The sequence below is a fragment of the Candidatus Enterococcus huntleyi genome, assembly GCF_009933175.1.
GTDB classification, from domain to species: domain Bacteria; phylum Bacillota; class Bacilli; order Lactobacillales; family Enterococcaceae; genus Enterococcus_K; species Enterococcus_K huntleyi.
The window spans coordinates 1-115,343 of sequence record NZ_MAEJ01000015.1 but is presented as its reverse complement, the minus strand read 5'-3'; the positions used below and the strand labels follow the sequence as shown (position 1 = coordinate 115,343).

The window sequence follows — 115,343 nt, the reverse complement described above, 5'->3', positions numbered from 1 at the left end:
ATCTTATGAAGTAATCCGATTGAGGAAATAGAGACGCGTGGTAGATTCCATAGAGGAGGAGAAAGAGATGGGTCATTTCAAAAAATTCATTTTCACTTTATTTGTCGGTGTGTTGGCACTGGTATTGGAGTTTGTCTTCCATAAGCCTACTTTGTCATATTTATTGGTCATGTTGGTTGGGGGAATCATGGCGTTTCTGATGTTATTAGAGATGATCAAGACGTTAAAATCGGGGAAGTATGGCGTCGATATTTTAGCTATCACGGCGATTGTTGCAACTTTAGCGGTAGGAGAATATTGGGCTAGTCTGATGGTCTTAATTATGCTGACGGGTGGCGATAGTTTGGAGGATTATGCGGGACGTCAAGCCAGCAAAGAGTTGCGTGCTTTATTAGATAATTCACCGCAAGTTGCCCATAAAATTGTCGAAGGTCAGATAACCGAGATTGCAGTGGATGAGGTGGCAATCAAAGACCAATTATTGATTAAGCCTGGGGAAATTGTACCGGTGGATAGTCTTATAATTGAAGGCGAATCGACATTTGACGAGTCTTCATTGACAGGAGAATCAACGCCTGCTGAAAAGAAAGTTGGCGATGAATTGATGTCTGGTAGTGTGAATGGTGATTTTTCAGTGACAGTCAGGGTGACTAAATCGGCGATGGATAGTCAGTACCAAACCATAATCAAGCTCGTGAAGGAATCTGAAAGTCGGCCGGCAGAATTCGTTCGTATGGCGGATCGTTATGCGGTGCCATTTACATTAGCTGCGTATTTAATTGGGGGAATCGCTTGGATTATTACTAAAGATCCGGTTCGATTTGCAGAAGTTTTAGTTGTGGCTTCTCCCTGCCCGCTAATTTTGGCGGCACCGATTGCATTAGTTGCTGGAATGAGTCGTTCCAGTCGAAACGGAATTGTTGTCAAAACAGGCACCACTTTGGAAAAACTAGCTGACGCTAAATCGTTTGCTTTTGATAAAACTGGGACGATTACCAAAGGACAACTTTCGATTGATCAAGTCGTTCCCTTATCGCCAATGACGAAGGAAATCTTTCTTCAATATGTAGCCAGTGCCGAACAAGAGTCTAGTCATATTTTAGCGCGCTCCATTAGTAGCGAAACGAAAGGACAGTTTGATTTGTTACCGGTCACTAATTTGGAGGAAGTGACTGGTTCAGGAATTAAAGCGGTCGTTAATCAGCATGAGATTAGGATTGGGCGAGCAGAATTTGCTCACACAGTCCCATTAGAAACCGCTCAAACAATCATCTATGTGTCACTGGATAATCAACCGGTGGGCTACATGACATTTAAAGATATTGTTCGGGCAGAGTCGAGGGAAACGCTAGCTGAATTGAAACAATTGGGTGTGCAACAGTTGGTTATGTTGACCGGAGATCAAGTAGAGATTGCTGAGGAGATTGCGCAACAAGTCGGGATTACTAAAGTCTATGCGCGCTGCTTACCCAAAGATAAAATTAAGGTTCTTCGAGCGGCAAAAAAAGAAGAGCGGCCAATCGTGATGGTGGGTGATGGCGTCAATGATGCGCCTGCACTAGCCGTTGCTGATATCGGAATTGCGATGGGCGCACATGGCTCGACGGCGGCCAGCGAAAGTGCGGATGCCGTTATATTAAAGGATGATTTGACGCGTGTGGCGACAGCTGTGAAAATTGCACAGGAAACGATGCGCATTGCGAAACAATCGGTTTTAATCGGTATTTTCATTTGTGTCATTTTGATGCTCATTGCAAGTACGGGAGTTATCCCGGCATTACTAGGTGCCGCGTTACAGGAAGTAGTCGATACAGTCTCAATTTTGAGTGCGCTACGAGCGAAAAATGATTAATCAATATTTTATAAATAATTGGTAACGAAGCTGAGTGAAATTATCTGAAGAGAGTTCAAACTTTTAGTTCTGTTTAATCGTGTACATGTTATTTTTATGTCAAAGAGTGACTATGGTATACTTGATAAAAACTGAGTGGGTGTCCAAATGAAAAATTTAACGAGTCAAATGTATTGGGCGAATTTTGCACAGGAAAATAAACTAAGTGATAGCTATCAAGCTTGGTCTTTCGGAAATACAGCAGAAATGGCTGATGAGCTGGTTGAGTTGGTGCTTCGTGGAGAGAAAACAGCGACTACTTCGGCTTACCCAAGTTACCAAGTAGAGGGAGAAGAAATACCCAAAGTTGGCGAATACAGTGTAGTCTTAGACGGGGCAGGGCAACCAAAGGCAATTATCCGTACAACCAAAATTGAATTGATTCCGTACAACCAAATTTCTGAAGAGTATGCTTTTTTAGAAGGGGAGGGCGATAAAAGTTTGGCTTATTGGCAAGCAGCGCATGAAACTTTTTTCAGGGAAACACTTGAAGAAGCTGGACTCATTTTTACACAAGAGATGCTTTGTGTATGCGAATATTTTGAGTGTGTCTACAAGTAGTCGCTAGCAAAAAGAGGGCGTTTGTAGAGAATGATTAAAATAAAGTGCAACAAAAAGGGCTTTTCTATCTGTTAGAAAAAGTATATCATTAAGGAAACAAATCGAAGGGAAAGGTGGAAAAATTATGCCATTTGTACATGTAGAATTAATCGAAGGCCGTTCAAAAGAGCAGCTTGACGGAATGATGAAGGATATCACTGAGGCGGTCCACAAAAATACCGGTGCGCCGAAAGAACATATTCATGTAATTGTCAATGAAATGAAAAAGGGCACTTATGCAGTTGACGGAGCGTGGAAGTAGTCGCTGAAAAAAGACAAAATATTTTCATCGCGAAAGACTTGCTTTTTTTCGGCAGAAGTGTTTAAATTAACACATAATTGATTGATGAGAAAGACACCTGCACTTGTTTGTCGTCTAGTAGAGAGGAAAACCTTGGCTGAAAGTTTTCTAGATTTGACACAAGGAATGACCACTTTCGAAACCTTTGTCGAAACAAAGGCGGTCGGACCGTTACCACGCTGAGGAACACAATAAGTGTTTGAACATTAGGTGGAACCACGAATTTTCGTCCTAGTATCTTTAGAGATGCTAGGACTTTTTTTGTATTCCGAGGGCAGGTGCACGACTTTTTCAGATCAAATATAGAGGAGGAAATGATAGATATGGCAATTAAAATTACTTTTCCAGATGGCGCAGTTAAAGAATTCGAGTCTGGTATCACAACATTAGCAATTGCAGAAGGCATCTCAAAAGGCTTAGCAAAAAAAGCTTTAGCCGGCAAATTAAATGGGGAGTTGATTGATTTAACTCGCCCAATCGAAGAAGACGGTAAGATTGAAATTATTACCCCAGACCACGAGGATGGATTAGGAATTTTGCGTCACTCAGCGGCTCATTTAATGGCCAATGCGTTACGTCGTTTGTTCCCAAATATTCATTTTGGTGTTGGACCAGCGATCGATTCAGGTTTTTATTACGACACAGACAATGGTGAAAACCCAATTACAGCAGAAGATTTACCAGCAATTGAAGCGGAAATGATGAAAATCGTTAAAGAAAATAATCCAATTGTTAGAAAAGTCGTGACAAAAGCTGAAGCGTTAGACTTATTCGCGGGTGATCCTTACAAAGTGGAACTCATTACTGATCTACCAGAAGATGAAGTGATTACTGTCTATGACCAAGGCGATTTTGTGGATCTTTGTCGTGGCGTACATGTTCCTTCAACTGGACGTATCCAAGTCTTCAAATTATTGTCAGTGGCGGGTGCTTACTGGCGCGGAAATTCTGATAACCATATGATGCAACGTGTCTACGGAACAGCTTTCTTTGATAAAAAAGATTTGAAAGAATTTATCAAAATGAGAGAAGAAGCCAAAGAACGTGACCATCGTAAATTAGGAAAAGAATTGGATCTCTTCATGGTTTCTCAAGAAGTCGGTTCAGGCTTGCCATTCTGGTTACCAAAAGGCGCTACAATTCGTCGTACAATTGAACGCTATATTGTCGATAAAGAAATTAGCTTAGGCTATCAACACGTTTACACTCCAATTATGGCGGATGTTGAATTGTATAAAACTTCTGGTCACTGGGATCATTATCATGAAGATATGTTCCCACCAATGGACATGGGCGATGGCGAAATGCTGGTCTTGCGTCCGATGAACTGTCCGCATCACATGATGGTCTATAAAAATGATATTCATTCATACCGCGAATTGCCGATTCGAATTGCTGAACTTGGCATGATGCATCGTTATGAAAAATCAGGGGCTTTATCAGGGTTACAACGTGTGCGTGAGATGACTCTAAATGATGGACATACTTTTGTTCGTCCAGATCAAATTAAAGATGAATTCAAACGGACATTGGAGTTGATGTTAGCTGTCTATGAAGACTTTAATATTACGGATTATCGTTTCCGCTTAAGCTATCGTGATCCAAAAAATACAGATAAATATTTCGACGATGATGCAATGTGGGAAAAAGCCCAAGTCATGTTGAAAGCAGCTTTGGATGAAATGGAAGTTGATTATTTTGAAGCAGAAGGCGAAGCAGCTTTCTACGGACCAAAATTGGATGTTCAAGTAAAAACTGCCCTAGGAATCGAAGAAACTTTATCAACGATTCAATTGGACTTCTTGTTGCCTGAACGTTTCGACTTAACTTATGTGGGTGATGATGGTGAAAATACACACCGTCCAGTCGTGATTCACCGAGGTATCGTTTCAACAATGGAACGTTTTGTTGCTTACTTAACAGAAGTCTATAAAGGAGCTTTCCCAACTTGGTTAGCACCAATCCAAGCAACAATCATCCCAGTTTCAGTTGAAGCTCATTCGGAATATGCACATACTGTTAAAGAACGTTTGCAAGCGCAAGGGTTACGTGTCGAAGTTGACGATCGTAACGAAAAAATGGGCTACAAGATTCGTGGTTCACAAACACAAAAAGTGCCTTACCAATTAGTTGTCGGAGACAAAGAAATGGAAGAGGCAACAGTCAATGTTCGTCGCTACGGTAGTAAAGAAACAAGCGTCGAAGAGTTGAATATGTTTGTCGAAGCGATGTCTGATGAAGTGAAAAACTTTAGTCGTTAATTGAATCAATAAGTATTTAAAGGGAGTGTGGCGAATTGATGTCACACTCTTTTTTTCCTAGATAATAAAAGAAAAATTTTAAGGATAAAAAATCAGGAAGTTGTCCACAAAATTTGAGGGCAAAAAAATGTTTCACGCAAATTGAGTACTTAATTTTATTGGAGAAGCTCATTTTAAAGAGTTTTTACGAAAATAAAAAAGAAACAATTATTTTCTGTGAAACATTTGGACGTGAATTTTGACTAAAGTCAGGTAAATATATTAAATCTTTTCTTAGAAGAGCTATTTTTCCTTTTTAAATAGAAGATTTTTAGTTACAATAGAACAATGAGTGAATAGGCCCTTAACGAAAAGGTGCGTAGGTCCACTTAAAGGAAAAGTTGGAAGGATTACGATAAGATGAAGAAAGATTCAGGCTTCGGTCATAATAAACAAGTGAATGAAACAAAAGAAGAGCAAGCGAGACGTTCTCATATCCCTTTTCGCTTAAATTTTCTGTTTTTTATTATATTTACCTTGTTTGTCGCATTAATTGCCCAACTGGGGTCGCTACAAATTATAAATAAAAAAGATATTGATCAAAAAATTGAAGCTTCTTCCACGACTGAAGTCAGTGTGAGTACGCCGCGTGGGATGATTTATGACGCAAAAGGTCGAGCGCTAGTTTCTAACAAAGCGAATGCTGCGATTACTTTTACACGGACGAATTCGATGACTGGCGATGATTTATATAAATTAGCCAATAATTTAGTCAAATTAATTCAAGTTGACCCAGATAAATTGTCTGAACGTGATAAAAAAGATTATTGGTTAGGCAGTAAAGAAAACCTCAAAAAAGCTCAAGAACGTTTATCCAAAGCAGAAAAAGAAGAAACAGATATTAGTAAACAATATCTGGCAACGGTAGATAAAGTTACTGCTGAGGAAATCAAATTTACAGATATTGAGCTAGAGGCGGCTACGTTATTTAAACGGATGAATAGTGCTTATGCATTGACGACCGTTTTCGTCAAAAATGCGGATGTCACAGATAAAGAACTTGCACTTGTTGCAGAGCATGCGACGGATCTACCAGGGATTTCGACGGGGACTGACTGGCAACGAGAGTATCCTTACAAAGGCTCGTTAACAGATATTTTAGGACGCGTTTCTAGTGAAAAAGAAGGAATTCAAGCGGACGATTTAGAAGAGTATCTAGCAAAAGGCTATGCTCGAAATGACCGTGTCGGTACCAGTTTGTTAGAGAAGCAATATGAAGAAGTCTTGCAAGGGACGAAGACAAAATATGAAATTACATTGGATCAGAACAATGAAGTTGTGAGCAAAACGGAAAAAAGCCAAGGGGAGAAAGGTCAGAACCTGGTGCTAAGTATTGACTCTGCTTTCCAAGAGAAGGTCGAACAAATTTTAAAAACAAACTTCGAAGATATGATCAAAAGCGGGAAAGCTAAATATTCACCGGGTGTTTATGCGGTGGCGCTTAATCCAAATAATGGTGATGTTTTAGCGATGACCGGCTATCAACATACGCCTGAAACCAAGGAATTGGAGTTGCGACCTTTAGGAACGATTCTTGATGCGTACACGCCGGGATCGGTCGTCAAAGGGGGAACCTTAACGTCAGGTTATGAAGCAGGTGTAATCACAGGAAATGATGTACTGATTGATTTGCCAATCTACATTCAAGGTTCAGCGGTGAAAAAATCAGTCTTCACGACAGAGTCGCCACGAGAAATTTCGGCGCAAAAAGCCTTAGAATTATCTTCCAACGTGTACATGATGCAGATTGTTTTCAGAATGTTGGGCATTAGTTACGAACGTGGTATGACCATGCCTTATGCGGCGGAGCAAGCGGACATATTTGGTAAACTACGTAAAGGCTTTAATGAATATGGTATGGGTGTCAAAACAGAAATCGATATTCCTAATGAAGAAGTCGGCTTGTCGTGGACCAATTTTGGTGAAAATGGCCCGAATGCTGGGAACCTACTGGATTTATCTTTTGGACAGTATGATACCTACACAACGATGCAGTTGGCTCAGTATGCAGCGACCGTGGCTAATGGCGGTAAACGAATTGCACCACATGTCGTCAAAGGCATTTATGACAACAAAGAGGACGGGGCTTTAGGCTCAGAAAAAGAAGCGATTGGTCCGAAAGTCTTAAATGAAGTTAATATCACGACAGATCAAATGAACATTATCCGTCAAGGATTTTATGACGCGGTTCATGGAAATGATGGCTATACGACAGCGAGAAGTTTAGCTGGTGCCAAGATGGAGGTCTCTGCGAAAACCGGAACGGCCGAAACGAATGCACCCGGTAATCCTAAAATTGCGACTGTGAATAGTAATATCGTTGCTTATGGGCCATCTGATAATCCAGAAATTGCTATCAGTGTGATGTTACCGAATCTTACGGATGAAAAAGATCACAAAAACTTAGTCATTGCGCAACAAATTTTAGATGCTTATTATGATATGTATATGAAATAATTGGAAAAATAAACTCCTCGAATTCTCATGAGAAAGCTAAGTTAGCTCTAGCTCTCATGAGGATTTTGGGAGTTTTTTGATTGGGATTTTTTTATGGAAAATGGCTGGGGACATTCAGATCATTGAAGGAAAATAAATAAAAAGCCGCGCTTAGTTGAGCGATTATACAAAAAAAGAGAGATACCATATAGGTATCTCTTTATGGATTATTGTGGGCGATTAAGGCCCAATGTCAAAAGTTATGGGCGCTTACGTCCCTCTATAGTGATAATACTAGTAGACTTTATTAAAAAGTCAACTATAAGAATCCTTCGTTATCCTGTAAAAAAGACAGTAGATTTTTTGTAGCAGAGCAGCAAAATGGAAAGTCGTCTTAAAATTCAAGTTATTTTATAGTAGTAAAAAACAAAATAAGGGTGTTCGTAATCTAAAGGGGTTTCTACCAACTTTTGTAAATTAGGCTTAATAGTTTGCTTTAGTGACTTTTTTATGGTTATACTGTTACTGGAGAGTAACAAATATATGGTTGGCAAAACTTCCTTATTGTCCAAATAATTGAATATATATAATTCTGGAGGACGTTAAATTGGATGTAGGGGTTAAAAATCAAGTAGAACTGTTCCTAATGAGTTTTAGAAATTTTTTTGACGAGGGTAGAATTAAATATGAATTCAATCGGAAAACATCATTATTTTTTACTGAGATGGGTTGGAGTAAAGTTAAAGCTGCTAAATATATAAGAGAAAATATCAATATAGTGGATTACTGTGAGGGACCCAATCCTCACCATTTTAAGCCAAATACTACTGTTACGATTTTCGGAGTTGAATTAGATAATCGCGAAATTTATGTAAAAATATCAATTGACGATAATGATTGTGGTTGTATGTCATTTCATCCTTGTGAACGACCATTGAATTATCCGCTGAAAGGAGTGAGCTAAATGGCTAATTTGAATGAGCAAAAAAGATATTGTAGCGAGTGTGAACATTATAGCGAGTTTTCTGAAGTTAAATTAGAAGAAAGCTTACGAATTAAAGGTGTGCCAATTACGGCATCACATATTTACTACGAGTGTAATAATTGCAAAGAATTATTCGAATCATTTGATGATCCAGATTACAATACTAGAATTGATTTTGAAATATATAGCTTTAAAGTAGGAATTTTGAAGCCGGTAGAAATAAAGCAACTTAGAGAAAATTATGGTCTATCTTTAAGACAGTTTGCTGAAATAATTGGAATTAGTTATAGTACTTTATCTGAAATTGAAAATGGCTATATCTTGCATAGTAAGCATTTAGACAGTACCTTGCGATTATGTGAAAATCCTGTTTCTTTTAGAGATTTATTTTTAACCAAAGAAAAATTTTTAAAAGGGAATTATGATGGGGTTAAAGAGAATCTACTGGCTCTCTGTTTAAGTTCAGATGATAGGAATGCTGAAATAGTGGGAGATTTTAAGGCAATGGTTTCTGATTTAGCTGATAAAACACAAGAAGCAATTCGTGTCACAAATATACTGAAATATGAATCAGAAGATTTAAATAGAAAAATAAATGGTAAGGAGAATGGGTCTTGGAGCGAGAAAGTTATAGCAGTATTTTCAAGCTAGATAAAACAGATTTGATTAAATTGAATTATTCGAAAGCAAAACTAAATGATTCGGTAGCAGTTCAAGTAAACTTAAAGAACAAGATATCTCCAAAAAAAAATGTGATCAAAGTAACAGGAATTTTAAAATTGAGTAGTGATGCTAAAAATATAGCTTGTGAGATTGAAGTTGAAAGTATTTTTAGAAAGAACAGTAGCAAGGACACAGTAGAATTGAGCAGTTTTGATGATTTATCTGAAGAAGAAAAAAGTTATTTTATTCTGCCAGCCGTTTCAAAAGCATGTCTAATTTTAGCCAATATGACGGATGAAAGTTTACGGAATCCACTTATTCTTTCGCCACAACAAATTACTGAAAATATCATAAAAAAAGACCCCAGCTAAGGTCTTTTTTTTAATCCCCATATTTCTTAATAAATGCCTTGTAATGTAAAAACCAAAATAAGAGTGTACGTAATCTACACACTTTTCTACCAACTTTTGCAAAATAGACAAAATAAAAAACGCTAAACCTTGATAAATCAAGGGTTTTAGCGTTTAGTTTGAAAGCTTATTTAGTTTCGCGGTGCAAAGTAACTTTTCTTTCGCGTGGGCAATATTTTTCTTTTTCCAAGCGATCAGGTGTGTTACGTTTGTTTTTGCTTGTTAGGTAGTTACGTTCTTTACAAGAAGTACATTCTAAAGTGATGTTTACGCGCATGATTTTCCCTCCCATACATACTGGAATTCTCCAAGATAACTCTTAGACTTGAATAGTTTACCATGTATTAAAACAGAATGCTAGACTTTTTCTTAAATTTTGTTAAGTAATTCTACTTGACGAAATTTTTATTTGGCTAACTCGGCTAGAATGTCTGATTCAATTTCTTCGGGCTTAACAGTTGATGCGTAGCGTTTTATCACATCACCTTTACGATTAACTAGAAATTTCGTGAAATTCCACTTAATCGTTTTGCCAAGTAAACCACCTTGCTCATTCTTCAAATACTTATAGAGTGGATCTGCTTCTTCACCATTGACTTTAATCTTAGCGAACGTTTCAAAAGTCGTCTGGTAAGTTAATTGGCAGAAGTCGGTAATTTCTTGATCACTGCCAGGTGCTTGATTACCAAATTGATTGCAAGGGAAGTCTAATATTTCCAAGCCTTCTGACTGATATTTTTCATATAAATTTTGTAAGCCTTCATATTGGGGCGTAAAACCGCAGCCTGTCGCAGTGTTAACAATCAGCAAAACGTTGCCCTTGTAGTCGCTTAAAGATTTCATTTCGTGGTTGGTTTGTTTGACTTGGTAGTCATAAATACTCATAATAATCGCTCCTTCTCTTTCCTTAGTTTAATCGTTTTCGGCAAATAAGCCTACTAGGATGACTTTTTATTTCGTAAGAATCAGCAGATACTAATTAATGACCATAACCTCAATTAATTGTTTGATATCCTCAGGATTATTAGTGGGAATAGGGATTATGCTAGCTTGATCTAAAATACTTTGAGAAATCTCATTGGTACCATTATCGCCAGGAAAATGGCTAGGCACGGGATATTTTGTGATGGTGCCATCGTAATTACTTGAATAGACGACTAGACTTTGATAGCCGAAGAGTCCAGTCAGAACCACCGTTTCTCGATTGAAAACTAAGCTATTTTCTTCATAAGGATTGACGGGTGTGCCGACGGGCTGATTAGTGACTTGGAGTTCGAATCCCGGATCTTCTAACCAGTCTTTGTAAGTGGTGCCCATTGTGGCAAGCCAAACTCTGGCGTATTCAATCTGTAAATTGGAATAGTTGGCTAACGGATCGGTTGGTTCAGAAGTTGATGGCGCCGTGCTCTCAGTCGATGAGCTTGTTGTTTGAACAATTGATTCGGCTGATGGTTGTGGCTGCTCGCTAGTCACGCTTGTGAATGTAGTTGAAGCGCTAGTTTGACTAGACTGAGTCTGAGTGGTTGTCTGTTGGGCAGAAATCGCCGTAGGTTCAGTCGAACGTTCAGTTTTATCGGTAGTGTCCGTCTGTTTGCAACCAACTAATCCTAAAATTAAAGCAATTGGAAGTAGCAGTAACCGCGTTTTTTTCATGATGCGCACCTCGTTTGAGTTATGTATATTGTTAGTGTACCTTATTCGGAAAAGCATTGATAGGAAAATGCGGATAGGGAAAGTGAAAATTCTACGTAGTTATAGAAGAAGAGGAAGAGCAGAGAGTCTAATCTATTCGATAATCAATGTTCTGGACTAGCCTTTCATGCCGAGAAATAGTATGATTAAAGGAAAAATTGGTGAGACGAGGCAGATTATTTCTATTTAAAAGAGCAAGGGTTGAGGAGATTGCCAGAATAGATATGACGACGGTCATGAGAATGGCGCGAATGGAAATGAAAAAGCCACGGTCGAAGGATTGTGAGGGGTTAGTATGTCTAAAAAAATCGCGGTCATGGCGGGGACGAAGGTCGATACAGAACAGGGAATTCAGTTGGTGAGAAAACAATTCGCTAATCAGCTAGTTGCTTGTCCAATTTCTGAAACGCCTGTTGAGCAAACGTATTTTCAAACCATGGATGCAGACGAACGGGTGGCAATAATAGATCAGATGATTGCACAATTAATCGTTGAGGAACAGGTTGCGGTATTTCTCATCTACTGTAACTCGCTCAGTGCTAGTGTTGATTTTGAAGCGTTGGCTGTGAAACATCAAGTGCCTATCTTGACGCCATTTCTATACTATAAAGAGTTGGCCAGAACGTATTCTCGGATAGGTGTAATTAGTGCGAATGCTCAAGGTGCAGCTGGTATTGAACGGGTGATTGTCCAAGAAAATAAACGGACTAGAGTCTATGGAATAACCAATCTCGATTGGGTGGATAGCATTGAAAAAGGGCGCTCACCACAAGAAATTTGTGAGCGACAAGGAATCCGCGAATCGATTGACTTTTTCGAAAAAAATCAGGTGGACGGTATTTTATTTGGCTGTACCCATTTTCCTTATTTTCTAGGTGCCTACCAGCAGCTGACGGCGCTTGAATGTTGGAATGCGGATGAATATTTACTCGCCACTCTCAGAAAATTAATTGCCTAGTTAAGTGGTTGTCCTAATGATTTATGAAAATACAGGACTATTTATAAAAATTGATAAACAAAAAAATAAAGAGGTGCATGAACATGTTTTTATCAATATGGGCTCAGGATCGTAATGGCTTAATCGGTAAAGAAGGACTATTGCCATGGCATTTACCAAATGATATGAATTTTTTTCTACAACATACGGTCGATTCGATAGTTGCGATGGGACGAAAAACGTATCAAGGGTTGGATTACCGCAGTGAAAAATACCGACATATTTTGGTGATCACTTGCCAAAAAGAGTTGCCTGTACGCCAGAATGCGGAGGTAATCTCATCGGTAACAGAGTTATTGAACTACGCGGAACATTGTCGAGAAGATATCTATATATCAGGAGGCAGTCGTCTCTATAAAGAGATGTTACCTTACACGTCAGTGATCTGGCGGACGTTGATTGATGCGGAATTTGAGGGAGATACCTATATTGAAGAAATGGATTTCTCAGCATTTGAATTAGCTGAAGAGATTCAAGGAATTGTCGATGAAGAGAATCTTTATCCCCATGTATTTCAAAAATGGGTTAGAAAAGCCGACGCCCCGATACAGCAGTAGGCTCGTATTTATTGTATGCATAATAAAAGAATATTTGTGAGCTGTTTTAACTTTAGTTTGCTTGTTAGTTTGAAGTGATAATTTTTCGTAAGGGGATGCCCCTTCAATGAAGGAAATATGATTTTTGTATGAATTCATTCGAGAAAGATTGCCATTTTCTTTATTTTTCGTTACCATTTGATAAGGGAGTGGAGCGCGCATGGATAAGAAGGCACACAAAAAAGTGCTTAGAGGAAAGACGATCCAACTATTACAAGAATTACATCAATTTCCTGAAGCTAAACGAGAAAGAGAACAAGCCATCTTGGCGCAGCTTTTTGCAAGTGAGCTATGGCAACAGGCTCAGTCAGTAGCAGCCGTCATCTCTTTGGGCTTTGAGTTTGAAACCTCGGCGATTTTTGCTCAAGGCTGGCTGGAGGGAAAACGAATGGCTGCACCAAAATCGTTTCCTAAAGGGGAAATGATTTTTTATGAAACAACCCCGCAGACCACCTATACACGTTCATCATTTGGCGTTCAGGAGCCCGCTTCAGAATTAATTGTACCGTCGGATGAGTTGTCTTTGATTATTGTACCAGGTCTTGTTTTTTCACCTGATGGCTATCGAATTGGCTTTGGTGGGGGCTATTATGATCGATATTTAGCTACCTATACAGGACAAACGTGTAGTTTGGTGTTCCGTGAACAGCTTCAAGAAAATTGGCCAGTTGAGTCCTTCGATATTCCTGTCGGACAGCTGTTTACAGATTTTGATAAAGGAGTAAATAGATGAATTATCAGCAACAAATGAAACTTAAACGCTGGCTGAACAAGCCTTTTTTAACGTATGCTTTTTTGGGGATTCAGACGGTTGTCTTTTTATTAATGTTTTTATCGCCAACACTGGATCAATGGTTTTATGCGAATGGGACAATGTATGGACCGCGTGTCGCTTTTCTACATGAATATTGGCGCTTAATTACACCGATGTTTATCCATTTTGGCTTATCACATTTTGCATTAAACTCCGTAGTCTTATATTTTATGGGCTCGCAGATTGAAGCAATCTATGGGCATGGTCGCTTCTTCTTACTCTATTTATTGAGTGGGATTATGGGAAATATGGCTAGTTTTGCTTTTAATGGTCCGACGACTGTCGCTGCCGGATCAAGTACCGCGTTGTTCGGGATGTTTGGCGCCTTTTTGATTTTGGGTGTTCATTTTAGAGACAATGCAACGATTCAAGGGATGGTTCGTCAATTCGTTTTATTTGTGGCGATGAACTTATTGTTTGGTGTATTTGATCAAACGATTGATATCTGGGGTCATGTCGGTGGGATTGTTGGGGGGCTCTTATTAGGTAGCTCAATTGCTCTACCGCATAATAAGGAGCGTTACTCGATTCATGAACGAATTATTGCTGGCGGAATTTACATCTTCCTGCTAGTTGTTCTTTTCCTGATGGGATTAAAAAAATATGGCTTGATCTAAATTAGTGGGTCAAGTTATTTATACGACTACTAAATGAGATGCCTTCTTTTTTTGAGAGGCATCTCATTTATTTATTTGCGCTGATTTTTTTGGATGGTTTTTGAAATTGATTTTTGGGGTCGATTTTTTGCGCTAATTTTATCAGCTAATTAAGGAAAAACTGGGGAATTTTTGTTATACTAGAAATTGTAGTTTTTTATTTTGAAAAAAATTGAACAAACTAGTCAATCGAGTAAGAAAAGAGTCGAAATAGCATTGTAAAAGATAGGACGAGTCTTGTATAATGTTCAAGGAAGTGCAAAAATGGAAAGCTTGTATGATGTACAACAATTATTTAAACAATTTGGCATTTACGTGTATGTGGGCGCAAGGATTTACGATATTGAATTGATGACAATCGAGCTGAGAAACCTGTATGAAGGACGGCTGATTGATAAAGATACGTATATGACTGCTTGGCGAATTTTAAAAAGAGAACACCACATTGAGGAAAGCCGACAGAAAGGAAAATACTAATGGATAAAAAAATTATTGGGATTGATTTAGGCGGAACTACAGCAAAATTTGCAATTTTAACGACAGATGGTGAGATCCAACAAAAATGGAGTATTGATACCAACATTTTAGATGAAGGTAGTCATATCGTTCCAGAGATTGTTGAATCAATCAATCATCGTTTGGACCTTTATAATATGACCAGTGAAGATTTCATTGGTATTGGTATGGGGACTCCTGGGAGTGTCAATCAAGAGAAAGGTACCGTGATTGGCGCCTACAATTTAAATTGGTCAACTTTGCAACCGGTACGAGAATTAATCGAAAAAGGTACGAAGATTCCGTTTACTTTGGATAATGATGCCAATGTTGCAGCTTTAGGCGAACGTTGGAAGGGTGCTGGAGAAAATGATCCTGACGTTATTTTTATCACGCTCGGAACAGGCGTTGGTGGCGGAATTGTCGCTGAAGGGAAACTACTTCATGGAACGGCTGGTTGCGCGGGTGAGATTGGTCACGTGACGGTTGATCCGAATGGTTTTGAATGTACCTGTGGCAAGCGTGGTTGTCTAGAAACTGTTTCTAGTGCGACTGGTGTGGTGCGTGTGGCGCGTCATTTAGCGGAAGAATATGTCGGTGATTCTAAAATTAAAGCGTTATTGGATGATGGCGAAGAGGTGTCTAGTAAAGATATCTTTGAGTATGCGCAAGCAGATGATCCATTTGCCTTAATGGTGGTTGACAAAGTGTGTTTCTACCTGGGCTTAGCTTGTGGGAACTTAGGAAATACCTTGAATCCATCAAGCATTGTCTTAGGTGGCGGCGTTTCGGCTGCTGGCGAGTTTCTACGCTCACGTGTTGAAAAGTATTTCAATGAATTTACTTTCCCACAAGTGAGAGAAAGTACAAAAATTAAATTAGCTGTGTTAGGCAATGAAGCCGGTGTTATCGGGGCTGCCTCACTTGCTTTACAACTTGATAAATAGAAAGGTTTGAATTAAATGTGGGTAGTTAATATCGTATTAATTTTAATAATTCTGGCGATTGCAGGATATGAATTGTATATTCGTTTCATGGGTAAGCGCTCAGCAACTACGTTAACGGAAGAAGAATTTCGTGAGGGGATGCGTAAAGCGCAAGTCATCGATGTGCGTGAAAAAGATACGTTCGATGCAGGCCATATTTTAGGCGCAAGAAATATTCCTTACACTGTTTTAAAGCAATCTTATGGCTCTATTCGTAAGGATCAACCAGTCTATATTTATGACCAAAAGAAAAGTATGAGTATTCGTGCTGCGGCTAAACTGCGCAAGCAAGGCTACAAAGATATTTATCTGCTTAAAGGTGGATACGATGGTTGGACGGGTAAAATTAAGAAAAAAAATATCACGTATTAAGCACTTTTTACGTTAGGTAGATTGAAATAAGTGACTAAATGGTTTCCTCTGAGCTTTTTAACTAAAGCTTGGAGGATTTTTTATTTTTTGAGCATCGTTATTAGTAAATCTTCTGCGCAAAAATAGCCTAGGTGAAATCGAAACAATTTTTTGGGATTTCATTTTCAGGTGGTGCGTTTAGAATGGTTTACTTTTGTCTAAATTGCTGAAAATGCGTAAGATAGAAGTAGCAAATGACAGAGGAATTACTTTAGAGATTGGAGGAGGAATCGCGATGATTAAGCTAAAAAGAGCATATGAGGAACCAGCAGAGGCGGATGGTTACCGTGTATTGGTGGATCGATTATGGCCGAGGGGCGTTTCGAAGGAGCAGGCGCAGGTGAATGAGTGGCTCAAAGAAGTTGCTCCTAGTAATGAACTGCGTAAATGGTTTCATCATGAGGCAGAAAAGTTTGCAGAATTTAAAGAAAAATATGAAGCAGAATTAGCACAAGGAACGGGTAAAGAGGCGTTTGCTGAATTGCTGGAAATCGTCTCAGAGAATCCCGTCGTGACTTTAGTCTATGGAGCCAAGGATACGGTAGCTAATCAGGCTGTTTGTCTAAAGGAATGGCTCGAGGCTGAATCAAGTTAGAACGTGGAGGTCGAAGACACAGTAAAAGACAAAGATTAAGCTGATGAGAAAAAAGGTCAAAAAAATGACAAAGATGAAAAATAGACAAAGAGATAGACAGAGAGACAGCGAACGAAATAGACAGCGCAAAACAGCCCCTACTGTGCGAGCAGTTCAATAGAGACCTAAAAAATTTAGAGGCTCTGTTTACTGCTAGAAGTAGGGGCTGTTTTAGTTGTTTTAACGAGTGATCCGTTTTCTCATGGCTTTTTTACGGTTTTCTTCAATCATTGCCTCTTTTTCTTCAATAGGATCAATGATGATTTTTTTTGCAGCTACAATTGTTCCAGCGATAGCCGCCATAGTTGCTACGCTGCCGACAAATAGTCCAGATACGAAATTTTTCATAGGAAACACCTCTTTATTCTAATATTATTCTACTCCTATATTATCGCTGATAACGAAGGAAAAGACCAGTAGAAAGATTATTTTTGTAATCGGTTTATTTTGAGTTGTAAATATTTAGTAAATGTTTTATAATAAATTTACTAAAAGAAATTAAAGGAAGTGTTCGCATGTTAAAAGACTTGCATAAAGAGTTTCAAGAAGTATTTGATGGTGAAACGGCAACCGGCGATTATTTTGCACCAGGAAGAATCAATCTAATCGGAGAACATACTGATTATAATGGAGGCTATGTTTTTCCGGCTTCGATTACGATTGGTACCTATGGATTAGCTAGAAAAAGAACAGATAAAATGGTTCGCTTGTATTCTAAAAACTTTGCGGAACTGGGCCGGATTGAATTTTCGTTAGAAGATTTATCTTACAACAAAAAAGATAATTGGACGAACTATCCTAAGGGTGTGATTGCCTACCTAATCGAAGATGGCTACGACGTATCTTCAGGTATGGATCTCTTTATTTATGGCACGATACCGAATGGTGCGGGCTTATCTTCATCGGCTTCTCTCGAATTATTGACTGGGGTCATTGTGCGGGATTTATTTGATTTATCAGTGGAGATGTTAGATTTAGTCAAATTAGGGAAACGAGTGGAAAATCAGTTTATCGGCGTAAATTCAGGAATTATGGATCAATTTGCCATCGGTATGGGTCAAAAAGACCATGCCTTATTATTAGATACAAATACACTGTCGTATGAAGTGGTACCAGCCGCTTTTGGTGAGTATGTCGTGGCGATTATGAACACGAATAAGCGTCGAGAATTAGCGGATTCGAAATACAATGAACGCCGAGGCGAATGTGAAGAAGCGCTACGCCGCTTACAAACGAAGCTCGCTATCCAAAGTCTTGGTGAGTTAGATGAAGAAACATTCTACGCAAATACGGATTTAATTGGCGATGAAACCTTGATTCGCCGTGCTAAACACGCGGTGACTGAGAATCAACGGACATTGAAAGCCAAAGCTGCTTTACAAGCGAATGATTTAGAAACATTTGGCCAATTATTGGATGCTTCTCATGAATCATTACGTGATGATTATGAAGTGACGGGAATTGAACTTGATACCCTAGTTGCGGCAGCTCAAGCACAACCGGGCGTTTTAGGGGCTAGAATGACTGGGGCTGGCTTTGGCGGCTGCGGAATTGCTTTAGTAAAAGAAGCGGTCTTGCCAGAATTTATCGAGGCGGTTGGCGCGGCTTACAAAGAAAAAATTGGTTACGCGGCAGACTTTTACAAAGCAAGCATTGATGATGGCGCCAGAAAACTGTAAGATAGATAGGAAAGTATTTATCACAAAGGAGACGAAAATAATATGTCAATTTTAGTTTTAGGAGGAGCCGGCTATATCGGTTCTCATGCAGTTAATCAATTAGTTACAAAAGGCTACGAGGTAGTTGTTATCGATAACTTACTAACTGGGCACAAACAAGCGATTCATCCAGATGCCCGTTTTTACGAAGGCGATGTGCGCGATAAAGCCTTTGTTCAAAGTGTCTTCAAACAAGAAAAAATTGAAGGGGTTATCCATTTTGCAGCCAGCTCTTTAGTCGGCGAATCTGTCGAAAAACCGCTAAAATATTTCAATAATAATGTCTATGGTATGCAAGTTCTACTTGAAGTAATGGAAGAATTTGATGTGAAAAATATTGTCTTTTCTTCGACAGCAGCGACTTATGGCGAGCCTGAAGAAACACCAATTCGCGAAACAACTCCAACCAATCCAAAAAATCCTTACGGTGAAAGTAAGCTAATGATGGAAAAAATGATGAAATGGTGTGACAACGCTTATGGCATGCGCTATGTGGCTTTACGCTACTTTAACGTGGCAGGAGCGAAAGCTGATTCTTCAATTGGTGAAGATCATGATCCAGAAACACATTTAGTACCCATCATTTTACAAGTGGCTTTAGGCCAACGTGAAGCTTTATCAATCTTTGGTGAGGATTACGATACGCCAGATGGCACATGTATCCGCGATTATGTCCACGTAGAAGATTTGATTGCCGCGCACATCTTAGCGTTAGAATATCTGAAAGCTGGTAACGAAAGTAACGTCTTTAACTTGGGCAGTAACAATGGCTATTCAGTCAAAGAAATGCTTGAAGCGGCTCGCGAAGTAACTGGCAAAGAAATTCCAGCAAAAGTGGCGCCTCGTCGTGCAGGTGATCCAGGCACATTGGTTGCAGCTAGTGAAAAAGCGAAATCAGTCTTAGGTTGGGATCCGCAATACACTTCAGTGAAGGCTATTATTAAAACTGCTTGGGATTGGCATGTGAGCCATCCAAACGGGTATGAAGACTAGGAGGTTTGGTTGTGACTATCAGTCAAACAATTTATGATTTCACGACATTAGCGATTGCTTCTGGCGGTTGGATGGAGATGGACCGAATTTATTTGCACAATCGGATAGCTGCCTTGATTGGCGAGGATTCTCTGTCTGACATGCAAGAACAAAAGCCAAGTCAGCCTTCATTAGAGTTACTGGATGCGTTGATTGCGAAGGCCCGTGAGAATCAGTTAATTACAGAAAATCAAGCAGAGGTTGAGATGTTAGAGGCCCAGTTAATGGACTTCTTAACGCCACCACCTTCTGTCGTAAATGCGTTCTTTGCCCAACATTATTCAAAGAGTCCTAAAGAAGCAACGGATTATTTCTTCGAGTTGAGTAAAGCCAACGATTATATCAAAACTCGTGCGATTGCAAAAAATATTATTTTTCCAGTGGAGACGGAGTACGGTGAGATTGAAATTACGATTAATCTATCAAAACCGGAAAAAGATCCGAAACAGATTGCGGCGGAACGGACAGCGGCGAAAGTCGATTATCCAAAATGTATGCTGTGCATGGAAAATGAAGGCTATAAAGGTCGGTTGAATTATCCGGCGCGGACCAATCATCGGATTATTCGGATGAATCTCGATGGGGAAAGCTGGGGCTTCCAGTATTCGCCTTACGCTTATTACAATGAGCATTCGATTATTTTGTCGGAAGAGCATCGTCCAATGAAAATTTCTCGCGAAACGTTTGCGCGACTATTAAAAATTATCGAAGTTTTACCGCATTATTTTGTCGGTTCGAATGCCGATTTACCGATTGTGGGTGGTTCAATTTTATCTCATGATCATTATCAAGCGGGCCGTCATGAATTTCCGATGGCGAAAGCTGAGATTGAGCAAGAATTTTCGCTGACGAATTTTCCAACGGTGCAGGCAGGTATTGTCAAATGGCCGATGTCTGTGATTCGTTTGCAAGGGAAAAATCAGGCGGAGCTTGTGGAGGCCGCAACAGAAATTTATGAAAAATGGCAAAATTATTCAGATGAATCCGTGGAAGTTTCGGCTTTCTCTGCGGATGGCACGCCTCATCATACAGTGACACCGATTGCGCGTCGTAAAAAAGATTTATTTGAATTGGATTTAGTTTTACGAGATAATAATGTATCAGAAGAACATCCAGATGGCATTTTCCATCCGCATAAAGAAGTCCAACATATCAAAAAAGAGAATATCGGTTTGATTGAAGTTATGGGCTTAGCCGTTTTACCACCACGACTAGAAAAAGAATTAATCGAAGTGGAACGTTATTTGTTAGACGAAGAAAATGAGTTAGCGGCTTACCATAAAGACTGGGCGGATCAACTGAAACAGGCGAATTCCGTGAACAAAGAAAACGTCAAACAAGTGGTCCAGGAAGCGGTCGGGAAAGTCTTTGCTCAAGTTTTGTCAGATGCGGGAGTCTTCAAACGTACGGCAGACGGAAAACAAGCGTTTGGACGCTTTATTGAGACACTGTAATACTGGATGAATGAAAGGAGAAACATGGCTACCATCAAAGATATTGCTGAACTGGCAGGTGTTTCTCCTGCAACAGTTTCACGCGTCTTAAATTATGATAAAGAATTATCTGTCGGACACGAAACCAAAAAGAAAATTTTTGAAGTGGCCGAAGAATTAAACTATACCAAGCACAAAAAAAATCAGCGTCAAGGTCAGGCGCAAATTCGTCTGATTCAATGGTACAACGAGGTAGAAGAGTTGGATGACCTCTATTATCTATCGATTCGTCTGGGGATTGAAAAGAAGGCGGAAGAATTAGGCATTCGCCTTATAAAAGAAACACTTTCGCAGATGAGTGATGAGCCGGTTGATGGGACGATTGCTTTAGGGAAATTTGATGGGGAGCAAGTAGAATTTTTAGGTGCAACCCAAGGTAATCTACTATTTGTCGATTTTGATGCCATGACGCAAGGCTATAATTCACTGGTTGTTGATTTTCATCAGAGTGTCAAGGATGTCACGGATTACTTGCTAGCAGCTGGTTACACAAAATTGGGCATTCTGACAGGAAAAGAATATACCAAGCCAACTCATCAGGTTATTCCAGATGTACGTTTTTCAGCATTCAGAGAATTGTTGAGCCAAAAGAATTTGTATGATCCTGCATTTGTTGTGGAAGCAGATTTTTCTGTTGAAGCGGGTTACGAAGCACTGAAAAAGTATCTTGAACAAAATAAAGGACAGCTACCAGATGCGTTCTTTGCGTCCAACGATGCCTTGGCGATTGGCGCTTTACGTGCTTTACAAGAGGCGGGGATAGCCGTTCCAAAAGATATAGCAGTGATTGGCTTCAACGATAGCAGTGTCGCGAAGTATGTCAGTCCACCTTTAACAACTGTCAAAGTATATACTGAATGGTTGGGTGAATTAGCGGTGGAGACCGTAATTTCCTTAAGTCAAGATAAGTCGCCAGTTCCACGGAAGATTACAGTGGGCACAGAACTTGTGCTGAGAGAATCTACGCTCCGAGAGTCTACTAGGTAGGCATTATAGGTGCGAGGTAATACAAAAAAATTCTAAGTATACTTAATGCGAATGAATGGTTTTTTTAATGATGAATCAAGCGAACAAAAATGAGGACCAACCCATAATGGCGTTGGTTCTTTTATTTGTTTCGTAGAAAGTTGAGGAAATTTGAACGGGGGCAGCCGAACGAGTTATTGAATAGATTGTGGCTAGTTGAATAAATTAGTGAGTCCATCGCGGGACTGGTGGCGGAACTGATTTTAGAACGATTAAATCAGTAGGGGCTTGCTTGGAAGCGTTACATGATTTTTCCTTCGTCGGCATGAAACAAATCCGTGGACTGTAACTGTAGATAAAGTAATATTAAGTTTGAAAGAAATATGCTACAATAAGTCCATTATTATTGTAAAAAGGAAAGGGATTTTTGATGATTATACTTGCGATTGATACGTCTAATCAAACCTTAGCGCTTGGACTGTTAGAAGATGGCAGAGTCTTGGGCCAAATACAAACGACTGTCAAAAAGAATCATAGTGTAACCTTGATGCCTGCATTGGATTCATTGGTTCAGTCTGTAGGCAAAAAGCCTTCTGATATTGATAGAATTGTGGTTGCTCAGGGGCCGGGCTCTTACACAGGCTTGCGTATTGGGGTGACGACAGCCAAGACATTAGCTTATACATTAAAAAAAGAATTGGTCGGGCTCTCTAGTTTAGCGACAATTGCAGCTAATTGCCTCAATCAACCTGGTCGCATCGTGCCATTATTCGATGCACGGCGTAGAAATGTCTATGCGGGGATTTATCAATGGGAAGAGGATCAGTTGGTTTGTGTTCAGCAAGATAGTCATCTATCGATCACTCATTTACTAGAAGAATTAGCGAAATCTGCTGAGCCAATCTACTTTGTTGGAACCGACGTGGCTAATTTTTCAGAGGAAATTTTGGCGACTTTGCCGCAGGCTGAGATTAATACACATGCCTCATGGGATGTGCCAAATGGAATTACATTGGCTGTCTTAGGTGAAAAAGCTGAACCTACTGCGAACATTCAAGATTTTTTACCAGCCTATCTCAAACGAGTTGAAGCGGAGGAGAAATGGTTAGAAACACATAATCCAGGAGACGAAAACTATGTTGAAAAGGTTTAAAACACTCTCTCAACGTGTGCTTTATCCATTACGCAAAAAAAATATTTATCTACCAAAATTTTTCGAACTAGCGGGCCAAACTTTCTTGTTTCGACAGACAGAATTAGAAGATATCAAAGAATTATTGGCGGTTGAACGCAAGGTCTATGGGGATCAGATTCCTTGGACAAAGAGTGCTTTTTTAAGTGAATTGACTTCGCCGATTGCTCATTTATATTTATCAGTCTGTGTAGAAGGGCAATTGGTAGGTTTTATCGGTGGTCGGATTATTGGGAATGACTGTCATATAACCAATATTGCGATTACGCCAACTTATCAGAAACAGGGAATTGGTGGTCAATTAATTGACGAAATCGTTAAATTTGCTATAATGAATCGCTGTGATACAGTTTCTTTAGAAGTCCGAATGGGGAATAAAGATGCTCAGCGGCTGTATCGAAAAAAAGGATTTATTTCCAAAGCGGTGAAATCTGCTTATTACAATGAAACGAATGAAGACGCACTAGATATGATTAAACTTATAGAAGAAGAGTGAATTAGGTGTTTTATAAAAAAAATGATCTTCCAACCGCAGAGTTGGCTAATCGTTTATGGACGATTTGTGAAGAGTCTTATGAGCATGGTTCGCCATGGAATTATCAACAGTTTGAAAATGATCTGAATGAAACAAAATCTTATTACTTGATTTTAGAAGAAGAGCAACAAATTATTGGGTTTGTGGGCTGTAACTTAGTGTTAGATGAGGCTGAAATTACGAATGTCGTAATCGCAAAAGCTTTTCAAGGCCATGGCTGTGCACGAAAATTATTACAGGAGCTACTGATACAATTAAAGCAACAAGATGTTTTTCAAGTCTTTTTGGAAGTTCGATGTTCGAACGTGGTTGCTCAAAACTTATATAAATCCGAAAAATTCCGTTTTCTAGGGCTGAGAAAATCTTATTATCACAATCCCTGTGAAGATGCGGTGATTATGAGTGCGAAAGTGAGGAACTGCGAGTGAGCGAGACAAAAGAATTAATTTTAGCGATTGAGAGTAGCTGCGATGAAACCAGTGTGGCGATAATAGCTGACGGTTCTGAGATATTGACTAATATTGTGGCTTCACAAATTAAGAGTCATAAACGCTTCGGCGGGGTCGTACCTGAAGTTGCCAGTCGACATCATGTCGAACAGATTACGCTATGTATCGAGGATGCATTACAAGAAGCAGATGTGACGCCTGATGAATTAACGGCAGTTGCAGTTACTTATGGACCAGGCTTGGTCGGTTCGTTATTGATTGGAATTTCCGCTGCCAAAGCTTTTGCTTGGGCACATCAATTACCGCTGATTCCGGTCAATCATATGGCGGGTCACATTTATGCGGCGCGTTTGGTTAAACCATTGGAATTTCCGCTGATGGCTCTACTTGTCAGCGGTGGGCATACCGAACTTGTCTATATGGCAGAGGATGGCTCCTTTGAAATTATCGGGGAAACTCGCGACGATGCAGCCGGAGAAGCTTATGACAAAGTGGGTCGGGTCTTAGGTTTGACTTACCCAAGTGGTAAAGAAATCGATGAATTGGCGCATTTAGGCGAAGATACGTACAACTTTCCGCGGGCGATGTTAAAAGAAGATAACTTTGATTTTAGCTTTAGTGGCTTGAAAAGTTCGTTCATTAATTTGGTTCATAATGCGGAACAACGCGATGAAGTCTTGAGTCGCGAAAATCTTGCGGCTAGTTTTCAAGCAAGTGTCATTGAAGTATTAGTGGAAAAAACCTTACGTGCCTGCAAAATGTACCCGGTGAACCAGTTAATTATGGCTGGTGGGGTGGCGGCTAACGCAGGATTACGGCGCGCAATGTCAGAAGCCATCGCTGAACGACTACCAGAAGTTGAGCTACTCGTGCCACCATTACGCTTATGTGGTGACAATGCCGCGATGATCGGTGCAGCAGCTCATGTGGAATTACAATTAGGCCATCTTTCTGACTATTCGTTGAATGCCAATCCAAGCTTAGTCTTTCAGACAATGTAGCCTGTGATTTGATGGCGAAATAAAATATTTTATGTACGATAAATCCAGCTAGTTATTGGTGAGCAATCACTCAATTAATTAGCTGGATTTTTTTTGATTACGGATGGGTTAACTGTCTGCTAGATGGAGATTCAGTGTTTTTTTCTCACTAGTGCCTATTCGCACTGTTTTTGTGATTTTTAACAGCGTGTTAAATTACAGGAATCCTTTAGCTAGTAGGTTTTGACTTTAGAATCATCATTTTTTCCAAATTTTTACCTTAAAAAGTGTGCGAATGAGGACTAGTGATAAAAAAATAGACATTTATTACTTATTAAATGTTAGACGTGAAATTTCTCAGAATTAGAGAAGCCTATGAATATAGGGTTCTGCGAACAATTTTTCCGGAAATCAGCTAAAATTATGACATTATTCAAGAATATTTTTTGTTACTTAGTCGTAAATTAGCGAATTCAGTATTTTTTCCCACTAGTGCCTATTCGCACTGTTTTCTAGTATTTTACTAGCACACCAACCAGCAAGAATCCATTGAACAGTAGGTTTTGCCTTTGAAAGTATCATTTTTTGCTTCAAAAAGTGTGCGAATGAAGACAAGTGATAGAAAATCGGATAATTTGTTGTCATTAATTGATTTTTTTTGCTTAACTATATATGTTTTTCTAAGAATATATATGGATTCTATTACTGTCATTATTGAATAGACGATACTTCATAATTGTATTGAAATAAACTTCTTATTAATCACTGCATAAACGTCTTTTTAGTTGTCTGTTGAAAGACTATTTCCTCTAAATTTGTTTTTTGACTAAACTGACGTATACTATGGGTGATATAGGATCCTTCATTGACAAGGAAAGCGTGAGGTAGATATGAAAAAAGAAGTAGTTTTGAGCAAGCTCAAACAAGAAATTCATGAGGGAAACTATCTTTTAGGGATGGATACAGCGACAGGGAGGAGTGCGGTTAATGCCAAGAATGGCGGTGCTGATCTGATTTTAGCATTAAATTCAGGGAAATTTAGGCAGCTGGGTAGAAGCCCATTAGCTGGTTATTTGCCTATTGTGAATAGTAATGAGATGGTGCGTGAGTTTTCTAGTAAGGAGCTTTTGCCGATTCTTGAAGAGTTTCCCGTCATTTTTGGTGTAAATGCAACGGATCCATTAATGGATTCAAATGAATTACTGACCTATCTTAAGAATAGTCAGTATACAGGTGTTGTAAATTATCCAACAATTAGTTTGATTGATGGTCAATTTAGGGAAGCTTTGGAAGCAGGAGGGATGACCTATTCTCAAGAAGTGGAATTGATTCGTGCTGCCAAAGAAGCTGGATTATTCACGATTGGCTTTGTTACGAATCTACTTGAAGCAGAAATGATGGATAAAATTGAACCGGATATTCTCTGTATTCACTTAGGCTTAATTGAAGGTAGTGACGTCGAGACTAAAAGAATTCATGCTTTTAAAAATATTTTACCGGTGATTCAACAAATATGTGTTTTTATGGAGGCACAAGATTCTAGTAGTATTCTAATGATCTACGGTGGACCGATTGATGACTGGACAGAGGTCCGCTACATTTATAATAAATTTTCTCAAATTAAAGGATATATTGGTGGAGAAATATTCGAGCGAATTGTTTCTGAACAAATCTTATCTTCACAAATTCAATTATTTAAAGATCCCGCCCATACGCAGCACACTAACTTAACCACTCAAATTTTGGATGGGGTCGATAAATACTATAATCCTGTTGATTTTGTAAAAGAATATATTCATACAAACTATTCCAATCCTATTTATGTAAATGAATTAGCAGAATTTAATAATCTATCCCTCAATTATTTAGGTCGTCTCTTCAAGAAAAAAACTGGCGATACCATTACAGAATATCTGATTAAATTTCGCATAAACAAGTCGATTGAATTGATGTGTTCGACTAATTTGCGATTTGAAGAAATAGCACCCTTAGTTGGTTATCCTACTTATGCACAGTTCTATAAAACTTTCAAAAAATATCTGAAGAAGTCTCCGAAAGAATTTAAGGAAGAGAGTATCATCACTCTATTCTAATGAGCAAAGTGAATAAATGATCAATAATGCTTGATTTTTGATTGAATATACAAGAAAATAGAAGGTAATAGAAATAATATTCAAAATGGAGTGTGATAGTATGACGAAATCAGTATTTAAGGGAAGAAGTTTTCTGGCGGAAAAAGATTTTACGAAAGCTGAGTTACAGTATTTAATTGATTTTTCTCAACATTTAAAAGAATTAAAGAAGAAAAATATTCCTCATCAATACTTAAAGGGGAAAAACATTGCCTTGTTATTTGAAAAGACATCGACTAGAACACGGGCAGCTTTTACGACCGCAGCGATTGATTTAGGTGCGCATCCAGAATATCTGGGGGCAAATGATATTCAATTGGGTAAGAAAGAATCGACAGAAGACACGGCAAGAGTGTTGGGCAGTATGTTTGATGGGATTGAGTTTCGCGGCTTTAGCCAACAAGTGGTTGAAGAGCTTGCAGAATTTTCTGGCGTACCGGTCTGGAATGGGTTGACAGATGAATGGCACCCGACTCAAATGATTGCGGACTTTCTAACAATTCAGGAAAATTTTGGTCAAGTTGAGGGAATTACTTTAGCTTATTGTGGCGATGGACGAAATAATATGGCGCATTCTTTACTGGTGACTGGAGCGATTCTAGGAACCAACGTTCGGATTGTTGCACCTAAAGAATTACAGCCTGATTCAGCAATTGTCGAGTTAGCGACTGGTTTTGCCAAAGAATCTGGTGCGCAATTGCTGATTACTGCAGATGTTGACGAAGGGGTCTTGGATGCGGATGTGCTCTACACCGATGTTTGGGTCTCGATGGGCGAGGAAGCTAAGTTTGAAGAGCGAGTAAATTTATTGCGTCCTTATCAAATTAATCAAGCATTGATCGACAAAACTCAAAATGAAAAAGTCATCGTATTGCATTGTCTGCCAGCTTTCCATGACACGAAAACGGCTTATGGGAAAGAGATTGCTGAACGTTTTGGTATCCATGAGATGGAAATAACGGATGAGGTATTCAGAAGTGCCTATGGTCGCCAATTCCAACAAGCTGAAAACCGGATGCATTCCATTAAAGCTATTATGGCTGTGACCTTAGGCGACTTATTCATTCCTCGTGTGTAAAATCCAGGCGAAGTAGTGTGTCTGAAGAAGAATATTTGGAGTAGAATATCTGGTGAAAAATATCTGGCGAAGTATATTTGAAGAAGTTTATCAGTTGGAATTAATCTGAGTCATCTAGGCGTCCGTTTTGAAAAAAATCGCTATTTTTAGCTAAGTTTTTCAGAAAACTGTTGGTTTAATCTAGATTAACGCGTGAAAATCTGCTATAATCAGTTGCAGTTTCATATAATTTTTTGATGATCAAGAGAGTACCTTAGTTTTTTCTGCTAGCGATTTCGGGAAGGTGAAAGCCGAAAAGGGAAACTATTTGGGAAGCGCACTTGTGAGAATTTGCCAAGCGCAAACGGCTATCTACCGTTATCAGATTTAAGAAGGTCCGATTGGACAAGTAGAGTGGTACCGCGGGGAATCTCGTCTCTAATGATGCAGCATAGGCAGTGTCATTAGGGACTTTTTTTATACACTGAATCTAAAAAAAATTAAAAAAGCATCTAGATAAAATAGGGGGAAATACAGTATGAATAACAAAGAAATCGTGGCTAAAGCGATCTTTGATGTAGTAAAAGATGATTTATCATTGGAACAGGTTCAACAATTATTAGAAAATCCGAAGTCTACCGACCATGGCGATGTGGCCTTTCCAGCTTTCTCATTAGCGAAAGTCTATCGGAAAGCACCGCAACAAATTGCGGCTGATTTGGCAGGGAAAATCGATGGCGCAAACTTTGAAAAAATTGAAGTAGTGGGTCCATATTTGAACTTCTTCATGAGTAAAGGCATGATTAGTGCTAATGTTTTACAAACGGTTATGGAACAAAAGAGTCATTTTGGGGATAGCACAGTTGGCAATCACGGCAAAGTGCCGATTGATTTATCTTCACCAAATATTGCGAAACCCATCTCAATGGGCCATTTACGTTCGACTGTTATTGGGAACTCAATCGGTTTTATTTTAGAAAAAATTGGCTACGAACCGGTTCGCATCAATCACTTAGGTGACTGGGGTACACAGTTTGGTAAATTAATTGTAGCTTACAAAAAATGGGGTTCTGAAGCTGCGGTCAAAGAAAATCCAATTACTGAATTATTGCGTTTGTATGTCGAATTCCATGAGGTTGCTGAAACAGAAACTGAATTAAATGACGAGGCGCGCGCTTGGTTTAAACGTTTGGAAGAGGATGACCAAGAAGCTATCGGTCTATGGCAATGGTTCCGCGAAGAGTCACTGAAGGAATTTAACAAAATTTATGATATGTTGGGCGTGAGCTTCGATTCGCTAAATGGTGAGGCTTTTTATAACGATAAAATGTCAGAAATTACTGATATGTTAGAAGAAAAGCATTTATTGTCAGAGAGCGAAGGGGCTGAAATCGTTGATTTAAGTGCTTATGATTTAAATCCTGCTTTAATTCGCAAATCTGATGGGGCAACTCTTTATATTACGCGTGATTTAGCGGCTGCTTTATATCGTAAACGGACCTATGATTTTGCGAAATCAATTTATGTTGTGGGGAATGAGCAAAGCTATCATTTCAAACAATTGAAAGCTGTTCTAAAAGAAATGGGCTTCGATTGGCAAGACGAAATGACGCACGTTCCATTTGGTTTGATTACGCAGGGTGGTAAGAAATTATCAACGCGTAAAGGGAAAATTGTGTTGTTAGAAGAAGTTTTAAATGAAGCGATTGATTCTGCGAGAGAACAAATTAGTGAGAAAAATCCTGATTTGGAAAATAAAGAAGAAGTTGCTAAGCAAGTCGGTGTCGGAGCGGTTGTGTTCCATGATTTGAAGAATGATCGCTTGAATAATTTCGACTTTACGTTGGAAGAAGTTGTTCGTTTTGAAGGGGAAACAGGTCCTTACGTGCAATATACCCACGCGCGTGCCATGAGTATTCTGCAAAAAGCGGGCTATGAAGAAAATGCTGCGAAGAATCTTCAATTGAATGATGAAGAAAGCTGGGAAATCATTAAGTTGATTCAAAAATACCCGGAAACGATTTTGTTAGCAGCTGAAAAATATGAACCATCAGTGATTGCGAAGCATGCCATTAAGTTAGCACAAGCTTTCAATAAATACTATGCTCACACTAAAATTTTGGTGGACGATGAGCAAAAAGAAGCTCGCTTAGCCTTGGTACACGCTGTTGCGATTCTATTAAAAGAAGATTTACGTCTATTAGGCGTGCAAGCTCCTAACAAGATGTAATCAAGAATTGATTATATGAGATAGCTAAAAAAATAAGCCAGAGTTTACGAAAGTTTGAGACTAAACTTTCGTAAATTTCTGGCTTATTTTGGTATTTTTAAAAATTAAAATAACTAGTTTACAAGGAGTGCTCTGTAAAATAAGCTTCCATTTTTTCGGCTTCTTCATCGGAACCTGAGATGATAACGACCGTATCGAAGCCGGCAATGGTGCTGACGACATAAGGTGGTTTTAATTCATCGATGATGGAAGCAAGCAAATGGGCGTTGTCAGGTAAAGTGCTAACGATGGTAAGAAAATGTACCCGTTGGACTTTGGTCACGATATCTTTAATCATTTGGATGAGGCGTTCTTCCTCTTCAACTTTTTCATTTTCGTTATACGTGGTGCCCTGGAAAATTTGGAAGATAGGTAAGCCTTCTTCATCAGTTGTTTTTACTATTTGTAGGTCGCGAATATCCCGAGAGATTGTGGCTTGTGTAGCGGTCACGCCTTGATTTTTTAGTTGCTGTAAGAGATCCTCTTGCGTGCGGATAGAATGGCTAGTGATTATTTGTTTGATTAGTAAATGACGGTCTGCCTTACGCATAGATGCATGTACTCCTTTATGAATAGTATTTTCCATATTATAACGAATAAAAGGAGAAAAACACAGTCAGATGAATAAAAATTAATTATTTCTTGGAAAATAGGATAAATACTTGTTTCGCTATAGATGCAGCTGTTTATTTTATCAGTATACAGGAATTTGATTGATAACTTATGGGCCTCCTTGTGATTCGTTTGGACGAGTCGTTTAGCTATAACTAAAAAGCATAACTGGCTATGAATCATAAGTATTAGACATTCTCCGACTAGCCAACTAAAATTTAAGGTAGCAAGTGATTGGTTATGAAATGATAATTGTCATGAACTAGAGGGATGTTACTTATTCGCTTCATGCGATTTATTTGGAAATAGAAATAGGAGGAATCGGAATGCGTACACTGAAAGAAAAAGTCATTATCATCATGGGAGCATCAAGTGGGATTGGCGAAGCTACCGCTCGTTTATTAGCTGAAAGAGGAGCGAAATTGGTGATTGCTGCCAGACGTGAGGAACGCTTAAAGGCAATCAAGGAAAGCTATCCGCAGGCTGAAATTTATTATCAAGTGGCGGACGTGACTAAGTATGATGAGGTGCAGCAAGTGATTGATTTGGCGATGGAAAAATTTGGCCGAATCGATGTGTTGTATAATAACGCTGGAATTATGCCGCTGGCGCCGTTAAGTGAAGGTCGAAGAGATGAATGGCAAGCGATGCTCAATATTAATGTGATGGGCGTGCTGAATGGGATTTCAGCTGTTTTACCAGTGATGATTCAACAAAAATCAGGGCACATCATTGCGACAGATTCGGTGGCTGGACATGTGGTGTATCCTGATTCAGCTGTTTATTGTGGAACTAAATACGCGGTCCGAGCAATTATGGAAGGCTTGCGTCAAGAGCATCGCGAAGACCTGATCAAGTCGACGATTATTTCGCCAGGAGCTGTAGCAACTGAATTGTATACAACAATATCGGATAAAGAAGTGGCCGAAGCGTTGCATCAGAGTCAAATGGAATCAGGTTTGACATCGGAAGACATTGCCGAAGCGGTTGTTTTTGCAATCGATACACCAGAAAGAATGTCTGTGAGCAATATGATTATTCGTCCAACCACGCAATCCGTATAAAAATAAAGCATGAGTAAAACCCGTAATAAGAATGTTGAGCGATTTGGACACGCCATTCTTACTACGGGTTCTATTAAAGTGTGTCGAGTTTTTCCTTGATGGCTTCTAAAAAAATCTCAGCTGAGGGAGAAAAGACTTGATGCTTTTTCCAAATGATATACAGACCAGATTCTATGTTAGGCTTTAAAGGTCGGAAGACTAAGCCGTTTTCTAATGTCGAATTGACGAGGCCATCAAAAGCTAAGGCATAACCAAAGCCTTCTCGTACCATGATAAATGAATTGAAGGCCAGAGAATAGGTGGCGACGATGTTTAATTTTTCAAAGGTGTTACCGAACCATTGTGTAAAGGCATCCGTGGATAATTTTTGTTGATTGGCTTGGCGTGAGACAATGAGTGGTAGGTCTAATAAATCATCAATTGTAATGGCGTCTTTCTCAGCTAATGGGCTGTCAGCGCGCATGACAACACCCCAAGTATTTTTATCGGGCAGACTCAAATAATGGTAGTTAGACAGATCAACCGGGTCGACGACGATACCAAAATCATCCAAGCCACGGTCTAAACGTTCGGTCACTTCAAAGGAGTTACCGCTAAATAAGTGATAACGCATCGAAGGGTATTGCTGACGTAAATCAACGGCAGTCCGTGCGAAGAATTTGAAGGCGTCCGTTTCGGCTGCACCGATATAGATGTCACCGCCTGAAATATCATCGAGGGTCATAAACTCGTTTTTAGTTTTCTCGAACATATCGACGATGTCTTCCGCTCGTTTTTTTAAGAGCAGTCCTTCATCGGTTAATTTGATGCGATGATTGGTTCGAATAAATAGCTTTTTGCCTAGTTCAATTTCTAAATCTTTAATTTGTTTGGATAAAGTTGGCTGTGAGACATGTAGTAAACGGGAAGCACCAGTCATGCTTCCTTCTCTGGCAACCGTTAGAAAATAATTGAGCACACGAATATCCATGTAGACCCTCCTTTTTTTGTTTAGTTTAGCATTGTTTTTGTATAGCTATCAAGCATAACTGTCGCTAAGATATGAAGTTTGGTTATCTTTCTATACAGATAGGAGTTACGAATAAGTACACGAAAACAATTGATAGTATCGGGGAAATGAATTATTTAAAAAGGAGCGTAAGAATGAAAAAATACATATTGCTGATGGGGATTATCGTGATAGGGCTAGTTAGTGCTGGCTGTAATCAAGCGAATCCAACAATTAATCAGTCAAATGAAGGAAATGAAACGACTGGCCAACCGAGTACTACTATAGAAGAACAAAGTCAGCAGACAGATAAAAATATTTCAGGAGTGGGACATGAAGTAGTTTTTAATTTCGACAAGCAGTCCGTCATGTTGAATAGCGGCTATGAGATGCCGATAGTTGGTTTGGGTATGTATAGCCAATTAGACGAAACAGCTGTTAATTCGGTCGAATATGCGTTAAGGAATGGTTATCGGAAAATTGATACAGCTAAAATTTATGGCAATGAAGCAGAGGTTGGCGAAGGAATCAGGCAGTCTGGCGTTCCCCGTGAGGAGATTTTCTTAGCGTCTAAGTTGTACATGAATCAATATTCGAAAGCAGCAGAAGCGATTGACGAAGCGTTAGCGGCTTTTGAGGTCGATTATCTTGATTTGCTCCTATTGCATCATCCTGGTGAGCATGATGTTGAAGCCTATCAGGCGATGGAGCAGGCGGTTAAGGATGGCAAAGTCCGTTCGATTGGCTTGTCTAATTATTATATCGAAGAATTGACTGATTTTCTGCCACACGTCACAATCATGCCAGCGTTGATTCAAAATGAGGTCCATCCGTATTACCAAGAAAAAGAAGTCTTGGATTTCTTTACTAAAAAAGGGATTGTGATGGAGGGTTGGTATCCGCTTGGTGGGCGTGGGCATACAAAAGAATTGTTTGAAGATCCCATTATTGCGAAGATTGCCGATAAGCATCAGCGTTCTTCCGCGCAGATTATTTTGCGATGGCATTTGCAAAATGGCGTCGTGGCGATTCCAGGGTCGAGCAATCCTGCCCATATTTCGGAAAACTTAGCGATTTTTGATTTCGAATTAACGAAGGAAGAGATGGCTCAAATAGATGCACTAGAACGCGCGGAAAAACATGACTGGTATTGATGAGAGCGGTCGTGATTTGATAAAATTCGTTGATAGAGGTTTAGATGAAGCGTTCAGAAACGTAGTAACGAGTTGAGAGGAGTGGACTAGATGAAGAAAGTTAGAATTGCCGATCAAGCAGTGTGCCCAATTGGTTTTGGAACCTGGACCTTTGGCGACAAGACACAAATTAGAGAAACAGAAATACAGGCATTGAGAACAGGGATTGAACACGGAGTAGAAGTGATTGATACGGCTGAAATGTATGGCAATGGTGCTTCAGAACGAGCGGTTGCTGAGGCGATTGCTCCATATAATAGGGAGGATTTATTTATAATCTCAAAAGTTTTGCCAGAAAATGCCTCGAAAAAGAAATTAGTGACGAGCTTAGATGGCAGCCTGCGCCGATTAAAGACCGATTACTTGGATCATTATTTATTACATTGGCAAGGCAGTGTGCCACTGGAAGAGACGGTCGAAGCTTTAGAACAAGAACGTTTAAAAGGGAAAATAAAGTCATGGGGCGTTTCTAATCTGGATACGGCTGAATTGAACGTAGTTTTGCAAGCCAAAGGCGGCGAGCAGTGTACCTCTAACCAAGTGCGTTACAATTTAGGCGACCGCGGTATTGAATATGATTTACGGCCTTTTATGCGCGAACGAAAGATCCCTTTGATTGCCTATGCGCCAGTTGCCAAAGGCGATAAGCTAGGGGCTAATTTTACAGAAAATAAATTATTGAATGAAATAGCTGCGAACCACCAATGTGACGTCTTTCAACTTTTATTAGCTTGGTGCATTAGAGATGGAGAGACGATTGCAATTCCGCAATCAGGGAATCCACAACATGTTTTGGCTAATGTCAAAGCTGCTGAAATTATTTTGACGAGAGATGAGTTAGAAGCGATTGATCAGGTATATCCGAAACCAACTAGAAAACAATCTTTGGCTTTATGGTAGAGAAGAATCGAAAGAGGAAAGCTATTAACAGTCTGAATACAAGTACAAAAAATTAACTATCGCTTGGTAATAGCATTCGGTATCATCTATCATAAAGCAAAACTCCACTCAAAATTAATGAGTGGAGTTTTTATTATTTCAAAGCTTCTCTAGAGACTTTATTTTTTATGAATGTTGGAATTAATGAAATGAAAATAATCGTTACGGTCAGCGCTAACCCATAAATAATCTCTGTTACCCCTAAATTTATATAGAGTTGATTTAAATGAGTTGACTCGAAGATATATATTATTATTAGATGATAGCTTAAGATATTCATAGAATTCTTTCCTAAGTATAAAATAGGTTTATTTTTATTTCCTAAAACGATCCAAATAAAAAATAGTAAAGAAAGAACTGCGCAAATTAAATACCAATAATTTTCAACGTATAATATTTCGCTCGGGTATTTAAAGGCTAAGTACAAGCCTAAACCACCTGATACAATCATAGGCAAGGTTGCTTTAGGATTCATTATTTTATTGAATATAGTGTATTTATTAAAAAAATAGCCTACCATCATAAAAAATAAAGCAGGAAAGATAACATTCGCGCTCCATAACACCTTTTCGTCAGGATTTGTTAATAAATTATACACGATTGGAGAAAGTAAAAACCCCATAATACCTACGAAAAGAACCATTTTGTCGCCCTTTGTACAGACATATCTAAAAATTATACTGGAAATTAAGAACATTGGTAGATACCATAACGCAAAATTATTGACTTGCATCCAATGAGAACCTAATAAGCCGCCTTTTAAAAATTCTAGAAAAAAAGCCAGAGACCTTTTCTCTTCACTAAAATAAATAGTTACTATATAGGAAATAGTATAAGCCATGTAAAAGGGGATCATTATTTTTTTGAATGATGCGAGTGAATATTTTTTTAAATCTACCGTACTTTTTCCATATAACAAATAGCCTGAACAAAACAAGAATAATGGCATATGAAAAGAATAAATGTACTTGTAAATTTCACCTGATAGGTCAGGTATATGTCCTAATACAACTAGAAAAATACCAACACCTTTTAGCGCATCAATATCGAAATTTCTTTTATTCATCACTAACTCCTAAGCATATTGATAGTTGTAGTGTACTATAAATGCTTATTTTTTGTAGAAAATATGCATAGTTTTTTTATTTTTGAGGATCTTTTAACCGGCTAGAATCGCTCTTCCTTTGAACGTTGTGAGTAAGTCAATTAACAGTTTACGGGCATCATTTATTCATCTATAAGATTAGATATGGCTGAATATCTGCACGAATTACAGTCTGTTATATAGTTTGTCAAAATTTGTTAGTAACTTTAGACGAGGGTTGTTGATCGATGAATCATAAAAATTCTATGGATTTGCAGTTGCTTTCCCTTTTCACCTATTGTATAATACTAGAGGTGTCTCAGGGAGAACCTTGATACATCAAATACCACATCTCAGAGGATGCGTGGAGCGGTGCTCTTAACTTAAGAGTTCTTCACACAGTTGAATTTGAGAGGGGAAAATACAAAACCAATTGGAGGAAACAAAAATGGCAGTAATCTCAATGAAACAATTGCTAGAAGCCGGCGTACACTTTGGTCACCAAACTCGTCGCTGGAACCCAAAAATGAAGAAATATATCTTCACAGAAAGAAACGGAATCTACATTATTGACTTACAAAAAACAGTTAAATTAGTAGATAACGCTTATAACTACATGAAAGAAGTTGCTGAAGAAGGCGGCGTTGCTTTGTTCGTAGGAACAAAAAAACAAGCGCAAGAAGCAATTAAAGACGAAGCAATTCGTTCAGGTCAATACTATGTAAATCACCGTTGGTTAGGTGGAACTTTAACTAACTGGGATACTATCCAAAAACGTATTAGCCGCTTAAAACAAATCAATGCTATGGAAGCTGACGGAACTTTTGACGTTCTTCCTAAAAAAGAGGTTGTTGGTTTAAACAAACAACGTGAACGTCTTGAAAAATTCTTGGGTGGTATCGCTGATATGCCTAGAATTCCAGATGTAATGTACATCGTTGACCCTCGTAAAGAACGTATTGCCGTTCAAGAAGCACACAAATTAAACATCCCAATCGTTGCTATGGTTGATACTAACTGTGATCCAGACGAAATCGATGTAGTAATTCCTTCAAATGACGATGCAATCCGTGCCGTTAAATTGATTACTTCAAAAATGGCTGATGCATTTATCGAAGGTAACCAAGGGGAAGACCAAGTAGTTGAAGAAACATTTGTAGCAGAAACTGCTGAAACTGCAACTTCAATCGAAGAAATCGTTGATGTTGTAGAAGGCGACAATGCTTCTACTGAATCAGCTGAATAATCTTGAAATCCGGAGCTGTTTCAAAGGCTAGGCGCCACGCCTCATCTCCTTTGAAACAGCTTTTTTAAAACGAAAACACATCTTTAGGAGGAAATAATAAATGGCAGACGTAACAGCTAAATTAGTAAAAGAATTACGCGACATGACTGGTGTCGGTATGATGGACGCGAAAAGAGCGTTAGTAGAAGTAGAAGGCGATATCGAAAAAGCGGTTGATTTATTACGTGAAAAAGGTATGGCTAAAGCAGCTAAGAAAAATGACCGTATTGCGGCTGAAGGATTAGCTTCTGTTGCTGTTAAAGGCAACTCTGCAGCAATCGTTGAAATTAACTCAGAAACTGACTTCGTTTCTAAAAACGAAATGTTCCAAGATTTAGTAAAAGAAATTGCTGAATTAGTAGCAGAAAACAAACCTGCTGATATCGAAGAAGCAATGAAAATCAAAACTGTTAAAGGAACAATCGAATCAGATATCGTTGAAGCAACACAAGTTATTGGTGAAAAAATCAATTTCCGTCGTTTTGCGGTTGCTGAAAAATCTGACAACGCTGCATTCGGCGGCTACCTACACATGGGTGGACGTATTGCTGTATTAAGCGTTATTGAAGGAACAACTGACGAGTCTGTAGCACGTGATGTATCTATGCATATTGCAGCGATTAATCCTCGTTACCTAGACGAAACACAAATTCCTCAAGAAGAATTAGATCATGAAAAAACTGTTTTAACTGAACAAGCTCTTAATGAAGGCAAACCTGCCAATATCGTTGAAAAAATGGTTATTGGTCGCTTAAACAAATTCAAAGCTGAGATTGCTTTGGTTGACCAACCATTCGTTAAAGATCCAGACATGACTGTTGAAAAATATGTTGCTTCTAAAGGCGCAGTTGTTAAATCTTTCGTTCGTTTTGAAGTCGGCGAAGGAATTGAAAAACGTGAAGATAACTTTGCTGAAGAAGTTATGAGTCAAGTGAAAAAATAATCTGCTAATAAAGAGGCTAAGACAGAAGCGTTCAACTCTGAGGACGTAAGGCGAAATTCACAAAAATTGTTCTTCAAATTTTAGTGGATTTTGACTTAGGTTCCTGGGGAGTTACTTCTAATCCAGCCGTTTATGCGGACTATAGGTGAGTAGGAAAAAACTTTTTAAGTTTTTTCCCACTCAATTTTTTTAGGCAAATTCGTAAAAAACAAGCGAAATCTGGCAAATGGGCAGTGTCCACAACCTAGAGAGTATGCTAAAATAGTGAGAGACAGTAATGGAGGAATTGAAATGGTGAAACCTAAATATCAACGTGTCGTATTAAAATTAAGTGGTGAAGCATTAGCAGGTAATGATGGTTTTGGTATCAAACCGCCAGTCATTAAAGAAATCATCCAAGAAATTAAAGAAGTACATGAGCTTGGTGTTGAAATGGCCATCGTTGTCGGTGGAGGAAACATTTGGCGTGGACAAATTGGTGCACAAATGGGTATGGAACGTGCGCAAGCAGATTATATGGGGATGTTAGCGACAGTTATGAATGCTTTAGCTTTACAAGATACCCTAGAAAATGTTGGCGTACCAACACGCGTTCAAACATCAATCGATATGCGTCAAATTGCTGAACCTTATATCCGTCGTAAAGCAGAGCGTCATTTAGAAAAAGGTCGGATTGTAATTTTTGCCGGCGGAACGGGTAATCCGTATTTTTCTACTGATACAACGGCTGCGCTACGTGCAGCAGAAATCGGTGCTGATGTTATTTTAATGGCTAAGAACAACGTTGATGGGGTTTACTCAGCGGATCCAAAATTAGATAAAACAGCGACAAAATTTGAAGAATTAACGCATATGGAAGTGATTGCTAAAGGATTACAAGTCATGGATTCGACAGCAAGCTCACTAAGTATGGATAATGATATTCCTTTAGTTGTCTTTAACTTAAATGAACATGGAAACATTCGCCGAGCAATTCTTGGTGAAAATATTGGAACTACTGTAAGGGGGAAATAAAAAATGGCAGATGCAATTATGCAAAATGCAAAAGAAAAAATGCAAAAAGCGGAACAAAATCTACAAAGAGAATTGGGTCAAATTCGTGCTGGACGTGCGAATGCGAGTCTTCTTGACCGAATCATGGTTGAATATTATGGCGCGCCAACACCGTTAAATCAATTAGCTTCTATTAACATCCCAGAAGCACGTGTTTTGATGATTACACCATTTGACAAAAACTCAATTCAAGATATCGAAAAAGCAATTATGACGAGTGATATCGGAATCAGCCCAACGAATGACGGAAATGTAGTTCGTTTAGTGATTCCTCAATTGACAGAAGAACGTCGTAAAGAGTTAGCTAAAGATGTGAAAAAAGAAGCGGAAAACGCCAAAGTTGCTGTACGTAATATTCGTCGTGATGCGCTAGATGACTACAAAAAACAACAAAAAAATAGTGAAATTACTGAAGATGAATTACGTTCACTTGAAAAAGAAATGCAAACAGTGACAGACAACAGCGTCAAAGAAATTGAAAAAATCCAAGCAGATAAAGAAAAAGAACTTTTAGAAGTATAATCTTTAAGGTTTTAATTTTATCTTAATTAATTTTTAAGAAAAATAGCTACGAACCTTCTGACATCATAAAATGAGCCAGAAGGTTCGTATTTTTACATAATATAAACAAAGAGCAATTATATATATTGTTATAAAAAAGCTTCATTAAACGTAGGGTTATTGAAAGCGCTGTTGTGTTCAATCCTAAACTATGGAATAATATTAAAAACATCAGTTTTTTTGAGAGGAGATGGAATAGTGAATTTTTTGCAAAGAGCAGTAAGTAGTGTGACAAGAAGAAAGGGTAAATCTATTATTTTATTCTTAGTCATATTTGTGTTAGGAAATGTTATTGCGGGCGCTATCGCGATTCAGCAATCAACGACGAACGTTGAGAAGGATGTCAAAGCCAAATTGGGGGCAAATGCGACCATTTCGTTTGATTATACGACGTTCCAAAAAGATAATGAGGAAACACCAGTGGAGGAGCAAATCTTCCCAGATGAGCCGGACTTAAAAGCCTATCAACAGATTGGTGCGTTACCCTATGTTAAATATTTTGACTATAATTCGCTTAGTTCATTTGTTTCTAGTAAGTTGGAAAGATTTGCGTTTGAACAAGATGAAGGTGGAATGATGAGCGGCTATGGCGGTTCACCTAGGTTTAATCTTAAAGGCGTGAACTACCCTAAATTAATGGATATTGAGCAAAAGAAAATTAAGTTAGCTGGCGGGAAAGTTTTTTCAGACGAAGATGTTAAAGAGGGCAAGAATGTTGTAATCATTGGTAAACGTTTAGCCGAACAGAATAATATCTCACTCGGAGCCGATTGGGTGATAAAGGTTGAAAGTGATAACGTAGAGTATGATGACAACGGGAACGAAATCGAGGTCAAGCCTGAAGATATTAAATCATTTGATTTTCCAGTAAAAGTAATTGGTTTCTTTGAACCAGTAACAACAGAGAAAGAACCTAAGAAAAATACGGATGCTTATTATAATCAAATGTCGCAATCCGAAGAGTTGGAAAATACTATTTATCTACCTAATGAATTAGTGAAAGAATTCAATAAACAGACGGCAAAAGAAATATATGAAGCATCTGAAGAGGATTTCGAAAATTATGAGTATTTTTCACCTGCTTATACTTTAAAAAGTCCAGAAGATACCGAAGCGTTTAAAGAAGAAGCAGAACCGTTATTGCCAGACTACTACATCGTACAAGCGTCAGCAGATCAGTACGATCAGGTGGGCGGTAGCATGAAGAAAATGAATCAAATCTCTAAATATGTTGTCATCATTGCGGTACTTGCCGCGTTATTAATTATTGGACTTGTCGTGCTATTATTTATGAGAGATCGGAAGCATGAACTAGGAATTTATCTGTCTATCGGTGAGACACGTGGAAAAGTCATGGGTCAAATCATGGTAGAATTATTGATTATCAGTGCGTTAGCATTAGTTTGCTCGCTTGTAACAGGAAACCTGTTAGGAAATGTTGTGTCTAATTCATTGATGCAATCCGATTTATTAGCGACACCAACCAATCCAAATGATATGATGGATTACATGTATAATGGTCTGGTTTCAAGTGAACTGACGACTTCAGATGTTACCTCAGCCTACAAAGTGACTTTCTCAGTTGGCTATATTGTGACTTATCTAGTTGTTGGTTTAGGGACAGTTCTTGTCTCAGCTTTAATTCCATTAATGTATATTTTACGCTTAAATCCAAAGAAAATTATGATGTAAGGAGGGAATCCCATGGCACTGTTAGAAACGAAAAATTTAAGTTACTTTTACCAGGATGGCGACCAACGTCGATTCATCCTTAAAGATACCAATATTTCTTTTGAAAAAGGGAAATTCTACACAATTTTAGGTCAATCAGGCTCAGGAAAAACAACTTTTCTTTCTTTAATTAGCGCGTTAGATGAACCTAAAGAAGGAGAAATCTTATTGGATGGTCAAGATATTAAAAAAATCGGCTATGAAAAGTTTCGTCGTAATGAGATAAGTATTATTTTCCAAAGTTATAATTTGGTTCCCTATCTTACAGCTCTTGAAAATGTCCTAGTTGCGATGTCAATTACGGAGAACGAATTACCTGAGAATCATCGGGAAGTGGCCTATAATTTATTAGATTATATCGGGATTACCAAAAATAAAGCCGATCGAATGGTAAATCAGCTTTCTGGGGGAGAACAACAGCGTGTGGCGATTGCCCGTGCTTTGGCGACCAACGTTGATATTATCCTAGCAGATGAACCGACAGGAAACTTAGATGAAGAGATGGAACAAGAAATTGTTGATATTTTCAAACGCTTAGCAAAAGAACACGGAAAATGTGTCATCGTTGTGACCCACTCCAACGAGATTGCTAAACAATCAGATGAACCGTACTATCTGCATAAAGGTGTGTTGAAACATGAGTGATTTTCTATCCAATTTCACCAGCAGTAATTATAGTGGGGAACCAAAGAATCCTAAGAAAAAAGCTGATGATTCAACAGAAGAAACGACACCCGAAGAACCACAGTCAGGCACAGTTCAGCCTGATGAAGTAACGAAAACGGCTACTTCTAGAGTAGAAAAATCAGCAAAAAAAGAAGAGCCAAAATCTGAATCTGCAGTCCCTTTTGTTGAACCTTTAATGGTAGAGGAAGATGTAGCGACGAATCCTGTACAATCAGCAGCGGAGCAACAAGAAGAGGCACAACAAACACGTCGCAGATTCCAGGAAGAAGAAACCGAAACAGATCCGGACTATAAAAAGCAACAAATTAAAAAATATGGGATTATTGCTGGTATTGTGGTGGTTGTTTGCGCGATACTCTTCACCGTTTACTACCAAGTGACGCATGTGAAGGTTCCTGATTTTGCTAAAAAGGAACTGTCGGAAGCGAGAACCTGGACTTCTGAGAATGATGTGAAGCTGAAGGTTGATCAAATCTACGATTTTGAGGCAGAACCAAATGTGATTATTAAGCAGAGTGTTGCCAAAGATAAAAAGATCAAAAAGGGTAATGAGCTAGTGATTACAGCGAGCTTAGGTCCTGATCCTGAGCAAAAAATTGCTTTACCTGAATTTAAAGATTTCTCAGTCGAGGCGGCCCGTGATTGGATTGCCGAGAATAAGGCAGAAAATGTTACTTTGATCGAAGAATATAATGATAAGATTGAGGATGGCGTATTTATCAAATCTCAATTTTCTAATAAAGACCTTGATCCTGCTGAGTATGCTAGAAAAGATAAGCTACAAGTTTATTATTCAAAAGGAAAAGAAGTTTTTGAAAAAAATATTGAGGTTCCTGACTTTAAAGGGAAAAATAAAGCAGAAGTGCAAGAATGGGCGACGAAAAATGGCGTTAAGCTAGAAGCTGCGACCGCATTTTCAGATACGGTCGAGATGGAGAAGGTCCTTTCTCAAGAAACAGCTAAAGGCACCAAGATTGCTAAGAATGATACGTTTAAAATCAAAGTTTCAAAAGGGCAAGCGATTGTTGTCCCTGATTACTCTCAATATACCGTTGAGGAAGCGAGTCAGCTACAAACGAAAATAACAGCTCAGATTCGAAGTGTCTTTACCCCGGATGTCCCTTATGGCCGATTTATCAGTCAGTCTGTGGAAGCGGGTAAAGAATATAACGAAGAAGACGTCTTGCCAAATGTCAAAGTATTATATTCAGAAGGTCAACCTTACATGAATGATTTACGCGGACAGACAGTTGAAGGCGATTTGCAGAAGACTTTCTATGAAGCGTTTGAATCAAAAGGCGCTTATGTGACTTACGAAGTGTATTATGTTGATTCATCTGAGAGTAAAGGAACAGTTGTCGAGATGAGCCGCTTTAGCGAGTTTATCCCAATTGATGCCCATATTTATATTGGAATCAGTAAAGGTAATCTTCAACCTGTTGCGCCGCCAGTTGCTACCGGAGGCGATATGGGGGATGACGGTTCAGCACCAGAAGCACCGTCGGATGAAGCGAATAACACAGCAGAAGAAACGAATAAATAGATAAAAGATAAAAGAGCTATCGGAGAATTAGTGTGAAGGATAGGATATCGATTAATCGGTCAACCCATTCACGCATGTTCTCTCCGATAGCTTTTTTGCGATATAGAAGAGATCAGGCACATCACAAGAGGTACTTTTAGGCGGATTTGGCAGAAAATCTTTAAGATGCGGTAAACAATCGTAAAAAAAATCAAAAATACATAGGAAATGAAAAAACTTATTGCTATAATATTCTAGATAGCTTGAATTTGAAAGAGGAGGAAAAAAGAATGCTACGTTTTTTTCCGCAAAAGAATAAGTACGTACAAGAAGAAGCTGAATTTCTATTTGACGAGAAGGGTCCTATTCCTAAGCATATCGCTGTGATTATGGATGGAAATGGTCGTTGGGCACAAAATCGTAGACTTCCGAGAATTGCCGGGCATAAGGAAGGGATGGAAACGGTTAAGCGGATTACCAAACATGCATCAAAGCTTGGAGTGAAAGTATTAACACTCTATGCGTTCTCTACAGAAAATTGGAAAAGACCGACTGATGAAGTCAATTTTTTGATGCAACTTCCTGTCGATTTTTTTGATGTATTTGTCCCAGAGTTGATTGAGGAAAATGTTAAAGTTCAAGTGATGGGCTACAAGAAGCTTTTACCTGAGCATACTCAAAAAGCGGTGAAAGACGCGATTGAGCAGACGAAAGATAATACGGGAATGGTCTTAAATTTTGCTCTGAACTATGGCAGTAGAGCTGAGATTGTGACGGCAGTCCAAGAGATTGCCAAAGAAATTGAAACCAACCAGCTACAATCAACGGAAATTACAGAAGAAACGATTGCCGACCATCTGATGACGAACTTTTTATCTAAGGATCTTAGGGATCCAGAACTAGTTATTCGGACAAGTGGTGAGGAACGAATTAGTAATTTCTTATTGTGGCAGATTGCTTATAGTGAATTATTTTTCACACAAGCTTTGTGGCCCGATTTTACGCCAAATTTACTGGAAGCAGCGATTGCTTCGTTTCAAAACAGAGATCGTCGCTTTGGCGGATTGAAAGAGACGACATAAAAAGAGACGATTTAAGAGGAGGAACTATAGTGAAACAACGAGTGATTACGGCGGTTGTTGCCCTGATTATCTTTATTCCCATTATTTGGGTGGGCGGCTTAATTTTGCAGCTATCAGCTGCAGTATTATCTGTTGTAGGGGTCTACGAGCTATTTCGAATGAAAGGCTTAACTATTGCGAGTTTAGAAGGAGTCTTAGCTTCTGTTGGTGCAGTTATTTTGGTTTTACCAGTCAATGATTTACTGCCTTTTTTACCAGAAAAAACGGATAGCTTTCTATTGTACTACTTAATTGTCCTGATTACTTTAGGGATTTGTGTTTTCTCAAAAAATACCTATTCGATAGATGAAGCTGGATTTCCAGTGATTGTCAGTTTATACGTAGGTGTCGGTTTCCAAAACTTTGTGAATGCTCGAATTGCCGGACTAGAAGTGTTATTATTTGCATTATTTGTTGTCTGGGCAACAGATATTGGCGCCTATATGGTGGGGCGCAAATATGGTCAGAGAAAGCTTTGGCCAGAAGTTTCACCGAACAAAACAATTGAAGGAGCATTAGGTGGGATTGCTAGTGCTGTCGTTGTTGCAGCTATTTATTTATTCATTTACCCGCGAGCTGAATTCTTTTCGTATAGTGCAGTAGTGATGTTGGGCTTAACGGTGATTTTCTCGATTGTTGGTCAATTCGGTGATTTAGTCGAATCTTCCATCAAGCGGCATTATGGAGTGAAAGATTCAGGAAATATCTTGCCAGGTCATGGCGGAATTTTGGATCGCTTTGATAGTTTATTATTTGTTTTTCCAGTGATGCATATTTTAGGCGTATTTTAAATAGGGGAAAAGGGGAGTGACAAATAGTCTTGTCATCCCCCTTTTTTCGAATAAACAATGTTCCAGTTCAATTATTGCTCTATGCATAGCATTCTACTGGTGTACTTATATTAGTAGAATTGCCAATTTGGCGATTTTATGTGAGTTATGATAAAATGAGGGGTGTTTTATATAATAATTTTCAGATAATTCATTTCATAGGTCATGATTTTTGAAAAATAATATTTACAGAAAAGGAAGGAAAATAAATGAAGACAATAATTACCTTTATTATCGTTTTTGGTGTATTAGTGATTGTCCACGAATTTGGGCATTTCTTCTTCGCCAAACGATCAGGTATATTAGTGCGTGAATTTGCGATTGGTATGGGGCCAAAATTAATTGCCCATCAAGCCAAAGACGGGACCACTTACACCTTACGCTTATTACCGATTGGTGGCTATGTACGCATGGCCGGTATGGGGGAAGAAGAGGCTGAATTGCCACCTGGCTTACCGCTCTCAGTCGAATTAAATGCCGATGGGGCAGTCACAAAAATTAATACTAGCAAAAAGATTCAATTAACAAACAGTATTCCGATGGAGTTAGTTCGTCACGACTTAGAGGATGAATTAACGATTACGGGATTTGTAAATGGTGATGAGTCTGAGGCAATCACTTACCCAGTCTTACATGATGCCACTATCATTGAAGCAGATGGGACAGAGATTCGCATTGCGCCGACAGATGTTCAATTTCAATCGGCAAAATTGTGGCAAAGAATGCTAACCAATTTTGCTGGTCCAATGAATAACTTCATCTTAGCTATTTTATTATTTGTCCTATTAGCTTTTATGCGTGGGGGCACTCCGATCACTGACACCAATCAGCTGGGCTCTGTTATAGCAGATGGCGTGGCTGAAAAAGCTGGCTTACAAACAGCCGATAAAGTCGTGTCAATCGATGGCAAAAGGATTGCTACATGGGAAGACCTAGCGATGACTGTCTCAGAAAATCCTGAGAAGGATTTGGATTTTGTAGTGAATCGCAACGGCCAAACACTTGAGATGACGGTGACTCCTAGAGCTGAAAAATCTGGGAATCAAACAGTCGGAAAGCTTGATATTTCGGTACCGATGAAAACGGGTTTAACAGATAAAATTTTTGGTGGCGTAACCGAAGCCGTTGATAGTTCGTTGAGAATTTTTAAAGCTTTAGGCTCGCTCTTTACTGGTTTTAGTCTAAATAAATTAGGCGGTCCGGTGATGATGTTCCAAATGTCTTCACAAGCAGCAGATGCAGGGCTGACGACGGTCATTGCTTTGATGGCAATGTTGTCAATGAATCTGGGGATTATCAATTTAATACCAATTCCAGCTTTAGATGGCGGTAAATTAGTCTTAAATGTTCTTGAGGGCGTACGAGGCAAGCCGTTGAGTCAAGAAAAAGAAGGGATTTTGACGTTCATCGGTTTTGGGTTACTGATGGTCTTGATGGTTCTTGTAACATGGAATGATATCCAGCGCTTCTTTTTTTGATGTATAGATAGTTGTATAAGTTTGTTAGGGGGAACTAATAAACAGGGATACACGCGTGTACGTGTATAAAAGGAGAAAAAGAATGAAACAGTCAAAGATGCTGATTCCAACATTACGGGAAGTTCCTAGTGATGCGGAGAATTTAAGTCAACAAATGCTCTTACGCGGTGGTTTTATTCGCCAAGTTTCAGCAGGAATTTACTCTTATTTACCATTAGCGAATCGCGTTTTAGAAAAACTGAAGTCAATTGTTCAAGAGGAATTAGCAAAAATAGATGCTATCGAGATGTTGATGCCAGCTTTATTACCAGCTGAGCTATGGCAAGAATCTGGACGATATGAAACATATGGTGCCAATCTATACCATGTAGAAGATCGAAATCAGCGAGAATTAGTGCTTGCGCCAACACATGAAGAAGTATTTACAAAACTGATTGGTGACGAAATCAATTCGTACAAACGCTTGCCTATCTCACTGTATCAAATACAAACGAAATTTAGAGACGAGAAGCGGCCACGTTTTGGCTTGCTTAGAACCAGAGAATTTATTATGAAGGATGCTTATTCATTTCATGCAGATGAAGACAGTCTTGATCAGGTCTACAGAGACTTTGAGCAGGCCTATAAAGAAATTTTCATACGTGCTGGCTTGAATTTTAGAGCTGTAATTGGTGATGGCGGAGCAATGGGCGGCAAAGATTCAAAAGAATTTATGGCTATTTCCGAGGTTGGTGAAGATACGATTTGTTTCTCTACAGAAACTGATTATGCTGCTAACTTAGAGATGGCAACGAGTCTGTACACGCCGAAAAAAGCCCACGCCAAGATGATGGAACTAGAAAAAGTCGCTTTACCAGATGCGCATACTGTTGAAGAGGTGGCAGAGTTTTTCAAGGTTGACAAGCAGCGAATAGCCAAATCGGTTTTATTCATGGCTGACCAGCAACCTGTGCTAGCCCTTGTTCGAGGGGATCATGAGGTGAATGAAGTTAAATTGAAAAACCTCTTACAGGTCGAGCGACTAGAAAAAGCAACCGAAAAGGAAGCAGAAAAATATTTACAAACGGGGCTTGAATCAGTCGGACCTATCGAAGTTCCGGAAACAATCAAAATCGTTGCTGATCTATTTATCCAAGATCTAGCCAATTTTATTGTTGGGGCGAATGAAACGGGCTATTACTACAATCATGTGAATATCGGGCGTGACTTTTCCCCTGAATGGTTTGAAGATATTCGTTTTGTCCAAGAAGGAGATCCTAGTCCTTCGGGTAATGGCGTATTGGAATTTACTAAAGGGATTGAGATTGGGCATATTTTTAAGCTAGGGACACGTTATAGCCAAGCGATGGATGCGACGGTGCTGGATGAAAATGGTCAGGAAACTTTTATCAAAATGGGCTGTTATGGCATTGGGATTAGTCGTCTATTAGCTGCTATCGTCCAACAAAATGCGGATGAAGAAGGAATTCATTGGCCTAAGGGGATTGCGCCATTTGATATCCATGTTGTTCAAATGAACGTCAGTGATGACTACCAAACGCGTCTTTCTGAAGAGGTCGAAGCGATTATGTCCAAGGCTGGCTATGAAGTGCTTGTCGATGATCGAAATGAACGGGCGGGTGTTAAATTCGCTGATTCAGACTTAATTGGCTGTCCTATCCGAATCACAGTTGGTAAAAAAGCTGTAGACGGCGTGGTGGAAGTCAAGATAAAAAAATCTGGCGCTATGTTAGAAGTCAGAAAAGAAGAATTAGTCAACACATTGGAAATTTTAACGAACTCTGATACGGAGTAAATTGGCTTAGATTTTTAGTATAATAAATAAAAAGAAGAAAAGGTTGGCATGATAATTATGCCAATCTTTTTGTATAGAAACAGCTAGAATTTCTGAAGTCTGTAAGCTTGAGCCAAGCTTCTGCTAGTCAGTGAAATCGAAGGATGGCTAATTTCGGAGTTAATTTAAGGTAAAGTTTTAATGAAAAATTTGTTGAAAAACGGTATACTTAATAGTGCTGAAGGAAGCAGTCAATTTACGAATGTTCTATGTAAAAAAACTGCAACTAGAAATAAGAGAGGGAGTAATGTTTCTTGTCAGAAAAACGTGACTTATTTGAAAAATTAGTGGAGCAAATTCAACTAAATGAAGAAGAACGAAACAATCCCTTACTAATAAAGGGTGAATTAGAGCAAGTCGTGGTTCATCGCCAGTCAAAGGTTTGGGAATTTACCTTGCGAGTACCAACAATCTTACCAGCGTTACTTTATCGTTCATTGACGCAGAAAATGGCGTTAGCTTTCAAAGAGATTGCTGGAACGAAATTAAATATATTGGCTGAGGATAGCAGCTTTGATGAAGGTCTATTACAAGATTATTGGGCAATAGCATTACAAAATCAAGCGTGTGATACGCCACTGACGCAACAGGTCTTGAAAAGCCAAGTGCCTGTGATGAAGGATCAGAAAATTGTCTTGGCGGTTGAGAATGCGGCGGTCATTCCTTACCTTAAACAACAATCTTTTCCATTAATTGAAGGCTTGTATCAATCCTATGGGTTTTCTAAATTCCGCATGGAAGCTGAGATGGATGAACAAAAAGCTGAGCTGGTTTTGAAGCAGTTTGAAGAACGCAAACAGGAACAAGAACAAGCTTTTATGCAACAAGCAGCTGAGAATTTGGCGACGCATGAACAGCAGAAAAAAGAACGAAAAGAACAAGCGCCAGCTTTATCTGGTCCAATTCAATTAGGGCGAAATATTCCGGCCGATGAACCGGTGACCCCTATGGCTAATATTATTGAAGAAGAGCGTCGGGTAACGATTGAAGGCTACGTTTTTGATACGGAAGTACGCGAGTTGCGTTCTAAACGTAAAATTTTAATTGTCAAAATTACCGATTATACTTCTTCATTCATCGTTAAGAAGTTTTCAAATGGTGAGAAGGATGAACAAGTTTTTGATGCAATTACTAAGGGTAGTTGGTTGAAGGTTCGAGGAAGCGTCCAAGAAGATACATTCATGCGTGACTTAGTAATGAATGGGCAAGATATTGTTGAAGTCAAACATGCCCCTCGAAAAGATTATGCGCCAGAAGGGCAAAAACGTGTAGAACTTCATTTGCACAGTAATATGAGTACCATGGATGCTACGAATCATATTGGTGATTTTGTCGCACAGGCTGGAAAATGGGGCCATAAGGCGATTGCAATCACGGATCATGCAGGGGCGCAATCGTTCCCAGATGCCCATAGTGCTGGGAAAAAAGCCGGTGTTAAGATTCTTTATGGCGTGGAAGCGAATGTCGTGGATGACGGGGTGCCGATTGCCTATAATGACGCGCACGTTTCCTTGACTGACAGCACGTATATCGTATTTGACGTGGAAACCACTGGACTATCAGCCGTGTATGACACAATTATTGAATTGGCGGCAGTCAAGATGCATAAAGGGAATGTAATCGAAACCTTTGATGAATTTATCGATCCTGGGCATCCACTTTCTCATACAACGGTCAATCTGACGGGGATTACTGATGAAATGGTGCGTGGCTCCAAATCAGAAGAAGAAGTCTTACGGATGTTTCTCGAGTTTGCCGGAGAAGATGTTCTAGTAGCCCACAATGCGTCATTTGATATGGGATTCTTAAATACTAGTTATGCGAAGTATGGCATTCCGGAAGCCCCTAATCCGGTGATTGATACGTTAGAATTAGCTCGTTATTTGTATCCTCAATTTAAACGCTTTGGTTTAGGTGTGTTGTCTAAGAAATTTGGCGTCAATTTAGAACAACATCACCGGGCAGTCTATGATGCGGAAGCGACTGGCCACTTGGCTTGGATATTCATTAAAGAAGCGATGGAAAATCATGAAATGTTTTATCATGATCATTTAAATAGGCATATTGGTGAAGGCGATTCGTACAAACGAGCGCGACCCTTTCATGTAACTATTTTAGCTCAGACGCAAGCTGGCTTGAAAAATCTGTTCAAATTAATTTCGATGTCCAATGTCAATTATTTTGAGCGCGTACCGCGGATTCCTCGCTCACAGCTAACAAAATTAAGAGACGGTCTCTTAATCGGTTCAGCCTGTGACAAGGGTGAAATTTTTGAAGCGATGATGCAAAAAGGGGTCGAAGAAGCCAAAAACCGCGCAAAATTTTATGATTATATTGAAGTGATGCCAAAAGCGGTCTATGCGCCCTTAATTGAACAAGAGTTAGTGAAGAATACCAAAGATTTAGAGGATATAATAAAAAATCTAGTGAAGATTGGCCAAGAACTAGGTAAAATTGTTGTCGCAACAGGTAATACTCATTATTTGAATGAGGAAGATGCAATCTATCGCAAGATTCTTGTGAATTCGATGGGCGGGGCTAATCCGCTAAATCGTCATAGTTTACCAGCTGTTCATTTTAGAACGACTGATGAAATGCTGACGGCCTTCCAATTCATGGGTGAGGAGATGGCGATGGAATTAGTCGTCACCAATCCTAATAAAATTGCTGATATGTGTGACGAAGTTGTACCAGTCAAAGATGATTTATATACACCGAAAATTCCTGGCTCAGAGCAAGAAATTACAGATCTCAGCTACAATCGCGCAAAAGAGCTGTATGGTGATCCACTCCCTGATATCGTCGAAAAACGGTTGAAAAAAGAGTTAGATAGTATCATCGGTAATGGTTTCTCAGTGATCTATTTGATTTCGCAGAAACTTGTGCATAAAAGTAATGAGGATGGCTATTTGGTTGGTTCACGGGGTTCGGTTGGTTCGAGCTTTGTTGCGACTATGACTGGGATTACCGAGGTCAATCCTTTAGCGCCACATTATCATTGTCCTGAATGTAAATATTCTGAGTTTTATGAAGATGGTTCTTATGGTTCGGGCTTTGATATGCCAGAGAAAAAATGTCCAAATTGTGGTGCTCGTCTGTTTAAAGATGGCCACGATATTCCCTTTGAAACCTTCTTAGGCTTCCATGGCGATAAAGTCCCCGATATTGATTTGAACTTCTCGGGGGATTACCAAGCCGAAGCCCATAACTATACGAAAGTGCTTTTCGGTGAAGACTATGTCTTTAGAGCGGGTACAATTGGTACAGTTGCCGATAAGACAGCTTACGGATTCGTTAAAGGCTATGAACGAGACAATAATCTGCACTTTAGAGCGGCTGAGATTGATCGTCTAGCCAAGGGTGCAACTGGAGTTAAACGAACAACCGGGCAGCATCCGGGGGGGATTATTGTTATTCCTGACTACATGGATGTGTATGATTTTTCACCAATTCAATACCCAGCGGATGATCAAAATTCTGAATGGAAAACGACTCACTTTGATTTCCATTCGATTCACGACAATATCTTGAAACTAGATATTCTAGGACATGATGATCCAACCGTTATTCGGATGCTCCAGGATTTATCTGGGATTGAACCAAAAACGATTCCGACAGATGATCCAGAAGTCATGCGAATATTTGCTGGACCAGAAGTTTTAGGTGTTGAGCAAGATCAAATTTATTCAAAAACTGGGACATTAGGAATTCCCGAGTTTGGGACCCGTTTTGTTCGAGGCATGTTAGAAGAAACGCATCCGTCAACCTTTGCCGAACTGTTGCAAATTTCTGGCTTGTCTCACGGAACCGACGTGTGGTTAGGCAATGCGGAGGAATTAATTCGTCGCGGCGAAGCCAATCTAGCCGAAGTTATTGGCTGTCGGGATGACATCATGGTCTATTTGATTCACGCGGGTCTTGATAGTGGGATGGCCTTTAAGATTATGGAAACAGTGCGTAAAGGTTTGTGGAATAAGATTCCTGATGAACTTCGTAATGAGTATCTAACAGCGATGAAAGAGAATAATGTACCAGATTGGTATATTGATTCTTGTTCGAAAATTAAATATATGTTCCCGAAAGCCCATGCGGCAGCCTATGTCTTAATGGCCTTGCGGGTAGCTTATTTTAAAGTCTATTTCCCAATTCTATATTACTGTGCTTACTTCTCTGTACGGGCTGATGACTTTGACTTAGTAGCGATGTCAAAAGGCAAGGACGCAGTCAAGGAACGTATGAAAGAAATTACCGATAAAGGGATGGATGCATCGACGAAGGAAAAGAACTTACTAACTGTTCTCGAATTAGCCAATGAAATGATTGAACGAGGCTTTAGTTTTGGCATGATTGATTTGTATAAGTCTGATGCTGAAAACTTCGTAATTGATGGCGATCGCTTAATTGCACCTTTCCGAGCAGTCCCAAGTTTGGGTGCCAACGTGGCTAAACAAATTGTTGAAGCCAGAAAGAATGGTCCTTTCCTATCTAAAGAAGACTTAGCAACTCGTGCAAAAGTCTCGAAAACTTTAATTGAATATATGAATGAAAATGGTGTCTTAAAAGACTTGCCAGATGAAAATCAATTATCGTTGTTCGATATGTTTTAAACAATCCGAGCTCAATACAAATCTAGATACAGATTTAAATTCAGATTTAAATAGGGAGCTAGATTACTTGAGCTAGGTTCTCCAAACAAAATTTTTAAAAAGTTTTTTAAAAGATTGATTTACAGAAGCTTCTTAAGCAAGGAGAAATAATTTTCCCTTTGCCTAGAAGCTTCTGTCTTTTTATAATCTTTTTGTGATTTATATTGTTTTTTGCAAAGCATATATATTAACGAGGAGTGCCCTAGTTTATAGATGAAAACTGTATTCTCAAGCCTAGGAGATGTGATAGAATGGAGCTAGGTAAATCTAAGCAGTTGAACGGAGGAAACAATATGGTTTGTTTAACAATTGATCTGGGAGCGACGCATCTAAAAACAGCAATTTATACTCAGTTTACGAAACAATTAATTGAAAAAGAGCAGTTTGATTCTCCGAAAACCTGGGACAAGATGCGCAGACTAATTGATGCCTGCATCATCACCTATATGGGAAGTTATGAAATCTCGGCTCTGTCTTTTAGCTTGCCTGGTGGGATTAACGAAAGTACGAAACAGATTGAAGAAGCCGATTCTTTACCTTATCTAAACGGTGTTGCTTTTCAGAATTATTTTGAAGGGAAATATACGATGCCAGTCTTTGTTGAAAACCAAGCTATTTGTGCAGGAGCAGCAGAGACTACTTTAGGGATGAAAGATGAACAAGTTAATGCGCTGTATCTAAAAATAGAGACAGTGGTTACGGGAGCTATTTTCAATGAAGGAAAAAATTATCGTGGCATGCACAAACGAGCAGGTTCATTTGGTAAAATGTTGATGGACGGTGGAAAAGACTTTAGTCAGTTGGCTTCATTAACAAGGCTTGCAGAAGTTTATTCAGGAAATAGTGAACAGAAGATTAGTCCACAAGAAATCTTAAAACTTGCTAGAGAAGGCGACAAAAAGGCCAAAAACTTATTTGAAGAATTATTCCGCTCTATCGCTACAGCTATTTATACCCTTCAAGTAAGCTTCGATCCGGAATGGCTAATCCTCAGTTTTGGTGAAACACTCACACACGACCCGATGATTCTTGAAGAGATTAATCGTGAACTTGTCGTAATTGTAAATAAAAAAGGCGGTATTATTCCGCAAATTCGTTGGGCTACCTTCCCTGAGGACGCCGCCTTGTTAGGCGCTGGCGAAGCTGCAATGAGTAAATCAAGAGAGCAGTCTATCCATAAAATAAGTGATTCGCATACAGCTTGAAAAACGTAAGCGAATAAGTCGAATAGATAAACAAAAGTAAAAACATAATATTTAGCTCTTAGTGAGAGTGAAGAAATTCAGTCAACCTAATTAGCAATTTTTAGGCGAATATTGTCTGTTTACTAACGAGCGTTTAATAGATTTATTTCTGCGTGAATCGTCTCCGTCAGTTGATACAGACTACTTCGACAATTTTTTCAAGTGACAATTTAGTGATATAATACGGAAAAAAGGAGGGGTTTAGTATGAACAACACAAAAAGAGACCAAAAGGATATGAGGGTCGTAACTATCTGAGGTCTTTAATTAAACGGTCGACTAAATTTAATTTTAGGAGAATTGCGTGAGAAATCATCTGTTTTTAAAAACTATCGAAGAAAAAGATTTGAGAATAATTTGGGAGATTAGCTTTGGTCCGAAGGCTGATCTGGTATGGATGAAGTTTAATGGTCCCTATTTTAATGACCCCGTCCAAACATGGGTAGAGTTTTCAAACGGGTATGGAAAATCACTGATCAATAATTCAATGAGCAAGGCGATAGTAGTTGATGAAAAAATAATCGGGTTAGTTACTGCTTATTGGGAAGATGCTAATCTAAAACAATGGCTAGATGTCGGGATTTTGATTTACGATTCTAACGTTTGGGGTCATGGAATTGGTAGCAAAGCACTTTCTTTATGGTTAAAAGAGTTGTTTGCTCAATTTGCTTACTTACCACACATTGGTTTTACGACCTGGTCGGGAAATCAGGGTATGCAAAAGATAGGTGAGAAGTGTGGCATGAAAAAAGAAGCAGTTATCCGAAAAGTCAGATTTCTAAATGGCCAATATTATGATTCAATTAAATATGGTATTTTGAGAGAAGAACTGATTCATTAGAATTCTAAAAGCCTTAAAATCAAACTGAATTAAACAACAAATGAAGTCTCTGATCAAGTGTAGTTACCTGATCAGAGGCTTTTTACGTGTTCTATTGTTCTAAATACGAGGAAGTAAGCAGTGTATATAACGGATTCAGATGAAGGTTCTGTACTATCTAAATAGAAAATTTACTGTATTTTAGATAAAATAATAGAAGACTTTGTGAGAATCAAAACGGGTAGGAGTCGACACGATTCCCATTAGAAAAGCCAATATTTGAATTTAACTTCAATCTATGCTATAGTAATACATGGTAATGATACTAATTGTGAGTGAGCGGATTTTTCGCTCACTCTTTTTAATGGAATTACGAGACTCTTGAAGGAGGCGAAAAATTTTGAGTAATGTGGTAGAAACGGTGACCGATTATCTAACGCCCATTGTAGATGAACAAAATTTTGAACTTGTAGAAGTAGAATTTGTAAAGGAAGGAAAAAATTGGTTCCTTCGTGTGTTTATCGACAAAGAAGGTGGCATTGATATCGAAGAATGTGCGCTGGTGAGTGAACAGTTAAGTGAGAAATTAGATTCTGTCGATCCAGATCCTATCCCACAAGCATATTTTCTAGAGGTTTCATCGCCTGGAGCTGAGCGTCCGTTGAAAAAAGAAGCTGATTATGAAAAAGCAATTGGCGAGTATGTGAATGTCTCGTTGTATCAGGCAATTGACGGTGAGAAACAATACCAAGGATTTTTACAGTCTGTCAGCCCTGAAGAGCTTGTCTTAAAAATCAGAATCAAGACAAGGGAAAAAGAACTTGTGTTGGAACGTAAAAATATTGCGAAGGCTCGTTTAGCTATTCAATTTTAATATCGGAGGAATTAAAAAAAATGAGTAAAGAAATGTTGAACGCTTTAGATGCTCTTGAGGCAGAAAAAGGCGTATCTAAAGAAATCGTCATTGAAGCTCTAGAAGCAGCACTAGTTTCTGCATATAAACGTCACTATGGTCAAGCCCAAAACGTTGTTGTAGAATTCGAACAGAAAAAAGGAAATATTCATGTGTACGCAGTCAAAGAAGTCACAGAAGAAGTCATGGATTCACAATTAGAAGTTTCATTAAAAGAAGCTTTATTGATTAATCCAGCGTATGAAATTGGTGATACGATTCGTTTTGAAGTAACACCGAAAGATTTTGGTCGGATTGCGGCTCAAACAGCGAAGCAAGTTATTTTGCAACGTGTGCGTGAAGCGGAACGCGATATTATCTACAATGAATTCAGTGCTTACGAAAAAGACATCATGCAAGGAATTGTCGAACGTCAAGATCACCGTTATATCTATGTTAACTTAGGTAAGATTGAAGCGGTATTATCTAAACAAGACCAAATGCCTAACGAATTTTATCAACCACATGATCGAATTAAAGTTTATGTTGCCCGTGTTGAAAAATCGTCTAAAGGACCTCAAGTTTTCGTAAGTCGTAGTCATCCTGATTTATTACGTCGTTTATTTGAACAAGAAGTCCCAGAAGTTTACGATGGTATTGTTGAAATTATCAGCATTGCTCGTGAAGCTGGCGACCGTTCGAAAATTGCGGTACGCTCAACGGATGATAATATTGATCCAGTCGGAACGTGTGTGGGACCTAAAGGCCAACGTGTTCAAGCGATTGTTAATGAGTTGAAGGGCGAAAATATGGATATCGTTGAGTGGAATGAAGACCCAGCAATCTATATTGCCAATGCTTTAAATCCAGCGCAAGTTGTGAATGTTATTTTTGATCCAGAAAATAGCAAAGCTTGTACAGTGGTTGTTCCTGATTATCAATTATCATTAGCGATTGGTAAACGTGGTCAAAATGCTCGTTTAGCAGCTAAATTAACTGGCTTCAAGATTGATATTAAATCTGAGTCTGATATGGAAGCATTCTACCAACAAGCAGAGCAAGCGGAACAAGTTGAAGAAGTCGTTGAAGCAGATGTAAATGGAGCGGCTGAAGTAATTGCTCCAGATATGACAGCTGATGATTATGAAAATATTGAGTTTAACGAGACTGAAACTGTCGAAGAAACAGACTAAAGATTTTTTGGGAGGCGAAAATAGATGAAAAAAAGAAAAATCCCTTTACGTAAATCAGTCGTGTCGGGCGAGATGAAACCAAAAAAAGAGATGCTTCGGATTACCCGTTCTAAAGAAGGTGAAGTAGCCATTGATCCTACTGGAAAACTACCTGGGCGAGGTGCTTACGTTTCTATTGAGCCAGCAGAAGTTCAACAAGCTTGGGATAAAAAAATTCTTGATCGAGTATTGGAAACGACTTTATCAGATGAGTTTTACCAGGAATTATTGGCTTATGTGACACACCAAAAAGCGAGAAGAGAGTTATTTGCAAATGACAAATGAGCAAAAGGCACTAAATATGTTGGGTCTAGCGATGCGTGCTGGAAAACTGGTCACTGGAGAAGAGATGACAATCCAAGATATTCGCCGCCAAAAATCAAAATTGGTTTTTGTTGCGAGTGATGCCAGTGAAAATACAAGAAAAAAATTAAATGACAAGAGTCGTCATTATGAAGTGACTTGCTTAGAAGCGTTTACCCATGTCGAACTTAGCCAAGCAATTGGGAAGTCTCGAATGGTGATTGGTATTAATGATCAAGGATTCGCGAAGAAGATCAAGGAACTATTATTAGGTTAGGAAGGTGATTGCATGGGGAAAAAACGAATTTACGAACTTGCAAAAGAAATCAATAAATCAAGCAAAGACGTTGTGGACAAAGCACAAACTCTAGGTATAGATGTTAAAAATCATATGGGGTCGATCTCTGGAGACGATGAAAAAAAATTGCGTCAAGCATTATCAGGGGGAACGAATATGACAACACCAAATACAAATAAAGAGCAACCACAAAATCAAAAACCAGCAAGCCAAAAACCAGCTAACCAGAATACAACGCAAAACCAACAAGGACAACAACGTCCGCAAAATACACAAAACCGTCCGGCGGGACAAGGACAACAACAACGTCCACAAAATACGCAAAATCGTACAACAGGACAAGGACAACAATCAACGTCCGCAAAATACACAAAACCGTCCAGCAGGACAAGGACAACAACAAAGTCGTCCGCAAACAAATCAAGCGGGTACAACGAGTCAAGGCCAAGGACAACAAGGTACGCAAAATCGTGCAGGCGGCGGACAAGGGACTAACCAAAATCGCCCAGCTGGACGTAATAATTACGGCAACCAAAACCGCAATAGTTATGGTGGCAATCAAAACCGTAATAAATTTAACAAAAAAGGTAAAAAAGGCAAGCATCAACCACAATCAAATAAACCGGCTGTACCTCCACGTAAATTCCGTGAGTTACCTGAAGTGTTAGAATACACAGAAGGCATGAATGTGGCGGATATCGCGAAGAAAATTCACCGCGAGCCAGCTGAAATCATCAAAAAACTCTTCATGATTGGCGTGATGGTTAACCAAAACCAAGCGCTTGATAAAGATACAATTGAACTACTTGCAACAGATTATGGCATGGAAGCAGAAGAAAAAGTTCAAATTGATGTGGCTGACATTGATAAATTCTTTGAGCCAGATGCTTTAGTCGAAGAAAACTTAGTTTCTCGTCCTCCAGTTGTAACGATTATGGGACACGTTGACCACGGGAAAACAACTTTACTTGATACCCTACGTCATTCTCGTGTAACTAGTGGAGAAGCTGGCGGAATTACGCAGCATATTGGTGCCTACCAAATTGATATTAACGGCAAACCAATCACTTTCTTGGATACTCCAGGACATGCGGCCTTTACAAGTATGCGTGCTCGTGGCGCAAGTATCACTGATATTACGATTTTAGTTGTTGCAGCCGATGATGGAGTAATGCCTCAAACGATTGAAGCGATTAACCATGCGAAAGCAGCGAATGTGCCAATTATTGTCGCAGTTAATAAAATTGATAAGCCAGCAGCGAATGCGCAACACGTGATGCAAGAATTAAGCGAATATGAATTAATTCCTGAAGCATGGGGCGGCGAAACAATTTTCGTTGAAATCTCGGCTAAATTTGGTCAAAATATCGATGAGCTATTAGAAATGGTTCTTTTAGTTGCTGAAGTAGAAGACTTAAAAGCGGATCCTAAAATGCGTGCTATCGGAACAGTTATCGAAGCGCGTCTTGATAAAGGTAAAGGCCCAGTTTCAACTTTACTTGTTCAACAAGGAACGCTACATGTCGGAGACCCAATCGTTGTAGGTAATACGTACGGTCGTGTGCGTGTGATGACGAATGATATTGGTCGTCGTGATAAAGCTGCCGGTCCAGCAACGCCAGTCGAAATTACTGGGTTAAATGATGTGCCTCAAGCGGGGGATCGTTTTGTTGTCTATGAAGATGAGAAAACAGCTCGTGCAGCCGGTGAAGAACGTGCCAAACGTGCGTTACTAGAACAACGGACTGTTAGCAGTCGTGTGACGCTAGATAACTTGTTTGAAAGCTTGAAAGATGGCGAATTGAAAGATGTTAATGTCATCATCAAAGCCGATGTTCAAGGTTCTGCTGAAGCGTTAGCTGCTTCATTGAAGAAAATCGAAGTTGAAGGTGTGCGCGTGAAAATCGTTCACTCGGCTGTTGGTGCGATTAATGAAAGTGACGTAACACTTGCTGCGGCAAGTAACGCGATCATCATCGGATTTAACGTTCGTCCAACAACGCAAGCGAAACAACAAGCGGATTCTGAAGAAGTTGATATTCGTCTACACCGAATCATTTATAAAGCCATTGAAGAAATCGAAACAGCGATGAAAGGGATGCTTGATCCTGAATTCGAAGAAAAAATCACTGGTCAAATGTTGGTTCGTGAATTGTATAAAGTTTCTAAAGTCGGAACAATCGCTGGTTGTTACGTAACAGAAGGCTTCATCCGTCGTGATAGCGGCGTGCGTGTCATTCGTGATGGCATTGTTATTTACGAAGGTATGTTAGCAAGCTTGAAACGCTTCAAAGATGATGCCAAAGAAGTTAAATTAGGCTTTGAATGTGGCGCGATGGTCGACAAATTCAATGACTTGAAAGTTGAAGATGTTATCGAAGGATTCGTCATGGAAGAAATCAAAAACGATTAAATAAAAGGAGGCCGCTCAAATGGCTAATTATAGAGACCGCCGAGTCGGTCAAGAAATATTAAAAGAAGTTAACTCGATTCTACGTAAAAAAGTTCGTGATCCTCGTGTTCAGGAAGTAACAATTACGGATGTTCGTGTAACTGGTGACTTGCAACAAGCAACGATTTACTACAGCTTGTTATCAGATTTAGCATCTGACCGCCAAAAAGCGCAAGCAGGTTTGGACAAAGCAACAGGGTTAATTCGTCGTGAATTAGGCCATGCGCTAAGTCTGTATAAAACACCTGAACTAGTTTTCGAACTAGATGAATCAGTTAGATACGGCAATCACATTGATGATTTGATCCGTAAACTGAATACACCAGATTAAAATTAAGCGACAAACCCATTTGTAACACGGGTTTGTCGCTTTGTTTTATTGTCAGGCAAATAGTGAATAAAATTTAAGTTTTTAAAATAGAGGCAGATAAGGGGCGGATTTTTGCTGTTGTTTATCTAAAGAGTGCTGGGATAATTGTAGTCAGCTAGGGATAAGCGTTAATTCATAATTAACGGCTTGTGTTTTATGGGTTCTATTTTTACTGTGAATTGTAAAAGCTTAAACTCAGATGTTTAGCTATTTTTCTGTCTATGTTATAATGAGAAAGTTGAAATCAAAGGAAATGAGGATATGTGATGGAGGGCATTTTGCCATTATGGAAAGAGCGTGGCATGACCAGTCATGACTGCGTCTTTAAATTAAGAAAAATTTTACAGACTAAGAAAATTGGCCATGGGGGAACGTTGGATCCTGATGTTGATGGCGTATTACCGATTTGTATTGGCAAAGCGACAAAAGTTATTGAATATATGGTTGATTCTGGAAAAATTTATGAAGGTGAGATTACCTTAGGATTTTCCACGACCACTGAAGATGTTTCGGGTGAAGTGGTTGAGGAAAAAGCTGTTGAGAGTCCTCTCTCAGTCGTAGAAATCGACGCGGCTATGGCTAAGATGACCGGTACAATCACGCAAATTCCACCGATGTATTCAGCAGTCAAAGTTAATGGAAAACGATTATATGAATATGCGCGAAATGGTGAGACGGTTGAACGACCACAAAGAACGGCTGAGATTCATACTTTTATGCGAACGACAGAGCCTGTCTGGAATGAAGAGTTGAAGACCCAATCATGGCGCTTCAAAGTTATCTGTGGCAAAGGAACTTACGTGAGAACATTGGCTGTCGATACCGGCTTGAACTTGGGCTATCCTGCGCACATGTCTGATTTAACTCGTTTGGCAAGTGGTGGGCTCTCAAAAGAACAAGCAGTTACCCTAGAGCAAGTCGCACAGGCGATGGAAAATCAAACAATTGATAACTTACTGTTACCGTTGGAATATGGAATTTCTTCATTAAAAAGAGTGGATATTTCAGAAGCTATTTACGCAAAAGTTAAGAATGGCTTACGTTTTCCATATGCAGCATTCGGCTTGTCTGAAATGCCTGAGGAAGAAATTGCCTTATTTTATAACAATCAAGTAGTTAGTATTTACATCCCAAATCCTAAAGAAAAAAATATTTTGAAACCGAGTAAGGTTCTTAGAAATGAATAGAAGGTAGAAATCATGGAAATAATTAAAATTCGACATCCGTATAAACAAGCTGAAATTCCTGCAGAAAAAGTTGTGTTAGTGTTAGGCTTTTTTGATGGGGTGCATAGAGGGCATCAAAAAGTGATCGAAACAGGGAAAAAATTAGCAGAAAAACATCAATTAAAATTAGCCTTGATGACTTTTAATCAACATCCGTCGATTGTTTTTCAAAAAGTTATGCCAGAAAATATGCGCTATTTAACGAGTCTTGAACAAAAAGAGCGACACATGGCTGAGTTAGGCGTGGATTATTTATATGAAGTAGAGTTTACTTCTTCATTTGCTAGCTTGCCGCCACAAGATTTCGTTGATCAGTATATTGTTGACCTACACGCTGAATATGCGGTCTCAGGTTTTGATTACACGTATGGTCCTAAGGAAATTGCTGATGTAGCGCATTTACCTGAATATGCTCGTGGCCGTTTTGAAGTTGTAACGGTGGCCAAAGAGGAGGATGCTGGTCATAAAATTAGTTCGAGTCGTATTCGTGAAATGATGGAAAAGGGCAATATGGAAGAAGTAACCGATTTATTAGGTTATATTTATGAGATTGAAGGAACGGTTATTCATGGCGATGCTCGTGGCCGCTTATTAGGTTTTCCAACTGCGAATATTAAAACGAAAAGTACCGTACGTTTGCCGGCTGAAGGAGTCTACGTTTCTGAATTAAAAGTTGGCGATACTTGGTATCCAGCGATGGGCTCGATTGGTCATAATGATACATTTGGTGCGGGGCGTGAATTAACAGTCGAAGTTTTCATTTTAGATTTCCACCGCGATATCTATGGGGAACAAGTGGCAGTGCGTTGGAATCATCATTTACGTGGTCAAGTGGCTTTTGACGGAGCTGAGGGCTTGATCAAGCAATTAAAACAAGATGAACAAGATACCCGTGATTATTTTGGGCTAAAAGGTAAAGAGCAGTAACTAAGATTTACTATAACGGATTAGTAAACTGTAGGGACAGCGTGCGATACTAGATATTTATCCAGTATCGGTGTGCTGTCTCAATTTTATAACATAAAATGAAAACGATTTATTTTGTCATTAGGAGGAAATTCGATGGATACACAAGAGATATTACGAAGAATGCATAGCGGGGAAGTCTATTTTGAGAATGCTGATACAGGGAGTGAGCAAAAAAAATTCAATGAAATTCTGTATGATTTTAACCAAGTGCGGCCTTCGAATGAAGAGAAAAAGCAAGACTTGATGAAACAATTATTTGCTAGTGTTGGTGAGGGTGTCTATATCGAACAGCCCTTGCGAGCAAATTGGGGATCAAATACTTATATCGGTAATCATGTCTATGCGAATTTTAATCTGACTTTGGTAGATGATACCAAGATTGAGATTGGCGACAATGTCATGATTGGACCAAATGTGACCTTATCAGCAGGCACGCATCCATTAGATCCAGAATTACGGCTAAAAAAAGCCCAATACAATCTGCCAATAGTGATTGAAGAGAATGTCTGGCTTGGTGCAGGAGTAATCGTTCTGCCAGGAATTACGATTGGCAAAAATTCTGTTATTGGTGCTGGTAGTGTCGTGACAAAAGATATTCCAGCGAATGTTTTGGCTTTTGGCACACCCTGTATGGTTAAGAAATCTATTTGAGTGGGATAATCAAATAGCAACATTTAGGAAATTTATAATAAACCAAACAAATCAAAAAATCGGTGTGATGAACTCTTATGAGTTACTCGCACCGATTTTTTTAGGACGATCCAGTCTGAGAATATGTGCTCTTCGTTTGATTAATCTTTCTTCATAGCAGCCAGCATCTGAAACAATTGCCCACTGACTTGCTGAATATTATCTAACGTATAGTTTATTTCCATAGCTTTCTGCAGAGTAACGGGGCCAGGTTGGATAGAAAAAATTCCGTCAAATAATGAATTTTCTGGGAGACTGTCGTAGCTGCCACACAGAACAATTGTCTTAACACCGTGTTTCTTGGCAAGGCTCGCGACGCCGTAAGGGACTTTTCCAGCACTGGATTGGGCATCGAATTTCCCTTCACCTGTAATCACCCAGTCACTCTGCTTAATCTTTTCTTCAAGGTTAACTAAGTCAGCTATTAAAGGAAATCCGGCTTGCATACGGGCACCTAATAAAGCAAAGGCTCCGCCGAGACCACCAGCCGCTCCGGCACCGAGTGTTGTTCTTAAATCGAGCGCACCAAGTGAGTGTAGATTCACCGAAATTTTGCAGAGTTTATCGTCTAACCGATTTATTTGTTCTTCTGTTAGTCCTTTTTGAGGTCCAAAGATTTTTGCAGCGCCCGTTGCCCCACAATAAGGATTTTCGACATCGTTGGCAATGATTAAGTTACAATTAGCACCAATTTGATCTAGCGATTCTAATGAAATGGAACTAGCGGATAATAGTGGATTTTGCCAATTGACCGGTAATTTTTGATTTGCTGAATCTAATAGTTCAACCCCTAATCCTTGAAGCATGCCTAAGCCACCATCTGTTGTACCGCTACCGCCTAATGTGATTATTATTTGTGTGATACCATGAGCGATTATCTTAGATAGCAGAAGTCCCAATCCATAAGAGTTGGCTAAATAAGCTTGTTCCGTGCGCCCCTTTGAATAATGGAGGCCGACGACCTTAGCAGATTCTACAACAGCTGTCATCTGCCCATTTATTTTTGTTACTAAATACTCGGCATTGATCGATTCGCCAAAAGAATTGACGGTTTCGACGGATTTAATTTCTCCTTGGAAGGCAGCAGATAGAGCCTCAATCGTTCCTTCGCCACCATCCGATATGGGGACGGTAGAAATTTGATTGACATAAGGCGCGATGCCTTTTTTTATGGCTTCGGCTAGCTCGGTCGAAGTTGCGGATTCCTTAAAAGAATCGATAGCAATGGTCACATTCATCTGGAAAACCTCCTTTTTAATTCATCATAGCATTGGTTGAATTAGAGAAACAAGTGAAATAGCAAGGAAGTTCTTGTCCGCAAGTGATTTTTTGATGATGTTCCAATAAATGTAACTTTATAAAAATTGGCTGAGTAAAAAAACAACCAATTGGCTGTTTTCGTTTATACTTCTTGCTTTATAATGAAAAGCAAGGAGTGTGAGCGTATGACCAAGACTATTTTAACTATCGCTGGATCCGATACACTGGGTGGCGGCGGACTTCAGACGGATTTGAAGACATTTGAAAATCATCATGTTTTTGGCGTGACTGCCATAACTTGTCTGGCAACAGCTGACACGGCGGGATTTACAATTCATGATTTGCCGATAGCTTTATTGAACGAGCAGTTAGCGACAATTGCACAGACGATGGATGTGGCGGGAATAAAGATTGGCTTGATCCATCAAACTGAAGCGATTCCGGTTGTTGAGACATTTATAAAAAATTTTACTGGCCCGATTGTATTGGATCCAGTCTTAGCATTTAAAGAGACGACTGAGGTGTACCATCAAAATTATAAACAGGCGTTGATACGCTTATTTCCTTACGCGATGATTATTACGCCCAATTTAAAAGAGGCTGAACTACTGACGGAAATGAAGATTGAAACGGTTGCTGATATGAAGCTTGCTGCGAAGAAATTAGTCGATGAATTAGGCGCGAAGGCGGTCGTGATTAAAGGTGGCGAACGGATGAGTGGCGAGCGTGCATACGATTTATTTTATGATAAACAAAACGAGGTCCTTTTAGAAAAGACCAAATTAAATGTGCCTACCATTAATGGCGCGGGTTGTTCATTTGCTTCAGCGATTGCGGCAAATTTAGTGCAAGAAAAGACGCTGCTATCAGCTATTACTGCAGCTAAAGAGTTTGTTTTCCAATCGATTAAGCAAGGGATTCTACTGGAAAATGGTGAGGGCAATGTTTGGTTTGGCCAAAATTCAGAGGAGGTTGCCAATGAAAACACGTGACTTAACGAAAATTGCTTTGATGGTGGCGATGACCGTTTCTCTTTCTCTGTTATTTATTATTCCCGTGCCACAAACGAAAGGTTTTGTGACCTTATGTGAAGTTGGAATTTACACGTCTGCTTTATTATTTGGCCCAACTGGTGGACTTTTCGTGGGCGCTCTCAGTGGTGGCCTGATTGATTTACTTTCTGGATATCCTGAGTGGGCACTATTTTCGGTGCTGATTCATGGCATACAAGGTCTATTACTAGGTTTTATCTATCAAAAATTCCCGAACAAACAAGGCCTGATGGTTGGTTTTATACTAGCAAGTGTCTGGATGATTATAGGGTACGCTTTAGCAACTAGCTTGCTTTATACTTGGCCGGCAGGATTGGCTTCATTACCTGGTAATCTAATCCAAAATCTCTTTGGTATTTTCGTTACAGTCCCTTTATATCAAGGGTTAAAAAGAATTTTACATCTACCACAATACAAATAATAAGGAGTCTGATTTATTTTGAAAAACGAGCACTTAACCAAAGAAACTTTACAAAAAGAATTAGCAATAATCGTTACGGATGTTTTAGAAGAGGCAGTTTTAAAAGCTGGCGATGTCTTTGTATTAGGCTGTACCACCAGTGAGATTGTCGGCGGTACAATCGGTAAAAATTCCAGTCAAGAGGTGGGGCAATGGGTGATTGAAACATTGAAGTCACAGCTTGATCCATTAGGAATTTATCTTGGTGTGCAAGGTTGCGAGCATATTAATCGAGCGGTTGTGGTTGAACGGAAGTTGGCTGAAGCAAAAGACTGGGAAATTGTTTCCGTGAAACCAGCCTTACACGCAGGCGGTTCATGTTCAGTCGCGGCTTTTGAACAATTTGAAGAGCCAGTTGAGGTGGAACATATTGTGGCGCAAGCGGGGATCGATATTGGTGATACATCGATTGGCATGCATGTCAAATATGTTCAAGTACCCGTTCGTCCTTCAATTAAGGAATTGGGTGGTGCGCATGTCACAGCTCTTAGAAGTCGACCAAAATATATCGGTGGCCCAAGAGCGACTTATTAAATTGGAAATAAAATTGTTGTGTAGAAGCTTCTGTTAAAATTTAGGTTCTGCTAAAATTACTTTTAATAAAAATTTCATCTATAAAATTTGCGTCTACAAATTACGCAGGACTTTCGTTTATTTTGCTTAATTTCTATAGTAAAATTAACCTAAGAAAAGCAATTGAAAGGATGGGATTGAGATGACTGAAGAAGAGTTTTTCCGTTATTTGAAAGTCGCTTTGCAGAATCTTAATAGCACGAAAGCCCTACAATTCAATGTAGAGATGGAAGTCCGTCGCTTGATAAAATTGTATACGCCAGAGGAAATTGAGAAAAAGATTAAATAAGAACAATGATATTTAAATGGAAACATCTTCTTTAGCGATGCTATCGAAGATGTTTTTCATTATTTAACTATAAAATTCTAAAAACAGCTTGACTTAGAGTGAACTTTAAGTAGTACACTAGTAAAGTCAGAGGAGGAGTTTCATGTACTTACAAACTATTAATAAACCAGAAGATTTAAAACGATTAACTAGAAATGAACTGCACCAATTGGTGGAGGAAGTCAGAACCACTTTATTAGAAAAAATTAGTAGCCACGGGGGCCATAATGGACCAAATCTTGGTGTGGTTGAAATGACAATTGCTTTACATTATGTGTTTGAATCACCGATAGATAAACTTATTTTTGATGTGTCACATCAAACGTATATTCATAAGATGTTGACTGGCCGTGCGCATGCTTTTCTTGATGCCAATCAATATGATGAAGTTTCAGGTTATACCAATCCCAAAGAAAGTGACCATGATTTGTTTACAGTCGGACATACATCAACGTCTTTGTCTCTCGCAAATGGCGTAGCCAAAGCACGTGACATTAAAGGCGAAACGAATAATGTGGTTGCGGTGATTGGCGATGGTTCCTTATCTGGAGGACTAGCTTATGAAGGCTTGAATAACATTTCTGAATTAGGCACGAACACGATTGTGATAGTTAATGATAACGATCAGTCAATCGCAGAAAACCATGGTGGTATCTATAAAAATTTACGCTTATTACGCGAAACACAAGGCCAAGCAGAGTCGAATTTCTTTACAGCTTTAGGCTTTCAATATGAATATTTAGCGGCAGGCAATGACTTAGATGCCTTAATTGAGTTGTTTACAAAAGTCAAAGATAGCTCGTCACCGGTTGTGTTGCATATTCAAACAGTAAAAGGAAAAGGTTTTTCATTCGCTGAAGAGAATCGTGAGAAGTTTCATGCCGGAGGTCCGTTTAGCTTAGAGACAGGCGAATATTTGGCTAGAAATACAGCAACAAAAGATAGTGCTAGCAAAAAAACGTATAACCAGTTAACAACAGAACTTTTATTGGATAAAATGGCTCGGGATGAAAAAGTTGTCGCGGTTAATGCGGGAACACCGATGCTCTTATTTAATGCGGAACAACGAGAAAAAGTCGGTAAACAATTTGTTGATGTGGGAATTGCTGAAGAACAAGCGGCAACCATGACGGCAGGAATGGCTAAAAATGGCGTGAAGCCTGTCTGGGCAGTGCATTCTACCTTTATGCAGAGAAGTTATGATCAAATTTCCCATGATTTAGCTTTGAATAACTTAGCTGGGACAATTTTGGTTTATGGCGCGTCCGTATCTGCGATGAATGATGAAAGCCACTTAGGTATTTTTGATATTCCATTTTTAAGCCATATCCCAAATTTAGTTTATTTGGCACCAACTTCTAAAGAAGAATATTTGGCATTATTGGAGTGGTCTCTGGATCAGAATGCCCATCCAGTAGCGATTCGCGTGCCAGTCGGTTCAGTCGAAGAAAATCCAATAAATGAACCAATCAACGAACAGACAGTCTTTAAGAATCAACTGACTAAAAAAGGCGAACGTGTGGCGATTATTGGTGTCGGAAACTTCCATAGCTTAGCCAAAGAGGTGGCAAATCACTTAGAACAGGCTGGAAAATTGAAAGCGACAGTTATTAATCCTCGCGTGATTTCACAGCTGGATACAGAATTGTTGGAAACATTGAAGGAAACACATGAGCTTGTGGTGACGTTAGAGGATGGCATTTTATCAGGTGGCTATGGCCAAACAATCGCCAGCTACTATGGAGATTCAGATATACACGTTCAAAATTACGGGTTAGGGAAAGTCTTTTATGACCGCTATCAAGTGCAAGAGCTTTTAGCTGAAAATAGTTTAACTGTTGAACAAATTAGTGAAAACATTCTGAAGAGTTCAGCTTTGAATTAGCCACTATCTGAAAAATTAGCTCTCAATAAATTGTTTATTTTGACTTAAAGTGGACTTTAAGAGGTATAATTGGTCTTGTAGATACAGAAACGATTACGAGGAGGATTCTTATGGAATATGTAAAATTGGGTAATACTGGATTAGATGTTTCGAGAATTTGTTTAGGTGCTATGAGCTTTGGCGATCCTAAAAATTGGATTCACAAATGGGTCTTGGAAGAAGAAGACAGTCGTCCGTTAATCAAACGAGCATTAGAGTTAGGTATCAACTTTTTTGATACAGCCAATGTTTATTCATTAGGCCGGAGTGAAGAAATTTTAGGACAAGCGTTGAAGGATTACGCCAATCGAGATGAAATCGTGTTAGCTACGAAGGTGCATCAAAAAATGTTTGATGGTCCAAATGGACAAGGCCTCTCAAGAAAAGCGATTATGTCACAGATTGATCAAAGTTTGAAACGATTAAAAACTGACTATGTGGATTTATACATCATTCATCGCTGGGATTACAATACGCCGATTGAAGAAACGATGGAAGCTTTACATGATGTGGTAAAAGCCGGTAAGGCACGTCACATTGGGGCATCAGCGATGTATGCTTACCAATTTCAAAAGGCTAATAACGTAGCTGAAAAGAATGGCTGGACAAAATTTGTATCTATGCAGAATCATTTGAATCTGATTTATCGAGAAGAAGAAAGAGAAATGATTCCGTATTGCCACTCTGAAAAAATTGCTTTAACGCCGTATAGTCCAATGGCGTCAGGTCGCTTGATTAGAGATAAACAGGAAGAGACTAAGCGAAGTTCAACGGATGTTGCACAAAAAGCTAAATACGATAAAACCGCTGAACAAGATCAGTTGATTATTGATCGTGTCGCAGAGTTAGCCAATAGATATGAAACGAATCGCGTGAATATTGCTTTAGGTTGGCTCTTACAAAAAGAACAAGTCGCTGCTCCTGTAATAGGTGCAACAAAAATGAACCACATCGAAACAGCTGTGGGCGCAGTTGATTTCAAATTAACCTCAGAAGATATTGCTTATTTAGAAGAACCATACATTCCACATGCGATTGTCGGACATAGCTAGTACAAAATTTTATAGCTGAGTAGTGGGAATAATCATCAGTAAGAAGGGGTGCGCGTAAGTGAATATTTCGGAAGCGGCAAAAATATATGATATGACACCGGCGACTCTGCGTTACTACGAAAAAGAGGGCTTGATTCCACCAGTCACACGTAATAAAGCAGGGATTAGAGATTATCAAGAAGAGGATCTTAGCTGGATTGATTTCATCAAGTGCATGCGCGATTCTGGCTTATCAATCGACTCTCTCGCTAAATATTCAGCGCTCTATCAAGAGGGCGATGAAACCTTAGCTGCCAGAAAAGATATCTTAGTCGATGAATATCAAAAATTGCTGGAAAAACAAGCAATGATGGATAAAACAGTCAAAAAGTTGGAAACAAAACTTGCCATGTATGATAAACAAATCAAGCAAGTGAAAGAAGTCATGAGTGTCTGAAATTAGTTTAGGATAATAACATTGCTAAGTGATAGATAAGAGGAAATAGAACTCTTGTTTATCACTTTTTTTGTTAAATTGGAAGTTAACTTCCAATTTTTTGGAAAATACCAGAAAATTGAAGCTTGTTTAAACAAATGATGATGTATACTGAGAGAGCAAGTTCGTGATAGGAGGCACCGCATGTATCCCAGACCAGATTATCTGAATCAACTTATCCAATTTAGGGAAACTGATTTTATTAAAGTAATTACCGGCGTTAGATGGTCAGGAAAATCAGTATTGTTGCTGCTTTATAAAGAATATTTGATAAAAGCAGGCGTGCCAGAAAATCAAATCATATATATGAATTTCGAAAGTATCGATTATCAAGTAATTACAACGGAAGAGCGATTTCGTGAAGAGCTGACTAGCTTAATTCCCAAAGAATCGCAAAAATTGTATTTTTTATTTGATGAGATTCAAGTAGTTAATGGTTGGCAACGTGTAGTTAACGGATTACGAGTGAGTTTTGATAGTGATATTATCGTCACAGATTCCAACGCGAATATGCTATCGGGTGAGTTGGCAACACTTTTAAGTGGCCGTTATATAGAAATTCCTATTTATCCTTTCTCATTTAAAGAGTTTTTGGCAGCGAAAAGTATTGAGCCTCATTCTAGAAAAGTTGATCAAGCTTATCTGGAATATGAAAAATATGGTGGGTTTCCTAGCGTTGTCATCGCTGAAGAACCGATTAAAGATACTATCTTATCCGGGATTTTCGATTCGATTGTTTTGAAAGACGTTGCATTGAGAGCCCATATCAAAGATCCACTAATCTTAAAATTAATGATTACATTTTTAGCAGATAATGTGGGGCAGTTGATTAATACATCAAAGATCGTGAATACTTTGAAAAGCGAAGGAATTGAAACAACGAACCATACGGTCAATCGTTATTTGGCATTACTTGAAAATGCCTATTTATTTTATCAAACAAAACAATATGATATTCGTGGTCGAGAATATCTTAGAACCAATGGCAAATATTTTATCGCTGATACAGGTTTACGAAGAAATGCAGTCGGCAGAAGAGATGGAAATTACAGCAATCGTCTAGAAAATATAGTATATATTGAATTATTGCGCCGCGGGTATAGTGTGTCAGTGGGAAAAATGGATAGTAAAGAAATTGATTTTATTGCCCGTAAGTTAGATGAAACAATGTATGTTCAAGTGACTTATGAATTACCGGAAAACACGCACGAAACGGATAATCTACTAAATATTAAAGATAATTATAAAAAAATCGTCGTTACAGGCAGGTATCAGGAGGTTACACAGATTGCGGGAATTCCTATCGTTTACATTGTCGATTGGTTATTAGATGAATAAATAAAAATTTTCTTAGGATGCTGAAAATAGGAAAGAGGAATGATCGTTGAGCGCCATTTTCTAGCTATTTTTGTCGGATCATCAATGAAATTAGGTCTTAAGACGGAATGAAGATTGTTTTTCTAAGTGTATACTAAAGAATGTGAAAACAGAACGATAGTTTTTATAAAAAAGTACAGAGGAGACAATAATGGGAAAAACAGTATTGCAGATAAAGAATCTGTCGAAACGTGTAGGGAAGAAAACAATTGTCCAAAACATCAATTTTGATGTGTATGAAGGCGAAGTTTTTGGTCTTTTAGGGCCAAATGGTGCCGGAAAAACGACGATTATTCGTTCAATTGTGAGCTTAATTAGTCGTTCTTCAGGAACGGTCTTAATTAACGGCATGGATGTTAGTATTGATTTCAAAAAGACGATTGCTGAAGTTGGGGCAATTATCGAAAATCCAGAATTCTATATGTATATGTCGGGTCTGGAAAACTTGAAACAATTTGCGCGCATGAGTCGTAAGGATATTTCAAACGAAACGATTCAAGAAATTGTCGACAAAGTGAAATTAACGAACGCGATTAATCAAAAGGTTAAAACTTATTCATTAGGGATGCGTCAACGATTGGGTCTGGCTCAAGCACTTATTCATAAACCTTCAATTCTTATTTTAGATGAGCCGACGAATGGTCTTGACCCACAAGGGATGGCTGAGTTCCGTGATATTATTCGTGAAGTTTCTAGTCAAGGGACAGCGGTTCTAATTTCTAGCCATTTATTAGGTGAGATTCAACAAATTACCGATCGTTTTGCGATTATTGAAAAAGGTCAATTGACGCATATTGAAACCATGAGTGATGTGATGGAAGATAGTCATGGCAAATACGTGCTAAAAGTTTCTGATGTGAAGAAAGCCATCGAATTACTAGGCAGCAAAGAATTTATCGCCATCGAGTTAGACGATAACTATCTTGAAGTAGCGATTAATGAACCACAGATTCCAGAAATTATTCGATTGTTAATAGAGTCAGTCGATATCTATTCGATTGTTGCGAAAACAGGTTCATTGGAAGATCGTTTCCTTGAATTAACAGAAGGAGGAGCACTCTAATGTTGGTATTAATTAAAAATGAATTTATAAAGTTATTCAGTAAAAAGTCAAGTTGGATTTTACAAATTTTCTTAATTCTTTGTATGTTTGGTGTGGCGTTTATGACGACGAAATCCAACGAATCCATGCGTTCATATCGTTCAGAAACGAATATGCCTGCTTTTAAAGGTGGGGTTGAAGGAATCAAAACGAGTGATGGTCGTATTTTATCAGAAATGATGTACTGGGGCGAAGATGAAGAGGACGCTGATGGACCTGAATATGTTTCTCTTACCTTGGATGAGACCATCCCAGTCTTAAAAGATAATCTGGAAATGATGAAGAGTCAACCAAAGGCTTATGATAAATCAGATGTCAAAGTTGTTGAAAAACAGCTCGCTTATTATCAATCCTATAAAGATAAGGGTGAAACGCCAATCGATCCGATGAAGGGCAGTACGAATGCTCAGTTCTTCAGTAGTTTTGGCTCAATTTATTTTCTACCAACGCTGTTTGCGGTGGTGATTGCTAGTATGATTATTGCTGCAGAATTCTCTGGCGGAACGATTAAACTTCTATTGACTCGTCCGTATAGTCGTTTGCAAATTCTTTGGTCAAAATATATTGTGGCGATTTTGTATGGCTTATTGAGTAGTGTCGTGATGGCTGCTTCCGCTTTTGCCTTTTCATTTATGCTGCCACATCAATCATTGAATGCGGCAATCTCAGAGGAAATGGGCGCAAAAACAGCCTTAACTTTGGCTGGTCAGCTGTTTGCTAGTAACTTCTTACTGATGATTTTGTATATCACGATTGCTTTATTCTTCTCAGCCGTTATTCGCTCACAAGCGTTGGCTGTCGGTGTCGGCATGGGTGTCCTGTTCTCAGGTAGTATCTTAGGCTCAATCTTACCAGCCGTGATTGCGAAGTACGATTGGTTAAAATGGATTCTCTTCAATTTACTAGGCTTGAACAATCAAGTCTTGGATAGTGCCTACATGGTAGGTGGCGACCTGAGTATTCTGGCGACGGTGATTGGATTAATTATCTACATTGTCTTGATTTATGCAGCCACACTGGCTTTATTTAATAAACGCGATGTAGCTTTATCATAGGCATTAGTCAATTTATAGAATAAATTTTAGAATAAAATTAGATAACTAAAACGAGCGAATCATTTGGCCGGAAAGACTGGCTCGATTCGCTCGTTTCTTTGTATGCTATGAAAACCACCTGCTATGCAGGTGGTTCCGTAGAGCTTCCAGCGAGGTAGTAAAAAAGCCTCCTAAACTGTTAAACTATAATTGGTTTCCCGACCACTACAGCAAACAAATTAGGAGGGACCTTTCATGAAAAAGGACAAAGATAGCTTATCACATACAGTATGGAAATGTAAGTATCACATCGTATTTGCACCAAAATATAGACGTCAAATAATCTATGGGAAATATCGAGTAAGCATAGGAGAAATCATACGAGAATTATGTGAACGAAAAGGTGTAGAAATTTTAGAGGCTAACGCATGTAAAGATCATATACATATGTTAGTCAGTATTCCACCTAAACTAAGCGTTTCGCAGTTTATGGGCTACTTAAAAGGAAAAAGTAGTTTGATGATTTTTGATCGGCATGCAAATCTAAAATATAGATATGGAAATCGAAAATTTTGGTGTCGTGGATATTATGTGGATACGGTAGGAAGAAATAAGAAGCAGATAGCAGAATATATCCAAAATCAATTACGAGAAGACCACGTAGCAGATCAACTAACCTTGTTTGAAGAATATGATCCGTTTACGGGGAAAAATAATCGAGAAAAGAGATAAAGAAGCTCCTTTAAGGAGAAGTGAGTAAATGTGGTGCGGGCGGGAAACTTCTTCAGAGAGCCTTTAAGGCTGAGGCCGGTAAAAGAGGCTTTCAGCCGCAGAGCAAACCTCCAGTTCACACTGGAGGTTTTGATTTTTTGCGTAAAATAGGTCATTGATAAGTTTGTATTCGCGTTTTTTCAACCCAAATTATTAACAGATTCACAAACATTTCTTACAGGTAGTTTTATTCTTATAAGCACTAGACTTCTGAACAAAGTTATTTGCCATCCTCTCCCGTCTTTAGGTACCTTCTTAAACATCCATATAAATCCATTTAAGAGATGTTAAATACACGACAACCAAAAAAATATCACTACTCTAACACAAATGTCATATCTACGGTCGAGGATAGCCACCAGTCATCTCAGCAACTATTGATTCCTAAGTTTATAGTTGGGAGTACAAAATCATGGTTAAAAAATGTTCAAAAAAAGGAAACAAGCTTCCCTAAAAATTATATTAAAACACTAGCAACCCAAAATTGTTACTCGTACGGATAATAAACATCTGATTTTGCTTCAAATTCTTTTATCGACATAATTAGATTGTCTTCTGCTATTAATAAGGTAACACCATTAAAACAATTAGATTCTCCTTTATATTTGTAATCAAAGAACCATTCAAAAGTAGAAGTGTTTAACTCATCATCATAAGAGTGAAATAAAATCGACCATTCTCTTACTCCATTTGTCTCAGTATCATTCCAGTGTCTAAACCATTGTTCACATTCGTTTTTGTTCCTGTAACTTGCACCAAAACATTCAGTAACATGTACGTTATTATTCAAAAGAGATAGAAATAAGGACACATCTTTTTTAATCCAACTCTGAGTATATTTTACAAATAGTTCCTTATCCAGTTGCCTTTTATTAGGTGTCATTGATTCACTTCCTCCTAACACAGTTTTTTATAATTTCAAAGCTCAGTTCACTTATCTCACGAAATAGGAACATCTCGTGAGGTGCCTCTCAAACCCATTCTAAGAGATTCTGTAAAAACAGGTGACCCCTAAAAGAGAAATTGTAGACAGATAGAGCTATTCCAGCTGTGGTATTCTATCTAAACTTTCATCAGTACTAAGCTTATTAAATTTATTTAATAAGTGTTGATACATCAGTAAGGTTATATAAGTATTATATCTGAATGATTTATACTTATAAATAAAATAAGTTTTCACCCTATAAAATTGATTGTCGTTGACTTTTTTATAGTAGTATTTAACTTGAAGTATTACTTGTTTCTCACAGATTTTTATAACTAGAAAAATTAAGATTTAAGGCAATTGAAATTATTCTTCGCGCATTACGTCGACGGCGATTTTTCGTTTGTCGACTAGTTGACCGACGCGTTTGAGATGCTCTAAGTTTTTCTCGTAATTCTCTGCAAAAACGATAGAGTACAGAGCATCCAATAAGAAAATAATCGACATATTGGTTGTGAAATTACCAATCTTCGAATAGAGCTTTTCACGAGTGGTGACAGGCAAAAAACAAGTACATTCTTTGGAAAGACTATTGTCGCCAATACTTGTGATGGCAATCGTTGGGACGTTGCGTGACTTAAGGATTTGATTGATTTTTAGAATATCTTTATTTTCACCTGAATAAGAAATCAGGATCGCACAACCGTTTCTCGGCACATTATAAGCTTCGTAACGCTCTTCACCTTTTAATGAAGAAAGGACAACAGTGCGACGGATGCGATTCATCTTCAAAGCAAAGTCTTGAGCGATTAAAAGGTTCGCATTTTGTGAAAAGACCCGGATAACTTCCGCATTTAATAACAATCTTTTGGCTGCGGATAGGCTGTCATGATGTAAGAGGGAGACAATGTCATCGATCGTTGATTTTTCTAGAACAGCCAATTTATTGATAATGTTCATCGTTGAATCGGTGGGTAAGAAGGGCAGATTGGCATCAATTTTTGTAAAGTTTTTACTGAGGTATTGCCATTCTTCTAGATAGGCTTGTTTCAAATCTTTCCACCCGGCGAATTGTAGTTTTTTTGAAATCCGCACTAAAGTTGAGGATTGGGTGAAGGTTTCAGCTGCGATTTCTTGAATAGTCATGGCTTCTAATCGTTCGGGATGCTCTAATAAAAAGGCGACAGTCACACTTTCAGCTTGAGAAAATGGGTAGGTTTCTAATTGTTCTTTGATTAGCATAAGGCTCCTCTTTTCGAAAAAAAATATTTATTTTGCAAAATAATGTAAACGGATTACTAGAGTTTTAAAACTCATTTTCAATATAAATCTCTATATAGTCAGTCTTTTGTAAAACGATTTTTGAAATATAGAATAAGTCTAGTTTATCTATTTTCTTTATTTTATACTAAATTTGTAAAATATAGGAGGGAATTTGATGAAAAAAGTTAAAATAGCCACAATCGGCGGCGGCAGTAGTTATACACCAGAATTAATGGAAGGCTTTATTAAACGTTATGATGAGCTACCAATTAAAGAAATTTGGTTAGTCGACGTAGAAGAGGGCAAAGAAAAACAAGAAATCGTGGGTGCGATGGCACAGAGAATGTGGGATGCGAGTCCTTACGATGTGAAAGTTTATACAACGTTAGACCGCGAAGAAGCGTTGAAAGATGCTGACTTCGTGACTACTCAATTCCGTGTTGGTCAATTAAACGCTCGTATTAAAGATGAACGAATTCCATTTTCATATGGCATGCTAGGCCAAGAAACAAATGGTGCTGGTGGGATGTTCAAAGCATTTAGAACGGTGCCAGTTATTTTATCAGTTGTTGAAGACATGAAACGTTTGTGTCCAGATGCATGGTTAATCAACTTTGCTAACCCAAGTGGTATGGTAACAGAGGCAGTCCTACGTTATGGTAAATGGGATCGCGTGATTGGTTTATGTAATGTACCAGTGATGGCTAAAATGGGTGAATCTGAAACCTTGGGTGTACCAAAAGAAGATCTTATCTACAAATTTGCTGGATTAAATCACTTCCATTGGCACAAACTTGCTGACAAAGCGGGCCATGATATCACTGGGAAATTAATTGATAAATTATATGAAGATAACAGTGGCTTACCAAAAAATATTTTTGATATTCCATTTTACAAAGAGCAATTAGAGCAGATGAATATGATTCCTTGTGGCTACCACAGATACTATTACCGTGAGGAAGAAATGTTGAAACACGGGATTGAAGAGTATGAAAATGAAGGCACGCGTGCGCAACAGGTTAAACAAATCGAGCACGAATTATTCGAATTATACAAAGATCCAAACTTAGATTACAAACCAAAACAATTAGAAGAACGTGGTGGCGCGTATTATTCAGACGCAGCTTGTGAAACGATTGCGTCAATCTACTCAAATGCCAACACAGAAATCGTTGTTTCTACTCGAAATGATGGCGCAGTGCCAGATCTTCCAGCAGATTGTGCAGTAGAAGTAACTGCGTATATCGGTGCACAAGGGGCTAGAAATGTTGCCTTCGGACACCTACCAACTGCTGAAAAAGGTTGGTTACAAGTGATGAAAGCAATGGAATTATTAACAATCGAAGCTGCTGTAACCGGCGATTATGCGACAGCTCTTCAAGCGTTCACCATCAATCCATTAATTCAATCAGGCGATACAGCGAAACGCATTATGGATGAGTTATTCATTGCTCACAAAAAATATCTACCTCAATTTGCTGAAACAATCGAGCGTTTAGAAAAAGAAAACATTACGATTAAAGATCCAATCGCGAACGAGTTATCTAAATAAGACATTTTTCAGATAACTAAACAAAGAAACTTCAAATAGAGCTGCCAAAGCATGAGTCATCAATCAGGAAACTAAGGAGGACTCATGCTTTTTTTAATCCGAATACTAGCATCCAGAGGAACTGTCTGTCCGAATAATTTTACTGTGAATCCAATTATTTAGGAATTTTTTTTCAGATATGATTAGCTATTCTGAATAATATAATCTATAGTGGCTACAACTGATGTATTGGCAAAATTTATTTCGTAGATCAAATGGGAAACGTGTGATAAATACAGATTAAGTGAGGGATCGACTTGTTGATTGAAGAGTTTTTAGAAGAAGATGATCGGTACTTACAGTTAATTGTCAGCTGGCTTGAATTAAAAAAAGATTCCTATGTGTACATAGGTGAAATTGATGAGTTATTGGGATTGTCTCGATTTAAGGTGAAAAAGTATCTAGATATATTAGCCAACGATTTGGCAGCAGTTAGTTCGATAGCTCGCATAGAAGTAGCGGAGAATGGCCAACTCGTGACTAGTAATTTTACGAATTTATTGGTTAAGAAGGTCCGCTTGTATCTATTGAAACGGTCGATAAAATTTCGCTATTATATGGATGTGCTGTTGGGAGATATGACATTTGAATCTTTTTGTAGCGTAAATTATATTAGTCGGTCGACAATGTATGAAATCAGAAAGACGATTAATCATACATTGCAAAAAAAGAATATCAAAATTCAAAATAATCAGCTGAAAGGATCGGAGGAGGATATTCGTAATTTCACCTTCTCTTTTATTTATTCAGCGTTCAATGGACTCGAATCTCCATTTCAAAAAATAGTAGTAAAAGAGCTGGGTGAGCTGATGAGTCGTTTGGTTCTAATCTATGATTTATCTCTGTCAACTTCTGAGAAAGATCAGTTAGCAATTTTTTTGGGTATATTGTACTTACGCAGAAATCAAAAGGTATATTTTTCAGAAAAGTTAGTTGAGATAGCAAATGATTCTGAATTGTCCCTTAACAGAAACGCATTCCCTACTTTTATTAAACGTTGGACTGATCAGCGGATTCAACAAGAATATACGTATTTAAATGTATTTTTATTTTGTAAAACAGAACTGGCGATCTCTAAAACTACTCAAAAGGCGATTCAATCATTGATTGGTTTTGAACAGCTCCAAGAATTTGCGAAGCATTTTACAAAAAGAATAGTTGAAGATCGAGCGCAGGTCGACGAGGAGTTAGAAACAATTTTTTGCCAAGAAATAACCAAAATAATGGTGAAATTATTATATTTAGAAATCGATTTTGATTCATTTTACTCTACACAACAACTACTTTTTTTTAAGGAAAGTTATCCTTCTATTAATTATATGGTTGAGCGAGAAATAGCTTATTTAAAGCGAAAATTAACTTTTCCTTCTGAAAAAACGCAACGGCTTTATTATGAATTGATATTTTTGGTAATTAATAAGATGCCACTAGAAATATTGGAAAAAGAAATCTACATTTGTGTTGATTTTGCTCAAGGACGGAACTATACCGGGGTTATTTCAAAGCAAATTTTAGGGTTTAAGAATTTATCATTGAGAATTGAGTCAACTATTTCGACGAAAACGCAACTGTATGTCTCTGATGCGCCAATCGTTTCACATTCAATCGAACAGATTATCTGGAAAAATCCACCTACACCGATTGATTGGCGGGAATTTGGTGATAAGCTGATTGAAATAAAAAAGGGGAAAAAAAGTGAAGAGTAAACTTGTAAACACGATGATTTTGAGTATGTTGTTGGTTCAACAAAGTTATTATCCGAGTATCTATAGCTCGATACAGTTATTGAATCAGATGGCTGGCGATATCTCAGAAAAAATCGTTGAATCAACAATTAAGGTTCCTCAGCATAGTGCAACTATTTCCGGTGGGAGGCAAGTAGTAACTGGGGAAGATAGTTTGACAATTTATCAGCCGAATGAACAAAAACCGACGGATCAATCTCAAAAACAAGCTAAGGGAAAAAAAACATTCGCAGATATTTATCTGGATATAATGAAGCTAGAGGAAGAAACTTATCGGAGAGATAGTGGTGGGAAGATGCCGACAGTTTTTGGTTATCAGCTAAGTATTTTATCAGGAGTAATGATTCATGGTATTAAGGCGAAAGGATAAATTCTTTAATAAGTGTTGGCAATAAATTCAAGTTATGCAGTAAAAATTGATAGAGAATGATAAATAAGTTTGCCATAATCCGAACTTTTTGACGTGTTGTCGAAAAGGTTCGGATTATTTAATTTGATTTTTTGCGTAATAGATAAAGGAAAATATTATTATACATTATGGTTAGAAATCAAGTGCAAAGAAGTGGAGTTGAAGTTGAATTAGAAGGGAAAAAATATAACTGCCTATTGTTAGCTATTCTTGAGTGTACCTGTTAGTCTGACGTCGAAAAGGCGGCTGTTGGTTAAGTCTCTTGTGGATGATGCATTGTCAAAGGATTTGAAATGAAAATATCTATCATTAGATAGAGTAGGTAGGAAATCTATCTGACAGGTTCAGCAAAAACAAATGTTAATTTTTTAGGAGGAAAAGAGATGAGGAAAAAATTAGTCAACTCGTTTTATATTGTCGCTTCTCTAATCATGGTTATTAGCCAGCTAGGGATTGTCAATGTTTTCGCCGTAACAACGGATACCGTAACACCTTCCATGTCGATTAGGGCTAATGAGGCAAATGTGGGAGAAGAAGTCTCGATTGATGTAACCGCAAGTCAGGAGGAATTAAGTCAACTGGTGCTTGTTCGTGATCCTGCGATAGAGGAAGTCACTCGTGAAGTGGTGGATGCTACGCACGTTCGACTACATGTCAAAGCAACTGCAGCCGGTGAATTTGATATTTATGGGCAGTTGGCGGATCGTCAGACAAATGGGGTACATCTCTCAGTGGCCGCTGAAGCAGATACTTCCAATTTGGTTAACTCTTCAGAAGAACAGCCGATAATCAGTACAGAGAGTCAGACTGAAACTTCTCAGATAGTCGAAGAAACAGCCGTTGAAGAAACAGCTGTCGAAATACCCAATGTGGACAACTCAGCTGTCGAAGAAACAACCGCAGAGGAAATGACGACAGAGGAAACAGCCAGCTCATTAACGGCAACGACAGAAACTGAGTCAACCGAGACAGAACATTCTATTGAAACAGAACAGTCAGCTACAAAAGAAACGGCTGATTCGAAGTCTACCGATTCGACTGAGCCAGAGAAATCGATTGATACAAAAACTAAAAATCCGTTTGCTGTGGGCGATGACCCTGGCGTTATCATTACCTCGCCGGACACAATCACAACGAATCAAAATGTTGAACTAGATGTGATCTTACAAGGTTCAGCTGGTAAATTGAACGAAAATGGGACCATTCTTATCTCGATTCCTAAAGAGATTGTTCGAAATCCAAGCAGTTTGGGTGATCCAGAGAACTATACAATTGGCGGACCATTTTCACTGGGTAATCCAATCTACACAGATGATGGTAAGGGACATTATATTGTGACGATTAATTATGATGCCAGCAAAATCGATCAATCAGAAGCGTTTGGCGCGATGGTGAAAATTCATTTCCAAGCTCCTTTGATTCGTGAAGATATGCCTGACCAAACGTTTACTGCCGACATGACACAAGGTGCGGTTAGAAGTCATTCAGAAGATAGTTCGGAAATTATCAAAACGAACCATTCTACAGGAATATTCTATAAATGGTCGCCGAATAAGCGAAAAGATGTTGACGGCGTGAATTCAGCGATTATGGACGTAAATAATTCATATAAAAATGTGTTTGCGGTGTCTGTTAACTACACGCAACAAAATCTGCATAATGTGGTTGTAAAAGATGTTTTTCCAGAGGGCACAAGCTTGGCAGATTCAACAACCTATCAAGATGCATCTGGGGATAGCACAATCATTAACCATTTACGTGTATTAAAAGTCACAGCAACCGATGAAGAGGGAATTCCTAATGCGTGGGAATATGTGACGCAAGAGTTCAAGGATAAAATTAAATTAGTTGATAATGGCTTTGAAGTTGATTTCGGTGACCTAACGCCGGATGATTCTTATGAACTAGTGTACGGCCTTTCAGTAGATGAGCCGTTTGATGGAGTCAAACAAAATGCTGCAACGATGACCAGTGACGAGCACAATATGGGGGCGCATGAAAACATCACACTTGATAATGATGAATTTCAAAATGTGACCTTACTTAAAAATGTCGACCAACATGGACTAATGTCAACGGAAGGAACGTTGACGTACACATTAGATTTACATGATCGAGCTGGTATCGTGGCAAAAGGAACGAAAATTCAAGATCCATTTGCTGCGCAATTAACTGATCCTAGCAATTTCCAATTTGATCCAGCAGAAGTGACGACCCCAGTCTATGATCAAGCGACACATACCTTGAGCTATGAACTGCTTAAAGATATGCATGAAGACGATCATGTGATTGTGAAATTTGACGCGGTGATTGATCAAAATGCAGGGCTGCAGGCAGGTGACAAAATTTTAAATAAAGCTTCATTTAATTATGGTGGTACAAATATCTATAGTAATGATGTGACGACTGCTTTCAAAAATAGTGTGGCTTTAAGAAAAGTCGATAGTAAAACAGGTGAACCCTTGCAAGGGGCGGTTATTGAGATTAAAGATTCATTAGGGGCTGTTGTAGAAACGCTAACAACTGATGCAAAAGGTGCTGCGAGTGCTGGTTTATTGAAACCCGGAGAATATACAGCAGCTGAAAAAACAGCGCCGGCAGGTTATGTGCTTGATACGACACCAAAAAGCTTCAAAGTCATCAAAGGAATGAATACAGTTGTTTCCTTAAAATTTGAAGATACATTGACTCCGGGCAGCGTAGTATTAACCAAAGTCGATGATAAAACGGGCGATGCTTTACAAGGGGCCGTTTTTGAATTGCAAGACGCGGATGGCATGATCATACAGAGTGAACTCACGACAGATGCTTCCGGAAAAATCACTGTCGATGGCTTAGCGCCGGGTGACTATCAATTTACTGAAACACAGGCGCCAAAGGACTATGAGCTAGATGCAACACCTGTGATTTTCACGATTGAGAAAGGCCAAACAAAAGAGCTTGAAATCTCTATGAAGAACAAGCTCACTACGGGTGGCGTAATCTTGACAAAAACTGATGACAAGAGTGGACAAACTTTACAAGGCGCTGTCTTTGAATTACAGGACAATGCAGGGAAAGCCATTCAAAACGGATTACTAACAGATGCCTCAGGAAAAATCGCCGTCGATGGTTTAGCTCCGGGCGATTATCAATTTGTCGAAACACAAGCACCAACTGGCTACGAGTTAGAGGCAACACCCGTGACTTTTACGATAGATAAAGGGCAGACAAAAGCTGTTGAAGTTTCTATGAAGAACAAGCTCACTCCTGGTGGCGTGGTCTTGACGAAGACAGATAATACGAGTGGCGAAGTTTTACAAGGTGCTGTCTTTGAATTACAAGACAAAGCCGGAAAAGTCATTCAAAGCGGATTACTAACGGATGCCTCAGGAAAAATCGCGGTAGACGGTTTAGCGCCAGGCGATTATCAATTTGTCGAAACACAAGCGCCGACAGGCTATGATTTAGATGCGACACCCGTGACCTTTACGATTGAAAAAGGCCAAACATCGGTGGTTCAAGTAGCTATGACCAACCAACTCACTCCTGGTGGCGTAATCTTGACGAAGACAGATGATACAAGTGGCGAAGTTTTACAAGGTGCTGTCTTTGACTTACAAGACACCGATGGCAACACCCTACAAAGTGGTTTAACGACAGATGATTCTGGAAAGATTGCTGTAGATAATTTGATGCCAGGTGACTATCAATTTGTCGAAACGACCGCGCCAACTGGCTATGACTTAGATGCAACACCTGTGACTTTCACGATTGAAAAAGGACAAACTGAATCTGTTCAACTATCAATGGTGAATAAACTCACTCCTGGTGGGGTAATTTTGACGAAGATCGATGATAAAAATGGGGAAGTTTTACAAGGCGCAATCTTTGAATTACAGGATCAAGCAGGAAACGCCATCCAAAGTGATCTAACAACAGATGCTTCAGGAAAAATCGCCATTGATGGCTTAGCGCCAGGCGATTATCAATTTGTTGAAACGACGGCGCCAACCGGCTATGACTTAGACGCAACACCTGTGACCTTCACAATTGAGAAAGGTCAAACCGAAGCTGTTCAAATCTCTATGGCGAACACGCTCACTTCTGGTGGTGTCATCTTGACGAAAACAGATGCGAAGAGTGGGGAAACTTTACAAGATGCTGTATTCGACTTACAAGATCAAGCCGGAAAAGTGATCCAAAGTGGCTTAACGACAGATGTCTCTGGAAAAATCGCCGTCGATAATTTGGCGCCAGGTGATTATCAATTTGTTGAAACACAAGCACCAACGGGTTATGAATTAGATGCAACACCCGTGACCTTCACGATTGAAAAAGGTCAAACCGAAGCTGTCCAAATTGCCATGGTGAATCAGCTAACTCCTGGTGACGTGGTCTTAACGAAGACAGATAATAAAAGTGGAGAAGCTTTACAAGGTGCTGTCTTTGAATTACAAGATCAAGCCGGAAAAGCCATCCAAAGTGGCTTAATAACAGATGACGCTGGACAGATTGCTGTCGATAATTTGGCGCCAGGCGATTATCAATTTGTCGAAACACAAGCACCATCAGGCTATGAACTAGATGCAACACCAGTGACATTTACGATTGAAAAAGGTCAAACAGCTGCAGTAGAGGTTGAAATGACCAACAATTTAACTCCTGGTGGCGTAACCTTAACGAAAACAGATGCGAAGAGTGGGGAAGTTTTACAAGGCGCAGTTTTCGAATTACAAGATCAAGCAGGTAAAGCGCTCCAAAGTGGACTAATTACAGATACTTCAGGAAAACTTGCGGTTGACGGATTAATTCCAGGCGATTATCAATTTGTAGAAACACAAGCGCCAACGGGTTATGAATTAGATGCAACGCCAGTGACCTTTACGATTGAAAAAGGTCAAACTTCAGCAGTAGAGGTTGAAATGACCAACAATTTAACTCCTGGTGGCGTAATTTTGACGAAGACAGATGTGAAAAGTGGGGAAGCTTTACAAGGCGCAGTTTTCGAATTACAAGATCAAGCAGGTAAAGCGATTCAAAGTGGTTTAGTCACAGATGCAACTGGGAAACTTGCGGTTGATGGTTTAACTCCAGGCGATTATCAGTTTGTTGAAACGACCGCGCCGACTGGCTATGAATTAAATGCAACACCCGTAACATTTACGATTAAAAAAGGTCAGACAGCTGCAATAGAAGTTGAGATGACCAACAATTTAACACCGGGTGGGGCCGTGTTAAGTAAAATTGATGGAACGAGTGGGGCAGTTTTACAAGGAGCGGTCTTTGAATTACAAGATGCCAATGGAAATACGCTCCAAAGTGGCTTAACAACAGATGTCTCTGGGAAACTTGCGGTTGACGGATTAGCGCCAGGCGATTATCAATTTGTCGAAACCCAAGCACCAACGGGTTACGAGTTGGATGCAACGCCAGTGACCTTTACGATTGAAAAAGGTCAGATATCTGCAGTAGAAGTTGAAATGGTCAATCGTCTAACACCAGGTGGGGTTGTGTTAAGTAAAATTGATGGAACCAATGGCGAAGTTTTACAAGGAGCGGTCTTTGAGTTACAAGACGCCGATGGAAACAGTCTCCAAAGTGGCTTAACAACAGATGCCTCTGGGAAACTTTTCGTAGATGGTTTAACGCCAGGCGATTATCAATTTGTCGAAACACAAGCGCCAACGGGTTACGAATTGGATGCAACGCCAGTGACCTTTACGATTGAAAAAGGTCAAACAGAAGCGGTTCAAGTCTCAATGACAAATGAATTAACTCCTGGTGGCGTAATCTTGACGAAGACAGATGCTAAAAATGGGGAAGTTTTACAGGGAGCAGTCTTCGAGCTACAAGATAATGTGGGGAAAGCAATCCAAAGTGGTCTAACAACAGATGCTTCTGGAAAGCTTGCGGTAGATGGTTTAGCGCCAGGCGATTATCAATTTGTCGAAACGCAAGCACCGACTGGTTATGACTTAGATGCAACACCATTAACCTTTACAATTGAAAAAGGTCAAACAGCTGCAGTAAAAGTTGAAATGGTCAATCGTCTAACACCAGGTGGAGTCGTGTTGAGCAAAACGGATTCGAAGGATGGCACGCCTTTACAAAGCGTAGTCTTTGAGTTACAAGATAGCACAGGAAAGGTCCTTCAACGTAATCTTGTTACAGATAGCGCAGGAAAATTAGCTGTCGATAATTTGGCACCAGGCGATTATCAATTCGTCGAAACACAAGCGCCAACCGGCTATGAATTAGATGCAACACCAGTAACATTTACCATTAAAAAGGGACAGACAGAAGCCGTTCAAGTAACGATGACAAATCATAAAATAAAAGGCAGCGTGATTCTCCAAAAATATGACAAGAAAACAGGAAATGTCTTAGCTGGAGCAATCTTTGAATTACAAAACGCAGACCATAAAGTAGTGATTAGTGAGTTGAAAACAGATGAAACAGGGAAACTTGTCGTGAAAGAAATGACGCCAGGAACCTATTATTTTGTCGAAACAAAAGCACCAGCTGGTTACACTATAGATAAAACACCGATTAAATTTATTGTTGAAGAAAAAGAAGCAAATGCCACCGTTAAGATGGCTAATGAAGGCAAAAAACATGCGGTGAAAGTAATCAAAAAAGATACAGCAACCAAACAAGTTCTAAAAGGTGCTGAATTTTCATTGTTTGATAAAACAGGAAAAGTCATTCAGAAAAATATCACAACCAATGAAACAGGAACATTTGCTCTTGAAGACTTAGCTGTTGGCGATTATTATCTGAAAGAAACAACAGCGCCTAAGGGCTACAAACTAGATAAACGATCAATCTCATTTTCGATTAAAGAAGACAGTGAATTAGTTTCTTTAGACATTTATAATGCCAAAGAAAAAGATACACCACCTGTCCCAGTCGAAGATAATCCGCATTCAACTGGTAAACTACCGAAAACAGGGGAAAAACAGGAGATTGGACTAAGTAGTTTGGGCGTGTTAGTTCTTGTATTTATCGGTGGGGTTTATTACCACAAGAGACGAATCAAAAAATAATCTATTTTGTGAATAAATAGCAGCGGTAAAATTCTAAGCGGCTAAAGCATGAGTCATCAATCAGGAAACTGAGGCGTGGCTCATGCTTTTTTTATTTTCACAAACAAATTTTGCCATATTGCAGGCAGGTAAAAAAGAAGTGTGGATTATTCGCGTTATCGCTTACACGAGAATATACTACAATTGAAGGCAGAATAATCATAAATTCCAAATTTTTTGTGAAATTTCGCTTTGAAATTTGGAAAATAATTTTTTTGCTCACTTCCATTACTTGAAATCAAGCGTAAAATAAAGAAGCTCGAAAAAAGGAGGGAGTTTTAAAGTACGACAATGACTGTCATATTTTTTTTCTTACCAAATAATAGATAGGATGGGAGAGACCTATGAAAAAAATGAATAAAAAATTATCTACTTGTGCGTCTATTGTATTAATGAGTTCGTCAATTCTAAATCCGATTAGTGCTTTTGCGCAAAGTATAGATCCTACAACGTCTCCTACAGAGATTTCAACAGAAGCAAAGAAATCAGATGACAACGAGACAGCAGCTAGTCCAACCAGTCAATCAACTCAATCGAGTGAAATAAATGAAACAGTGAGTACCGATTCACAGGTATCCGAGGGAAATAGTGAAACTGAGGGTAGCTCAGAAGTGCCAGCGATATCTTCGTCACAAGCCAGCCAAGCAGATGAAGTGGCGGCAACCGGAGAATCGAGTACCTTACCAGTGTCGGAAAACTCAGATGAAAAAACAAAGAATTCAAGTGAGGAAACAAAATCTTCTGAGTCGATGACCAAAGAAAAGCCAGAAGTCAGGGTAAGTAGTGCAGATCCCTATGGTTTTTTTGCTAGTCATTTACGCTCAAGTCAGATTGCACTGCCTGATTATTCGGGACTAGATTGGACAATCTATCAAGAAAGAGCGATCACGGTCAGTGATATTGCGATTATTCAGACAAAATCTGGGGTCGTCGTACCTCTGGATGACCACTACCGGCTCGTTAATAACTCACAGCTTCAAACGACGTATCAAGGCTTTAGTTCGACTACGCCAATATATTCATTTAGTTTAGATGATTATGGTGCGAGTGAAACGGCAGGAACATTTGACCAAACCTACGCTTATGGAACAGATGAAGTCTTGAAGAGTTCGCTCTTTTTAGCTGATCCTAATCCATTGCCGAGTTCAGCTCATATTAAGTTTGACTATAATGGGGACAGTTATGTGCGAGATTTTGATGCAACTCCGCCTCCTCATTGGAATTTTGAATCGACCTCATTTGATGTCACACCAGCAGCTGATGGGCACATCTCTCAAAAATTAGTTCAAGATGGGCAATCAACCGGTGGGCCGAATCAATTTCAACAGACGATGACGTTCTCTTTAGCAAACACAGCTGCTGAGTTGGCAACTGAAGCAGGTCCAGTAGCAACTGCAAAATCAGGAATTAGTATGGCGCAAAATGAACCTTATACGGATTATCTAGCAACTGCGGAATCAGCTTTAGATGAAAAAGGGAGTGCGGTTTCTTATGAATGGGTTTTAGAACCAGACACGTCTACAATTGGAGCAAGTCATGCAGTTGTACTTGTGAAAAATGCGAATGGATACAGAAGCTTAATTAATATTCCAATCGAAATTGTGGCAAATCAGAAGAAAATTGATGTCCATGGCTCGACAATTTATGTGGGCGATTCTTGGAAAGCAGAGGATAATTTCGATGAGGCGACTGATCAAGACGGTAAACCAATTGATTTTAGTCAACTAACTGTTGACGGGAAGGTGGACACAAGTAAAGCTGGAACATATGAAGTGACCTATACGTATGATGGTTTGACAAGTACAGCGACGATAATTGTGGTACCAAAATTGACTGAAGTCACTGCCAAAGATTCAGAAATTTATGTCGATGATCCATGGAAAGCCGAAGATAATTTTGTTTCAGCGAAAGATAAAGACGGTCAACCAGTCGACTTCAGTGAAATTACCGTTGACACTAGCCAAGTCGACACAAGCAAAGCTGGAACATTCGAAGTAACGTATACGTATGATGGCGTATCAGATACAGCGACGATTACTGTAAAAGAAAGACAAACGGCAGTCATTGCTGAGGATTCAACCATTTATGTTGGCGATTCGTGGAAAGCCGAAGATAACTTTGTTTCAGCGAAAGATAAAGCCGGAAATCCGGTCGAATTTAGTGAAGTCACTGTTGACGAGAGTCAAGTGGACACGAGCAAAGCTGGCTCATTTGAAGTAACGTATACGTATGATGGCGTATCAGATACAGCGACGATTACTGTAAAAGAAAGACAAACGGCAGTCACTGCCGAAGATTCAACCATCTATGTTGGGGATGAATGGAAAGCCGAAGATAACTTTGTTTCAGCGAAAGATAAAGCCGGAAATCCGGTCGAATTTAGTGAAGTCATTGTTGACGAGAGTCAAGTGGACACGAGCAAAGCTGGCTCATTTGAAGTAACGTATACGTATGATGGTGTATCAGCCAAAGCGACGATTACTGTAAAAGAAAGACAAACAGCAGTCACTGCCAAAGATTCAGAAATGTATGTCGGTGATGAATGGAAAGCCGAAGATAACTTTGTTTCAGCACAAGACAAAGCTGGTCAACCAGTCGACTTAAGCAAAGTCACAGTCGATGATAGTCAAGTGGATACGAGCAAAGCTGGCTCATTCGAAGTAACGTACACGTATGATGGCGTGTCAGATACGGCGACGATTACTGTAAAAGAAAGACAAACAGCAGTCACTGCCAAAGATTCAGAAATGTATGTCGGCGATGAATGGAAAGCAGAAATGAACTTTGATTCAGCGCAAGACAAAGCTGGAAATCCAGTTGAGTTAAGCAAAATCACAGTTGACGAGAGTCAAGTGGACACAAGCAAAGCTGGAACATTCGAAGTAACGTACACGTATGATGGTGTGTCAGACACGGCGACAGTTACCGTGATAGATAAACAAACGGCAGTAAATGTTCATGATTCGACAGTCTATGTTGGCGATGAATGGAAAGCCGAAGAAAACTTTGATTCAGCATTAGATAAAGCAGGAAAAGATGTTGCGTTTAGTGAAATCACAGTTGACGAGAGTCAAGTGGACACAAGCAAAGCTGGCTCATTCGAAGTGACGTACACGTATGATGGTGTTACGGCAACGGCAACAATTACTGTGTTAGATAAACAAACGGCGGTAAACGTCCATGATTCAACAGTGTATGTTGGAGATGAATGGAAAGCCGAAGAAAACTTTGATTCAGCATTAGATAAAGCAGGAAAAGATGTTGCGTTTAGTGAAATCACAGTTGACGAGAGTCAAGTGGACACAAGCAAAGCTGGTTCGTTCGAAGTGACGTACACATACGAAGGTATTACGGCAACCGCAACGATTACTGTAGTGGATAAACAAACGGCTGTAAATGTTCATGATTCAACAATTTATGTTGGCGATGAATGGCAGGCGGAAGATAACTTTGATAAAGCTTTAGATAAAGCTGGTAAGGATGTTGCGTTTAGTGAAATCACAGTTGACGAGAGTCAAGCAGATATAAGCAAGGCCGGCTCATTCGAAGTAACGTATACGTATGAAGGTGTTACGGCAACGGCAACTATTACTGTGGTAGATAAACAAACGGCGGTGAATGTCCATGATTCAACAGTCTATGTTGGCGATGAATGGAAAGCAGAAGAAAACTTTGATTCAGCATTAAATAAAGCTGGTCAACCAGTTGAGTTTAGTGAAATCACAGTTGACGAGAGTCAAGTCGACACAAGCAAAGCCGGATCATTCGAAGTAACGTACACATACGAAGGAGTATCAGCCACAGCAACTATTACCGTGGTAGATAAACAAACAGCTGTGAACGTGCATGATTCAACGGTATATGTTGGCGATGAATGGCAAGCGGAAGATAACTTTGATAAAGCTTTAGATAAAGCAGGAAAAGATGTTGCGTTTAGTGAAATCACAGTTGACGAGAGTCAAGCCGACACAAGCAAAGCTGGCTCATTCGAAGTGACGTACACATACGAAGGTATTACGGCAACCGCAACGATTACTGTGGTAGATAAACAAACAGCGGTAAACGTTCATGATTCAACAATTTATGTTGGAGATGAATGGAAAGCGGAAGAAAACTTCGATTCAGCATTAGATAAAGCTGGCAAGGATGTTGCGTTTAGTGAAATCACAGTTGACGAGAGTCAAGTGGACACAAGCAAAGCTGGAACATTCGAAGTGACGTACACTTACGAAGGTGTCACAGCAACCGCAACTATTACCGTAGTAGATAAACAAACAGCGGTAAACGTTCATGATTCAACAATTTATGTTGGAGATGAATGGCAAGCGGAAGAAAACTTTGATTCAGCATTAGATAAAGCAGGAAAAGATGTTGCATTCAGTGAAATCACAGTTGACGAGAGTCAAGTGGACACAAGTAAAGCTGGAACATTTGAAGTAACGTACACGTATGAAGGTGTTACGGCAACGGCGACAATTACTGTAGTGGATAAACAAACAGCTGTGAATGTTCATGATTCAACAATTTATGTTGGAGATGAATGGCAGGCGGAAGATAACTTTGATAAAGCTTTAGACAAAGCAGGAAAAGATGTTGCGTTTAATGAAATTACAGTTGATGCTAGCAAAGCAGACACAAGTAAAGCTGGTTCGTTCGAAGTGACGTATACGTATGAAGGAGTATCAGCCACAGCGACAATTACTGTGGTAAACAAACAAACAGCGGTAAACGTTCATGATTCGACAGTATATGTTGGAGATGAATGGAAAGCAGAAGAAAACTTTGATTCAGCATTAGATAAAGCAGGAAAAGATGTTGAGTTCAGTGAAATCACAGTTGACGAGAGTCAAGCCGATACAAGTAAAGCTGGATCGTTCGAAGTGACGTATATGTATGAAGGAGTAACAGCCGCAGCAACGATTACTGTGGTAGACAAACAAACGGCGGTAAACGTCCATGATTCAACAATCTATGTCGGTGACAAATGGAAAGCGGAAGATAATTTCGATAACGCATTGGATAAGGATGGAAACAGTGTTGTATTTAGTGAAATCACAGTTGACGATAGCAAAGCAGATACAAGTAAAGCTGGAACATTCGAAGTGACTTACACGTATGAAGGCATTACGGCAACAGCGATGATTACTGTGAAGTCTAAGCCTGTTATTCCTGATGAAAAATATCAAGTAATCGTTCATTATGTAGATGAGAATGGCAATGAAATTAGTGAATCTGTCGTTCTTGAAGGGCAACTGGGAGAGACGTATAGAACAGAAGAGAAGAAAATTAAGGGCTATACGTTAGTGAAAAAACCAGAAAATGAATCTGGTGAATTTATTGAAAATCCTGAAGAAGTTGTTTATGTCTATGCCAAAGAAGCTAAATTGCCTGTTACAGATTCAGAAAAAGGCAAAGGCAACACGGGGAATGCAGGAAATATCAAGAATAATGATATCCACCAAACAGTGAAAAGATTGCCACAAACGGGAGAAGAAATAAAAAGTTATTTCCCAATTATAGGTGGCATCATGATTCTTCTAACGGGTGCTATCTTCTTCTTTAAAAAAGATCGTAATCGCAAATAAAGAAGCCTAACAGAATAGTTTATTTCTTAATAAGTAGAACCACCAAAAACCTGGCTTCGTTCCTATGCTAGTTTGAGGTGGTTCTATTTTTACATATAAAGTATGCTCCTAGTGAGCTTATTCTGTGAAACTGATGATAGAACCTTGGAATTTCTGGCTATCATTCGCTATAAAGAAAACGAGGGAATATACTGTGTTTGAGTTGGAACAGTTAGAATTCCAAATAAATTACTAAAAATGAGACAAAAATATGGAAAAAAGCTTTCTTCCCCCCATGGCATGTTCCTGGAGGAGGAGTAAACTAAAGAAGTCCAAACAGAGGTGGTGAATAAGGGAATGGATACACTATTAGATCGTCTTTTGGATGATGAATATCATGAACGCTTATTTCTTTATCAAGTATTGATGATTTTTGGGGAAGATATACCGAAAAAAGAGATTAGTAAGCAGCTGGATTCATCGGATACCAAGATTGACAAACTTTGCGATACATTGAATCGGGACCTGATATCTTTAGGTCTCACATCTAAACTTAAATTTAGAGCCAAAGAAACAGTGTACGGAAGTGATTTTTCTCAATTGGATTATCAAGAGTTACGAAGGATTTACTTTGAAAATTCATTAGCTTCTAACATGCTAATGCAGGTTGGTTTTTTGCAAACTTTGACGATTCAAGAATTTGCAAAGGTCAAATATATTAGTAAAAGTAAGGCCTATATGATTTCAAAGAATCTGAATGAATTATTGACAACTTGGTCCATTCAACTTAAATCAGCTGGTTTTTCAGGTGCTGAAAAAGATATTCGAAGTTTTTGTTTTCAAGTCACATTTTATTTTTATTCTAGTCATATTGATACCCTGCCTTCATTAATTCAGAAAAATGATGAGCAAATCAATCAATTTATTAATTCTTTGCAAATTATGTATAATACGACGTTTAGTTATAACCAGTTAGCTCAGCTCCGCGTATTTATAGAAATTCAGTGGTTTCGTTTGCTGAAAAAGGAAATTATTCATTTGCAAGAGTCAATTGACGTGGATGAACACTTTGTGGCTAACTTCAAAAAAATTAAACAAGTGGAGGATGATTTTCCAGATGAAATCCTTCAAGTAGAGGCTGGGTATTTATACCTTTATCTACTATTAAATAACTTTATCAGTGATGCCCAATTTGTGAGTAAAGAAACGGAAACGTATCAGCTGTTTTCAGCTAAGATTATCGAGAAATTTCCAATGTTTTTTGAAGTAGCGGCACCACAAACACTAGATAAGCTAAGGATACTTTGTTTTAGATGGGATCATTTGTCATTATCATTGGCTTCTTTTATGTCTTTGGAACAATTTGATTTCTTTAAGCAAAGTTTTCCTAAAATTCATGAGGCTGTCTATGATTTCGTACTAGAAGCAGATAAGAGTAAGCCAGAAGGACTTTTAGATTACGAAAAATCGCATCTTTACTATGACTTTCTATTTTGTATCTTATCTGATTCAGCTATTCAAAGTTTGGAAAGAGAGGTTCATGTATTCATCGACTTTTCTGGGGGGAAAGATTATAACCAGTTTATCTCCATGAATATTCAATCTTTTGATTACCTCGATATTGCAATTGATAGAAAAATGACGCCGTCAACGGATATCTACATTTCAGATTTCTACAGTAGCAAGGTAAGATGTCAGCAAATAGTTTGGAAAAATCCGCCGTTAGCTAGTGATTGGAAGGAATTTGCAAATTTGGTAATACAAGTAAGGGGTGACCGTTCAAATGAAGACTAGATACGTTCTTGCCGTGGGGACTCTTTTTCTAGGGGGACAATTAATTAGCTTACCGGCTACCAAAAAAATAAAAATAACCCCGATTGAGCAAAAAGAGAGACAAGAAATTCATTCGGAACCGGAAATGCAGACAGATTCGGCTAAAGATACAGAAATCACAGATATCTATTATCAATATCGCAAGAAAAAGTTTCATAAAGTGGAACAAAATATTGCTACATTACAGCAACAACAGTTGGTATCTAGCTCAAGTGGAAGTCAATCAGAGGTCGGAAAAATAGCGGCAGAATTAGCAGGTAGCTTATTATTTGGCGCAAATAAGCAATAACAAAAATAGAATAAGTAAGAGAATAGGAGTAAGATCCCAATGAATAAAATGAACAAAAAAATATCTACGTATGCATCTATATTATTGATTAGTTCGCAAATACTCAGCCCAATCAGTGCTTTTGCAGAAACCAAAAGTGCCGTGAATCAGGCGACTGAAGTGGCAACAAAAAACAAGGATGCGGCTACTAATAAAACTTTGGATAGTGCAGCTAAGAACAGCACAACCAAAGATAGTGCAACGGAAAAATCAACAGATACCTCAACGGATTCTAAGAGTGAATCATCTGACACTTCTACTTCTAAAACGAGCACAACAACTTCGACGAATGACTCAGACAATCAAACGACTGAATCGAGCGTTGGTAGTGAACAATCATCTGACACCGCAGCTAGCACTCACTCAACGAACACTGAGCAAAGTTCTACTGCAACAGAGACTAGTTCATCAACTACAGACACTCAATCAATTGCAGATAAAAATGCAGAGAGTAGCTTGAGCCAAATCCTAAAAGCGACAACTTTCAAAGAATTAATCCCACCAACAGATGGCCCTTATAAAATGATTGAAGGTAAGCCAGAGCATGAAGTGTTCTTGCAATCGAGTAAAGTTCTTGTAGAGAATGAACTTATCAACGGGAGAATTCAATTAGGCGGACAATATAATGATACGTTTAATATATCAACTATTTTTTATCCGTCCGAATTTCCTGCAGGTAACAAAAGCGGTCCCCAAACAATAGATGGTGTGATAGGTTTGGGTGGACGTTCGAGTGCTCCTGCGATCATGCTTCGTTATCAATCAGGTCAATATCATGGGGGCGGAATCTTAGATATACCGAATAGTTCATTTAAAGTAATTGGTAATGGTGTAGATTATTCGGACAAATATGCTTTGTATGATAATAGTTCATCTGGCTTCATTGGCGTGCGTATGAAAGATACTTATCCAGATGGCATGTTTTTCCCAATTGGTACAGGTTTAGAAGTGGAATTTCACTTTGCTTTCTTAGATAATTATGGCAGTCGTGATATTGATCATATGGATGCTTTTAGATTTATGGTTAATGATGATTCCCCTTATACACCGAATATCATGCCGACATGGGAAAGTGGTCGTGGACCAGTCATGAATGGCTTGAAGGTTGTCTACGGGTACGCGCCAGAAATTCTTGGTGTGGATGATGAAGAGATTCCATTAGGCCAAACATTTGATGATTTAGACGGCGTTTCTGCGACAGATAAACATGATGGCGATCTAACGCCTATATTGAAAGTTTTAAGTAATGATGTCGATACAAGTAAAATTGGGACCTATACAGTGACGTATGAAGTAACCGATTCGGATGCTCATGTGACCACTGCCAAACGCACCATTCATGTAGTTTCTGAACCAGTCATTACCGCGAATGATAAAACAGTTAGAGTGGGTGTTGATCCAACGACTGTCGATTGGTTAGACGGCGTATCAGCAACTGATCCTGGTGAAGGTGATTTGTCCAGTCAAGTAACCGTTGATTATTCACAAGTTGATTTTAATACAGCTGGTGACTATCCTGCGACTTATAGTGTAACAAACACCTCAGATAAAACAGCCACAAAAGATATTACGGTTCATGTGATAGATAATCAACAAAGCATTACCGGCTCTGATGTAACCAAATATGTTGGCGATGCGCTGCCTAAAGATGCTGAATTCAAAGCCAGTGCAACGGATAAAGATGGAAAAGACCTCACAGTTACGATTGATCAATCGAAGGTTGATATGAGTAAACCCGGTGATTATGAAGTGTTACTGACAACCGCCGATGGTCAAACGAAGACAGTTTACGTGCATGTTAAAGAGAATAAAGCAGCAGTCAAGGTGCATAGCTCAGAAATTTATGTCGGCGATCCATGGAAAGCAGAAGATAATTTTGAATCAGCGGTTGATAAAGACGGCAAGGCAGCAGACTTTAGCCAAATCACTGTTGACGAAAGTAAAAAAGATACAAGTAAAGCAGGATCTTTTGATGTAACTTATACTTTAGATGGCGTAACAGCGACAGCGACGATTACTGTTAAAGCTAAGAAAACAGCAGTTAATGTGAGTAATTCAGAGATTTATGTTGGTGATCCATGGAAAGCAGAAGATAACTTCGATTCAGCTGTTGATAAAGACGGCAATCCAGTCGACTTTAGTCAAGTCACTTTCGATGACAGCAAAAAAGACACAAGTAAAGTAGGCACGTTTGACGTGACTTATACTTACGATGGTGTAACAGCAACAGCGACAATTACCGTTAAAGCTAAGAAAACAGCGGTCAATGTTCACAATTCAGAAATCTATGTTGGTGACAATTGGACAGCGAAAGATAACTTCGATTCAGTAGTCGATAAAGCTGGCAATAAAAGCACAGACTTTAGCAAAGTAACTTTCGATGACAGTAAAAAAGATACAAGTAAAGTAGGTACGTTTGACGTGACTTATACTTACGAAGGTGTAACAGCAAAAGCAACGATAACTGTCAAAGACAAACAAACAGCGGTCAATGTTCATAACTCAGAAATCTATGTTGGTGATAGTTGGACAGCCAAAGACAATTTTAATTCTGCAACAAGTAAAGGAAAAGCAGTCGACTTCAGTAAAATTACAGTAGACGACAGTAAAAAAGATACAAGCAAAGCTGGGTCATTTGACGTGACTTATACTTACGATGGCGTAACAGCAACCGCTACAATTACCGTTAAAGCTAAGAAAACAGCCGTCAATGTTCATAACTCAGAAATCTATGTTGGCGATTCATGGACAGCAAAAGATAACTTCGATTCAGTAGTCGATAAAGATGGCAATAAAAGCACAGACTTTAGCAAAGTCACTTTCGATGACAGTAAGAAAGACACAAGTAAGGCTGGTACCTTTGACGTGACTTATACTTACGAAGGCGTAACAGCAACAGCGACGGTTACTGTAAAAGATAAACAAACTGCGGTCAATGTTCATAATTCAGAAATCTATGTTGGTGACAATTGGACAGCGAAAGATAACTTTGATTCAGTAGTTGATAAAGATGGCAATAAAAGCACAGACTTTAGTAAAGTCACTTTCGATGATAGTCAAGCAGATACAAGCAAAGCTGGTTCATTCGAAGTAACGTATACATTTGAAGGGGTAACCGCGACAGCGACGATTATCGTAAAAGATAAACAAACAGCGGTCAATGTTCATAATTCAGAAATCTATGTTGGTGACAATTGGACAGCGAAAGATAACTTCGATTCAGTATTGGATAAAGACGGTAATAAAATTACAGACTTTAGCAAAGTAACTTTCGATGATAGTCAAGCAGATACAAGTAAAGCTGGCTCATTCGAAGTAACGTATACATTTGAAGGGGTAACCGCGACAGCGACGATTATCGTAAAAGATAAACAAACAGCGGTCAATGTTCATAATTCAGAAATCTATGTTGGTGACAATTGGACAGCGAAAGATAACTTCGATTCAGTAGTCGATAAAGATGGTAATAAAATTACAGACTTTAGCAAAGTAACTTTCGATGATAGTCAAGCAGACACAAGTAAAGCTGGTTCATTCGAAGTAACGTATACATTTGAAGGGGTAACCGCGACAGCGACGATTACTGTCAAAGATAAAGAAACAGTAGCAACAGTGACTGTCCATGACTCAACGATTTATGTTGGTGATGAATGGACAGCCGCAGATAACTTTGATTCAGCGATCGATAAAGATGGCAATAAAATCACAGATATCAATAAAATAACTGTCGATGATAGTCAAGCAGATACTAGTAAAACAGGAACATTTGAAGTAACGTATACTTTGGATGGAGTAACAGCTACGGCTACAATCACAGTCAAAGACAAACAAACAGCAGTGACTGTTCATGATTCAACAATTTATGTCGGCGACGAATGGACAGCCGCAGATAACTTCGATTCAGCAATCGATAAAGATGGCAATAAAATCACAGATATCAGCAAAATAACTGTTGATGATAGCAAAAAAGATACAAGCAAGGCTGGAACATTTGAAGTAACATATACTTTGGATGGAGTAACAGCTATGGCAACAATCACAGTCAAAGACAAACAAACAGCAGTGAGTGTCCATGACTCAACGATTTATGTCGGCGATGAATGGAAAGCTGCAGATAACTTTGATTCAGCGATCGATAAAGATGGCAATAGAATCACAGATATCAGCAAAATAACTGTCGATGATAGTAAAAAAGATACAAGCAAAGCAGGAACATTTGAAGTAACGTATACTTTGGATGGAGTAACAGCGACAGCAACCATCACCGTTAAAGATAAACAAACAGCAGTGAGTGTCCATGACTCAACGATTTATGTCGGCGACGAATGGAAAGCTGCAGATAACTTTGATTCAGCGATCGATAAAGATGGCAATAGAATCACAGATATCAGCAAAATAACTGTCGATGATAGCAAAAAAGATACAAGCAAAGCAGGAACATTTGAAGTAACGTATACTTTGGATGGCGTTACAGCTACAGCAACTATCACTGTTAAAGACAAACAAACAGCAGTAACTGTGCATGACTCAACGATTTATGTCGGCGACGAATGGACAGCCGCAGATAACTTTGATTCAGCGATCGATAAAGATGGCAATAGAATCACGGATATCAGCAAAATAACTGTTGATGATAGCAAAAAAGATACAAGCAAGGCTGGAACATTTGAAGTAACGTATACTTTGGATGGAGTAACAGCGACGGCTACAATCACCGTTAAAGAAAAACTAGTAGCTCCTGTCGAACAAGCAGAAGTAGTTGTTCATTATGTTGACGAGAATGGTAAGGAAATCAGTAAATCTATTTCTATCAAAGGTCAAATAGGTGATAGCTACAAGACTTCAGCAAAAGAAATTGCAGGTTATGTGCTAGTCAAGGAACCAAAAAATAAAACGGGTAAATTCACCAAAGATAATCAAAAAATTGTCTATGTTTATGCGAAAGAAGAAAAAAATTCCGGTAAAAATACTGGAAATAATACAAATGCAGGGACAACAAAAAATAATAATACCCATAAAAATGTGAAAAAACTGCCTCAAACAGGCGAAAAAATTGTTGAGAGCTTACCAATTGTTGGTGGTATAGCAGTCTTTATCAGTGGTGTACTTTTCTTCTTCAAAAGAAAAAAGAATGATTAGTAACAGTCACTGGTTTAGAGAATAGTTAAATAAAGAGCACCTAAAATTAGTCGTTAGATAGACTGGTTTTAGGTGCTTTTTTGAGTATTAATCGACCATTATAAAGTGTTTGTGGGGGTACCTTGTTTAGCTTTTTATTACAAGAATTCATCCGTGCTTTTTAGTTGAGCAAAGGTTTGCAGTGCAGCCAAGAATGAATATTGAACCTCATTTGCTGAAATTGTCGTTTCTTCAAATTGTAGCGACCTAGTCGCCGTGGCATCAGCTATAACTATCGGTTGATAGCCTAACTCAGCGCTTGCTCGGGTGGTAGAATCGATACACATATGGGTCATCATCCCTACGATTACCAGTTGTTCTACAGCTAGAGATTTTAGAACACTTTCTAAATTTGTTTGTAAAAATGAATTTGGGAACTGTTTCTTTACGATAACGGACTGCTCAGTAAGATGTAGAGAAGGATGCAGTTCAACGCCTTGAGTATTTTTTGAAAAAAATGCAGCATCAGGTTGTTCATTAATATGTTGAACGTAGATAATCGGTTGATTCGTTTTTTGAAAGAATTCCTCCAGCTTATTTATTTGCGGTAAAGCCTTATCGGGATTCTCTAATACCATTTTGCCATTTTCAAAGTAGTCATTTTGGACATCAATCACTAGTAATGCTTGTTTCATATCAAATCACCTTCCCGTATTTTTTGTGGTAAACTCATTGTAAGACGGATTCGTTTTTAATTAAATAATCCCATGAAAGTATATTTAGGCGCATGCTTTCATGATGAAAGAGAGTGCTCAAATGGATGAAATCGATAAAGAAATTTTAGCAATTCTGACTGAAAATAGTCGATTAAGTAATAAAGAAATTGGTCAGCTGATTCATATGACTGGGCAAGCAGTTGGGAATCGCATAACGAAGATGATCGAAAACGGCACAATCAAAAAATTTACCATTGAGATAAACCGGCAACGGACACAGTTTATCCGAATTTACATGGATTCTAACCGGTTTGAAGCTTTTGAAAAAATGGTTAATGCACATGAAGAGATTACTTCTTTTTGCAAAATTTCGGGTCAAGCGTGTTATATGGTTACCGCTCATTTTACAGATGAAGCATTAGGAGAGTTTATTGATGAGTTAGCCGATTGGGCAAGATACACCATAGAAACTGTGCTTTCTGACAGACTTGATTAAAAGTTAAACAGGCAGTATCAAATGAAAATAAGAGAAGTTCTATAAAAATAAGGTGCTCTGTATCGTCTACTACGGCGATACAGAGCTTTTTTGTTTGAAGGAAAACGGCTGTCGTATATGCAGTTCACTAGCTAGCTTTATAGTGAATTATTTGTGTAAATCATTTGATTTAGAGAGACTTCATCAAAAAATTCATGATATTTTAAAATTTCAAAAAAAAAAGATGATTTTTATGCTATATCCATTAATTTTTAGTAAATGGGATGAGATAAAATGTATTCGTAAAGAGCCCGCGTTTTTCTTGACAAAGTTAAAGAGCGTAACAGTTTTGAAAGTGTTATCAAGGGCTTATGATTAGGAAAAGAGGTGCAGATAGGAGCTGTAATTTAATGAATTTAAATTCTTTTCTAGATCAATTTCAGTATCCCGTTTTGATTCTCCAATGGTTAGAAGTAAAAAAATCAACTTTTTGCTCGATTGAATTATTGTGTGATTTTTTCGGTATCTCCCGATTTAAAGCTTTACAGTATATTGAAGAGCTTAATCAAATTTTATTTCAAATTAACAGGGAGGCCAAAATTGTTACCGAACCATCCGGAGAAATTGTTATGTTGGGTGTCTCTAATTTGGTTGTCAAACAAGTACGAGCAGAGTATTTAATGAATTCTGAAGTCTTCCAATTACTTAATGTGTCACTTGGTTTGGAAGAATCCCTTAGTGATTTTGCTGAGCGTAGGTACCTTGGTCGGGGACAGTCCTATGAGATAAGAAAGAAATTGACCACTATATTAAGCGAGTATCCCATCAAATATAAAAAAGGAAAACTGCTAGGAGATGAATTGTGGCTAAGAGATCTAATTTTTTCATTGTATATCAACTATTTTTATGGATTATTTAATCCTTTCCCAGAGGAAATTCATAAGAAAGCGATAGAAATCGAAAATCTACTGATTTCACATCTGAATTTAGATTTAACATTGACTCAAAAAGATAAACTACGGACGTTGCTTAGTATTATTTTAACGCGAACGAAACACCAGCATTTTTGTCAGCTATCAGATGTAGTTTCTGTAAATTATACATCTAGTAGTTATAAAATCTATCAAAGGTATTTTTCAGGTAGCGATAATGAACGGCGGTCTGAATGGCAGTATATTATTTTATTTTTAAGTTCAGAAGGATTATTAGAAGAAAATAGTTTATTAGATAATCCCACTTTGACGATTGCGACGGATAATTTCTTAAATCAACTAGGGATTGATCAGAAAGAAATAAGAAAAGGCTATGCACGAGGGATTATCCAGCGGTTAAAACAATTTAAGCTGAGGCAAATAATCTTTCCTATTTCCATGAGTAATTTTTCAGTTGAAAACTATAGTCCATATTTGGAAGAAAATTATCCATCTTTAATTAGACCTGTGGAAGAGTTGGCTCAAACAGTGGCGACAGGTTCATCGTTAGATAAGGAGCGATTTTTTGTTGACACGTTCTTCGCAATTCTTGAAGTGATACCTGGTGAACTAATCGAAAAAAAGGTGTTCATCTGTGTAGACTTCGCTAGTGGTGTTTCCTATTCTAATTTTATTGTTCATCAAATTGAAGGGTTTAAAAATCAAAATATTATTGTTCAAAGAAAAGTCACTTCTCATACAGATATTTTTGTATCAGATTATGCAATAAAATCTTTGAGAGTGGAACAGATTATTTGGAAAGATCCACCAAATGCGGATGACTGGGAAAACTTTGGGAACAGAGTGATTGCTGTCAAGCAGAAGAAAAGTGAGGCGAAGGATGAATAAACTAGTTACAGGTATTCTATTATTTTCTATGTTGAATTATCAAATTAGTACACCGTTTGTCCTGAGTAAATCATTTTTATATTCAGAAACGGCAGTCAAGAAGTCTTCTTCAAGTTTTGAATATAAAAACAATAGCGTACAGCCTGATGAACAAACGATTATTATTCAAAAGGCGAATACGAGGACTGGAAAAGAAGAGAAAAAACAACCAGGGGAAAAATCAATTCAGCAACTGCAAGGACAATTAGCGACTCTTGAAAAAGAGATACGACTAAACGATGCTGCATCCGAAAGCACGATATTTGGGAAACAGCTAAGAGCGTTATCGGGGAATCTATTATATGGGGAAATAACGAAAACAAATGAACAACAAATTTATTAGCAACAAGAAGAAAGGTTGATTACCCAATGAATACAAGAAAGAAGATAGTCCAGAAATATTTATATATATTTTCCACGTTAATAATTATTTTAGGCCAACTAGGCTTAGCCCAAATTGCTGCTGCAGTTGAGAAAAATGTCAAAGCTCCAGAGGAAGAAACTATAGTTTATCATGATTATGCTGAATATCAGGAGGCATTAAAAAAATATGCTCCTGAGCAGGCTCAATATGAGGAGGATCTAGCGGCTTATAATCAGGCAAGAGAAGAGCACGATGATGCGCAAGCCGAAGCTGATCGGATTACTCAAGAAAATGCAGATAAGAAAGCGGCTTATGAAGCGGCACTTGCGCAGTATCAAATGGAACTTGATGAATACAACACAAAGAATGCAGAAATAGCGGATCATGCGAGTAGAGGGCAATATATTGGACCAGAACTTTGGGGTACCTATACTCATCTGGAAAATTATTTAGTTGATTATGCAGCTATGAAACAAATGGCTGATACAGGTCTTTCGATTTCGGGCGAACCTCTTAAAGCACAAATTCATGATAATATGGCGGCTGACCCGTTTAGTGGATCGGTAGAAACAAAAACGAATGTTGAAAGTATCATTTCAGAATGGACTAAACATGTTGAATTTTTAAAAAGTATCTATGCTGGAAAATCTCTAATTAACATCGATATGATGACTGGGTTTGCAACATCTGGAGCTTGGTATGGTGGATTTGGGGGACTTGAATTTTACCATACGTTTTCTAGTTCAACAGGACAAACGGTCGATAATGTTCCAACTACTTTAGATCATCCAACAGAAGATGGGATCAAGTCTGCTATATCTGATTTATTTATTCAGACAAATGGAGCAGCTTTTGATTCCGCTGGTCAAAGTATGGATAAAGGAACGTTTTTAATTGACCAATCAATGACAGATAGTTGGACAAATGCACTAAATGAAGCAAAATCGCAAGCTTTTACTTTAGATAATCAAGCGATGCAAGATTATATTTCAGCATTTGAGACTTATAATCAATCGAACTATGAATCAGCTGACTTTGCTCAATTCTCACAAGCGATAGCAGATGCTGGTGAAATTCATATACATGCGTCACAATTGATTGGCGGTATGCCAAATGTAGAATTATTTGATAAGGATAATACCGCGCCATTTTATAATGATTTAAAGACATTATCTCCTTCCGAATTAGCAAACAAGTATGGTTACCTTAAATTATTAAGTAATATGGCAAATTCAGTCGTTTATGGGTATTTTCACACATTAACACCTCAAGCTGGTGAAACGATAGGTGTTGCAACTGCAAGTTCTTGGGCAGTAGGGTTTCATGGTTGGGCTAAGACGCAAGATGACCGGACACCTCAATTAACTGAACCAACCCCACCGACTCCACCGGTATATGAAGAGGTTCCGAGTGTGCCAGAGGCGCCAATTCCGCCGGTACCTCCAGTGAAACCTGTCTACGAACCGTTAAATCAAATTAATTTATTGAAAGTCGATAAAGAAACTGGGGATGCTTTGGCGAATGCAACCTTTGAATTAACGAACTCTGATACAGGTGAAGTCGTAGGTAGCTATTCAAGTTATGCAGATGGCTTCGTTCGGATTGAAAATATTAATCCGGGGAATTATTCACTTGTAGAAACGAAAGCACCCGATGGTTATGTCTTAGATAACACACCTTTACTATTTGTGGTAAAAGGAACAGAAAATGAAACAATTCAATTAGAGAAGAAAAATGCTGCAGTTACTGGTAGCGTGGAATTAACAAAGCTTGATGAAAAATCAAATGACCTATTGCAAGGGGCCGTATTTGAGATTAGAAATGACAGTGGTACGGTTGTACGTTCAGGTCTACAAACGAATTCAGACGGGAAAATTCTGGTAGATAGCTTGAAATTTGGTGACTATGAATTCGTGGAAACCAAAGCACCAACAGGCTATGAATTAGATAATACACCGGTCAAATTTACGATTCAAAAAGCACAAGTAGATGTTGTTCATGTCTCTATGGTGAACAAACTTGCTCCTGGTGGCGTTGTTTTAACTAAAACAGATGCGACAACCGGCGATTTACTTCAAGGAGCAGTCTTTGAATTACAGGATAGCGACGGAAATGTCTTACAGAGTGGTTTGACAACAGATGCTGCTGGCAGAATTTCAGTCGATGGATTGGAACCAGGCAGTTATCAGTTTGTAGAAACGGCTGCACCAACAGGTTATGAGCTAGATCCGACACCTATAACGGTAACGATTGTTAAGGGGCAAACGGAAGCAGTTCAGATTTCTAAAACCAATCAAATGACACCAGGTAGCGTGATTTTATCTAAGCTTGACGCTTCAACTGGCGAAGCCCTTGAAGGTGCAACATTTGAATTGAAAACAATGGCTGGCGATTTGTTGAAGAATGGCTTAACAACTGATTCAGCTGGTAAATTAGCCGTGGACGATTTACAGCCAGGTGACTATCAATTGATAGAAACCAAAGCACCAACTGGTTACAAACTAGATGCAACACCAGTTTTATTTACAATCGAAAAAGGTCAAACAGAAGCCGTTCAAGTATCAATGATTAATCAATTAACACCAGGCGGCGTCGTGTTAAGCAAAATAGATTCTAAGAGTGGCGAAGCATTGCAAGGCGCAGTCTTCGAATTACAAGATGATGCAGGTAAGAGTGTGCAGTCTGGTTTAGTAACTGACGCAACAGGTAAATTAGCTGTCAATGACTTAGCACCTGGCGATTATCAATTTGTCGAAACGAAAGCTCCGACAGGCTACCTCTTAAATCAAACACCAGTTGCTTTTACGATTGAAAAAAATCAACAAGCAGCTGTTCAAGTGTCAATGAGTAATGAGTTAGCACCAGGTGATGTTCTATTAACTAAGAAGGACGCTAAAACCGGGGAAGCTTTACAAGGAGCTGTCTTTGAGCTACAAGATCAAGATGGCAAGACTTTACAAAGTGGTTTAGTATCGGATGCTGCTGGTAAAATTGCCGTCGATGGCTTAACCCCAGGAAGTTATCAATTCGTAGAAACTACTGCACCAACAGGTTATGAATTGGATCAAACACCAGTTATGTTTGAAATTGAGAAAGGACAGACGGAAGCTGTTCAGATCTCTAAGACGAATCAATTAACACCGGGTAGTGTGATTTTATCTAAGCTTGACGCTTCAACTGGCGAAGCCCTTGAGGGTGCAACATTTGAATTGAAAACAACGGCTGGCGATTTGTTGAAGAATGGTCTAACAACTGATTCAACTGGTAAATTAGCGGTCAATGATGTACAACCCGGAGACTATCAATTGATAGAAACCAACGCACCAGCAGGTTACACATTAGATGCGACACCGGTTTTATTTACAATCGAAAAAGGTCAAACAGAAGCCGTTCAAGTATCAATGAGTAATCGCTTGACACCAGGTGACGTCGTGTTAAGTAAAATAGATTCTATGAGTGGCGAAGCATTGCAAGGAGCAGTCTTCGAATTGCAAGATGCTGACGGTAAGAGTATCCAGTCTGACTTAATGACTGACGCAACAGGTAAATTAGCTGTCACTGACTTAGCACCTGGCGATTACCAATTTGTCGAAACGAAAGCACCAACTGGCTATATCTTAGATCAAACACCAGTTGCCTTTACGATTGAAAAAAATCAACGAGCAGCGGTTCAAGTGTCAATCAGTAATGAGTTAGCACCAGGTGGCGTTGTATTAACTAAGAAAGATGCGAAAAGTGGCGAAGCCTTACAAGGGGCTGTCTTTGAACTACAAGATAAAGATGGCAAGACTTTACAAAGTGGTTTAGTGTCTGATACTGCTGGTAAAATTGCCGTGGATGGCTTGACACCAGGAAGTTATCAATTCGTAGAAACGACTGCACCAACAGGTTATGAATTGGATCAAACACCAGTTACGTTTGAAATTGAGAAAGGACAGACTGCAGCTATTCAGATTTCTAAGACGAACCAATTAACTCCAGGTAGCGTCATTCTTACGAAAGAAGATGCTCTGACAGGCGAATATTTACAAGGCGCAATTTTTGAATTACAAGATAAGGATGGTCAAACAATTCAAAAGAATTTAACAACGGATAGTTCTGGCAAGCTGGCTATTAATGATTTGACACCAGGCAATTATCAGTTTGTCGAAACTCAAGCACCTACAGGCTACAAATTAGATGCGACACCAATTGCTTTTGAGATTGAAAAAGCACAAGAATCTGCTGTTCAAATTAGTGCGACCAACCAATTAATGCCAGGCAGTGTTGTTTTAACGAAGCAAGATGATCAATCTGGCGAGGCCTTACAAGGAGCAGTCTTTGATCTTCAAGATACAGAGGGACAGTCAGTTCAAAAAGATTTAATCACTGATACCTCAGGTAAAATTGCCGTTGATAATTTGGCACCAGGGAATTATCAATTTGTCGAAACACAAGCACCAACAGGTTATGAATTAGATCAAACACCAGTAATCTTTACTATCGAGAAAAATCAAAAAGAAGCCGTCCAAATTTCTAAAGTAAATAAATTAATTTCAGGTGGCGTAATTCTAGAAAAAATTGATGATAAAACAGGTGAAAAACTAATTGGGGCTGAATTCGAGTTACAAAATGCTAATGGAAAAGTGATTAAAGAACATTTAGTCACAGATATGTCTGGTAGATTGGCCGTGGAAGGATTGCAACCTGGCGATTATCAGTTAATTGAAACCAAAGCTCCTGATGGCTATCAATTAGATCAAACACCTGTACTATTTACCGTCGAAAAAGCACAACAGGAGCCACAAAAAGTAACCAAGGTTAACAAACAACTGACACATGCTCTTCGACTTGAGAAGAAAGATGGTCAAACAAAAGGCTTCTTGAGTGGTGCCGAATTTAAATTGCTTGACGGAAAAGGCAGTGAAGTTCAGGCGAATATAAAAACTGATAGAAACGGTACACTAGAAGTGAAGGATTTGAAGGTCGGCGATTACCAGTTAGTCGAGACTAAAGCACCGAAAGGCTATGAGTTAGACAGCGCACCAATATTATTTACAATTGATGCGCAAGAAGAGTTGATCTCTCTTGATGTCTATAACTATCAAACACCTGAAAATCCAAACGAACCGAATAAACCGAATGAACCAAATAAACCAAACGAACCGAATGAACCGAATGAACCAAATGAACCAAACGAACCGAATGAACCGAATGAACCAAATGAAAATAATTCTGATGGGGAAAATTCCAATCATGATGGCTCAACACCAAGCAGTAAAAAAGTACCTAAAGATTCAACTTATTTACCTAAAACAGGTGAGAAGAATTCGCTGGTATTAACATTGATAGGCGGTTTGCTTGTAATTTTAGCAGCCATCGCAGCTTATCTTTATAAGAAGCATGCAGGTAATAAAGCTTAAAAATACTATTTATTCGATAAAATAGTGTGTGAATTAAATGCACAATAAATTCTTGCTAATTAATCAGACAAAAATGGGTCCCTTATTATTAAGGGCTCATTTTTGTTATAGGCTAATTTTTTTATGCTAAAAATCCCGACATACTTAGAATATCTTTTTTGGTACAAATAGTTGAGATAGGGCGTAGGTGAACAAATTATTCGAATTAATCAGAGTGTAATAACACAGCTAAATGATGTTTTTCTGAAATTTTCATAAGAAAAAGCCTCTTATTCATTGACTGTTACTTGTCATTTAATGTAATATAGTTAGGGAACGAACTATTTGCAAAAGGAGCTAGTATGGAATACAAAACATCATTAAAAATTCGCATTCTGGCTAATGAATTAAATCGAAAAGTAGCAGAAATTCTAAAAGAAGAAGGCAGTCCTTTTTCGGGAACGCAAATGCGCATTTTAAATTTTATTCATCGCCATAATCGGCAACAAATTCCATTGTATCAAAAGGATATTGAGTGTGAGTTTGATATCAGGCGATCGACTGCGAGTGGGATGATGCAGACGTTAGAAAAGCATCAGTTGATTGAAAGAAAAAGTCTGGAACAGGACAATCGCTACAAGGAATTATTTTTGACAGAGTTAGGGGAACAAAAGGTCTGCGAAAACATTTCTAAGTTGAGAAAGTTTGACGAGCAATTATTGGCAGGTATTTCAGAGGAAGAGCAACGACTATTTTTCGATTTAATCGACAAGATATCGACAAATAGTAAAGAGTTAGTGAAAGAAAGTAGGGTGACCGAATGATAAAGAATTTATTGGCTAATGTCGGGGAATACAAAAAGGAAAGTCTCATCACGCCACTATTTGTGACTGGTGAGGTCGTGTTGGATATTGTGATTCCTTTACTGATGGCGATGATGATCGACAAGGGAATTGAAACAAAAAATATTTCTGAAATTTTAAAATATGGCGGACTTTTGTTTGTTTGTGCGCTTATTGCGTTATATTTAGGGGCGATGTCTGGTCGCTATGCGGCGATTGCTTCAGCTGGTTTTGCAAGAAATCTGCGTAATCGTTTATTTAATCAGGTCCAAGATTTTTCGTTTTCAAATATTGATCGATTTTCAACGTCAAGTTTGATTACACGGATGACAACGGATGTGACGAACGTGCAGAATGCCTATCAAATGGTGATTCGTATTTTAGTCAGAAGTCCGCTGATTTTTATCTTCTCTTTGGCGATGGCTTTTACCATCAATAAAGATTTGTCGTTGATTTATTTAGCGGTCATTCCGTTTCTACTTGTCGGCTTGGCACTTGTTATTTATTTTGCCCATCCTAAGTTTGAGATGGTTTTTCGAATTTATGACAAATTAAATAATGTTGTGCAAGAGAATCTGCAAGGAATTCGTGTGGTTAAATCATATGTTCGAGAAGATCATGAGAAAGAAAAATTCCAAAAGGTTTCTAAAGAAATCTATCAAAACTTCTCAGTTGCCCAAAGTATTGTGGCTTTTAATAACCCAATCTTACAGACGGCAGTTTATACATGTATGTTGCTAATCTCTTGGTTAGGTGCCAAATTTGTCGTAGGTAGTACCTTAACAACCGGTGAGCTAGTTAGTATGTTCACGTATACTATGCAAATTTTGATGAGTTTAAATATGCTTTCAATGGTTTTTGTAATGGTCCTAATTGCCCGCACTTCAGCAGAACGGATTACTGAAGTTTTGGACGAAACCAGTGATATTAAAAATCCAGCAAATCCATTATTTGAAGTAACAGATGGCTCAATCAATTTTAAAGATGTGACCTTTAGTTATGCCAATGATGAGAATAAACTGGCTTTAGGGAAAACGAATCTATCAATCCGTGCCGGTGAAGTGATTGGGATTGTTGGTGGAACTGGTAGCTCGAAATCAACTTTGGTTCAGCTGATTCCACGTTTATACGATGCGACCCAAGGAACCGTCGAAATTGCCGGTCATAATGTGAAAGAATATGATTTGGAAACTTTGCGGGATCAAGTAAGTATGGTGCTACAAAAGAATGTGCTGTTTACCGGTACGATTAAAGAAAATCTACGTTGGGGAAATGAAGATGCGACTGATGAAGATTTGATTCGTGTCTGTAAAATTGCCCAAGCGGATAGTTTTATCCAAGAATTCCCTGACAAATACGATACCTTAATCTCTCAAGGAGGAAACAATGTATCTGGGGGACAAAAGCAACGTCTGTGTATCGCTCGTGCGTTATTGAAGAAACCTAAAATATTGATTTTAGATGACTCAACAAGTGCCGTGGATACGAAAACAGACCGTCTAATTCGTGAAGGAATGCGTCAAGAAATTCCTGGAACGACAACCTTTGTGATTGGTCAACGGATTTCTTCTATTGAAGATTCGGATCGGATTATTGTGATGGATAACGGCGCCGTTAATGCCGTTGGTACCCATGATGAATTGTTAAAAACGAACCAAATCTATCAAGAGGTTTATGATTCTCAAGTGAAAGGATTTGGTGAAGATAATGTCTAATGAAGTGAAGCAAAATCATCGCGGCAGTCAAAACCCGATTCAGACACTGAAACGTTTATTTTCTTACATGGTGAAAAACTATCGCTGGCAATTAGTCTTAGTGATGATCTTTATTTTAGCTAGTACCTTTGCTAATGTCCGCGGATCGCTCTTTCTACAAGTCGTGATTGACGATTATATTACGCCGCTCATTGGCGTAAAGGATCCAAATTTCTCTGGTTTATTAAAAGCTATTACTACGATGGCCTTTATCTATGGAACAGGGATTCTCTCTAATTTATTCTATAATTTACTGATGGTGCGCATTAGTGAGGGCACGCAGAAGCTGATTCGTGACGACATGTTCACCCATATGGAAGCTCTTGCGATTCCTTACTTTGATTCGAATTCAGATGGCGATGTCATGAGTCATTTCACCAACGATACCGATACTTTGCGTCAAATGATTTCCCAAAGTATTCCTAACTTATTGGCCGCAGCTGTGAGTTTTGTGAGTGTCTTTATTGCCATGTTTTCAATTAGTGTGCCTTTAACGTTAATTGTTATTGTTTCGGTGGGGATTATGATTTTAACCATTCGGACGATTGCTGGACGTAGTGGTCGATTCTTCGGTGCCCAACAGAAATCTCTAGGAAAAGTTAATGGTTATATTGAAGAAATGATGCACGGTCAAAAAGTCGTTAAAATCTTCAATCATGAAGAAGCAACGATTCAAGAATTTACTGATATGAATGAAGAATTGCGTCAAAATGCCACGCAAGCGAATAAGTATGCTAATAGCTTGATGCCAATTATGATGAACTTGCTGAATATTCAATATGTCTTATTGGCGATTATCGGTGGTTTATTCTCAGTTTACGGCATTTCTAGCTTAACAATTGGGATGATTGCCTCATTCCTGCAATTGAGTCGTTCATTGAATATGCCAATCAGCCAAGTCTCTCAACAAATTAACTTTGTGATTATGGCGCTTGCTGGTGCAGAACGAATTTTCAAATTAATCGATGAAACACCAGAAATTGATGAAGGTTATGTGTCATTGGTCAACGTCGTGAATGGCCCTTCAGGCATTGAAGAAAGTCCGACGAGAACTGGTTTGTGGGCTTGGAAACATCCTCACGAAGACGGTTCAATCACTTATACTGAATTGACTGGTGATGTGCAATTTGAAGATGTGTCATTTGGTTATAATGAAACCACGCGTGTATTAAAGGATATTAATCTCTATGCGAAGCCTGGTCAAAAAGTAGCCTTTGTAGGTGCGACAGGTGCTGGGAAAACGACAATTACCAATTTGATTAATCGTTTCTACGATATTCAAGAAGGAAAAATTCGTTATGACGGGATTAACGTTAAGAAAATTCAGAAGGATTCTCTACGTCGTTCGCTAGGAATTGTCTTGCAGGATACGCATTTATTTACTGGGACGATTCGCGAAAATATTCGTTATGGAAATCTAACAGCTAGCGATGAAGATGTTGTTGAAGCGGCTCGTTTAGCCAATGCGCAAGTCTTTATTGAAAACTTACCGGATAAATATGATACATTTATTACCGGCGATGGTGAAGGCTTATCACAGGGACAACGTCAATTATTGGCGATTGCCCGAGCAGCGATTGCTAACCCACCAGTAATGATCTTGGATGAAGCCACATCAAGCATCGATACGCGGACAGAAAAACATGTGCAACAAGGGATGGACCGATTAATGCATGGACGGACGGTCTTCGTGATCGCCCATCGTTTATCAACTATCCAAAATTCAGATGTTATTATGGTAATGGATCACGGACGGATTATCGAACGTGGTACCCATGATGATTTAGTCGCTGAAAAAGGCTTGTACTATCAACTCTATACTGGGAAAGTTGAACTCGACTAAACTAGTTATTGACGAAATGATTTTGGCTCTTCGTCAAATAGTGTTGGTGAGGGTCAAATTGAATAGAGTACAGTGTCTCCAGCTAAGCAGCTTTGCTTAGCT

Annotated in this window: 90 protein-coding genes, 2 pseudogenes and 1 other annotated feature; of the genes and pseudogenes, 81 read left to right on the top strand and 11 right to left on the bottom strand. The window is 38.8% G+C overall.

What is annotated here, in order from left to right; all coding sequences use genetic code 11:
• Positions 1–67 precede the first annotated feature (67 nt).
• From BAU15_RS09865 to BAU15_RS09825, 9 genes are all read left to right on the top strand, one after another.
• Positions 68–1,852: a heavy metal translocating P-type ATPase gene (locus BAU15_RS09865; protein WP_161842587.1), complete on the top strand. Its 1,785-nt coding sequence runs from the start codon at positions 68–70 to the stop codon at positions 1,850–1,852.
• Between the two features lie 147 nt (positions 1,853–1,999).
• A complete protein-coding gene (locus tag BAU15_RS09860) occupies positions 2,000–2,452 on the top strand; it encodes an ASCH domain-containing protein (protein WP_161842586.1) in 453 nt (150 codons plus the stop codon).
• A 124-nt stretch (positions 2,453–2,576) separates the two neighbouring features.
• Positions 2,577–2,753: a 2-hydroxymuconate tautomerase gene (locus BAU15_RS09855; RefSeq protein WP_161842585.1), complete on the top strand. Its 177-nt coding sequence runs from the start codon at positions 2,577–2,579 to the stop codon at positions 2,751–2,753.
• A gap of 84 nt (positions 2,754–2,837) precedes the next feature.
• On the top strand, positions 2,838–2,975 hold the full coding sequence (locus BAU15_RS09850) for a hypothetical protein (RefSeq protein ID WP_161842584.1): 138 nt from the start codon (positions 2,838–2,840) through the stop codon (positions 2,973–2,975).
• Positions 2,976–3,115: 140 nt separating this feature from the next.
• Entirely contained in the window at positions 3,116–5,053 is a 1,938-nt protein-coding gene (gene thrS, locus BAU15_RS09845) for a threonine--tRNA ligase (RefSeq protein WP_161842583.1), read from the top strand.
• Between the two features lie 399 nt (positions 5,054–5,452).
• Positions 5,453–7,549 (top strand): penicillin-binding transpeptidase domain-containing protein, encoded by a 2,097-nt coding sequence (locus tag BAU15_RS09840; protein WP_161842582.1) that lies wholly within the window; start codon positions 5,453–5,455, stop codon positions 7,547–7,549.
• Positions 7,550–8,135: 586 nt separating this feature from the next.
• Entirely contained in the window at positions 8,136–8,492 is a 357-nt protein-coding gene (locus BAU15_RS09835) for a hypothetical protein (RefSeq protein ID WP_161842581.1), read from the top strand.
• On the top strand, positions 8,493–9,164 hold the full coding sequence (locus BAU15_RS09830) for a helix-turn-helix domain-containing protein (RefSeq protein ID WP_161842580.1): 672 nt from the start codon (positions 8,493–8,495) through the stop codon (positions 9,162–9,164).
• Entirely contained in the window at positions 9,128–9,547 is a 420-nt protein-coding gene (locus tag BAU15_RS09825; protein WP_161842579.1) for a hypothetical protein, read from the top strand. Before BAU15_RS09830 ends, BAU15_RS09825 begins: the two co-directional genes overlap by 37 nt.
• A gap of 166 nt (positions 9,548–9,713) precedes the next feature.
• Here the strand turns inward: BAU15_RS09825 and rpmG are convergent, their stop codons facing one another.
• From rpmG to BAU15_RS09810, 3 genes are all read right to left on the bottom strand, one after another.
• Positions 9,714–9,863 (bottom strand): 50S ribosomal protein L33, encoded by a 150-nt coding sequence (gene rpmG, locus BAU15_RS09820; protein WP_034685451.1) that lies wholly within the window; start codon positions 9,861–9,863, stop codon positions 9,714–9,716.
• A gap of 128 nt (positions 9,864–9,991) precedes the next feature.
• Positions 9,992–10,471 (bottom strand): glutathione peroxidase, encoded by a 480-nt coding sequence (locus BAU15_RS09815; RefSeq protein ID WP_161842578.1) that lies wholly within the window; start codon positions 10,469–10,471, stop codon positions 9,992–9,994.
• A gap of 90 nt (positions 10,472–10,561) precedes the next feature.
• Positions 10,562–11,239, bottom strand: coding sequence for a hypothetical protein (locus BAU15_RS09810; RefSeq protein WP_161842577.1), 678 nt, complete (start codon positions 11,237–11,239; stop codon positions 10,562–10,564).
• Between the two features lie 334 nt (positions 11,240–11,573).
• Between BAU15_RS09810 and BAU15_RS09805 the strand changes: the two genes are divergently transcribed.
• The 8 genes from BAU15_RS09805 (at position 11,574) to BAU15_RS09770 (ending at position 16,828) form a co-directional block, all read left to right on the top strand.
• The gene (locus tag BAU15_RS09805) at positions 11,574–12,236 is read left to right on the top strand and encodes an aspartate/glutamate racemase family protein (protein ID WP_161842576.1); all 663 of its coding nucleotides are present in this window, start codon (positions 11,574–11,576) and stop codon (positions 12,234–12,236) included.
• 83 nt (positions 12,237–12,319) lie between these two features.
• Positions 12,320–12,832 carry a dihydrofolate reductase gene (locus tag BAU15_RS09800; RefSeq protein WP_161842575.1) on the top strand — a complete coding sequence of 171 codons (513 nt, stop codon included), beginning with the start codon at positions 12,320–12,322 and terminating at the stop codon, positions 12,830–12,832.
• A 199-nt stretch (positions 12,833–13,031) separates the two neighbouring features.
• Positions 13,032–13,604: a 5-formyltetrahydrofolate cyclo-ligase gene (locus BAU15_RS09795; RefSeq protein WP_161842574.1), complete on the top strand. Its 573-nt coding sequence runs from the start codon at positions 13,032–13,034 to the stop codon at positions 13,602–13,604.
• Positions 13,601–14,302, top strand: coding sequence for a rhomboid family intramembrane serine protease (locus BAU15_RS09790; protein WP_161842573.1), 702 nt, complete (start codon positions 13,601–13,603; stop codon positions 14,300–14,302). The genes BAU15_RS09795 and BAU15_RS09790 overlap by 4 nt, the downstream gene beginning before the upstream one ends.
• Positions 14,303–14,605: 303 nt before the next feature.
• Positions 14,606–14,818 (top strand): YqgQ family protein, encoded by a 213-nt coding sequence (locus tag BAU15_RS09785; RefSeq protein WP_161842621.1) that lies wholly within the window; start codon positions 14,606–14,608, stop codon positions 14,816–14,818.
• Complete coding sequence (locus tag BAU15_RS09780) at positions 14,818–15,783, top strand: ROK family glucokinase (protein WP_161842572.1); 966 nt, start codon at positions 14,818–14,820, stop codon at positions 15,781–15,783. Before BAU15_RS09785 ends, BAU15_RS09780 begins: the two co-directional genes overlap by 1 nt.
• 15 nt (positions 15,784–15,798) lie before the next feature.
• Complete coding sequence (locus BAU15_RS09775; RefSeq protein WP_161842571.1) at positions 15,799–16,194, top strand: rhodanese-like domain-containing protein; 396 nt, start codon at positions 15,799–15,801, stop codon at positions 16,192–16,194.
• Between the two features lie 274 nt (positions 16,195–16,468).
• Positions 16,469–16,828, top strand: a complete 360-nt coding sequence (locus BAU15_RS09770; protein ID WP_161842570.1) for a DUF488 domain-containing protein — start codon at positions 16,469–16,471, stop codon at positions 16,826–16,828.
• Between the two features lie 219 nt (positions 16,829–17,047).
• Here the strand turns inward: BAU15_RS09770 and BAU15_RS09765 are convergent, their stop codons facing one another.
• Positions 17,048–17,215 (bottom strand): DUF3042 family protein, encoded by a 168-nt coding sequence (locus tag BAU15_RS09765; RefSeq protein ID WP_161842569.1) that lies wholly within the window; start codon positions 17,213–17,215, stop codon positions 17,048–17,050.
• Positions 17,216–17,382: 167 nt separating this feature from the next.
• Between BAU15_RS09765 and BAU15_RS09760 the strand changes: the two genes are divergently transcribed.
• The 11 genes from BAU15_RS09760 (at position 17,383) to argS (ending at position 30,651) form a co-directional block, all read left to right on the top strand.
• The gene (locus tag BAU15_RS09760) at positions 17,383–18,546 is read left to right on the top strand and encodes a galactokinase (protein ID WP_161842568.1); all 1,164 of its coding nucleotides are present in this window, start codon (positions 17,383–17,385) and stop codon (positions 18,544–18,546) included.
• A gap of 42 nt (positions 18,547–18,588) precedes the next feature.
• A complete protein-coding gene (gene galE / locus BAU15_RS09755; protein WP_161842567.1) occupies positions 18,589–19,578 on the top strand; it encodes a UDP-glucose 4-epimerase GalE in 990 nt (329 codons plus the stop codon).
• 11 nt (positions 19,579–19,589) lie between these two features.
• The gene (galT, locus tag BAU15_RS09750; protein WP_161842566.1) at positions 19,590–21,071 is read left to right on the top strand and encodes a UDP-glucose--hexose-1-phosphate uridylyltransferase; all 1,482 of its coding nucleotides are present in this window, start codon (positions 19,590–19,592) and stop codon (positions 21,069–21,071) included.
• Positions 21,072–21,095: 24 nt separating this feature from the next.
• Positions 21,096–22,097: a LacI family DNA-binding transcriptional regulator gene (locus tag BAU15_RS09745; RefSeq protein ID WP_161842565.1), complete on the top strand. Its 1,002-nt coding sequence runs from the start codon at positions 21,096–21,098 to the stop codon at positions 22,095–22,097.
• Between the two features lie 409 nt (positions 22,098–22,506).
• The gene (gene tsaB / locus BAU15_RS09740; protein ID WP_161842620.1) at positions 22,507–23,229 is read left to right on the top strand and encodes a tRNA (adenosine(37)-N6)-threonylcarbamoyltransferase complex dimerization subunit type 1 TsaB; all 723 of its coding nucleotides are present in this window, start codon (positions 22,507–22,509) and stop codon (positions 23,227–23,229) included.
• Positions 23,213–23,764 carry a ribosomal protein S18-alanine N-acetyltransferase gene (gene rimI / locus BAU15_RS09735; RefSeq protein WP_161842564.1) on the top strand — a complete coding sequence of 184 codons (552 nt, stop codon included), beginning with the start codon at positions 23,213–23,215 and terminating at the stop codon, positions 23,762–23,764. The genes tsaB and rimI (BAU15_RS09735) overlap by 17 nt, the downstream gene beginning before the upstream one ends.
• Positions 23,765–23,769: 5 nt before the next feature.
• Positions 23,770–24,231: a ribosomal protein S18-alanine N-acetyltransferase gene (gene rimI / locus BAU15_RS09730; protein WP_237580173.1), complete on the top strand. Its 462-nt coding sequence runs from the start codon at positions 23,770–23,772 to the stop codon at positions 24,229–24,231.
• A complete protein-coding gene (gene tsaD / locus BAU15_RS09725) occupies positions 24,228–25,253 on the top strand; it encodes a tRNA (adenosine(37)-N6)-threonylcarbamoyltransferase complex transferase subunit TsaD (RefSeq protein ID WP_161842563.1) in 1,026 nt (341 codons plus the stop codon). Before rimI (BAU15_RS09730) ends, tsaD begins: the two co-directional genes overlap by 4 nt.
• Before the next feature lie 869 nt (positions 25,254–26,122).
• Complete coding sequence (locus BAU15_RS09720) at positions 26,123–27,325, top strand: phosphoenolpyruvate hydrolase family protein (protein WP_161842562.1); 1,203 nt, start codon at positions 26,123–26,125, stop codon at positions 27,323–27,325.
• A gap of 100 nt (positions 27,326–27,425) precedes the next feature.
• Entirely contained in the window at positions 27,426–28,442 is a 1,017-nt protein-coding gene (argF, locus tag BAU15_RS09715) for an ornithine carbamoyltransferase (protein WP_161842561.1), read from the top strand.
• 227 nt (positions 28,443–28,669) lie between these two features.
• Positions 28,670–28,864 (top strand) — a binding site (T-box leader).
• A 95-nt stretch (positions 28,865–28,959) separates the two neighbouring features.
• Complete coding sequence (gene argS, locus BAU15_RS09710) at positions 28,960–30,651, top strand: arginine--tRNA ligase (RefSeq protein ID WP_161842560.1); 1,692 nt, start codon at positions 28,960–28,962, stop codon at positions 30,649–30,651.
• Between the two features lie 118 nt (positions 30,652–30,769).
• Here argS and BAU15_RS09705 read toward each other — a convergent pair whose 3' ends face one another.
• Positions 30,770–31,240 (bottom strand): arginine repressor, encoded by a 471-nt coding sequence (locus BAU15_RS09705; protein ID WP_161842559.1) that lies wholly within the window; start codon positions 31,238–31,240, stop codon positions 30,770–30,772.
• Positions 31,241–31,628: 388 nt separating this feature from the next.
• Between BAU15_RS09705 and BAU15_RS09700 the strand changes: the two genes are divergently transcribed.
• Positions 31,629–32,366, top strand: coding sequence for an SDR family oxidoreductase (locus BAU15_RS09700; RefSeq protein WP_161842558.1), 738 nt, complete (start codon positions 31,629–31,631; stop codon positions 32,364–32,366).
• A 73-nt stretch (positions 32,367–32,439) separates the two neighbouring features.
• Here the strand turns inward: BAU15_RS09700 and BAU15_RS09695 are convergent, their stop codons facing one another.
• Entirely contained in the window at positions 32,440–33,336 is an 897-nt protein-coding gene (locus BAU15_RS09695) for a LysR family transcriptional regulator (RefSeq protein WP_161842557.1), read from the bottom strand.
• Between the two features lie 173 nt (positions 33,337–33,509).
• Here BAU15_RS09695 and BAU15_RS09690 point away from each other — a divergent pair, with 173 nt between their 5' ends.
• Together BAU15_RS09690 and BAU15_RS09685 are read left to right on the top strand one after the other, a co-directional pair.
• A complete protein-coding gene (locus BAU15_RS09690) occupies positions 33,510–34,508 on the top strand; it encodes an aldo/keto reductase family protein (protein WP_202622731.1) in 999 nt (332 codons plus the stop codon).
• Between the two features lie 90 nt (positions 34,509–34,598).
• Positions 34,599–35,447, top strand: coding sequence for an aldo/keto reductase (locus BAU15_RS09685; RefSeq protein WP_161842555.1), 849 nt, complete (start codon positions 34,599–34,601; stop codon positions 35,445–35,447).
• Positions 35,448–35,580: 133 nt separating this feature from the next.
• On the opposite strand, the gene BAU15_RS09680 is transcribed toward BAU15_RS09685, so the two are convergent.
• On the bottom strand, positions 35,581–36,552 hold the full coding sequence (locus BAU15_RS09680; RefSeq protein ID WP_161842554.1) for an acyltransferase family protein: 972 nt from the start codon (positions 36,550–36,552) through the stop codon (positions 35,581–35,583).
• A gap of 466 nt (positions 36,553–37,018) precedes the next feature.
• Between BAU15_RS09680 and rpsB the strand changes: the two genes are divergently transcribed.
• From rpsB to BAU15_RS09565, 24 genes and pseudogenes are all read left to right on the top strand, one after another.
• Positions 37,019–37,816 (top strand): 30S ribosomal protein S2, encoded by a 798-nt coding sequence (gene rpsB / locus BAU15_RS09675; RefSeq protein ID WP_161842553.1) that lies wholly within the window; start codon positions 37,019–37,021, stop codon positions 37,814–37,816.
• A 100-nt stretch (positions 37,817–37,916) separates the two neighbouring features.
• Complete coding sequence (gene tsf, locus BAU15_RS09670) at positions 37,917–38,798, top strand: translation elongation factor Ts (RefSeq protein WP_161842552.1); 882 nt, start codon at positions 37,917–37,919, stop codon at positions 38,796–38,798.
• 291 nt (positions 38,799–39,089) lie between these two features.
• Positions 39,090–39,812 (top strand): UMP kinase, encoded by a 723-nt coding sequence (gene pyrH, locus BAU15_RS09665; RefSeq protein ID WP_161842551.1) that lies wholly within the window; start codon positions 39,090–39,092, stop codon positions 39,810–39,812.
• 3 nt (positions 39,813–39,815) lie between these two features.
• On the top strand, positions 39,816–40,373 hold the full coding sequence (gene frr, locus BAU15_RS09660; protein ID WP_161842550.1) for a ribosome recycling factor: 558 nt from the start codon (positions 39,816–39,818) through the stop codon (positions 40,371–40,373).
• Between the two features lie 237 nt (positions 40,374–40,610).
• Entirely contained in the window at positions 40,611–42,104 is a 1,494-nt protein-coding gene (locus tag BAU15_RS09655) for an ABC transporter permease (RefSeq protein WP_161842549.1), read from the top strand.
• Positions 42,105–42,116: 12 nt separating this feature from the next.
• Positions 42,117–42,788, top strand: a complete 672-nt coding sequence (locus tag BAU15_RS09650) for an ABC transporter ATP-binding protein (RefSeq protein ID WP_161842548.1) — start codon at positions 42,117–42,119, stop codon at positions 42,786–42,788.
• Entirely contained in the window at positions 42,781–44,373 is a 1,593-nt protein-coding gene (locus BAU15_RS09645) for a PASTA domain-containing protein (RefSeq protein ID WP_161842547.1), read from the top strand. Before BAU15_RS09650 ends, BAU15_RS09645 begins: the two co-directional genes overlap by 8 nt.
• A 269-nt stretch (positions 44,374–44,642) precedes the next feature.
• On the top strand, positions 44,643–45,434 hold the full coding sequence (locus BAU15_RS09640; RefSeq protein ID WP_161842546.1) for an isoprenyl transferase: 792 nt from the start codon (positions 44,643–44,645) through the stop codon (positions 45,432–45,434).
• Positions 45,435–45,463: 29 nt separating this feature from the next.
• Positions 45,464–46,264 carry a phosphatidate cytidylyltransferase gene (locus BAU15_RS09635; protein ID WP_161842545.1) on the top strand — a complete coding sequence of 267 codons (801 nt, stop codon included), beginning with the start codon at positions 45,464–45,466 and terminating at the stop codon, positions 46,262–46,264.
• Positions 46,265–46,512: 248 nt separating this feature from the next.
• A complete protein-coding gene (gene rseP / locus BAU15_RS09630) occupies positions 46,513–47,781 on the top strand; it encodes an RIP metalloprotease RseP (protein WP_161842544.1) in 1,269 nt (422 codons plus the stop codon).
• A gap of 82 nt (positions 47,782–47,863) precedes the next feature.
• Complete coding sequence (locus tag BAU15_RS09625) at positions 47,864–49,576, top strand: proline--tRNA ligase (protein WP_161842543.1); 1,713 nt, start codon at positions 47,864–47,866, stop codon at positions 49,574–49,576.
• 293 nt (positions 49,577–49,869) lie between these two features.
• Positions 49,870–54,222, top strand: coding sequence for a PolC-type DNA polymerase III (locus tag BAU15_RS09620; RefSeq protein WP_161842542.1), 4,353 nt, complete (start codon positions 49,870–49,872; stop codon positions 54,220–54,222).
• A 290-nt stretch (positions 54,223–54,512) separates the two neighbouring features.
• A complete protein-coding gene (locus tag BAU15_RS09615) occupies positions 54,513–55,466 on the top strand; it encodes an ROK family protein (protein WP_161842541.1) in 954 nt (317 codons plus the stop codon).
• 342 nt (positions 55,467–55,808) lie between these two features.
• Positions 55,809–56,345, top strand: coding sequence for a GNAT family N-acetyltransferase (locus BAU15_RS09610; protein WP_161842540.1), 537 nt, complete (start codon positions 55,809–55,811; stop codon positions 56,343–56,345).
• A gap of 379 nt (positions 56,346–56,724) precedes the next feature.
• Positions 56,725–57,198 carry a ribosome maturation factor RimP gene (rimP, locus tag BAU15_RS09605; RefSeq protein ID WP_161842539.1) on the top strand — a complete coding sequence of 158 codons (474 nt, stop codon included), beginning with the start codon at positions 56,725–56,727 and terminating at the stop codon, positions 57,196–57,198.
• 20 nt (positions 57,199–57,218) lie between these two features.
• Positions 57,219–58,409, top strand: coding sequence for a transcription termination factor NusA (gene nusA / locus BAU15_RS09600; protein WP_161842538.1), 1,191 nt, complete (start codon positions 57,219–57,221; stop codon positions 58,407–58,409).
• A 24-nt stretch (positions 58,410–58,433) separates the two neighbouring features.
• Positions 58,434–58,733: an RNase P modulator RnpM gene (gene rnpM, locus BAU15_RS09595; RefSeq protein WP_161842537.1), complete on the top strand. Its 300-nt coding sequence runs from the start codon at positions 58,434–58,436 to the stop codon at positions 58,731–58,733.
• Positions 58,723–59,028 carry a YlxQ-related RNA-binding protein gene (locus BAU15_RS09590; protein WP_161842536.1) on the top strand — a complete coding sequence of 102 codons (306 nt, stop codon included), beginning with the start codon at positions 58,723–58,725 and terminating at the stop codon, positions 59,026–59,028. Before rnpM ends, BAU15_RS09590 begins: the two co-directional genes overlap by 11 nt.
• 12 nt (positions 59,029–59,040) lie before the next feature.
• Positions 59,041–59,130 (top strand): annotated as a pseudogene (locus BAU15_RS15935) (translation initiation factor IF-2 N-terminal domain-containing protein); the annotation flags it as partial.
• 12 nt (positions 59,131–59,142) lie between these two features.
• Positions 59,143–61,462 (top strand): annotated as a pseudogene (gene infB, locus BAU15_RS09585) (translation initiation factor IF-2).
• 19 nt (positions 61,463–61,481) lie between these two features.
• Positions 61,482–61,832 carry a 30S ribosome-binding factor RbfA gene (gene rbfA, locus BAU15_RS09580; RefSeq protein WP_161842535.1) on the top strand — a complete coding sequence of 117 codons (351 nt, stop codon included), beginning with the start codon at positions 61,482–61,484 and terminating at the stop codon, positions 61,830–61,832.
• Positions 61,833–62,137: 305 nt separating this feature from the next.
• A complete protein-coding gene (gene truB, locus BAU15_RS09575; protein ID WP_161842534.1) occupies positions 62,138–63,058 on the top strand; it encodes a tRNA pseudouridine(55) synthase TruB in 921 nt (306 codons plus the stop codon).
• Positions 63,059–63,070: 12 nt separating this feature from the next.
• The gene (gene ribF / locus BAU15_RS09570) at positions 63,071–64,024 is read left to right on the top strand and encodes a riboflavin biosynthesis protein RibF (protein WP_161842533.1); all 954 of its coding nucleotides are present in this window, start codon (positions 63,071–63,073) and stop codon (positions 64,022–64,024) included.
• Positions 64,025–64,159: 135 nt separating this feature from the next.
• Positions 64,160–64,717, top strand: coding sequence for a sugar O-acetyltransferase (locus BAU15_RS09565; RefSeq protein ID WP_161842532.1), 558 nt, complete (start codon positions 64,160–64,162; stop codon positions 64,715–64,717).
• Between the two features lie 140 nt (positions 64,718–64,857).
• Here BAU15_RS09565 and BAU15_RS09560 read toward each other — a convergent pair whose 3' ends face one another.
• Positions 64,858–65,994, bottom strand: coding sequence for a glycerate kinase family protein (locus tag BAU15_RS09560; RefSeq protein WP_161842531.1), 1,137 nt, complete (start codon positions 65,992–65,994; stop codon positions 64,858–64,860).
• Between the two features lie 207 nt (positions 65,995–66,201).
• Between BAU15_RS09560 and BAU15_RS09555 the strand changes: the two genes are divergently transcribed.
• From BAU15_RS09555 to tnpA, 11 genes are all read left to right on the top strand, one after another.
• Complete coding sequence (locus BAU15_RS09555; protein WP_161842530.1) at positions 66,202–67,008, top strand: bifunctional hydroxymethylpyrimidine kinase/phosphomethylpyrimidine kinase; 807 nt, start codon at positions 66,202–66,204, stop codon at positions 67,006–67,008.
• A complete protein-coding gene (locus BAU15_RS09550; protein WP_161842529.1) occupies positions 66,995–67,489 on the top strand; it encodes an ECF transporter S component in 495 nt (164 codons plus the stop codon). The genes BAU15_RS09555 and BAU15_RS09550 overlap by 14 nt, the downstream gene beginning before the upstream one ends.
• 18 nt (positions 67,490–67,507) lie before the next feature.
• A complete protein-coding gene (locus BAU15_RS09545) occupies positions 67,508–68,062 on the top strand; it encodes a TIGR01440 family protein (protein ID WP_161842528.1) in 555 nt (184 codons plus the stop codon).
• Between the two features lie 181 nt (positions 68,063–68,243).
• Positions 68,244–68,390 carry a hypothetical protein gene (locus BAU15_RS15580; RefSeq protein WP_202622730.1) on the top strand — a complete coding sequence of 49 codons (147 nt, stop codon included), beginning with the start codon at positions 68,244–68,246 and terminating at the stop codon, positions 68,388–68,390.
• A 142-nt stretch (positions 68,391–68,532) separates the two neighbouring features.
• Positions 68,533–70,314: a 1-deoxy-D-xylulose-5-phosphate synthase gene (locus BAU15_RS09540; RefSeq protein ID WP_161842527.1), complete on the top strand. Its 1,782-nt coding sequence runs from the start codon at positions 68,533–68,535 to the stop codon at positions 70,312–70,314.
• Positions 70,315–70,424: 110 nt separating this feature from the next.
• Positions 70,425–71,405 carry an aldo/keto reductase gene (locus tag BAU15_RS09535; RefSeq protein WP_161842526.1) on the top strand — a complete coding sequence of 327 codons (981 nt, stop codon included), beginning with the start codon at positions 70,425–70,427 and terminating at the stop codon, positions 71,403–71,405.
• Positions 71,406–71,463: 58 nt separating this feature from the next.
• Positions 71,464–71,841 carry a MerR family transcriptional regulator gene (locus tag BAU15_RS09530; protein WP_161842525.1) on the top strand — a complete coding sequence of 126 codons (378 nt, stop codon included), beginning with the start codon at positions 71,464–71,466 and terminating at the stop codon, positions 71,839–71,841.
• Positions 71,842–72,024: 183 nt separating this feature from the next.
• On the top strand, positions 72,025–73,218 hold the full coding sequence (locus BAU15_RS09525; protein WP_161842524.1) for an ATP-binding protein: 1,194 nt from the start codon (positions 72,025–72,027) through the stop codon (positions 73,216–73,218).
• Positions 73,219–73,408: 190 nt separating this feature from the next.
• Complete coding sequence (locus BAU15_RS09520; RefSeq protein WP_161842523.1) at positions 73,409–74,320, top strand: ABC transporter ATP-binding protein; 912 nt, start codon at positions 73,409–73,411, stop codon at positions 74,318–74,320.
• Positions 74,320–75,414 (top strand): ABC transporter permease, encoded by a 1,095-nt coding sequence (locus BAU15_RS09515; RefSeq protein WP_161842522.1) that lies wholly within the window; start codon positions 74,320–74,322, stop codon positions 75,412–75,414. The genes BAU15_RS09520 and BAU15_RS09515 overlap by 1 nt, the downstream gene beginning before the upstream one ends.
• Before the next feature lie 234 nt (positions 75,415–75,648).
• Positions 75,649–76,125, top strand: coding sequence for an IS200/IS605 family transposase (tnpA, locus tag BAU15_RS09510; protein WP_161842521.1), 477 nt, complete (start codon positions 75,649–75,651; stop codon positions 76,123–76,125).
• Between the two features lie 526 nt (positions 76,126–76,651).
• Here the strand turns inward: tnpA and BAU15_RS09505 are convergent.
• Entirely contained in the window at positions 76,652–77,047 is a 396-nt protein-coding gene (locus tag BAU15_RS09505; RefSeq protein WP_161842520.1) for a nuclear transport factor 2 family protein, read from the bottom strand.
• Between the two features lie 408 nt (positions 77,048–77,455).
• Positions 77,456–78,331 (bottom strand): MurR/RpiR family transcriptional regulator, encoded by an 876-nt coding sequence (locus BAU15_RS09500; RefSeq protein ID WP_161842519.1) that lies wholly within the window; start codon positions 78,329–78,331, stop codon positions 77,456–77,458.
• 193 nt (positions 78,332–78,524) lie between these two features.
• On the opposite strand from BAU15_RS09500, the gene BAU15_RS09495 reads away from it, so the two are divergent.
• The 8 genes from BAU15_RS09495 (at position 78,525) to BAU15_RS09460 (ending at position 102,028) form a co-directional block, all read left to right on the top strand.
• Entirely contained in the window at positions 78,525–79,904 is a 1,380-nt protein-coding gene (locus BAU15_RS09495; RefSeq protein ID WP_161842518.1) for a 6-phospho-beta-glucosidase, read from the top strand.
• 296 nt (positions 79,905–80,200) lie between these two features.
• Complete coding sequence (locus BAU15_RS09490; protein ID WP_161842517.1) at positions 80,201–81,649, top strand: helix-turn-helix domain-containing protein; 1,449 nt, start codon at positions 80,201–80,203, stop codon at positions 81,647–81,649.
• Positions 81,639–82,058: a hypothetical protein gene (locus tag BAU15_RS09485; protein WP_161842516.1), complete on the top strand. Its 420-nt coding sequence runs from the start codon at positions 81,639–81,641 to the stop codon at positions 82,056–82,058. Before BAU15_RS09490 ends, BAU15_RS09485 begins: the two co-directional genes overlap by 11 nt.
• 422 nt (positions 82,059–82,480) lie before the next feature.
• Positions 82,481–89,125, top strand: coding sequence for a SpaA isopeptide-forming pilin-related protein (locus tag BAU15_RS09480; protein ID WP_161842515.1), 6,645 nt, complete (start codon positions 82,481–82,483; stop codon positions 89,123–89,125).
• A gap of 392 nt (positions 89,126–89,517) precedes the next feature.
• A complete protein-coding gene (locus BAU15_RS09475; protein WP_161842514.1) occupies positions 89,518–94,749 on the top strand; it encodes a bacterial Ig-like domain-containing protein in 5,232 nt (1,743 codons plus the stop codon).
• A 336-nt stretch (positions 94,750–95,085) separates the two neighbouring features.
• A complete protein-coding gene (locus tag BAU15_RS09470; protein ID WP_161842513.1) occupies positions 95,086–96,522 on the top strand; it encodes a helix-turn-helix domain-containing protein in 1,437 nt (478 codons plus the stop codon).
• Entirely contained in the window at positions 96,512–96,850 is a 339-nt protein-coding gene (locus tag BAU15_RS09465; protein ID WP_161842512.1) for a hypothetical protein, read from the top strand. The genes BAU15_RS09470 and BAU15_RS09465 overlap by 11 nt, the downstream gene beginning before the upstream one ends.
• Positions 96,851–96,889: 39 nt before the next feature.
• Positions 96,890–102,028, top strand: coding sequence for a bacterial Ig-like domain-containing protein (locus tag BAU15_RS09460; protein WP_161842511.1), 5,139 nt, complete (start codon positions 96,890–96,892; stop codon positions 102,026–102,028).
• A 137-nt stretch (positions 102,029–102,165) separates the two neighbouring features.
• Here the strand turns inward: BAU15_RS09460 and BAU15_RS09455 are convergent, their stop codons facing one another.
• On the bottom strand, positions 102,166–102,702 hold the full coding sequence (locus BAU15_RS09455) for a cysteine hydrolase family protein (RefSeq protein WP_161842510.1): 537 nt from the start codon (positions 102,700–102,702) through the stop codon (positions 102,166–102,168).
• A 121-nt stretch (positions 102,703–102,823) separates the two neighbouring features.
• Here BAU15_RS09455 and BAU15_RS09450 point away from each other — a divergent pair, with 121 nt between their 5' ends.
• The 7 genes from BAU15_RS09450 (at position 102,824) to BAU15_RS09420 (ending at position 115,241) form a co-directional block, all read left to right on the top strand.
• Positions 102,824–103,219 carry an Lrp/AsnC family transcriptional regulator gene (locus BAU15_RS09450; RefSeq protein WP_161842509.1) on the top strand — a complete coding sequence of 132 codons (396 nt, stop codon included), beginning with the start codon at positions 102,824–102,826 and terminating at the stop codon, positions 103,217–103,219.
• Positions 103,220–103,608: 389 nt separating this feature from the next.
• Positions 103,609–105,018 carry a helix-turn-helix domain-containing protein gene (locus BAU15_RS09445; protein ID WP_161842508.1) on the top strand — a complete coding sequence of 470 codons (1,410 nt, stop codon included), beginning with the start codon at positions 103,609–103,611 and terminating at the stop codon, positions 105,016–105,018.
• Positions 105,011–105,400, top strand: coding sequence for a hypothetical protein (locus tag BAU15_RS09440; RefSeq protein WP_161842507.1), 390 nt, complete (start codon positions 105,011–105,013; stop codon positions 105,398–105,400). The genes BAU15_RS09445 and BAU15_RS09440 overlap by 8 nt, the downstream gene beginning before the upstream one ends.
• A gap of 26 nt (positions 105,401–105,426) precedes the next feature.
• Positions 105,427–110,823 carry a SpaA isopeptide-forming pilin-related protein gene (locus BAU15_RS09435; protein WP_161842506.1) on the top strand — a complete coding sequence of 1,799 codons (5,397 nt, stop codon included), beginning with the start codon at positions 105,427–105,429 and terminating at the stop codon, positions 110,821–110,823.
• A 341-nt stretch (positions 110,824–111,164) separates the two neighbouring features.
• Entirely contained in the window at positions 111,165–111,626 is a 462-nt protein-coding gene (locus BAU15_RS09430) for a MarR family winged helix-turn-helix transcriptional regulator (protein ID WP_161842505.1), read from the top strand.
• Positions 111,623–113,359: an ABC transporter ATP-binding protein gene (locus BAU15_RS09425; protein ID WP_161842504.1), complete on the top strand. Its 1,737-nt coding sequence runs from the start codon at positions 111,623–111,625 to the stop codon at positions 113,357–113,359. The genes BAU15_RS09430 and BAU15_RS09425 overlap by 4 nt, the downstream gene beginning before the upstream one ends.
• Positions 113,352–115,241: an ABC transporter ATP-binding protein gene (locus BAU15_RS09420; protein ID WP_161842503.1), complete on the top strand. Its 1,890-nt coding sequence runs from the start codon at positions 113,352–113,354 to the stop codon at positions 115,239–115,241. Before BAU15_RS09425 ends, BAU15_RS09420 begins: the two co-directional genes overlap by 8 nt.
• The last annotated feature ends 102 nt before the right edge of the window (positions 115,242–115,343 follow it).

Bases quoted from the DNA above. Each gene is read 5' to 3' on its own strand.
- BAU15_RS09865 (WP_161842587.1), top strand. From the start codon at position 68: ATGGGTCATTTCAAAAAATTCATTTTCACTTTATTTGTCGGTGTGTTG.
- BAU15_RS09860 (WP_161842586.1), top strand. From the start codon at position 2,000: ATGAAAAATTTAACGAGTCAAATGTATTGGGCGAATTTTGCACAGGAA.
- BAU15_RS09855 (WP_161842585.1), top strand. From the start codon at position 2,577: ATGCCATTTGTACATGTAGAATTAATCGAAGGCCGTTCAAAAGAGCAG.
- BAU15_RS09850 (WP_161842584.1), top strand. From the start codon at position 2,838: ATGAGAAAGACACCTGCACTTGTTTGTCGTCTAGTAGAGAGGAAAACC.
- thrS (WP_161842583.1), top strand. From the start codon at position 3,116: ATGGCAATTAAAATTACTTTTCCAGATGGCGCAGTTAAAGAATTCGAG.
- BAU15_RS09840 (WP_161842582.1), top strand. From the start codon at position 5,453: ATGAAGAAAGATTCAGGCTTCGGTCATAATAAACAAGTGAATGAAACA.
- BAU15_RS09830 (WP_161842580.1), top strand. From the start codon at position 8,493: ATGGCTAATTTGAATGAGCAAAAAAGATATTGTAGCGAGTGTGAACAT.
- rpmG (WP_034685451.1), bottom strand. From the start codon at position 9,863: ATGCGCGTAAACATCACTTTAGAATGTACTTCTTGTAAAGAACGTAAC.
- BAU15_RS09815 (WP_161842578.1), bottom strand. From the start codon at position 10,471: ATGAGTATTTATGACTACCAAGTCAAACAAACCAACCACGAAATGAAA.
- BAU15_RS09810 (WP_161842577.1), bottom strand. From the start codon at position 11,239: ATGAAAAAAACGCGGTTACTGCTACTTCCAATTGCTTTAATTTTAGGA.
- BAU15_RS09805 (WP_161842576.1), top strand. From the start codon at position 11,574: ATGTCTAAAAAAATCGCGGTCATGGCGGGGACGAAGGTCGATACAGAA.
- BAU15_RS09800 (WP_161842575.1), top strand. From the start codon at position 12,320: ATGTTTTTATCAATATGGGCTCAGGATCGTAATGGCTTAATCGGTAAA.
- BAU15_RS09795 (WP_161842574.1), top strand. From the start codon at position 13,032: ATGGATAAGAAGGCACACAAAAAAGTGCTTAGAGGAAAGACGATCCAA.
- BAU15_RS09790 (WP_161842573.1), top strand. From the start codon at position 13,601: ATGAATTATCAGCAACAAATGAAACTTAAACGCTGGCTGAACAAGCCT.
- BAU15_RS09785 (WP_161842621.1), top strand. From the start codon at position 14,606: ATGGAAAGCTTGTATGATGTACAACAATTATTTAAACAATTTGGCATT.
- BAU15_RS09780 (WP_161842572.1), top strand. From the start codon at position 14,818: ATGGATAAAAAAATTATTGGGATTGATTTAGGCGGAACTACAGCAAAA.
- BAU15_RS09775 (WP_161842571.1), top strand. From the start codon at position 15,799: ATGTGGGTAGTTAATATCGTATTAATTTTAATAATTCTGGCGATTGCA.
- BAU15_RS09770 (WP_161842570.1), top strand. From the start codon at position 16,469: ATGATTAAGCTAAAAAGAGCATATGAGGAACCAGCAGAGGCGGATGGT.
- BAU15_RS09765 (WP_161842569.1), bottom strand. From the start codon at position 17,215: ATGAAAAATTTCGTATCTGGACTATTTGTCGGCAGCGTAGCAACTATG.
- BAU15_RS09760 (WP_161842568.1), top strand. From the start codon at position 17,383: ATGTTAAAAGACTTGCATAAAGAGTTTCAAGAAGTATTTGATGGTGAA.
- galE (WP_161842567.1), top strand. From the start codon at position 18,589: ATGTCAATTTTAGTTTTAGGAGGAGCCGGCTATATCGGTTCTCATGCA.
- BAU15_RS09745 (WP_161842565.1), top strand. From the start codon at position 21,096: ATGGCTACCATCAAAGATATTGCTGAACTGGCAGGTGTTTCTCCTGCA.
- tsaB (WP_161842620.1), top strand. From the start codon at position 22,507: ATGATTATACTTGCGATTGATACGTCTAATCAAACCTTAGCGCTTGGA.
- rimI (WP_161842564.1), top strand. From the start codon at position 23,213: ATGTTGAAAAGGTTTAAAACACTCTCTCAACGTGTGCTTTATCCATTA.
- BAU15_RS09720 (WP_161842562.1), top strand. From the start codon at position 26,123: ATGAAAAAAGAAGTAGTTTTGAGCAAGCTCAAACAAGAAATTCATGAG.
- argF (WP_161842561.1), top strand. From the start codon at position 27,426: ATGACGAAATCAGTATTTAAGGGAAGAAGTTTTCTGGCGGAAAAAGAT.
- argS (WP_161842560.1), top strand. From the start codon at position 28,960: ATGAATAACAAAGAAATCGTGGCTAAAGCGATCTTTGATGTAGTAAAA.
- BAU15_RS09705 (WP_161842559.1), bottom strand. From the start codon at position 31,240: ATGCGTAAGGCAGACCGTCATTTACTAATCAAACAAATAATCACTAGC.
- BAU15_RS09700 (WP_161842558.1), top strand. From the start codon at position 31,629: ATGCGTACACTGAAAGAAAAAGTCATTATCATCATGGGAGCATCAAGT.
- BAU15_RS09695 (WP_161842557.1), bottom strand. From the start codon at position 33,336: ATGGATATTCGTGTGCTCAATTATTTTCTAACGGTTGCCAGAGAAGGA.
- BAU15_RS09690 (WP_202622731.1), top strand. From the start codon at position 33,510: ATGAAAAAATACATATTGCTGATGGGGATTATCGTGATAGGGCTAGTT.
- BAU15_RS09685 (WP_161842555.1), top strand. From the start codon at position 34,599: ATGAAGAAAGTTAGAATTGCCGATCAAGCAGTGTGCCCAATTGGTTTT.
- BAU15_RS09680 (WP_161842554.1), bottom strand. From the start codon at position 36,552: ATGAATAAAAGAAATTTCGATATTGATGCGCTAAAAGGTGTTGGTATT.
- rpsB (WP_161842553.1), top strand. From the start codon at position 37,019: ATGGCAGTAATCTCAATGAAACAATTGCTAGAAGCCGGCGTACACTTT.
- tsf (WP_161842552.1), top strand. From the start codon at position 37,917: ATGGCAGACGTAACAGCTAAATTAGTAAAAGAATTACGCGACATGACT.
- pyrH (WP_161842551.1), top strand. From the start codon at position 39,090: ATGGTGAAACCTAAATATCAACGTGTCGTATTAAAATTAAGTGGTGAA.
- frr (WP_161842550.1), top strand. From the start codon at position 39,816: ATGGCAGATGCAATTATGCAAAATGCAAAAGAAAAAATGCAAAAAGCG.
- BAU15_RS09650 (WP_161842548.1), top strand. From the start codon at position 42,117: ATGGCACTGTTAGAAACGAAAAATTTAAGTTACTTTTACCAGGATGGC.
- BAU15_RS09645 (WP_161842547.1), top strand. From the start codon at position 42,781: ATGAGTGATTTTCTATCCAATTTCACCAGCAGTAATTATAGTGGGGAA.
- BAU15_RS09640 (WP_161842546.1), top strand. From the start codon at position 44,643: ATGCTACGTTTTTTTCCGCAAAAGAATAAGTACGTACAAGAAGAAGCT.
- rseP (WP_161842544.1), top strand. From the start codon at position 46,513: ATGAAGACAATAATTACCTTTATTATCGTTTTTGGTGTATTAGTGATT.
- BAU15_RS09625 (WP_161842543.1), top strand. From the start codon at position 47,864: ATGAAACAGTCAAAGATGCTGATTCCAACATTACGGGAAGTTCCTAGT.
- BAU15_RS09615 (WP_161842541.1), top strand. From the start codon at position 54,513: ATGGAGCTAGGTAAATCTAAGCAGTTGAACGGAGGAAACAATATGGTT.
- nusA (WP_161842538.1), top strand. From the start codon at position 57,219: ATGAGTAAAGAAATGTTGAACGCTTTAGATGCTCTTGAGGCAGAAAAA.
- rnpM (WP_161842537.1), top strand. From the start codon at position 58,434: ATGAAAAAAAGAAAAATCCCTTTACGTAAATCAGTCGTGTCGGGCGAG.
- BAU15_RS09590 (WP_161842536.1), top strand. From the start codon at position 58,723: ATGACAAATGAGCAAAAGGCACTAAATATGTTGGGTCTAGCGATGCGT.
- rbfA (WP_161842535.1), top strand. From the start codon at position 61,482: ATGGCTAATTATAGAGACCGCCGAGTCGGTCAAGAAATATTAAAAGAA.
- truB (WP_161842534.1), top strand. From the start codon at position 62,138: ATGGAGGGCATTTTGCCATTATGGAAAGAGCGTGGCATGACCAGTCAT.
- ribF (WP_161842533.1), top strand. From the start codon at position 63,071: ATGGAAATAATTAAAATTCGACATCCGTATAAACAAGCTGAAATTCCT.
- BAU15_RS09565 (WP_161842532.1), top strand. From the start codon at position 64,160: ATGGATACACAAGAGATATTACGAAGAATGCATAGCGGGGAAGTCTAT.
- BAU15_RS09560 (WP_161842531.1), bottom strand. From the start codon at position 65,994: ATGAATGTGACCATTGCTATCGATTCTTTTAAGGAATCCGCAACTTCG.
- BAU15_RS09555 (WP_161842530.1), top strand. From the start codon at position 66,202: ATGACCAAGACTATTTTAACTATCGCTGGATCCGATACACTGGGTGGC.
- BAU15_RS09550 (WP_161842529.1), top strand. From the start codon at position 66,995: ATGAAAACACGTGACTTAACGAAAATTGCTTTGATGGTGGCGATGACC.
- BAU15_RS15580 (WP_202622730.1), top strand. From the start codon at position 68,244: ATGACTGAAGAAGAGTTTTTCCGTTATTTGAAAGTCGCTTTGCAGAAT.
- BAU15_RS09540 (WP_161842527.1), top strand. From the start codon at position 68,533: ATGTACTTACAAACTATTAATAAACCAGAAGATTTAAAACGATTAACT.
- BAU15_RS09535 (WP_161842526.1), top strand. From the start codon at position 70,425: ATGGAATATGTAAAATTGGGTAATACTGGATTAGATGTTTCGAGAATT.
- BAU15_RS09525 (WP_161842524.1), top strand. From the start codon at position 72,025: ATGTATCCCAGACCAGATTATCTGAATCAACTTATCCAATTTAGGGAA.
- BAU15_RS09520 (WP_161842523.1), top strand. From the start codon at position 73,409: ATGGGAAAAACAGTATTGCAGATAAAGAATCTGTCGAAACGTGTAGGG.
- BAU15_RS09515 (WP_161842522.1), top strand. From the start codon at position 74,320: ATGTTGGTATTAATTAAAAATGAATTTATAAAGTTATTCAGTAAAAAG.
- tnpA (WP_161842521.1), top strand. From the start codon at position 75,649: ATGAAAAAGGACAAAGATAGCTTATCACATACAGTATGGAAATGTAAG.
- BAU15_RS09505 (WP_161842520.1), bottom strand. From the start codon at position 77,047: ATGACACCTAATAAAAGGCAACTGGATAAGGAACTATTTGTAAAATAT.
- BAU15_RS09500 (WP_161842519.1), bottom strand. From the start codon at position 78,331: ATGCTAATCAAAGAACAATTAGAAACCTACCCATTTTCTCAAGCTGAA.
- BAU15_RS09480 (WP_161842515.1), top strand. From the start codon at position 82,481: ATGAGGAAAAAATTAGTCAACTCGTTTTATATTGTCGCTTCTCTAATC.
- BAU15_RS09475 (WP_161842514.1), top strand. From the start codon at position 89,518: ATGAATAAAAAATTATCTACTTGTGCGTCTATTGTATTAATGAGTTCG.
- BAU15_RS09470 (WP_161842513.1), top strand. From the start codon at position 95,086: ATGGATACACTATTAGATCGTCTTTTGGATGATGAATATCATGAACGC.
- BAU15_RS09465 (WP_161842512.1), top strand. From the start codon at position 96,512: ATGAAGACTAGATACGTTCTTGCCGTGGGGACTCTTTTTCTAGGGGGA.
- BAU15_RS09460 (WP_161842511.1), top strand. From the start codon at position 96,890: ATGAATAAAATGAACAAAAAAATATCTACGTATGCATCTATATTATTG.
- BAU15_RS09455 (WP_161842510.1), bottom strand. From the start codon at position 102,702: ATGAAACAAGCATTACTAGTGATTGATGTCCAAAATGACTACTTTGAA.
- BAU15_RS09450 (WP_161842509.1), top strand. From the start codon at position 102,824: ATGGATGAAATCGATAAAGAAATTTTAGCAATTCTGACTGAAAATAGT.
- BAU15_RS09445 (WP_161842508.1), top strand. From the start codon at position 103,609: ATGAATTTAAATTCTTTTCTAGATCAATTTCAGTATCCCGTTTTGATT.
- BAU15_RS09440 (WP_161842507.1), top strand. From the start codon at position 105,011: ATGAATAAACTAGTTACAGGTATTCTATTATTTTCTATGTTGAATTAT.
- BAU15_RS09435 (WP_161842506.1), top strand. From the start codon at position 105,427: ATGAATACAAGAAAGAAGATAGTCCAGAAATATTTATATATATTTTCC.
- BAU15_RS09430 (WP_161842505.1), top strand. From the start codon at position 111,165: ATGGAATACAAAACATCATTAAAAATTCGCATTCTGGCTAATGAATTA.
- BAU15_RS09425 (WP_161842504.1), top strand. From the start codon at position 111,623: ATGATAAAGAATTTATTGGCTAATGTCGGGGAATACAAAAAGGAAAGT.
- BAU15_RS09420 (WP_161842503.1), top strand. From the start codon at position 113,352: ATGTCTAATGAAGTGAAGCAAAATCATCGCGGCAGTCAAAACCCGATT.